This window comes from Stenotrophomonas sp. YJH_SMC_4 (assembly GCF_059371575.1).
Map to the genome: position 1 here is coordinate 1 of NZ_JCAFUR010000008.1, position 112,834 is coordinate 112,834.

Below are 112,834 nucleotides of genomic sequence, written 5' to 3' on the forward strand. Positions count from 1 at the left end.
CATGGGGCTGCCGGCCAGCGGCCGGCACTACCGGGATGCGTGCCAAGGTCCATGGGGCTGCCGGCCAGCGGCCGGCACTACCGGGATGCGTGCCAAGGTCCATGGGGCTGCCGGCCAGCGGCCGGCACTACCGGGATGCGCGCCAAGGTCCATGGGGTTGCCGGCCAGCGGCCGGCACTACCGGGATGCGCTCCAAGGTCCATGGGGTTGCCGGCCAGCGGCCGGCACTACCGGGATGCGTGCCAAGGTCCATGGGGCTGCCGGCCAGCGGCCGGCACGACCGGAGGCGGTCAGAAGCGGTTGTCGCCGTCCAGCATCCGGCCCAGGCCGCCCAATACCGAACCCTCGCCGCGGTTCTGGCCACCGCCCTGCGGCGCGGCCATCCACATGCGGCCAGCCAGGCGCGAGAACGGCAGCGACTGCAGCCAGACCTTGCCTGGGCCGGTCAGCGTGGCCAGGAACACGCCCTCGCCGCCGAACAGCATGCTCTTGATGCCCGCAACACGGCGCACGTCCATGTCCACGGTCGGGTGGTAGGCCACCACGCAGCCGGTATCCACGTCCAGGCGCTCGCCGGCAGCCAGCTCGCGTTCCACCACACAGCCGCCGGCGTGGATGAACACCCAGCCGTCGCCTTCCAGCTTCTGCATGATGAAACCCTCACCACCGAACAGGCCGGTCATGATCTTGCGCTGGAACTGCACGCCGATCTGCACGCCGCGCGCACCGGCCAGGAAGCTGTCCTTCTGGCAGATCAGGCGGCCGCCGTGCTGGTCCAGTTTCATCGCCAGCACCGTGCCCGGGTAGGGCGCGGCGAAGGCGACCTTGCCCTTGCCGTGCCCGCTCTGCGTGTAGACGGTGGCGAACAGGCTCTCGCCGGTCAGCACGCGCTTGCCGGCGGCCATCACCTTGCCCATGAAGCCGCCGCCCTGGTCGCCGTTGGCGGCGCCGAACACCGTGTCCATCTGTACCGTGGCGTCCTTGAACATCAATGCGCCGGCCTCGGCGATGGCGCTCTCGCCGGGGTCGAGCTCGATCTCCACGAACTGCATTTCATGGCCGACGATGCGGAACTCGATGTCGTCGGCGCGGCCGCTGGCGCCGACGGGGACCGGCGGTGGGGTGTTGGGCATGCCCGGGGCCACCGCCTGCAGCTCGGCCACCTCGGCGATCGGTGTCCACCCGCTCATGCCCTGGCACCAGGCCAGCGCGCGCGGATTGGCCTGCGCGTAGCGGCGCGCGGCCTCGTCATCAAGCGGGCCGATGCGCTCGGCCTGGGCGGAGGCATGGAAGTACCACTGGGTCATGGCGGCGGGTCCGTCGCGTTGGAAACCCCGAGTCTAGCGAGCGCCCGGGGGCGCCGGCGACGGGGCCATGAACGGCGGGCATTTGCGGCGTAGGTGCTGTATTGCAACAATTATCTGGTAGCGCCGTTTTACCACCCCTCCAAACACAGCCTACCGCCATGTCCCCGACCCGTACTTCCCGTGGCCGCCTTCCGGTCGCGCGCCCCCTCGTTGCCGCTCTTTCCGCCCTGCTGCCGCTGGTAGCAGCCGCTCAGGAAACCCCCGCCGCCAAGGATCCGGTTGCCCTCGATGCCCTGCAGGTGACCGCGCAGCGCCGCGTCGAGAACGCCAAGGACGTACCGGTCGCACTGAGCGCGATCCAGGGCGAGAAGCTGGATGTGCTCGGCTCGGCCGGCGATGACATCCGCTTCCTGGCCGCGCGCGTGCCCAGCCTCAACATCGAGTCGTCCTACGGCCGTGCCTTCCCGCGCTTCTACATCCGCGGCCTGGGCAACACCGATTTCGACCTCAATGCTTCGCAGCCGGTGTCGCTGGTGTATGACGACGTGGTGCAGGAAAGCCCGCTGCTGAAGGGCTTCCCGCTGTTCGACCTGGCCAACGTGGAAGTGCTGCGTGGCCCGCAGGGCACGCTGTTCGGCCGCAATACCCCGGCCGGCGTGGTCAAGTTCGATTCGGCGCGCCCGTCGCAGGATGCCGACGGCTACGTGCGCGTGGGCTACGGCAGCTACAACAGCTGGAACGTGCAGGGCGCCTACGGCGGCCCGCTGACCGACCGCTGGTCGGCACGTGTCTCGGCGATCTACCAGCGCCGCGATGACTGGGTCGACAACACCCGCGCCGGTGCCCCCAACAGTGGTTTCGAAGGCTATGACGAAGCCGCCGGCCGCGTGCAGTTCCTGTACGAAGGCGACGACTTCGAAGCGCTGTTCAACCTGCACAAGCGCAAGCTCAACGGCACCGCCCGCCTGTTCCGCGCCAACATCATCCAGAAGGGTGGCAATTCGCTGGTCGAGAACTTCGACCGCGACAAGGTGGCCAACGACGGCGTCAACTTCTCCGACCTGGAAACCTGGGGCGGCAGCGCGCGCCTGCAGTGGAACCTCGGCTCGGTGACGTTGCATTCGATCACCGGCTACGAGACCGCCGAATCGCTCAACCGTGGCGACATCGACGGCGGCTACGGTGCGGCCTTCCTCGGTGCCGGCAACTACGGCCCGGGCCTGATTCCATTCTCGTCGGAGTCGGCCGACGGCCTGCCGCACCACCGCCAGTGGACGCAGGAAGTGCGGATCGAGTCCAACGAGTGGGGCCGCTTCGACTGGCAGGCCGGCGTCTTCTACTTCGATGAAGACGTGACCATCAACAACTTCAACTACGACTCGCTGACCCCGGGCAATCCACAGACCGGCCACGTGGTGCAGAACCAGCGCAACAAGGCGTGGGCGGTGTTCGCTTCGGGCGACTTCGATGTCACCGATCGCTTCAAGCTGCGCGCCGGCGTGCGCTACACCCAGGACAAGAAGGACTTCAGCGCCAGCGTGCTGCAGGCCGTTCCGTTCGGCACCCCGGTCAGCGGCCCGTACCTGGCCAACACCGACGTCAACGACGTCAGCTGGGATGTCAGCGGCGTCTACAAGCTGACCGACGACATCAACGCCTACGCCCGCGTGGCCAAGGGTTTCCGCGCACCGTCGATCCAGGGCCGCCTGGCCTTCGCGCCGGGCCTGTCGCAGGCCGACTCGGAGAAGGTCATCTCGTATGAAGCCGGCATCAAGGCCGACCTGTTCGAGCGCCGCGCGCGCCTGGGCCTGAGCGTGTTCCGCTACAACGTCGATGGCCAGCAGCTGATCGCGGTGGGTGGCAGCAACAACACCGCCACCCTGCTCAACGCCGACAAGACCATCGGCCAGGGCGTGGAACTGGACCTGGAAGCCTACCTGGCCGACAACGTCCTGCTGACCTTCGGCAGCAGCTACAACGACACCGAGATCAAGGACAAGGATCTGGCGGTGGCGATCTGCGGCGGTGGCTGCACCATCAACGACCCGACCACGGTGATCAACGGCCAGACCTATGCGCTGGTGAACGGCAACCCGCTGCCGCAGGCGCCGAAGTGGATCCACAACGCGACCCTGCGCGTGGGCTTCCCGCTCAGCGATGGCAGCGAGCTGTACGCCTACACGGACTGGGCCTACCGCAGCGCGGTGAACTTCTTCATCTACGAGTCGCCGGAATTCCGCGGCCGTAGTTCGCTGGAAGGCGGCCTGCGCCTGGGCTACAACTGGGATTACGGCCAGTACGACGTGGCCGTGTTCGGCCGCAACCTGACCAACCAGACCCGCGTGGTCGGTGCGATCGACTTCAACAACCTGACCGGTTTCCTCAACGAGCCGCGTACCTGGGGCGTGGAGTTCACCGCGAAGTTCTGATGCGGTGGCTGCGTTGATGCAATGAAGAAGGGCCGGCGCAATGCCGGCCCTTCTGCTTCACACCCATTGGTAGTGCCGGCCGCTGGCCGGCAACGAGTGATCCGGCGCGCGCTTACAGCGCGCTCTGCGGGCGCACCTTCAGCACCGCATTCTCGGTACTGCAATCGCGGCTGGAGTGCAGGCCGGCCTTGCGTGCGGCGGCGATTTCCTTGCGTGCGGCCAGCAGGTCCTTGTTGAACTCAGCGTTGTCGTGCAGGCGGGCCACCGCGGCGGCGCCCATGAAGCGGCCTTCGAGGATGTCGCTCTGCCAGTGCACGTTGCAGACCAGGCGGCTCTCGCCGTAGTTGCGGCCACGGGCCTGGATGGCATCGGCGCGGTCCGGCGCGATCTCGGACAGGATCAGTGCCCAGGCCCAACCGATCGAGGTGTGGCCGGACGGGTAGGAACCGTTCTTGCGCAGGCCTTCCTCGTCCTTCGGCGAGCAGGTCGGTTCACCATTGACCATGAACGGGCGCGGGCGCTGGTAGTGGTTCTTGGCCGCCTTGGTCGCCGCACTGGCGTCGATCCGGCTGCGCTCCAGCAGGCGATACAGCGCCGGGGTCTTCACCGCATCGACGTCGATGTCGGCGGCGCAGGAGAAGTGGTTGGCGCCTTCGGGGAAACCGAGTTCCGCATCGACACCGGCCTGGGCGAAGCGCGGGCTGCCACGCAGCGCGCGGGCTTCACGGCTGACCTGCTCGTCCAGGGCGAGCGCGGCCGAACCGGCCACCGGTGGTGCCGGTACCAGGTCGAGGCTGGCCGGAACCGCGCTCTTGTCCAGATAGCCCACCGCCTTGGTGGTGATGTTGGCTTCGACGGCGGTCGGCTTGGTGGCGGTGGCGGCACAACCGGCCAGGGCCGCGACGACGGCAAGGCCGAGCAGCGGGCGGGCAGGGTGGGAAATCAGCGACATGGACAGGCTCCGGGAGAGAAAACAACGCCATGATCGCAGCCCCCATACGACACTGCAGTGGCCATCGGTCATACGGCCAGACCCGGCATGGTCATTGTCGCGATATGAAAAGCGTCATCGTTTGACGTCAGTCTCCTGATTCCGGGCGCAGCGCACGGACTTTCACGCCGTTGCACCGCGAGCATCGGCACAACGGCAAGCGCCAGGGCCGTCCAGTTCCAGCCGGGTCGGGGGGATCCGAAGACAGAGGGAGAGAAGCGATGCGCAGCACCGCAACAGGAAGTACCGTCCTGGCCCTGCTCCTCGGGCTTGCAACAGCGCCGGCGCAGGCCGCCGACGTGGTCGGCGTGGCCTTCGTGCATGGCACCGGCGCGCAGACCAACGCCACCCAGGACTACTGGCAGCCGGCGATCATCGACACCGTGCGCCAGGGCCTGCCGAACAGCAGCAACTACGTGGTCATCAACTGTGACTTCACCCAGTACATGTGGAAGCCCGAAGCTGCCGGTTGCCTGGCCAACCAGCTGACCAGCTTCATCGACAGCCGTGGCATCACCCAGCTGGTGGTGATCACCCATTCCAACGGCGGCAATGTGGTGCGCTGGATCCTGTCCAACCCGACCTACGACAGCCGCTATCCGAAGATCATCCGCACGGTGCGCAAGGTCACCGCGCTGGCACCTTCCTCGGCGGGTACGCCGTTGGCCGATGCGGTACTCAACGGCAACACCTTTGAAACCTCGCTGGGCTGGCTGCTGGGCTACAAGAACGACGCGGTGCGCCAGCAGCAGGTGGCGAGCATGGCCACCTACAACGCGCAGAACCTGTATGGCACGGCCGGTCGCCCAGCGCTGCCCAAGCCGTTCCGCGCGGTGGTCGGTAGCGACGTGGAATCGGCGGTGTGGGACAGCAACAGTTACTGCGGCGGCTATGCCGCCAACGTCGGCCTGGAGTTCACCCAGAACTGGCTGTCGTCCTGCTCCGATGGCTTCCTGGAGTGCAGCAGCCAGAAGGCCGCCGGCACCACCTGGTTCACCGACAAGGCGCGTACCCAGGGCGCAGAACCGCTCAGCCACAACCAGAGCCGCCGCGAGTGCTTCGGCCTCGGCACCCTGCTGCGCAACGACCTGACCCAGTGAGGGAGACGACCATGACGATTCAATCCACCCTGCTGGCCGGCGCCGTGCTGGCAGCACTGTCCCTTTCCGCAGCGCAGGCCGCGCAGCCGCTGCAGGCCGCCCGCGCAGGCGACCAGGTGCCCGCGGCGCTGGTTGCCGCGCCGTTGCCGGCCGATGACAGCGAACGCGCACCGCTGTCCTTCGCCTGGGCCTTGGACCCGGCGCAATCGTTGCAGGCGGCGACTCCGTATGCCTCGGTCAGCCGCAGCTACTGGCAGCAGGTCGATGGCACGCAACTGCAGCGCGGCCTCGATCTACCGCTGACGGCCGCCGATGCGGTGATCCAGCTGAGCCCGGCCGAAGGCGCGCGGGCAGTGCCGGCGAATGCGTTGCAAGTGCGCGACCCGGCGGGCCGCAGCAGCGTGGCCCGCAGTGTCGACGCGCGTGCGCTGCAGCAGGCCGGCATGCCGGTGAGGGATGGCAGCAGCATGCTGCGCACCGGCGCGACCAGTGCCGCCGGTGCGTACACGCTGCAGAGCGCGCAGGCACAGGGCCGCTACGTGGTGCAGGTGCTGGAGCCGAACAGCCCGCTGCGGCTGGAAGTGCAGGCCAACCAGGCGCAGGTGCTGGCCGGTGGCAACGTGCAGCTGCAGGCACGCCTGCTGGAAGACGGCGCCACCACCGCGCAGCTGGCATTGCGTCGTGGCGGCCTGGGCGGTGAAGCCCTGCTGGTCGCACCGGATGGCCGCAGCTGGCCGCAACGGTTGCTGCGCACCACCGATGGTGCCCTGCGTGCGCAGGTGCGGATTCCGGCTGATGTCGGCAACGTGCAGGGGCTGTGGGAACTGCAGGTGTTCGCCCAGGCCGATGGTGTGCTGCGCGATGGCAAGGTGGCCTTCGCGGTGGCGCGGCCCACTGCGCGCTTCAGTGGCCAGGCGGCACCGGACCCGGCCAGCCGCCAGGTAGCGCTGCCGCTGCAGGTGGCCGCCGCCGGTCGTTACGAGGCGCGTGGCACGTTGTATGCCACCGGCCGCGATGGCCAGCTGAAGCCGGTGGCGCAGGCGCACGCGGCCGCGTGGTTCGATGGACCGGGGCGTGGCCAGCTGGTGCTGCCGTTCGATCAGGCCGCGTTGCCGGCTGGGTTCGGTGCGCCGTACGAGTTGCGCGACCTGCAGCTGCAGGATCAGAGCCGGATGGCACCGATCGAATCGCGCGCACTGGCGTTGCGGTTCTGAGCAAGGCGGTGGCGGGCCGGAACATCCGGCCCGCTGCACCGGCATGGCGACGGAATGGCATCACGACGGGAATGACATCACGACGGGAATGACATCACGACGGGGTAGAGTCGGTCTCCCAGGCCTGTCGGTTTCCAGGCCCCTTGTTTCCCCCGAGGGCTCCGCCTCACCCCGCGTACGCGGTCAGCCGGCCTTCCTGCTCGCATACGGTGATCGCGCCACCGAACACCGCCGACAGCGGCGCGCTGCGCAGCAGTTCGGCGCGGGTGCCATCAGCCAGCACACGGCCGTCGCGCAGCAGCACCACGCGTTCGATCTCGGGAATGATCTCTTCGATGTGGTGGGTCACCAGCACCAGGGTGATGCCCTGTTGGGCGAGCACCCGCATGGTCGCCACCAGCTGCTCGCGGGCGACCAGGTCCAGCCCGGTGGAGGGTTCGTCCAGCAGCAGTGCCTGCGGCCGATTGACCAGCGCGCGGGCGATCAGCACGCGGCGGGTCTCGCCGGCCGACAGCTCGGCATAGGCGCGTTCGCGCAGGGACAGGGCGCCGGTCATCGCCAGTGTCTCGCCAACGCGCGTGCGCATGTCGGCGGTCACTTCGCGGAAGGCCGGCACCACGTAGCTGGCGAAGAAGCCGGACAGCACCGCCTGTTCCACGGTCAGCCCGGGCATGTCGGCCAGGTTGCTGCTGAGGTCGCCGGTGACGATGCCCAGCTGCGAACGCAGCCGGTCCACCTGCCAGCGGTTCTGGCCCAGCACCTTCACCGCCACCGAGCCGTCTCCCTGTGCAAGGGGATACAGTTCGCGGGTGATCAGCTTGATGAAGGTCGACTTGCCGCAGCCGTTGGGGCCGAGCAGGGCGGTGTGCTGGCCCTGCGCAATGCGCAGGCTGAGCCCGTGCAGCACCTTCACCTGGCCGCGCACCACGGTGGCGCGGTCCAGTTCGATCAAGGGGGGCAGCTCCGCAACAGACGGAGCGGCAGTCATGGTGCTGGCGCTTGGATCAAGGCTCGACAACTCAGGTCCCCAACTGTGAACGGTGCCACGGATGACGGTGGCAATCACCGCCGCAGGGATGCAGTTTGCAACGCAAGCGCCCATGATGTCTGCCATCCCCGCGTCGATACGGAGAGCCGCCATGCCCGATGCCCTGATGTCCCTGTTGACTGGTGGTGTGCTCGGCCTCGGCTGGTGGGCCATGTTGGGCGTGCTGCTGGTCTTCACCCAGATCACCATCTTCTCGGTGACCCTGTACCTGCACCGCAGCCAGGCCCATCGCGGCGTCGATTTCCACCCGGCGCTGGCCCACGTGTTCCGTTTCTGGCTGTGGCTGACCACCTCGATGATCACCCGCGAGTGGGTGGCCATCCACCGCAAGCACCACGCCAAGGTGGAGACCGAGGACGACCCGCACAGCCCGGTCACCCGCGGCATCGGCACGGTGTTCTGGCATGGCGTGGAGCTGTACCGGGAAGCACGCGGCATACGCGCGGACATCGAGCAGTACGGGCGCGGCACCCCGGATGATGTGATCGAGCGCCACCTGTATACCCCGCACGCCACGCTGGGCCCGGTGCTGCTGCTGGCGATCAACAGCGTGCTGTTCGGCCTGCCCGGCGTGGCCCTGTGGGCGATCCAGATGGCATGGATCCCGTTCTGGGCGGCCGGCGTGGTCAATGGCCTGGGCCACTGGTGGGGCTACCGCAACTACGAATCGGCCGATACCTCCACGAACCTGACGCCGTGGGGGTTCTGGATCGGTGGTGAGGAGCTGCACAACAATCACCATGCCTTCCCCAGCTCGGCGCGCTTCGCGATGCGGCGCTGGGAGTTCGACATCGGCTGGAGTGCGATCCGCCTGCTGCAGGCGCTGCGCCTGGCCAAGGTGCTTCGCGTTGCACCGGCCATGGACGTACGCCCGAACATCGCCGTGCCCGATGCCGAGACCCTGAAGGCGCTGCTCTCGCACCGCTTCCAGGCGATGACCGACTACCAGCGCAACGTGTTCATGCCGGCCCTGCGCGAGGAAGCCGCCCACGCTGGGGCCAAGCTGCGGCGCCTGCTGCGCCGTGGCCTGGTCAACGATGGCCGCTGGCTGAAGCCGGACAGTCGTGCCCAGCTCAGCGAATGGGTGGCACAGCGCCCGCGCATCCGCACCCTGGTCGAGTACCGCGCGCGGTTGGCGGCGCTGCTCGAGGCCCGCGGCCACGATGCCGCCGAGCGCCTGCACCAGCTGCAGGCCTGGTGCCGCGAGGCCGAGGAAAGCGGAATCGCGGCGCTGCAGGCCTACGCTGCGCGATTGAAGGGCTACAGCCTGGTGGGCGCGTGAGGGCAGGGTACGGCGTTCTGCTGGCGGTGCTGCTGCCGGGTGCGGCGCTGGCCCAGGTCACCGATACCGCCAGCTACCTGCAGCGGATGGACAGCGATGGCGACGGCAAGGTCAGCGAGGCCGAGTACGTGCAGTGGATGCTGTATGCCTTCGACCGCATGGACCGCAATGGCGATGGCGTGCTGAGCGCCGAGGAGCTGCCCGGTGGCAAGGGCAGGGCGATCCGCCGCGAGCAGCAGCGGCAGGTGATCGTGCAGCGCTTCCATAAGCAGGATGCCAACGGTGATGGTGTCCTGGATGCCCGTGAACTGGCGGCGCCGCCACGCTGAGCGGGCGTAGAATCGGTTCATGCCTGAACTGCCCGAAGTCGAAACCACCCGCCGCGGCCTGGCGCCGCACCTGCAGGGCCGCCGCGTGCACGGCGTGATCCTGCGCCGCGCCGACCTGCGCTGGCCGATTCCGCCGGAAGTGGCCGAGCTGCTGCCGGGGCAGCGCATCGAGGACATCCGCCGTCGCGCCAAGTACCTGCTGCTGGACACCGCCATCGGCAGCGCCGTGCTGCACCTGGGCATGTCCGGCAGCCTGCGTGTGCTGCCCGGCGATACCCCGCTGCGCGCGCACGACCATGTGGATATCAGCCTGGACAACGGCCGCCTGTTGCGCTTCAACGACCCGCGCCGCTTCGGCAGCCTGCTGTGGCAGCCGGCCGGCGAAGTCCACCCGCTGCTGCAGGGGCTGGGCCCGGAGCCGCTGGACGATGCCTTCGACGGGGACTACCTGTTCGCCCGCAGCCGTGGCCGCAGCGCGCCGGTGAAGACCTTCCTGATGGACCAGGCGGTGGTGGTGGGCGTGGGCAACATCTACGCTGCCGAGAGCCTGTTCAAGGCCGGCATCAGCCCGCTGCGCGAGGCCGGGAAGATCTCGCGCGAGCGCTACCAGCGGCTGGCCGATGCGGTGAAGGAGATCCTCGGCTACGCCATCACCCGTGGTGGCACCACCCTGCGTGACTTCATCAGCCCTGATGGCGCGCCGGGTTACTTCGAGCAGGAACTGCTGGTGTACGGCCGTGACGGGCTGCCCTGCCCGAACTGTGGCCGCGCGCTGAAGCACGCCACCATCGGCCAGCGCGCCAGCGTCTGGTGCAGCCACTGCCAGCGCTGAGGCGGGCGGCCAGCGGCAGCTGAACGGGCAGGGCACGTCTCCGCTGCCCGTTAACGTTTGTCTGCCTATGATGGCCGACCTTCCTTCTGTGCCTGACGCGCCTGCATGCAACGACGCGACTTCATCCGCAATGCCTCCCTCGCCCTGGCTGCATTCGGCCTGCCGTCCCTGCCCGCGTGCGCGGCCAGCAGGAGCGGCCAGATGGGCCTGCGCCGCCTCGGCCAACCGCAGCCGTTCGACTTCGCCACCCTGAAGGGCCAGGCGCGCGCGCTGGCACAGGCGCCCTACAAGAGCCACAAGCGGGTGCTGCCGGGCCGCCTGGAAGGGCTGGACTGGGACCAGTACCAGTCGATCGGTTACCGCCAGGACCATGCGCTGTGGGCCGACCAGCCGGGCAAGTTCCAGGCCAAGTTCTTCCACCTGGGCCTGTACTTCCATTCGCCGGTGCGCATGTTCGACGTGGTCGACGGCAAGGCGCAGGAGCTGGCCTATGACGGCGCGGCCTTCAACTACGGCAAGAGCGGCATCAAGGACGGCGAGCTGCCGGCTGATCTCGGCTTCGCCGGTTTCCGCCTGAACACCCGCAAGGACACCGATCGCGATTTCGCCGCCTTCCTCGGCGCCAGCTACTTCCGCGCGGTCGGCAAGGAAGGCCAGTACGGCCAGTCCGCGCGTGGCCTGGCAATCGATACCGGCATGGGCAAGCCGGAGGAATTCCCGGACTTCATCGCCTATTACCTGGAACAACCCTCGGCTGATTCGGACACGATCGTGGTCTACGGCCTGCTGGATTCGCCCAGCGTGGCCGGCGCCTATCGCTTCGCGATCACCAATGGCGACGTGCTGCTGATGGACATCGACAGCGCGCTGTACCCGCGCAAGGCGATCGAGCGGTTGGGCATCGCCCCGTGCACCAGCATGTACCAGGTGGGCGAGAACGATCGCCGCATGGCCTGGGACTGGCGCCCGGAGATCCACGACACCGACGGCCTGTCGCTGTGGACCGGTGCCGGCGAATGGATCTGGCGGCCGCTGCTGAACCCGCGCAACCTGCGCTTCAACATGTTCGTGGACCGCAACCCCCGCGGCTTCGGCCTGCTGCAGCGCGACCGCAACTTCGACCATTACCAGGACGACGGCGTGTTCTACGAGAAGCGCCCGTGCCTGTGGGTGGAGCCGAAGGGCGAATGGGGCGAGGGCTCGGTGCAGCTGGTGGAGATCCCCACCGTGGATGAAACCTTCGACAACATCGTGGCGTTCTGGAACCCGAAGGAAAAACCGCAGCCGGGCCAGGAACTGCTGGTCGGCTACCGCCTGTACTGGGGTGCCGAACCGCCGGCACGGCCGCCGCTGGCGCACTGCGTGGCCAGCCGCACCGGCCTGGGTGGCGTGGTCGGCAAGAAGCGCGAGTACTTCAGCTGGCGCTTCGCGGTGGACTTCGAAGGTGGCGAGCTGGCCAGGCTGATCGACAAGGGCGAGGTCGAGGCGGTGGTGGAAGCCAGCCGCGGCCGGGTCGAGATCGTGTCGGCGCGTCCGCTGCGCGAGATCAACGGCTACCGCGCGATGTTCGACCTGGTGCCGCCGGAGGGCAGTACCGAGCAGATCGACATCCGCCTGTTCCTGCGCAGTGGCGGCAAGACCCTGACCGAGACCTGGCTGTACCAGTACACCCCGCCGCCGGCCGGTGCGCCGGAGCGCACGCTGTACTAAGAGGGAGTTGGGTTTGCAGGGCTTGCAGCCCTGCACCTGCCGAGGCCAAAGCAACAGCAACGGCCGAAGCAGAAGCTGGTTTCCTGAGGGTAGGCGGGGTGAGTCCGGTGGCGGGAGACGCCGTAAACCCGTCCATGGGGGCTTGGCCGCGGCATCCATGCCGCGGACACTCCCGCCACCGGACCCACCCCGCCTTCGACAGACCTCCGCGATCTGTCGGAGCACGGGGTCGGATCCCGTTGCTGCGCAACGGGCTCTGACCCAGATGAATTTCGATAGATGAATTTCGATATCTGACAGATGTGCCGACCAACGGTCGGCACCCACCAACAGCTGCGGGGATCTGTCAGAGGTGGGGCGGTGTCGGAGTGCGGGGTGTCAGCCGCATGGATGCGGCTGCCAAGCTTACAGGGACGTACTTGCAGCGTCCCCGCAGTCCGACACCGCCCCGCCATCCCACGCAATGCCAGCTCTAGCTGTTGCTGTTGCCGGCCAGCGGCCGGCACTACCGCGGGTGCAGGGCTGCAAGCCCTGCAAAAGAACACCGCTCTACAGCGGCAGGGGCGCCTGCGCCGGATCGATCCGCCCCTCACCGCGGGTGATCTTCTTGAACTCGGCACGGCTGACCGACACGTAGCGGTCGTTGCCACCGATCTCCACCTGCGGGCCGTCCTGCACCGCGTGCCCATGCTCGTCCACGCGCACGGTCATCGTCGCCTTCTTGCCGCTGTGGCAGATGGTCTTGATTTCCTGCATCTCGTCGGCCCAGGCCAGCAGGTACTGGCTGCCCTCGAACAGCTCGCCGCGGAAATCGGTGCGCAGGCCGTAGCACAGCACCGGAATGCGCAGCTGGTCGACCACCTCGCTGAGCTGCCAGACCTGGGCGCGCGTGAGGAACTGCGCTTCATCCACCAGCACGCAGCCCATCGGGCCGTTGGCGGCCAGGTCCTGTTCGACCCAGTGCTGCAGGTCGGTGTCACGGTCGAAGGCCATGCCGTCCGCACGCAGGCCGATACGCGAGGCCACCACGCCGGCGCCGGCACGATCATCCAGGCGCGGGGTCAGGATCGCCACCCGCATGCCGCGTTCGCGGTAGTTGTGCGCGCTCTGCAGCAGGGTCGTGGTCTTGCCGGCGTTCATCGCCGAATAGTAGAAATAGAGCTTGGCCATCGGCCAATTCTAGTCGTCCACCGCCTTGTCGTCGCGGACCGCGTCCGGCCGTCCTATCTCGACGCTGGGGGTCAGCGCGGGGCGCCAGTAGTTGTCCTGCAGGCACCAGTAGTCGGCGGCGCGCCAGTAGTCGTTGTCGTAGACGATGCTGCCCGGCGTCACGATGCCCTGCTCGTTGCCGCGGCGCTGGACGACGATCAGGCCGGAGCTCACGTACCCGAGGCGGCTGCCGGTGATCTGCTGGCGACCGTCCCTGAGGGCGCGCTCCATGCGAGGCTTGGCCACGCGGTCGCCATAGTCGGCATAGACCTGCTGGCCGCGCTCGATCGCCTGTGCCTGCTGCAGTGCGTCCAGGCGTGCCCAGTAGTGCTCCCGCAGCACCAGGAAGTCGTGATACATGCGCTCGGCGGCCAGGTCCATCCAGATGTAGGCCATCACCGGATCGGCCCGGGTACCGACGCCCTCCTGGTACAGCCGCGCCACCATGGCCTGGGAGAACTTGTCGGCGTAGCGCGCCGAACGCTTGTAGTAGTCCAGCGCCCTGGCGGGCTGTCTGTCCCGTTCGGCCCGCTGGGCCATGCTGCGCCAGAACAGGTCCGGATGGGCATCGAAGAAGCCTCCGGTCAGGACGGTTGGCGGGAAACGTCAGCGCCCCGCGCCTCCCACGGGGCTGAGTGGGCCGACCTCGACGCTGCGGCCGCGGAACTCCTGTTCCCAGATGCGGTCCTGCATGCACCAGTACGCTGCAGGGTCCCAGTACGCATCCCGATAATAGTCATCGCCGCGGGTCGGCCAGCCGGCTTCGGGGCCGTCGGACAGCTCCACCTGCAGCATCGAGCTGACCCAGCCGGTACGGCTGCCGGTCATGCGGCTGCGGTCCACGCGCATGGCAGCCTCCATGCGCGGCTTGGCCGTGGCATCGCCGTAGGCCGCATACAGCGCCGTTCCTTCGGCGAGCACCCGTTGCCGCTGCGCGGCATCCAGGCGGTTCCAGTAGCGCTCGCGCTCCAGCAGCAGGTCGCGGTAGCCGCGTTCGGCGGCCAGGTCCATCCAGATGTAGGCCAGCACCGGATCAGGGGCGGTACCCGTGCCTTCCTGGTACATGCGCGCGACCAGCGACTGCGACAGCTTGTCGGCGTGCGCGGCCGCCCGCTTGAAACGCACCAGCGCATGATCGGGCCGGCCCTGGCGCCACGACTGCAGGCCCAGCTCGCGCCAGTGCAGGTCAGGATGAGCCTGCAGGAAGCCCGGGGTCATCAGCGCCGACCGCAACGATGCGCCAGCATCGGGCGCGCAGTCCGCACTGCGGGCAGCCAACGGCGCCAGCAGCAACAGCAGGGTGCCCAGCAGGGCGGCAAAGGCGGTCGGGCGCATGCACCTGGCTCCAGTGCTCCGGTGGCGAATCAATAGCTTAGGAACGGCGTGCATGCAAGTCAGGTCCGCCCGCTGCGGCCCCGCTACAATCCCATTCCCATGCACGGTCTCAATCCCCCTCAAGCCGCCGCCGTCCTGCATATCGAAGGTCCGTTGCTGGTGCTCGCCGGCGCGGGCAGCGGCAAGACGCGCGTGATCGTGGAAAAGATCGCCCACCTGATCGGCAGCGGCCGCTATCCGGCACGCCGCATCGCAGCGATTACCTTCACCAACAAGTCGGCCAAGGAAATGCGCGAGCGTGTGGCCAAGCGCCTGCGCGAGCAGGACGCCGACGAGGTGACCATCTGCACCTTCCATGCGCTGGGCCTGAAGTTCCTGCAGATCGAACACGCGGCCGTGGGCCTGAAGCGTGGCTTCTCGATCTTCGATGCCGATGATGCCGCTGCGCAGATCAAGGACCTGATGTACGGGGCCAAGCCCGACGACATCGAGGACATGAAGAACCTGGTGTCGCGCGCCAAGAACGCCGGCCTGTCGCCCGAGCAGGCGATGGCCGCCGCGCGCAGCAACCGCGAGAAGGAAGCGGCCAGCGTCTATGAGCGCTACCAGTTGCGCCTGACGGCGTTCAACGCGGTGGACTTCGATGACCTGATCCGTTTGCCGGTGCAGATCCTGGAGGAAAATCCGGAGATCGCGCTGGCCTGGCGCGAGCGCATCGGCTACCTGCTGGTGGACGAATGCCAGGATACCAACGACGCGCAGTACCGCCTGCTCAAGCAGCTGGCCGGTGACAAGGGCAACTTCACCTGCGTGGGTGACGATGACCAGTCGATCTACGCCTGGCGCGGTGCCAACCCGGAAAACCTGCAGCAGATGGGGCGCGACTACCCTGCGCTGGAAATCATCAAGCTGGAGCAGAACTACCGCTGCTCCAACCGCGTGCTGCGCGCGGCCAACGCGCTGATCGCCAACAACCCGCATGAGCACCTGAAGAAGCTGTGGAGCGACCAGGCCGACGGCGAACGCATCCGCGTGTGGGAGTGCCGCAACAGCGAGCACGAGGCGGAAAAGGTCGCGGCCGAGATCGCCTTCGTGGCGCAGTCGCGCAACGTGCCATGGAGTGATTTCTGCATCCTGTTCCGCGGCAACTTCCAGTCGCGCCCGCTGGAAAAGGCGATGCAGCTGCTGCGCATCCCTTACCACCTGACCGGCGGCACCATGTTCCTGGAGCGTCAGGAAGTGAAGGACACGCTGGCCTGGCTGCGGCTGCTGGTGAATCCGGACGACGACACCGCGTTCATGCGGGCGGTGCAGTCGCCCAAGCGCGACGTCGGTGCCGGCACGCTGGCCAGGCTGGCCGAGCTGGCGCAGGAAAAGGACATGCCGATGGCACAGGCTGCCGAGGCGATCGGTGCCCTGCAGCAACTGCCGCCGCGCGCAGCCAACAGCCTGGCGCGCTTCACCGACATCCTGCGCGACCTGCGCGCGCAGATGCGTCAGGTCACCTCGGGCGACATGATCCGCAAGGTCGCCAAGGAATCGGGCCTGCTCAGCGAACTGCGCCAGCAGGCCAAGGAAGAGGCCAGCTACCAGCGCCGCGCCAACAACATCGAGGAGCTGGCGCAGTGGTTCGAGGGCGGCCCGCGCGGCGCCACTGCCGCTGACCTGGCCGGCCAGCTGGCGCTGCTGTCACGCAGCGACAAGGACGAGGGTGGCAACCAGGTGCGCATGATGACCATGCACGCCTCCAAGGGCCTGGAATTCCCGTACGTGTTCATCGTGGGCTGCGAGGATGGCGTGCTGCCCCACCAGGTCAGCCTGGACGAGGGCAACCTGCAGGAAGAGCGGCGGCTGCTGTACGTGGGCATCACCCGCGCCAAGATCCAGCTGTGGATGAGTTACAGCAAGCTGACGCGCAAGTTCGGTGAGCATGTGCGGCTGAAGCCGAGCCGGTTCTTCGATGAGATCCCGGCCGAGGAGATCCAGCGTGATGGCGCTGATCCGGTGGCCGATGCGGCGCGCAAGAAGGAACGGGCGAGTGCGGGGTTGGCGGCGATCGAGGCGTTGTTCGACTAGGGCGCTCCAACGGCGCCGCCCCTCCGTGGTGGAGCACGCGTTGGTTCCGCAGTGTGGCCGATCGGGGTGGGTTCGCGGGGGACGCCGTGAACCCGTCCCTGGGGGCTTAGCCGCGCCATCCATGGCGCGGATACTCCCGCGAACCCACCCCGATCGGCCTCTGACAGATGCCGGGCGCTTCCTTCCACGGCAATGCAAAGAAAATCAAAAGCAGCAGCCGGGGTTGAGGCAGAATCGGGGTTTCGGCTGGAGGTCCACCTGTGCAACCGATCGAGAGTGAACGCCTGCGCCTGCGTGCGATTGAACCTGACCGCGATGCGGCGCCGATGCTGGCGCTGTTGAATGATCCGGGCTTCGTGCGCTTCATTGGCGACCGCAATGTGCGCAGTGAGGAGCAGGCGCGGGACTACATCGCGCTGCGTGTGCTGCACAGCTATGCGTTGAATGGCTTTGGCATGTATGCCATCGAGCGGTTGTCCGATGGTGCCTGGCTGGGCAATGCCGGACTGGTACGGCGCGATGGGCTGCCGGGTCCGGACATCGGCTATGCGGTGCTGTCGGAATTCGCCGGGCAGGGCTATGCCGGTGAGGCGGCGCGGGCAGTGTTCGCGCATGCGCGCGCTGGGCTGGGCCTGCACGATCTGTATGGCATCACCGATCTGGACAACGTGGTGTCCGGGAAGATCCTGCTGGGGTTGGGCATGCAGGAGCGGGGGGTGATCCAGCTGCCGGGCGTGGACAGCCCGAGCCGGTTGTTTGCCACGCCGGGTGCGGCGCAGGTCTGACCCCTGATGTTGGTAGGTGCCGACCAACGGTCGGCACCCACCCCCTCAGCCGCGCAGTTCGGCCAGCTGCGCCTGCAGCTCGGCCACGGCCGCTTCCAGCTGGGCCACGCGCTCGGCCAGGCCCGGGTCGGCTGCATCGCTGCTGCCACCGCCGCTGCTGGCGTACCTGGCCGCCAGCGCCGCACCGTCCACTTCACCGCACAGCAGGTGCATGTAGCGGTCTTCGCGCTGGCCACTGGCGCGCGGCAGCACCACCAGCAGCGCGCGCTGCTGCAGGCGCTCGATGGCGTGGCGGGCTTCATCGGCGTCGGCGAAGCGGTGCAGGCGCTCGCTGCGCGTGATCAGTTCGCCCAGCGTCTGCGGCCCACGCAGCAGCAGCAGCGCCAGCAGCACGGTCTGCTGCCGGGTCAGGTCCAGCGCGGCCTGCAGGCGGTGCTCGTAGCGGTCCGCGCGCGAGGAGAAGTGCTGGCGGGCCAGGCCCAACGCCTCCAGCTGCCGCAGCGCGTGCTGCACGCTGCCGGCATCGATGTTCATCACCGGCTCGCGGGCAGTCTTCTGGTTGGCAGCCGACTGGGCGGCATTGACCGTCAGTGGATAGGTGTCCGGCGTGGTCGCCTCCTTTTCCACCAGGCAGCCCAGCAGGCGGGCCTGCACGGCGTCGAGCAGGGGGACGTCGGGGGTCTGGACGGAATCGGTCATGGCGGCCTCCGGAAGGGCAACGGGTCAACCGCCAAGCATAGCCGTCCCGGGGCCGCCTTTGCCGGTAAAATGCGCCGGTATATCTGATTGCCGGTGAATCCATGCGTCGTCCCGTTTCCCTGTCCCTGACCCTGCTCGCCACTGCGGCGCTGGGCCTGTCCGCCTGCAAGCGCGTGGATGCGCCTGCTGCCGAAGCCGCTGCCCCGGAGGCCCCGGCCGCCGCTGCCAAGGCTGATGGCGCGCTTGATGCGACCGCCAACGACAATCTCAACGCCGTGCTGTGGATGCAGCGCGCGCAGGAGTACAAGGCAATCACCGAGCAGACCTACCGTGCCGCCGCCGACCACCTGGACGCCGCGCTGAAGGAAGCGCACTGGGATGCGCTGGTGCCGGAGGAACGCGGCAACGAGGCCAAGGGCCTGAAGCCGGCCGTGGTGCTGGACGTGGATGAGACCGTGCTGGACAACTCGCCCTACCAGGCGCGCCTGGTGCGCGACGGCAAGGAATACGACGAGCTGAGCTGGGACCAGTGGGTGGCCGAAAAGAAGGCCAAGGCCATTCCGGGCGTGGTCGATTTCGCCAAGGCCGCCAACGCCAAGGGCGTAACCCTGCTGTACATCTCCAACCGCGCCGTGCACCTGAAGGACGCGACCCTGGCCAACCTGCGCGAGCAGGGCCTGCCGGTGGCCGATGACAGCGTGTTCCTGGGCCTGGGCACCGTGGTCGAAGGCTGCGAGCAGGCCGGCAGCGAGAAGAACTGCCGCCGCCGCCTGGCCGGGCAGAAGTACCGCGTGCTGATGCAGTTCGGCGACCAGCTGGGCGACTTCGTGGAAGTGACCGCCAACACCAACGAAGGCCGTGACGCCCTGCTGCAGCAGTACCACGACTGGTTCGGCGAGCGCTGGTGGATGCTGCCGAACCCGACCTACGGCGGTTTCGAGCCGGCGCAGTTCAACAATGACTACAGCCAGTCGCGCCAGGCCCGCCACGACGCCAAGCGCGCTGCCCTGGACTACGCGCCGTGAGCCGCGCGCCGCTGCCGCTGCGCGATGACGAGCGCCTGATCTTCGCGCTGGACGTGCCTGATCGCGCGCAGGCGTTGGAGTGGGTCGACCGCCTCGGCGACAGCGTGGCGTTCTACAAGATCGGCATGGAACTGCTGGCGTCGGGCGAGTACTTCCAGGTGCTGGACGAGCTGGCCCGCCGCGACAAGCGCGTGTTCGTCGACCTGAAGTTCTTCGATATCCCGGCCACTGCCGCGGCGGTGATCAAGCGCCTGTCGCAGTGGCCGGTCAGCTACGCCACCATCCACGGCTGGCACCCGGCGATGATGGAAGCCTGCGCCGCCGCCAACAGCAGCGACATGCGCCTGCTGGCGGTGACCGTGCTGACCTCGATGGGCCGCCCGGACCTGGCGCAGATGGGCATCGACCGTGAACCGGTGGACGTAGTGGTCGAACGCGCGCTGGCCGCGCAGGCGGCCGGTATCGATGGCGTGATCGCCTCGGGCCAGGAAGCCGACCCGATCCGCGCCGCTACCGGCGCCGGGTTCTCGATCGTCTGCCCGGGCATCCGCCCCGGTGGCCCGGTCGGCGATGACCAGAAGCGCACCGTTGGCGTGGCCCAGGCCTTTGCCGATGGCGCCGATGCCATCGTGGTTGGTCGCCCGATCCGCCTGGCCACCGATCCGCAGGCCGCGGCCCGGGCCATCCAGCAGGAAATCGCGTCGGCGCTGGCTGCGCGCTGAGATTCCGTTGCGCAGGCTGCAGGCCCGAACGCCATCCCGGCCCGCGCGGGATGGCGTTTCTGCATCCGTCCACCGAGCGGTTGTGCCCGAATCGCCACAAAACCTGCCGTAGATTTCATGGCCTCCATGCCAGGCATCAGGACAATCAATAAAATCAATAGTTTAGGCCGAACTACGTGAAGTGTTGCCTTAACTTGAGCGGCAGCGTAGGATCGCCGCCATCTGGTCCTCGGACCGGACATGTGCCACAACACTGTCCACCGGCCCTGCGCCGGTTTGAAGAGCCTGTGATCCCCGTGATCCCGGCTCTTTTTTTATTCCCATCAGTGACTTGCACAAGCAACAGCGGAAACCGTGACGTCCCGGCTTGCCGCTGTCACGTCACAGGCCGCAAGATGCGGACCGGTCCGGGGAGTCCGAGTGCATGAGCGTGGCAGTGCGAGCAAGGTCTGCGCGTGGATGGGGGCTGGCAGCCATGCTGCTGCTGGCCGTGGCGGCGTGTCGTGAATCGGCCCAGGACCCGGCCAAGCCGGCGGCCGAGCCGGTCGCGGCGGTGCAGGCCATGGCGCTGCGCCTGGCCGAGGACGATCTGGTCGGCTATGCAAAGCTGTCGGTACCGCCCAGCCAGTACCAGCGCCTGCAACAGGCCTGGACCGAAGGCCACAGCCAGTGGCCGCTGACCGAACTGCCGCTGGGTGACCAGCTGCTGCCGATGCTGGCCGCACTGCGCAAGCCCAATGCCAGCGCCGAACTGCAGCGCAGCTTCGATCGCCAGCTGGCCGGACAGGCCGGCGCGGTTCGCCAGGCCGCGCAATCGATGGGCAACTTCGGTGTGCAGTACCTGCGCCACCAGAAGGGCTATACGCCTGGCCAACAGGCGCATTACATCGCCCTGGTCGAAACCCTGGCCAGCTGGGCGCAGGGTGCCCCGATCAGTGACCGGGCCCGCGCACGCAGCACCATCGCCGCGCTGGTCGGCGCCGCCAACAAGGTCGGTTTCGAGGACGAAGCCGGCCTGCAGGCCGCGGGCATGGAAGGCAGCCTGGCGCAGCTGGCGCCGTTCATCCACACCCTCAAGGCGGTGCTGGGCAGCTACGGGCTGGGCGTGGACGACGCGTTGCGCAGCGTGCGCGGCGAACTGCTGTCAGTGGAGGGTGACAACGCCCTGGTACGCCTGCACTACGACCTAGCCGGTCGCGAGATGAGCCTGCAGCTGCCGCTGAGCCGCCGCGAAGGCCATTGGTACCTGACCCGCACCCTGGCCGATACCGACGCCCTGCTGCGCAAGGCCGATGCGGCCCGCGCCGCTGCGTCGCCGTCACCGGCTGAAGCCCCCGCCGAGGGTGGGGAAGCGGCAACGCCGCCGCCTAAGCCATAATGGCGCCGATGTCGAAACAGAACCCGCTGCCGTTCCCCGGCGAAGAATCCCAGTCGACGCCCGCCGATACGGTGCCGGCGTCCCCCTCGACCGGTACCGGCCCGAACCCGGTACCGCCGCCCGCGCACGCGCGTCCGGCCGGCCGACGCCCACTGTGGGCACGGTTGCTGGGCCGCCTGGTCGAGCCGTGGCTGTCGCTGAAGATCGAGCCGGAAGACCCGGGCCAGTACAACGATGGCCGCCCGGTCATGTACGTGCTGGAAGACTACGGCCTGTCCAACGCGCTGATCCTGGACAAGGCCTGCCGCCAGGCCGGCCTGCCGTCGCCGCTGGTGCCGCTGGCCGGTGACCCGACCGGCCGCAAGCGCGCCTACCTGGCGCTGTCGCGGCGCAGCTCCAGCAACTCGCTGATCCCCGAGCAGCGTGGCGCAAAGACCCACTCCGATTCGCTGGCCAAGGTGCTGCAGGCCCATCGTGTGCGCGATGACCTGGACGTGCACCTGGTGCCGGTGTCGATCTTCGTCGGCCGCGCGCCGGACAAGCAGAGCGGCTGGTTCGCGGTGCTGTTCTCGGAAAACTGGGCGCTGGTCGGCCGCTTCCGCCGCCTGCTGGCGGTGCTGCTCAACGGCCGCAGTACCATCGTCCGCTTCGCGCCGCCGATCTCGCTGCGCAGCACCGTGGACGAAGGCCTGGAGCCGGAGCGCACGGTACGCAAGCTGCAGCGCGTGCTGCGTACGCATTTCCGCCGCATCCGTGAATCGGTGATCGGCCCTGACCTGTCGACGCGGCGCCTGCTGGTGGACCAGGTGCTGGCCGCCGAACCGGTGCGCGAAGCGATCGCCTCGCAGGCCAAGCGCGACAACTCGAAGCCGGCCGATGCCTGGAAGAAGGCACACGCCTACGCCTGGGAAATCGCCGCGGACTATTCCAGCCCGGTGGTGCGCTCGGCCAGCTTCATGCTCAGCCACGTGTGGAACCGCATCTATGCGGGCGTGCTGGTGCACCACCTGGACAAGTTCAAGGCCGCCGCGCCGGGCCACGAAGTGGTCTACGTGCCCAGCCACCGCAGCCACATGGACTACCTGCTGCTGTCCTACCTGCTGTACGACCGTGGCATCGTGCCGCCGCACATCGTGGCCGGCATCAACCTGAACCTGCCGGTGGTCGGTACCCTGCTGCGCAAGGGCGGTGCGTTCTTCATCCGCCGCTCGATCCGTGGCAACGCGCTGTACTCGGCGGTGCTCAGTGAGTACGTCGCGCAGCTGGTGGCCGGCGGCTACTCGCTGGAGTACTTCGTCGAAGGCGGCCGCTCGCGTACCGGCCGACTGCTGCAGCCCAAGGGCGGCATGATCTCGATGACGCTGCGTGCGTTCCTGCGCCAGCCGCGCAAACCGGTGCTGTTCCAGCCCATCTACATCGGCTACGAGAAGCTGATGGAGGGCGGCAGCTACCTGGACGAACTGTCCGGCCGGCCGAAGGAAAAGGAATCGATCTGGTCGCTGCTGTGGGGCATCCCCAAGGTGCTCAAGCAGAACTACGGCCAGGTGGTGGTGAACTTCGGCGAACCGATAGCACTGAACGACGTACTGGCCGAGAAGGCGCCGGAGTGGAAGGGCGAGGCGGTGTCCGAGGACGAAAAACCGGCGTGGCTGTCGACCACGGTGGACACGCTGGCCGAACGCATCCAGGTGCGCATCAACGGCGCTGCCGACGTCAACCCGATCAACCTGCTGGCGCTGGCCCTGCTGTCCACGCCGAAGCACGCGATGGGCGAGGCCGACCTGATCGCGCAGATCGAGCTGTGCAAGACGCTGCTGGTCGAGATGCCGTATTCGGACCGGGTGACGGTGACCCCGCACTCGCCGGAGCGGATCATCGCCCACGCCGAGGAAATCAACGTCCTCACCCGCATCAAGCACCCGCTGGGCGACGTGCTCAGCGTCAGCGGCGATACCGCCGTGCTGCTGAGCTACTTCCGCAACAACGTGCTGCACCTGTTCACCGCCTCGTCGTGGGTGGCCTGCTGCTTCCAGAACAACCGCCGCATGAGCCGTACCGGCCTGGTCCAGCTGGGCCGCACGGTGTACCCGTTCCTGCAGGCCGAGCTGTTCCTGCCGTGGAGCGAGGACGAATTCGCACAGCGCATCGACCAGACCATCAACGTGTTCGTGCGTGAGGGCCTGCTGCAGAACGTCAATGACGACGACGGCGGCATCCTGGCGCGCAACACCGGGCAGACCGACGAGGTGTTCCGCCTGCGTGCGATCGGCCACTCGCTGCAGCAGGCCTTCGAGCGCTACTACATCGCCATTTCGGTGCTGGTGAAGAACGGCCCGGGCGTGCTGGGCGCGGCCGAGCTGGAAAGCCTGTGCCAGCAGGCGGCGCAGCGTCTGAGCCTGCTCTATGCACCGGCCGCGCCGGAGTTCTTCGACCGCACCCTGTTCCGCGGCTTCATCCAGAAGCTGCGCGAACTGCGCCTGGTGTGGCCGGACGAGAACAGCAAGCTGCTGTTCGACGAGCGCCTGGATGCCTGGGCCAAGGACGCCAAGTTCATCCTTGGCCGCGAACTGCGCCACACCATCGAACGGGTCAGCCCGGAAGCGGCACGCCCGGACGAGCCGGCGCCGCAGGATTGAAGGCAGCGCCGGGCCATGCGGTGGGTGTGGACCTTGGTCCACACCTCCCAGCCGTGCCAACCAGGGTTGGCACCCACCAGGACGGTCCTTAGGCCGGTTCGTCGGGAATCTGCAGGCTTTCCAGCCTGGCAATGCAGTCCTTCAACTGCAGCTTGCGCCGCTTCAGGCGCTTGGATTCCAGCTCGTCCTCGCCGTTGGCGGCCATGCGGGTGATCTGTTCATCCAGCAGGCGGTGCTCGGCGCGCAGGGCGGCGAGGCGTTCGACAATCTCGGCGGGGTCGTAGGTATCCACGGCTTCGAGGATACACAGCGATGATGACCGCCGGGAGAGGGGAATCCCGACCCCCGGCCGTGGCCGCTCCGAGCCGTTAGAATGGAGCCCATGAGTGCCGTGATTTCCCTCCCCGATCCCCAGCCGCGCGCCGCCCGCGATCCGCGCGTGGCCGAGCGCGAGCAGCACAAGCTGGCCAAGCGCCTGCGCCGCCAGGTCGGCGAGGCGATTGCCGACTTCGGCATGATCGAGGCCGGCGACAAGGTGATGGTCTGCCTGTCCGGCGGCAAGGACAGCTACACCCTGCTGGACGTGCTGCTGCAGCTGCAGAAGAAGGCGCCGGTGCCGTTCGAGCTGGTGGCGGTGAACCTGGACCAGAAGCAGCCGGACTTCCCCGAGCACGTGCTGCCGGAGTACCTGGCCGGGCTGGGCGTGCCGTACCACATCATCGAGCAGGACACCTATTCGGTGGTCAGCCGGGTCATCCCGGAAGGCAAGACCATGTGTTCGCTGTGCTCGCGCCTGCGTCGTGGCGCGCTGTACAACTACGCCGAGACCCACGGCTTCACCAAGATCGCGCTGGGCCACCACCGCGACGACATGGTGGCCACGTTCTTCATGAACCTGTTCCACCACGCCAAGCTGTCGGGCATGCCGCCGAAGCTGCGCAGCGATGACGGCAAGCATGTGGTGATCCGGCCGCTGGCCTACGTGCGCGAGAGCGACATCGTCGACTACGCGCAGGCACGCCAGTTCCCGATCATTCCCTGCAACCTGTGCGGCAGCCAGGAGAACCTGCAGCGCCGCCAGGTCGGCCTGATGCTGAAGCAGTGGGAGAAGGACCACCCGGGCCGCATCGAGCAGATCGCGCGCGCCATGGGCGAAGTCCGGCCCTCGCAGCTGGCCGACACCACCCTGTTCGACTTCATGGCGCTGGGCCGTCGCGACGACGCGCCGCTGCCCGACGCCCATGCCTGGCTGGCCGGTTCCCCGGCCGACGCCGACGCAGATCCCGAGACGCCCACCGTTTAAGGTCGGTCGCCCTTCCTCTTTGCCATCCGGAATTCCATGTTCTTTCGCAACCTGACGTTCTTCCGTTTCCCGACCACCACCGATTTTTCCGAAGTCGACACGCTGCTGCCGCACGCCCTGCTGAAGCCGGTCGGCGCACTGGAAATGAATTCGCGCGGCTTCATCTCGCCGTTCGGCCGCGAGGAGAAGGAACTGCTCTCCCACCGCATCGCCGAACACCTGTGGCTGACCGTGGGCGGCGAGGACAAGATCCTGCCGGCGGCGGTGGTCAACGACCTGCTCGAGCGCAAGCTGGAGGAGATCGAGGAGAAGGAAGGCCGCCGCCCGGGTGGCCGCGAACGCAAGCGGATGAAGGACGACCTGCTGCATGAACTGCTGCCGCGCGCCTTCGTGAAGTCCTCGCGCAACGACGCCTTCATCGACCTGCAGCACGGCTACGTCGCGGTGGATACCTCCAGCCGCAAGACCGGCGAGTACTTCATGTCCGACATCCGCGGCCTGCTCGGCAGCTTCCCGGCGATGCCGCTGAACGCCGAAGTCGCGCCGCGTTCGATCCTGACCGGCTGGATCGCCGGCGAGCCGCTGCCGACCGGGCTGAGCCTGGGCGAAGAGTGCGAGATGAAGGACCCGGTGGAAGGCGGCGCGGTGGTCAAGTGCCAGCACCAGGAACTGCGCTGCGATGAGATCGACAAGCACCTGGATGCCGGCAAGCAGGTGACCAAGCTGGCGCTGATCTTCGAGGACAACCTGTCCTTCGTCATCGGCGACGACCTGATCGTGCGCAAGCTGAAGTTCCTCGACGGTGCCCTGGACCAGCTGGAGCATGCCGACGAAGACGGCCGCCGCGCCGAGTTCGACGCCCGCTTCGCCCTGCAGAGCGCCGAGATCCGCCGTCTGTTCCTGTTGCTGGAAGAAGCCTTCAAGCTCAGCAAGGCTGACTGAACAGGCAGCCCGACGGCCGCCGGTCATCCGGCGGCCCGAAGCGGCGCTATGCTGGGCGCATGAGCCGTCTGCTGCGCCGCCTGATCAGCCCGACCCCGCCCGCCACCGTACAGCGCGACACCGTTCGCCTGCGCCTGGAGGATGCCGAGATCGAGGTACTGCGCGTGCGCGATCCGCGTGCGCGCCGCATCAAGCTGAGCGTGGACGAACGCGGCGCGCGCCTGACCCTGCCGCCGCGCGCAAGCCTGGTGATGGGCGAACGCTTCCTGGAACAGCACCGCGACTGGCTGGCACTGCAGCTGCGCCAGTACCAGGGCCAGCGCCTGCCGGCACCGCTGCAGCCGGGCGAAGACGGCGTGCTGCCCCTGCGCGGCGAACTGTTGCCGCTGCGCTGGCAGGAAGGCCGCTACGCGCGCCTGGAGATCGACGCGCATGGTGCCTGCGTGCAGTGGCCGACACGTGGTGGTGACGCCACCCTGCGTCGCCTGCTGCGCGAGTTCTACGAAGCACAGACCCGCGCCGACGTCGGCCGCTGGCTGCCGAAGTACCTGCCCACACTGCCGCGCGCACCCAGCCGCCTGCGATTGAAGGTGATGTCCTCGCAATGGGGCTCGCTCGCCCCCGATGGCAGCATGGCACTGGACCTGGCCCTCGTGCTCGGTCGTTCGGAAGCGTTCGAGTACGTGCTGGTGCACGAGCTCTGCCACCTGATTCAGCCCAACCACTCGCCCGCGTTCTGGCACGAAGTGGAACAACGCTTCCCCGCCTGGCGCGAACAGCGCGACTACTTCCAGCTGGAAGGCCGCCGACTGAAGGCGATGCTGCGGCAACTGCTGTAGCGCCAGCGCTACAGCAGTTGCCCACGTATTCTTCCTCTACCCCCGCCTTCGGCGCGCCCCTTCAACAGAAGGGGCTTTCCTCCAGAGAGTGGGCCGGTCAGTCGGGCAGGCTCGACGCTGCACAGGGTCTGCGCAGAGGATGAGCATTCCCCGCCCTGGCAACGCGCCATGAGCGCGCGCAGCGCGCGACCCGCGCCTGCTCTTCTTTCTTTCTTCCGTGGTGGGCACACCGGAATCTGTCCGTGGCCGGGCGGGGTGGGTTGCGCAGGGGCGTGAGCCGCATGGATGCGGCGACCGAGCTTACAAGGACGTACTTGCAGCGACCCCTGCGCAATCCACCCCGCCCGGCCAAGCACGGCTTTGCCCTCGGATACCACCCACCACGAGGGGCTCAGCCGTTGGCCGAAATCCTCACCTCGCCCGCAACGCCGCCGCCGCCGCCCAGCGCGCCGCCACCCGCGGCGCCGTAATGCACACCGCCTGGTCGGTCACCGTCGTCACCGCGCGCTCCAGCAGCTGGATATCCGCCTCATGCTGGCGCGCCACGTGCGGATCCTCGAAGAAGATCGCGCGCTGGCAGCGCCCTTCCAGTACCCGGTCGGCAATCTGCGCATCGCCGCCCATCGGGCCGCTCTGGTAGCGCGTCACCCAGGGCGTATCGCTGGGCCAGCCACGGCTCCACGCCAGCTCGTTCAAGCGCTGGCCGGTGGTTCCGGTTGCCACCCGCTCACCGAACCGCGCCAGCACATCGAAGTGCTCATCGGCGAAGGCCAGCATCGCCGGCTTCATCGCGTCGTGCGCGATCAGCGCCAGCGTCTGTCCTTCGAACGCATGCAGGTCGTCGGCGCCAGCATCGGCAGCCAGTCCGGCATGGATGCGTTCCACCTCGATCCAGTCGCGCGCGGTGGCCACGGTGGAAATGAAAGGCTTGCCGTGGATCACGCACTGCCGCTTCAGCGCCGTGGCTTCCGGAAACACCGAGGATGGATCGACCGGATCGATCAGGTAGACCGCGCCATCCAGTGTCCGATCCGGCCCCATGCCAACCACCTCGGCCACCAGCTTCATCAAGCCACCCTCGCGACCATAGGGGTAGCGATGCAGGCCCGCGTATCCGGTCAGGAAGCCCTGACGCTGTATCGCGTCATGGGTGCGGCCGACTGCGTGCAGCGACACGCCCAGCTCGCGCAGGCCGGGTTCGCTGACGCGCAGCCAGCGGAACAGGGCGGCGCGCGCGTCGTGGTGATGGAGACGGTTGGCAGCCAGGCCGATGCGCATCGAATGCTCCGCAGATACGGGTGAAAGCGGCAGTGTATGTCGCCATTCACCTATCTTGGTGTTTTTACAACTTTCTTCATTGCGCTTCGTCCACGCGCCGCTAGCGTAAGAGGCAGCGGTACCGCTGCGCGGCCGTTCATTCCGCCCGCCAGAAGAGGATGCCCATCGTGAACGCCGCTGGCCTGCGTGCCGCCACCGCGGTCGTGGCCGGCCTGCTGTTGCCTGCCCTGGCCGCCGCTGCGGATTGCAGGACGCCGCTGCGCATTGCCTGGCCCGCCGACCGCGCGCCGTTGTCCTCCAGCGAGCAGGGCCAGCCGCGCGGGCTCAGCGCGCAGTACCTGAAGCTGCTGGGCGCGCAGCGACCACTGCAGATGCAGCCATTGCCAACCGCCGCCATCGCCGAGGGAACGGTGCCGCCCGACGTCCAGGCGCTGCTGGGCTGGTCGCGCTCGCAGTTGCCGACGGGGTGGGTGGCCAGTGCGCCCTACGTGCAGCTGCCACAGGTCATTGTGCGGCGCCGGGATGCATCGCCGGTGCTGGGCCTGGAGGCGTTGCGCGGAGGCACCGTGGCCAGTCCCGACCCGCTGTCGCTGGTCGGGGCGCTGACGGAACAGGCGTCTGGCGTGCAGCTGTTGCCCCCCGCCCCCATCGACGACGCCCTGTCACTGCTGGGCACGGGCCTGGTCGATGCCGTGGTCGCCAATCTTGGAGAGGTCGAGGCCGCGTTGCGCCACTATCAGGGCGAGCCGCTGGTAATCGCTGCGCCCGCCGGAATCGACGACGCGCCGGTGCTGGCCACCGTGCCCGCCTGCGCCGACGTCATCCCGGTGTTCGAGCGGGCCGTGTCGCAGCTGACCGCGAACGAACGCGAGGCGATCCGCACGGCCTGGCTGCCGAACCAGCCGCGACACCCGCCCTCTGCGTCCCCCATGCGCTGGCTGGTGCCGGCCTCGCTGACCCTGCTGGCGCTCATGCTGGTGTACGCCTTCGGCTACTGGCGCGTGCATCGCGAGAGCGAGCGTCGCCGCGTGGCTGCGCAACGCCTGCAGGAGGTGACCTCGAACCTGCCAGCGGTGGTCTATCAGGTGCGTCGCTCTGCCACCGGCCACTACAGCTTTCCCCAGATCGCAGGCGACGTGCAGGCGTTGTTCGGAATCAGCGTGGAAACCGCCCTGATCGATCATCAGCGCCTGCTGGCAGCGGTTCATCCCGACGATCGCTCGCGGCTGATGGACACCGTCGACGCCGCTGCCCTGGCGCGGGGCCCGATCGATGTCACCTTCCGCACGCGCTCGCCACAAGGCTGGCGCTGGGTCCACTCGCATGGACGGCCGCTGTCCCTGGACAGCGGCGACGTCGAGTGGAGTGGCTACTGGATCGACGTAAGCGGAGTGCAGGCGCGCACCCATGCGCTGGCCGAGGCGCGCCGTGCGGCCGAGCAGGCAGCGCTGGCCAAGGCCCACTTCCTAGCGACCATGAGCCACGAGATCCGCACGCCGATGAGCACCCTGCTGGGCATGCTCGAGCGGTTGGAGGGCAGCGATCTGGATCATCGCCAGCAACAGGTGCTGGTGACCGTGGGTGATGCTGCCCAGATGCTGCGGCAGATCCTGGACGACGTGCTGCACAGCCAACGGCTGCAGGCACTGCCGCCGCAGCTGCGACCCACGAGCGTGGCGGCACTGGTGCGCGCGGTGCAGCAGTTGCTGATGCCGGTGGCGGCCAGCCGGGGCCTGCATCTGCGTATCCAACTTGATCCGGAATTGCAGGCCGGATCGCTGGCCGACGGCCTGCGCCTGCGCCAGATCCTGTTCAACCTTGCCGGCAACGCGCTCAAGTTCACCGAGCATGGCGGCGTGGATCTGCAGGTGCAGGTGCTGCAGCAGCACGATCGCGGCCAACGTCTTCGCCTGCAGGTCAGTGACAGCGGGGTGGGCATCAGCCCGGAACGGCAACAGGCGGTGTTCGCTGCCTACACCCAGGCCGAGGCATCGACAACGCGCCGTTTCGGCGGCAGCGGCCTGGGCCTGGCGATCTGCCGTGAACTGGCTGCATCGATGGAAGCAGAACTGTGCCTGCGCAGCGCGCCAGGCAAGGGCACCACCGTGTGGCTGGAACTGGATCTGGACGCCTGTGAGTTGCCTGCCGAGGCATTGCCGCTTCCGGCAGAGGCGGCGCGGCCACTGTCGTCGGCCCGGGTGCTGGTAGCTGAAGATCACCCCACCAACCTGCACCTGCTGGAGCAGCGCCTGCATGATCTGGGTCTGCAGGTGCACGCCTGCACCGATGGTCGCCAGGCCTTCGAGGCCTGGCAGGCGCGGGCGTTCGACCTGGTCATCACCGACTGCCACATGCCGCACATGGATGGCTTTGCCTTGGCACGGGCCATCCGCGCCGACGCCTGCGCGGTTCGCGCGCAGGTCCCGATCATCGCGCTCACGGCCAGCGCGCTGGGTCGCACCCGCGAGGCCTGCCGCGAAGCGGGCATCGATCATTTCCTGGCCAAGCCGGTGGCGGCGCAGGAACTGCGGGGCTTGCTGGCCGTGCTGCTGGCGCCGGAATCAATGCGCCAGTAGGCGGATGATGCTGGCGGCGGCGTCGCGGCCTTCGGCCACGGCGGTCACCACCAGGTCGGCGCCACGCACTGCGTCACCGCCGGCGAACAGGCGCGGGTGCGCGGTCTGGAATGGCAGGCGGTCCTTGCCGCCAGCCACGATGCGGCCGTTGGACCGGCCTTCCACGCCGTGCTCGGCCAGCCACGCCGGCACGGTTGGCGAGAAGCCGAAGGCGATGATCACCACGTCGGCCTCCAGCAGCGATTCGCTGCCTTCGATCGGCACCGCATTCTGGCGGCCATTGGCATCGGGCTCACCCAGCCGGGTTTCGACCACGGTCACGCCGATCACCTCATCGTCGGCGCCGGCTTCGATCGACAGCGGCTGGCGGTTGAACAGGAAGCGCACGCCTTCCTCGCGCGCATTGGCCACTTCGCGCGCGCTGCCGGGCATGTTGGCTTCGTCGCGGCGGTAGGCACAGGTGACCTTGGCCGCGCCCAGCCGCACCGCGCTGCGCACGCAGTCCATGCCGGTATCACCGCCGCCCAGCACCACCACGCGCTTGCCGTTGAGGTCGGGCAGGGCGATGCTGTCTTCCCAGCCGGCAATCGGCCGGCCCTTCGGATCATCGCCGCCGACGATGCGGCTGTTCTGCACCAGGAACGGCAGTGCCGGCAGCACGCCCTTCAGGTCCTGGCCGTCGAGGCCACCGTCGGTATAGCGGTAGGCGCCGGTACCGACGAACACCGCATCGTGGCTGTCCAGCAGCTGCTGCACGCTGAGGTCACGGCCGATCTCCACACCGAGGCGGAACTGCACGCCCATGCCCTCGAGCACTTCGCGGCGGCGGTGGATCACATCCTTGTCCAGCTTGAAGCTGGGAATGCCGAACTGCAGCAGGCCGCCGATCTGCTCATAGCGGTCGTAGACCACGGCGGCAATGCCGGCGCGCGCCAGACGGTCGGCACAGGCCAGCCCGGCCGGGCCGGCGCCGATCACAGCCACGCTGCGGCCGGTCGGCTGCACCGCGCCCAGGTCCGGGCGCCAGCCCGTGGCCAGCGCGGTATCAACGATGTACTTCTCGACCGCGCCGATGGTGACCGCACCGAACTCTTCCAGCGTGCAGCTGCCCTCGCACAGCCGGTCCTGCGGGCAGACCCGGCCGCACACTTCCGGCAGCGGGTTGGTGCTGTGGCACAGCGTGGCCGCTTCGTGGATGCGGTTTTCCTGCACCAGCTGCAGCCACTGTGGAATGGCGTTGTGCACCGGGCACTTCCAGCTGCAGTAGGGGTTGCCGCAGTCCAGGCAGCGACCGGCTTGGTACTGGGCATCTTCCTTACCGAACTTGCCGTACAACTCACCCCAGTCGCCGGACGTGCGCAGTTCCACCGGAATGCGCTGCGGCATGGTGCGGGGCAGGTCGAGGAACTGGAAGGCGTGCTTGCGGCTCATGGCGGGCTCTGTGGTGTTTTGCGGTCGCCGGCCAGCGGCCGGCACTACGTGGTCCTGGGTTGCCGGCAGCGGCCGGCACTACGGTTACGCGGCGCGTCGCAGGGTTTCGGTCAGCGACTCGATGCTGGCGGCCTTCGGTTTGACCAGCCAGAACTTGCCGATGTAATCGCGGAACTCGTCCAGGATCTGCTGCGCCCAGATGCTGCCGGTCAGCTCGCGGTGGCGGCCGATCAGGCGGTGCAGGTGCTGGCGGTAGTTCTCGAAGCCCTCGGCGGAGACGCGATGGATGTCGATCAGCTCGTGGTTGTAGCGGTCGACGAAATCGCGGTCGACGTCCAGCACGTAGGCCAGGCCACCGGTGAAGCCGGCACCGAAGTTCAGGCCGACCTTGCCCAGTACCAGCACCACGCCATCGGTCATGTACTCGCAGCAGTGGTCACCGGCACCTTCCACCACCGCCAGCGCGCCGGAATTGCGTACCGCGAAACGCTCGCCGGCGCGGCCAGCGGCGAACAGCTCGCCACCGGTGGCGCCGTACAGGCAGGTGTTGCCGATGATCGCGGTGCTGCGCGCTTCGAAGCGCGCGCCACGCGGCGGGCGCACCACCAGACGGCCGCCGGCCATGCCCTTGCCGACGTAGTCGTTGGCTTCGCCTTCCACTTCCAGATGCAGGCCGCCCACGTTGAACGCGCCGAAGCTCTGCCCGGCGCTGCCACGGAAGCGCAGTTCCAGCGGCGCCTCGGCCATGCCCTGGTTGCCGTGCGCGCGCGCCACCGCACCGGCCAGTCGGGTGCCGATGCTGCGGTCGGTGTTGTGGATCAGGAAGCGATGCTCGCCACCACGCTTGTGCTCGATGGCCGGCGCCAGCAGGCCGTCCATCTGCGTGGCCAGGCTGTCCGGCGATTCGTACAGGCGCTGCGCGGCGCAGTGGCTGCCCTCGTAACGGGCATCGGCCAGCAGGCGCGACAGGTCCACGCGCACGCCGTCACGCGGCGCGGCCTCGATCTGCCGCAGCAGGTCGGTACGGCCGACGATCTCTTCCAGCGAACGTGCACCCAGGTACGCCAGCCAGCCGCGCACTTCCTCGGCCAGCAGGCGGAAGAAGTTCTCCACGCGTTCGGGCTGGCCGGTGAAGTGGTTCTCGCGCAGGCGCTCGTCCTGGGTGGCCACGCCGGTGGCGCAGTTGTTGAGGTGGCAGATACGCAGGTACTTGCAGCCCAGCACGATCATCGGCGCGGTGCCGAAGCCGAAGCTGTCCGCGCCCAGCAGCGCGGCCTTGACCACGTCCAGTCCGGTCTTCAGGCCACCATCGGTCTGCAGCAGGGTGCGCCCGCGCAGGTCGTTCGCCAGTAGCGCCTGGTGCGCTTCGGCCACGCCCAGCTCCCACGGTACGCCGGCATAGCGGATCGAGCTGACCGGCGAGGCTCCGGTGCCACCGTCATGGCCGGAGATGGTGATCAGGTCGGCACCGGCCTTGACCACGCCGGCGGCGATCGTACCCACGCCGGCATGGCTGACAAGCTTCACCGACACCAGCGCGGTCGGGTTGACCTGCTTGAGGTCGTAGATCAGCTGCGCCAGGTCTTCGATCGAATAGATGTCGTGGTGCGGCGGCGGCGAGATCAGGCCGATCCCGGGCCGGGCATAGCGCAGGCGCGCGATCAGTTCGTTCACCTTGTGGCCCGGCAGCTGGCCGCCCTCGCCGGGCTTGGCGCCCTGCGCGACCTTGATCTGCAGCACTTCGGCGTTGACCAGGTATTCGGCGGTGACGCCGAAGCGGCCCGAGGCCACCTGCTTGATCTTGCTGCGCTTTGCGGTGCCATAGCGGGCGGGATCCTCACCGCCTTCGCCGGAATTGCTGCGGCCGCCGAGGCGGTTCATGGCAATCGCCAGTGCCTCGTGCGCTTCAGGTGACAAGGCGCCCAGGCTGATCGCCGCGGTATCGAAGCGCGGGAACAGGGTACTGGCCGGAGCCACCTCGTCCAGCGCTACCGGCGTGGCCGCCGGCACCAGTTCCAGCAGGTCGCGCAGCGCCGACGGTGGACGTGCATGCACGGCATCGCAGTACTGCTGCCACGCACGCGGGTCACCGCTGCGGGCCGCGCGCTGCAGGGTGGTGACCACGTCCGGGTTGTACATGTGGTACTCGCCGCCGTGCACGTACTTCAGCAGGCCGCCCACGTCCACGTCCTGCTGCGCGTCCCAGGCCTGTGCGCACAGCTCGCGTGCGTCGGCATCCAGGCGCGCGAAGCCAGCGCCACCGATGCGCGAGGCGGTATCCGGGAAGCACAGGTCCACCACTTCCGGTTCCAGGCCGATGATCTCGAACAGCTGCGCGCCGCGGTAGCTGGCCACGGTACAGATGCCCATCTTCGAGATGATCTTCGACAGGCCCTTGTAGACACCCTTGCGGTAGCGGCGGCCGATCTGCGACTGCTCACCGCCCTTGCTCAGCTTGAGGATGCCACGGCGGCCCAGGTCGAACAGGGTCTGGTAGGCCAGGTACGGGTATACCGCGGTGGCACCGAAGCCGAGCAGGCAGGCCATGTGGTGCGGGTCGCGCGCAGTGCCGGTCTCGACGATGAGATTCACGTCGCAGCGCAGGCCCAGCCGCGACAGGTGGTGGTGGATGGCGCTGGTGGCGAGCAGGGCATGCACCATCGGGCGTCCGGCCACCGGGTAGCGGTCGGACAGCAGCAGCATCACCATGCCATCGCGCGCGGCCTGTTCGGCCTCGGCACAGATGCGCTCGATGCCGGCGCGCAGGCCCTCGTCTTCGCTGTAGGACAGATCGAGCAGGCGGTTGGCCTGCACGTACTGCTCCATCTTCAGCAGCTGGCGCAGCTTGCGCTGGCTCAGCACCGGCGAATTGAGGATGACGTGGTTCACCGTCTCCGGGCCGGCATGGAAGATGTTGGTCTCCTTGCCGAGCTGGGTGGACAGGGACATCGCGCAGTCTTCGCGCAGCGGATCGATCGGCGGGTTGGTGACCTGCGCGAAGGCCTGGCGGAAATAGTCGTACAGCGGGCGGCTGCGCTGGCTCAGCACCGCCATCGGCGTGTCATCGCCCATCGAGCCAGTGGCTTCCTGCTCGGTCTCGGCCAGCGGACGCAGCACCTGCTCCACTTCCTCGCTGCTGAGCTGGTAGAGCTTGTGGTAGCTGCGCAGGGTGGCTTCGTCGAACGGCTCTTCCACCAGCGACGGGTCGATCAGTTCGGTCTGCAGGTAGGTCACGCCCTGCTGCAGCCACTGCTTGTACGGCGCGCGGCCACGGTTGATGCGGTCCACCGCGTCGGAGTCGAGCAGGTCGCCGCGCTTGAGGTCGATGGCGATCATCTCGCCGGGGCCGAGCTTGCCCTTGCGCACCACGCGCTCGGTTGGCACTTCCCACACGCCGGCCTCGGAGGCGACCAGGAAGTGGCGGTCGGCGGTCAGCATCCAGCGCGCCGGGCGCAGGCCGTTGCGGTCGAGGGTGCAGACGGCGTAGCGGCTGTCGCAGGCAACGATGCCGGCCGGGCCATCCCACGGCTCGCTGTTCAGGCCGTGGAACTCGTAGAACGCGGCCAGGTCCGGGTCCTTGAACTCCAGCGACTGGGTGGCCGGCGGCACCAGGATGCGCAGCGCCTGGATCAGCTCCATGCCACCGGCGACCATCAGCTCCAGCATGTTGTCCAGACTCTGCGAATCCGAACCGTGCATGGAGATGACCGGGTCGAATTCACCAATATCGAAGCGCGGCGTCTTCCACACCTTGCTGCGCGCCTGCGCCCAGCGACGATTGCCTTCGATGGTGTTGATCTCGCCGTTGTGGGCGAGCATGCGGAACGGGTGGGCGAGCGGCCAGCGCGGCAGCGTGTTGGTCGAGAAGCGCTGGTGGAACACGATCGCGCTGGAGGCCAGCTCGCGGCGCTGCAGGTCCGGGAAGAAGCGGCTGAGCTTGTCCGGCAGCACCATGCCCTTGTAGCTGATCGCATCCGGGGTGAGGGTGGCGACGTAGAAGTCGGCGTGTTCGCGCAGCTGCTGTTCGCTGCGGCGACGGGCCAGGAACAGCGCCAGTGCGAAGCCGGCATCATCCTGGCCAACCCCGGCATCGACGAACACCTGCTCGATGCGCGGCAGCGTGTCGCGCGCCAGTTGGCCGCAGACGCTGTCGTCGGTCGGTACCTCGCGCCAGCCAGCGACCTTGCAGCCCACCGCTTCCACCTGCGCCTGCAGCTGCGCGCGGCAGGCCTGCGCCGCATCGGCGTCGTGCGGCAGGAATACCAGGCCGGCCGCGAAGCGTGCGGCGACGGCAATGCCGGCCTCACTCGCCAGCAGTTTCAGGAACGCATCGGGGCGGCGCAGCAGCAGGCCGCAGCCATCACCGGTCAGGCCATCGGCGGCGACACCGCCACGGTGGGTCATGCGCGAAAGCGCGGCGATGGCGGTATCAACCAACAGGCGCGATGGTTGATCGTCGAGCTGGGCGACCATGCCAAATCCACAGGCATCGCGCTCGGAGCGCGGGTCGTAAAGCCCTTGGCGGTTGCGGGGGGCCATCTCTACCTCGATGCGTATAGGGTTGGCGGCGACACTCGTCCCCGCTCATTCCCTGGAGCGCATCGTGAGGCCACCGGATGCCTCGACTAGATCACAGGTTGCTGCAACGCCGCAATACACGGTTGCAGGTGCAACGGAACGCGCCGGCAACCCAGTGCCGGCGCGGGGCGGGACTCAGCCGCAACGCACGCCGCTGACGGCGCCCTTGTCGTCCACTTCGATGTTCAGGCGGTCGCCGAGGAACTCCATCGTGGCCACATCATTGGGCTTGAGCACGCGCACCTGGCTGGCACCTGCATCTTCCTGTGCCTGCTTGCCGAGGGCATCGGTGTAGGCCTGGCCGACCAGGCTCTGTACCTGGCTGGCATCGCAGGTGCCGACCGGCGGAGCCTCGGTGGCCTTGCCGGCGTCGTCGGCCGGCGCCTTGGCTGCTTCGGCGGCCTGCTGGGCGTGGGCGGTGGCCGAATCCTGTTCATCCAGCGCCGGTGCCTGGCAGGCGGTCAGGGCCAGCACGGCCGGCAGCAACAGGGCGGAGAGCGAACGGGCGCGAATCGGGAACGACATCATGACTCCGGAAGGGGTTGTGAAGACCCGAGCATAGCGGCGAACCGGCCCTCACGTGTTTGTCTTGTGTTATCGACAGGATCGCGGCATGGCGACGGCGACACTGGAGCCATGCCAACTCCCTCCACCCCCGAACGACAGGCAGCGCGCGCGGCCGGCCTGCGCTATGTCGACGACACCCAGCCGGGCATCAGCCGGCGCCGCGCCGGCAAGGGCTTCAGCTACCGCGATGCTGATGGCCACGCGATACGCGACGCCACCACCCTGCAACGCATCCGCGCACTGGCGATCCCACCGGCCTACACCGCGGTGTGGATCTGCGCCCATGCCAACGGCCACCTGCAGGCCACCGGTCGTGATGCGCGCGGTCGCAAGCAGTACCGTTACCACCCCGATTGGGCCAGGGAGCGCGATGCCGGCAAGTTCGACCGCATCATCGCCTTTGGCGAGGCGTTGCCTACGCTGCGGCGGCGGCTGTCGCGGGATCTCAAGCGCCCCGGTTTCCCGAAGGAGAAGGTGCTGGCCATGGTGGTCGCACTGTTGGCGGACACGCTGGTGCGGGTCGGCAATGAGACCTATGCGCAGCAGAACCGTTCGTTCGGACTGACCACACTGCGAAACCGGCATCTGGAGCTGCTGCGCGGTGGCCGCGTGCGCATGCGCTTCCGCGGCAAGTCCGGGCAGCTGCAGGAGGTCACCGTGGGCGACCGCAGGCTGGGGCTGCTGGTGCGGCGCCTGCAGCAGCTGCCGGGGCAGGCCCTGTTCCAGTACCGCGATGACGACGGTGCGCTGCAGCCGGTCGACTCCGGCGCGGTGAACGACTACCTGCGCGAGGTGATGGGCGAGGACTTCACTGCCAAGGATTTCCGCACCTGGGGCGGGACGGTTGCGGCGGTGCAGGCGTTTGCCGCCACCGAACTGCCGGAACCGGCCAGCCAGCGCGCGCTGGCGCAGGCACAGCGCGCGGTCGTGTGCGAAGTGGCGTCGCTGTTGGGCAATACCCCGGCGGTGTGCCGCAAGGCCTATATCGACCCCTGCGTGTTCGCCGGCTGGGAGCGCGGCGAACTGGCCACGCTGGCCGGCCTGCGTGGGCCGCGCCAGTGGGAACAGGCGACCCTGCGCGTGCTGCGCAGGGCGCGCCGGCTCAGCCGCAGTAGATCGCGGTGATGTTGTTGGTGCGGCCCTTTTCGATGGTCAGGCGGTCGCCGCCTTCGCTGGCCGGCGGCACCCGCGGGCCGTCGTGGCGCAGCACCCGTACGTGCAGGCTGTCGCTGTCCACCCGTGCGCGTGCGACGGTGGCGTCCGACGCGGCCAGGCCAAGCGCGCCGCGCACCCTGTCGCTGTGGCACTGGCCGGAAATCACACCGTCGATCGGCTGTACCTGGGCCACCGGTGTGCTGCTGCAGGCGGCGAGGGCAAAGCAGACGGCGGCGGTGGCGATGGCGTGTTTCATGAAGGCGTTCCTTGTGTGATTGCGTGCAGGGTGCGACGGCGCACGTGGTGGCGGAATGAATGCCGTGCACATCATGGACACGGCGCGCTCACTGCCGCCAACAGCAGGGGTGGAGACACTGCAGGAGCGGCGGATGCCGCCCCCGGTACTGCGGCGCATGCGCCCGGTAGTGCCGGCCGCTGGCCGGCAATCCCATTCCCCCGAGGAGACCTGCATGGCCACCACCAGGAAAACCCCCGCCCGCCGCAAAGCCTCACCCAAGGTGCGCAAAGGCAGCACTGCAACCAGGACCATCGCCGACCCCGGTCGCCCGCGCGTGGTGAAGACCGCAACCCGCAAGGCCGCCGCCAGCGATCCCCGCGCCGCCCGCGTTGCGGCACGGCAGCGGCGCCTGCAGGACCAGGAGAAGGCCAAGGACGCCCGCGCGGCCAAGAAGGCAACAAAGAAGACCGCGACCCAGGCCGGAGCACGACGCCAGCCGGAGGCGATGCCGGCGCAGCAGCTGGCCAAGCCCGGGCACGAACACGAACTGGAGCTGGCGCCGCGTTTCCTTGCACCCGACTACACCGGCAGCGGCAAACTGCAGGGCATGCGTGCGATCGTCACCGGTGGCGATTCCGGCATCGGCCGCGCGGTGGCGGTGCTGTTCGCACGCGAAGGTGCCGACGTGGCCGTGCTGCACCTGGACGAAGCCGAGGACGCGGACATCACCCGCCAGCACGTGGAGCGCGAAGGCGGTCGCTGCGTGGTGATCGCCGGTGACGTGCGCGATCCGCGCTTCTGCGACAAAGCGGTGAAGCAGGTGGCCAAGGCGTTCGGCGGCATCGATATCCTGGTCAACAACGCCGCGTTCCAGCTGCACTGCGAGCGGCTGGAAGACCTGGAAGACGCGCACCTGCAGGAGACCCTGCAGACCAACATCGGCGGGTACATCCAGATGGCGCGCGCGGTGCTGCCGCATCTGGGCGAGGGCGCCAGCATCATCAACACCGGTTCGGAAACGGGAATCTTCGGCAGCAAGGCGCTGATCGATTACTCGGCGACCAAGGGCGCGATCCACGCGTTCACCAAATCGCTGGCCAGCCAGCTGCTGCCGCGCGGCATCCGGGTCAACTGCGTGGCGCCGGGGCCGGTATGGACGCCGCTGAACCCGGCCGACAAGCCGGCGCGGGACGTGGCGGAATTTGGCAAGGACAGCGACATGGGCCGGCCTGCACAGCCCGAGGAACTGTCGCCGGCCTACGTGTTCCTGGCCTCGCCGGCCTGTGCCAGTTACATCAGCGGGGTGATCCTGCCGGTGATGGGCGGGCCACGCGGGTGAACAGCACTACGGCGTGGCGTCTGCTGAACGGGGCTTCGCGCAGGTGTGTGGCGTGTGTCAACGGCTGCGCCGGTGCGGTGGGGTAGGCTGGACTCCCATACCGATCACGTTCAGGGAAAGATCATGCCGGAGATGGATATCAGCGCAGCGGCCGATGAAGTCGTCGCCCTGTTGCGGCAGAACGATGCCCGTGGCGCGGCCGCCCGCCTGGAGGCCCTGCACAACGGCCAGCGTGCGGTGGTGCAGGAATCGCTGGATCGCTACATCGCGGCGCGGGGCGCCACCGAGCTTGAGGCGCTGCGACGGAGCGGTGGCGTATCCGCCACCGACGCGGCCACGGTCAAGCCGATGCTGGATCGCCTGAGCGACGCGACGCGCCCACCGCGCATGCCCGACGCCGCGGAGACTGCGGGCCTGAGCCAGGCCCAGCAGTACGACGTTTATGGCAGTATCGTGGCTCAGCGCGGCAACGCCGCAGCGAACGATGCGATGGCCACGCAGGATCGCGTGGTGCTGGGGCTGCGCGACGAGAACCGCACCACCGAGGCGCGAGGACGTGGTGTCTACGACGACCGCATCGTGGTGCTGTGGAAGGATGCGCAGGGCCACGGCCATGTGCGCGAGTTCAACCAGGCCACGACAGAACCGACCGCCCAGTACGACGGACACGCCAAGACCACGCCACGCAGCCCTGGCTTCGGCAACGTGGCGCCGCGTACCAAGACCGAGGGCGAGGACGTCAACGGCGACCGGGTCAAGGATCTTGGACGGTTGGGCGAAGGCACCACCGAGATGCGCGCGACCACGCATCCGCGCAACGGCCATCCCGATGAGTTCGCGTTGCGCCCTTCGCAGGCGGCCATCACCGCCGGCGCTGGACGGGTGGAGCGCGACAGCAATGGCGATGGCTGGTTCGATGCGCGCGATACCCAGGGCGTGCAGGACCTCAACGACACCTTCAAGATCCATCGTGGCAGCCGGTCCAATACCGATTCGGCGGGCTGCCAGACCATTGGCGGCGGTGAGTACGACGACTTCGTGGCGACGGTACGCGGCACCCCCGGGCAGAACCGCTGGCAGTATGTGCTGACCTCGGTTGCGCCGGGCCAGGCGCGCGGGCTGGGACAGGACACGCCGCTCGCGGCCAATGACGATCCCCGGCAGCCGCAGCATCGCGACCACGCCCTGCAGCAGCAGATCAGCACGCACCTGCAGGCCTTGGGCGGGCGCTACGCCGAGCACACCGATGACTACAGCCTGGTGATGCTGCGCGAAGCGAAGGCCGCAGGCATCACCCGGGTCGACCAGATCGTGGCCAGCAATCCCAGTGGCGGCCGCGCTGCGGGTGAGACACTGTTCCTGGTGCAGGGCAGTCCGGGCGACCCGGCGGCCGTGCGCGCAGGCGTCAACGCAGCCGAGGTGCGCGAGACTGCGGTGGAAACCAGCCTGCGCCAGCTGCAGCAGCAAGCGCGCGAACAGGGTGCACCCGTGCCCGCGCCGGCACAGCAGCACGAAGCACCCGCGATGGGAGGACGTTGAAGGATGGTCCGTCTACCCTTGATGTCCGGTTTGCCGTGGGTGTTGCTGCTGGCGTGCAGCGCATGCGCACCCGTCGGGGAGCACGCCGTGCCGGTCGAACCCGCTGCGAAACCTGAGGCGAAACCGGAGACCTTGCCTGCGCAGGCAGGAACCACTGAACGCGGATTGCCTGCATTGCCGGAAGCTTCCGGCAGCGCCCATCCCGGCGGCCGCTACGCTGCGCTGCCCGAACCGGCCAGGCGGGTGCTGGTGCAGTTGAAGTGCAACGTGGAGAGTGCCGGCAATGCGCAGGTGCTTTCCATTCCCGCGCAGGGCGGCCAGCAGGATTTCATGGTCACCGATCGCAGCGGACCGCGTTTCCGCTACTGGATGCGCTCGTTCTCCAGCAATGGCGGTACCACCGGGTATCTCGTGCAGCTGCAGGACTGCCCAGCAACCACCACGGGCATGCGCGCCTACATCGCACAGGGAGCCGCACCGCTGCAGGATGTCACCGCGTCGTTGCTGGCGCAGGCCGAGCTGCCTGATACGGCGACGATGACGGCTTACCAGGCCAGGGGCGCGGGCGATCTGTTCGCCTTCATCGGGCAGCTGGACAAGGTGCCGGTGGTGCGCTGGGTGGCCGAAGCCGACCCCGAGCAGCCATTGGCCGACGATGCGCGCAGCTTCGACCATGGCAATGCCATCCACGGCGGTTTCCTGCGCTGGAACCAGGATCACTTCGAAGTGGCCAGGACCGTGCCGGCCGGGCTATGGCCCTGCGATGACAGCCCGTTGTTGCCGTGCAGGGGCGACCCGTTCGTGACTGGGCGTTGAGGCATCGCGCGCATAGAAATCGGCAATGCGTGGAATGAACTGCTGCGGATTGGCACCGACAAGATTGGTCAGCACCACCACCGCCACGCCGCGCTCGGGATAGACCACGAACGCCGAGCGCGCACCGCCGATACCGGCCACCTGAAGGTCGGGCGATGCGCGCAGTACCGGCCAGCCCCCCGCCCACGGGCCGGCACGGCCATCCGCCAGGCGCTCTGCGCTCCACATCCGCCGCAGGGCGGTCTCCGGCAGCAGGCGGCCTTCGGTCAGCGCGACCAGCCAGCGCGCGGTGTCGTCGGCGGTGGTGAGGATGCCGCCACCGGCCCACAGCGAAGGCGGTATGTCGTAGAACCAGTGCGACAGGCGGGACGGTGCATCCGCAGCGTCGGTGGCACGCGGGGCCAGGCTGTACATCGTCGCCGCATCGGGAATCAGGTCGTAGCTGTCGCCGAAGGTGGTGCGGGCCATGCGCGCGCTGCTGAACTGGCCGGTGGCGAGGAAGCGTTCGTAGGGCATGCCGGATTGCTTTGCGATGATTCGTGCCAGCAGTACGTAGTTGGTCTGGTTGTAGGCGAAGCGCTGCCCGGGTTCGGCTTCGAGCGGCTGCGCCGTGACGGCCGCCCACGCCTGCGCTTCTGAGCCACCGCCCAGCAGTCCCTTCGCATCAAGGATGTCGGGAAGGCCGGAGGTATGCGCCAGCAGCTGGTGTACGCGTACGTCTCTCCACGCTGGCGGAAGGTCATCCAGGTAGCGCGAGGCCGGCGCGTCCAGATCCAGCTGCCCCTGCTGGGCCAGCTGCGCGGCGGCCACGCCGGTGAACGCCTTGGTGGCCGAATTGAGCGGGAAGCGGGTGTCGCGCGAGGCAAGCACACCGTTCTCCACGTTGGCCAGCCCGTAGGCCTCGGACAACAAGGTCTGCCCGTCCTTGACCACCGCGATCTGCAATCCCGGGATGCGCTGCTCCAGCATGATCTGGCGGATCAGGCGGCGGGTCTGGTCGTTGGCCTGGTCCTGGCTGGCAGAGATGGCGGCGAAGGGCAGTGCACTGATGAGCATGAGCAGGACTCGGAGCATTGGGCGGGACATGCGGAATTCCAGCGGGGCGTTGCGGATCGGATGCAGTGGGCGGGTCAAAGGTTTAAGCGCTCGGTGGTGCCTACCGTTCGTCGGCTCATGACTTCCGGGGGATTGACTACAGTTGTCGTCAAGCTGACAGTGACGACACGTGTAGTCAAGGGAGTGGTGTCATGCGTGGCAAGACCATCGGGGACCAGGAACTGGCCCTGCTGCAGTACATCGATGAACATGCGCCGGCCACGGTCGGCGAGGTCGCCAGTGGCTACGGCGAGGCCCGCGGCCTGGCCCGTTCCACCGTGCTGACGATGATGGAGCGGCTGCGGGCGAAGGGGTATCTTCAGCGCCGGCAGCAGGACGGCGTCTACCGCTACCAGGCCACCCGTGGCCCGCAGAGCGTGCTGCAGGGTGCCGTGGCCCAGTTCGTCGACAACACCCTGCAGGGCTCGGTGTCGCCGTTCGTGGCCTACCTGTCGCAGCGCCAGCAGGTCAGCGACAACGAACTGGCCGAGCTGGAAGCGCTGGTCGCCCAACTCCAATCGCGTCGCCACGAGGGCTGAGCCATGGACACCACGATGCTGATCCCGATGCTGGAACGGTTGGGCTGGACCAGCCTGCAGACCGTGCTGCTGGTGGCGCTGGTGTACGGCCTGTGCCGCGCGCTGCCGTCGCTGTCGGCGGCGACCCGCTGCCGCCTGTGGTGGCTGGTCTCGCTGCAGGCCGTGCTCGGCCTGTTCTGGAGCCAGCCGTTGCAGTTGGCCTGGCTGCCGGCGCCGCAGGCGGTGGCGATGACCGCGACCGACGTGGCCGCTGACATCGTCTACCCGCTGGCCCCGGAGGCCTCTGCACAGTTGCTGGCCGCGATGCCGCTGCCCGCGGCCGAAGTACCGGCAGTTGCGTGGTGGGCGGTCGCACTGTCCGCGCTGTGGCTGTCCGGCGTGCTGGTGATGGCGCTGCGCACCTTCGGTGAGTGGCGCCGCTGCCGCGCACTGCTGGCTGCGGCGTATCCCTGCGAGGACGAAGCGCTGGTGCAGGCCCTGCAGCTGGCCTCCGATGCCCACGGCGTGCGCGGTGCGCCGCGGCTGTGGATGAGCACGCAGGTGGAGGCACCGCAGCTGGTCGGGCCGTTCCGCCCGGTGCTGCTGCTGCCGGCCGGCGACAACGTCCTGCAGGGCGATGCGCTGGACCTGGCACTGACCCACGAACTGCAGCACCTGCAGCGCCGTGACCTGCAATGGGGCCTGCTGCCCGCGCTGGCCCAGCACCTGTTCTTCTTCCACCCGCTGCTGCGCCTGTCGGTGCGCGAATACGCGCAGGCCCGCGAGGAAGCCGTGGATGCGGCGGTGGTCGGCCAGCATGGCGCCAGCCGCCAGGCCTATGGCCGCCTGTTGCTGCAGCTGGGCGTGGCCCCGCAGCCGCATCTGGGCGTGGCCAGCGCCGCACCGAGCACCACCAGCCTCAAGCGTCGCCTGCTTTCGCTGCAGTCGCACCGGTCCTGCCCGCGTCTGCTGGCGGTGGCGCTGACCGCTGTGGTGGTGGTGGTGGGCGTGGCACCGATGCGGCTGGTCGCAGCGCCGGTGCCGCCGGCCCCGCCCGCACCTCCGGCCGCCCCGAAGGCCGTGGTGCCGCCCCCGCCGAAAGCTCCGGAAGCCCCGCCCGCACCAGCCTCGGCCGCGCGCGTTCCGGCCGAGCCGGTGGCTCCCGCACCGCCCGCAGAACCCTCCGGTCCTGACGATGCCGATGTGGCCGATGTCGACGATGCCGCTGGCATGGATGAGGACCATGACGGCACGGCCACCACCTCCTCCATCACGACCTACGGTCGCCTCGATCTGGGCAAGTCGCCCCGGGAGGCCTTCGTGCTGGTCGATGGTGATTCGACCTTCGCCAACGGCGGCATGGACGACGTGATGGTGGCCCGCAGGCAGCTAGGCAAGGGCCCGGCGCTGTGGTTCCGCCAGGGCGACAAGCGCTATGTGGTGCGCGACCCGATGTTGATCCAGTCGCTGCAGCGCGCCTATGCCGGTGCGGCGGACCTTGGTCGCCAGCAGAGCGAACTGGGCCGCCAGCAGAGTGCGCTGGGCCGCCAGCAGGGCGACCTGGGCAAGCAGATGGGTGAGATGGGGCGTCTGCAGGGTGAAGAGGCGCGCCGCCTGGCACTGGCCGCAGCGGAGGCCGCGCGCAGTGCGATGGCCGCGCATGACATCAACCGCGAAGCGGCGGCCGAAGCGGCGAAGGCGGCGCGGGGCGCGACCAACGACGCGGCGGTTGCACGTGAGGCCGCACGTGAGGCTGCCGCCGAGGCGCGTCGTGCGATGCAGGAAGTGGACAACGAAACCGCGCGTGCCAGCCGCACCCGCGCCATGCAGCGTCTGGCCAGCCAGCAGTCTGAACTGGCCAGCCGCCAGGCGGCGCTGGGCAGCCAACAGGCCGCGTTGGGCGAGCGCCAGGCACGCGTGCATGCGCAGGCATCGCAGCAGGCGCAGCAGGTGATCGCGCGCGCACTGGCCAGTGGCAAGGCCGAGCGACTCTGATCGGTAGTGCCGGCCGCTGGCCGGCAATGGGGGGTGCCGGCAAGCGGCCGGCACTACCCTGGGAACATCAACCGCAGCTGGCGCGCTCGATGCGGTTCTGCGCATCCACCTGCACGGTCACGCGGTCCTGGCGGAAGTCCATGGTCACCGCCATGCCCGGCTTGACCACCCGTGCATTGCGCGCACCGCTGTCAGCCACCAGTTTCTTGATCGTGGCTTCGTCGGCGGTCCTGCCGGTGAAGGCGTCCAGCGCCTCCGGTTTGCATTCGTGCGCGGCATCGGCCACGGGCGCTGGCGCGGGATCACGGGAGGTGCTGCTGCCGGCATGACTGCAGGCGGCCAAGGGCAGGATGGCGAGCAGGACCAGGGGATTGAGGCGCATCGTCGGGCTCCAGGCGTGGATGGTGGCGGCAGTGTCGCCGCTGCCACCGTCAGGCCGCGTCAAGGCCTATTGACCGACCAGCGCCAGCGTCTCGCGCTCGCGCTGCTCCTCGTGCACCAATCGTTGCAGCAGCAGGGCCAGCGTCACCACATCCTGATGGTTGTGGTCGGCCACCCGGCGCAGGTTCACCGCGTCGCCGCCGCGCAGGAAGCGCAGCCATGCGCCGGGCGCTTCCGAGCCGGGCAGGTCGTCCTCGCGCACTACGCGCAGCAGCTGGCGCTCGATGGTGGACAGCCTGCAGTTCTCCCAGGTGCCGCGATAGCGGCGACGGGTGGGGTAGAGCAGGTCCACATGGTCCAGCGCGGTGATCGGATCGCGTTGGCGCGCCAGCCGGTAGCGCGCCTTCAGCAGCGGCGCATCGTAGCTGCGGCCGTTGTAGCTGCAGAACACGGTGGAGGGCTGCAGCCAGCTGGCGAAGGTGGCCAGCATCGCGTCCTCGGCGGCCATGGTCGACATCAACAATTGGCGGATGCGCAGGCCTTGGCCACGTTGCGGGCACACGTGCCAGTCGGCGGCGCCGATCATGAAGGCACGCGTGCCGGTGCCACCGGCCAGGCCGGTGGTCTCGGTATCGAAGAACAGCAGGTCGCGCGCAGCTACGTGCTGGTCCTCGCGCTTGGCGAAGGCCAATGACAGCGGGGCGGTCGGGATTGGTTGCAGCTGCAGCGATTCGATCAGGAACAGGCCCGGCGCGATTTCCTCGCCGGGCAGCTGACGATCCTGCGCGCTGGCGCGTGCCGGCGCGGCTCCACCGCGCGAACGCAGGCCGAGCAGGCGATGCAGACCGCCCACTTCCGGCCGACGCAGCGCTGCCGGTGCCGGTGTGGAGACCGCAGCGCCGGTCGGCTTGTGGCGGATCTCCTGTTCGACCCAGGCGAACACCGACCGCTCGGCCGGTGGTTGCCGTGCATCGTTCGCGGCCACGGGTGCCGGTGGCGCAGGGGGCACGTCCGGCGCGGCCGGTGTGCTCGCCTTCGGGTCGCCGGCCTGCTGGCGCAGCAGGCGCAGCTTGTCCAGGCTCACGCTCACGGTGCCAGCAGCTCCATCGGGTCGCGCGTGGTCACCACCACGTCGGGCACGTGCTGGCAGGCGTCGGCATCGAACAGGTCGAGCACGCGCAGCGCCAGCGCGCGCGGCGAAGTCTCATCGTCTTCCTGCGCGGCCAGCACCGGGCCCACGCAGGCCGGGCAGCCGGCCCTGCAGTCGCAGCGCTGCACCAGTTCGCGCGCGCGCTGCACCAGTTCGGCCTGGCGCTGCCACAGCGGTTCGCTGAGGCCGACGCCGCCGGGGAAGTTGTCGTACAGGTACACGGTGGGCACGAACTCCTGCAGCAGCTCCACCCCACCGGGATCGCCCTCGCTGCCGCGCAGCTGGCCGCGGCCGCTCTGGTCGGCGATCGCGAACCAGGAACCATCGCCGTTGCCCACCGACTTCTGCAGGTCGCGCGCATCGGCCATCACCGCCACGGTGGCGACGATGTGCAGTGCATAGGCGGCGCCGAGGAAGCCATCCAGCGCATCCTGCTTGCTGGCGAACGCGCGCAGCAGCAGCGCCTGCGGCAGCTGCCACCACACCGCAGTGGTGTGCAGTTCCTGGTCGGGCAGGTTCACCGGTCCGTAGCCGATGTTCTCGTGGGTGTAATACCGGATCTTCTTGTAGCCGGCCACGCGGCGCACCACGTGCACTTCGCCATGATGCGAATCGCCACGGCCGGCCACGCCGCCATCGAAACGGTCCAGCACCTTGAGCTTGGTGAAGTCGATGCTGTCGGTGTAGTAGTCCACGTGGGTGCGGGTGACGTAGGCCTTGCGCCCCTCCCAGTCCAGCGTCTCCACCTGGTACGGGGTGGACTGCACCATGTGGATGGCGCCCTCGTACAGGGTGAGCGCGGCGGCGGAATAATCGACCTCGGCGATGATCTGCTGGCGGCCATCGCTGCGGTCGACCACCACGAAGTTGCCGTCGGCCACCGCACGCAGGCTGACCGCGTTGGCCGGATAGCTGTCGGCGATCCATTCCCAGCGCTCGCCTTCGCGGTGGATCACTTCTGTCTCTGCCAGCGCTTCCAGGAACACCTCCGGATCGATCGGGCCGAAGCCATCGCCGACCCGGAACGGCAGCTCGAAGGCCGCGCAGCGGATATGGTCGAACAGGATCAGCGGCTGGTCCGGCGCGATGCGCGCGTGCTCGGGCGAGGCCTCGGCGAAGAAGTCCGGGTGGCGAACCACGTACTGGTCCAGCGGCTGCGAGCTGGCCACCATCACTCCCAGTGCGGGTTGCTGGCGGCGGCCGGCGCGGCCGAAGCGCTGCCAGGTGGCGGCCACGCTGCCGGGGTAGCCGTTGAGGATGACCACGTCCAGGCTGCCGATATCCACGCCCAGTTCCAGCGCCGACGTGCTGACGATGCCGTCGATGTTGCCGGCACGCATCGCGCGCTCGGTCTCGCGCCGCTCGGTGGGCAGGTAGCCACCGCGGTAGGCGCGGATGCGCGGCGGTTTGCGCGGGTCGTGGTCGAAGATGTCCTTCAGGTACTTGGTCAGCACTTCCACCATCAAACGTGTCTGCGCGAACACCAGGGTCTTCAGCCCGGACTTGATCGCGATGCGCGCGATGCGGTTGCTCTGTGAGCGCGCCGAGGCGCGCAGGCCCAGGTCCGGATTGATCACCGGCGGGTTCCACAACAGCACCTGTTTCGGCCCGCTGGGCGCACCGGATTCAGTGATGGCAGTCACCGGGGCCTCGATCAGCGCCTCGGCATGCGCCTGTGGGTTGCCGATGGTGGCCGAGCACAGGATGAACTGCGGTTGCACGCCGTAGAACGCGCAGATGCGCTTGAGCCGGCGCAGCACGTTGGTGACGTGGCTGCCGAACACGCCGCGGTAGGTGTGTACCTCGTCGATGACGATGTAGCGCAGGTTCTCGAAGAACTGCGCCCACTTGGTGTGATGCGGCAGGATGGCCTGGTGCAGCATGTCCGGGTTGGACACCACGATGTCGCCATGCAGGCGGATGGCCTGTCGTGCATCGCCGGGCGTGTCGCCATCGAAGGTGAAGGCCTTTACGCCCAGATCGCCGGCGCGGTTGAGTTCCAGCAGCTCGGCCACCTGGTCCTGGGCCAGTGCCTTGGTCGGGAACAGGTACAGCGCCTTGGCCTTGTCCTGCATTGCCGCGCTGACCACCGGCAGGGTGTAGCACAGCGACTTGCCGCTGGCGGTGGGGGTGACGATGGCCACGTGCTCGCCGCGCTGGCTGGCCTCCCAAGCTTCGGCCTGGTGGCTGTAGAGCTGTTCGATGCCAGGCGCCTTCAGCGCAGCGGCCAGGGCAGGCGGAACTGAATCGGGAATGGGCGCATAGCGGCCTTCGCGGCCGGGAATGGCAAAGCTGCCGGTGATGCGGTCCTGGTAGCGGCGCTGCAGGCGCGCGCTGAGCAGGGCGCCGTCGCGGGCGGGCAGGCCGTCGCGCGTGGCGAGCTTCTGCTCGGCATCGGCGGTGCGCTTGGCGAGTTCGTAGGCCATGGAAGATGGAGCCGGGACGGATTGCGAGGGGTCACATGGCACCACACTCACGTCTCAGGATGTGAGACACCGCACACGGAGGGCGTGAACCGTTCAGTGCCCGCGTCCCGTGGCGTCGCCGCATCTCCCCTGGCTGAACAGCTGCCAGTGCAGCAACGAAATCTGAAGCCGGCATCCGTATCCTTGGGCGCTGGACGCAACCAACAGGTGGATGGCTGTGGCACGACGTGGAACGCAGGGAGCCCTCCTGGCCGGCATGCTGCTGGCCGGCATCGCGCAGGCGCAGCAGGCCGCGCCGGTGGCGGTGCCCGATCCGGCGCCCGTTCCCCCGGTGGATGCTTCGGCGGCAACCACCGCACCGATCTCCACCGCTCTGCCGCAGGACAACGTCACCACCCTCGGCGAAGTGCGTGCGCTCAAGCCGGAAGAGGAGCCGCTGGATCTCTACCGCTTCAAGAACCCGGTGAAGTTCGGCGACAACCGCTTCAGCCGTGACTGGAGCGAACCGCCATCGCCGGAGCAGGTGAGCATGGGCGGCGGCTACATCATGATGGGCGTGGTCAAGGGTGTGATGGCGGCCGCCAAGGGCGTGAACAAGCTCACGGGTGGACCTTCGCAGATCCAGGCCGCCGTGGCGCGGCCGCCGCCGGAACTCAGTGCGGAACAGCAGCGGCGCGCGCTGCGGTTCTCCCAGGAGCAGAATGCTGGCGACGCGCCGCCGGTGAAGTAGCCCGGTATATCCTGCCGGCTTCCCCATCGGTGCCATCGCCATGTCCCTGCGTTCGTTCTGCCTGCTGGCCGCGTTGCTGCCAGCCTCCGCCTTCGCTTCCGGCATCGCCGATGACGGCGCCTGCCGCAATGGCGCGTTCCCGTCCGAACAGAGCCGGTTCGCACTGGCGCGGGTGGTCGATGCACCGCGCCTGTACCTGCTTGGCGACATGGACGGCTGCCCGGCCAAGGGCGAACCGGCCTGCCGACAGCGCAGCTATGTGGTCAACGGCGATACGGTGGTGACCGGGCGCGACCTGGGCGCTTATCGCTGCGCGTTCTTCCCGAACAGGGTGGGTGGCAGTGCCGGCTGGGTGGACCGCAGCAAGCTGCAGCCATTGCCGGTGGCCGTGCCGTCGCTGCAGGACTGGGCGGGCAACTGGAAGGACGGCGACAACGGCCTGCGCATCACCGTGCAGGGTGGGCAACTGCATGTGGAGGGGGACGCCTACTGGCCCTCCGCCAACCCCACGCCGGAGCAGCGTCCCTACGGACCGAACATGGGCCAGGTGGAAGCGCGCGCCGCGCCGCGCGGTGCCGACGTCGAGTTCGTCGAGGATACCTGCAAGGTACGCGTGCATTCGCTGGGCGAGGTGCTGATCGTGGCCGACAACAGCGAATGCGGTGGCATGAACGTGCGCTTCAATGGCGTGTACCGGCGCGCGGGCTCGCGTTGAAGAACGCCTGACGGAGGGGGTCAGAGCCCTTTCGCGGGCGAAAGGGATCCGACCCCGGGTCAGCGCCGCCGTTCCAGCCACCACAGCAGCGATGCGCACAACACGAACGCCAGCCACCACGGCCAGCGTGAGCCCGGCACGGGCTGCATCACCGACGCGTTCGCCGACGTGCTGGAGGCCAACGCCTGCGTGGTCGCATCGATCATCGCCTGCCGATGCAGTGCAGCGGCGTCCTTTGGGTCGAACACATAGCGCCAGACGATGCTGTCGCCATGCTGCAGGCGCTGCCAGCCTGCCTCACGGGGCCACCAGCCGGCGCAGCGCAGCGCCGACGTTGCACCATCGGCGATCAGCGGCACGCTGTCGCCACGCAGGTTGAAGGCCTGCAGCGGCGCCTGCACGCCGCACAGCGCCTGCCGTTCGCCTGCCCAGCTGATGGGCTGTGGTGACCACAGCGCATCACCGCTGCCCTGCGCGCGTGCCAGCGTGGCAACCACGTCGCTCCACAGTTCGCCGTGGCGGTCATCGCGGCCTGCCAGCACCCAGCGCCAGCTGTCGGTCAGCGGCAGCAGGCCGATGCGGCCCTTGCCGACCGCGCGCCAGCCGCCGACGGCCTGACCGCCCCGATCGTGCAGCAGCGCGTTGCTGCCCGGCGCCTGCAACGCCAGTGCTTCCAGCGAAGACAGCGCGGCACTGTGCGAGCTGCGGTCGGCCTCTTCGCCGTAGCCGGTCGGCAATGTGCCAGCGGCGAGCGGGCCACGGCGTGCGGCGAGGACCGCGCTTTCGCCATCGCCGGGAAGTTCGAGGGGGTGGCTGCTGCCATCACCCTGCACTGGCAGGCCCAGATCGCGAAGGCGTTGCCGCGCGCTGGCCGAAGGTGCGCCCGCACTGCGCACCAGCACGCCCAGTCCATCGCGCAGCGCCTGGCGCACGGCGGCCAGCTGGCCCGCACTCAATGCCGCCAGGCTGCGCTCGTCCAGCAGCAACAGATCGCTGCGCGTGAGCGATGCTGCATCGATCGACACCGCGCCATCGCCGATGCTGAGTCCGGCCCCGGTATCCGCCTGCACCTGCACACGGATGCCTGCATCGGCTGCCCAGCGCCGCAGGTACTTCAGCTCTGGACCCGGCGCGCCGGCGCGCACCAGCAGGCGCAGCGGTGCGGACGGCAGGGTCTGCTGCGGCACCGGTACGCTGTCCACCACATGGCCGTCGGCATCGAGCAGGCGCAGCTGGAACACGCTGCGGCCTTCGGCGCGGGCGACACCACTCAGCTGCACGCGGCCGTCGTCGGCAACCTCCGTGCGATCGACCACGCTGTCGGCCGGGTCGAGCAGTTCGGCCTTCGCCTTGGCCGCGCCACGCGCCTGCGCCAGCACGTCGAAGCGGGCACCGGGTGCGACATCGGCCGGCGGCTGCAGCGCGATCCAGCCGCGCGGCTCCGGTGCAGCCTGCCAACGCACATCCGGCGGCAGCACCGCGTCGCGGTCACGTGCGACCAGGCCCGCACCGACCAGCGTCAGCGTGGCGGCCGGATGCTGGCGCAGCGCGGTGGCCAGGTCGGGTACGCGCTGTGCGCCGGGCACATCGGCAGCTTCCGGCAACAGCAACAGCGGGCCTTCGCTGGCCGGGAGTGAGTCGGCCTTGCCCGCATCGACGCCAAGTACGACCAGCCCGCCTGCGGGCTGCTGGCGGGTGGGGGGCGCCAGGCAGAAATACAGCAGCGTGGCGACGACGATCTGCAGTGCGATCACGACCCACCGGCGGCCGGGGTGCGCAGTGTCCGCACGCGGCTGGCGCACGCTGGCGATGACCACGATCAGGGCGAGTGCCGGTGCAATCCACAGGTTCACAGCGGAGGCGTTCATGGCTGCGCCTCCAGCGCGTCGAGGTAGCGCTGGCCCATCGCATCGGCGGCACTGCGCCGCATCGTCTGTGGCAGAGGACGCTGCAGCGCCCGCCACAACTGTGCGCGCAGGCGCTGGCGGCAGTCGCCGCAGTCGGGCTCGATGCGCAGCTGCTCGATGGCCGCAGCCAGATCGAGTGCATCGGGCAGGTAGGCGGCGTTGCGCTGCTGCCAGGCCGCCAGCGCATCGAGATCCGGTGCGCCGTTGTCATCACCGAGGCGTTGCCAGGCTTCAACGATGGCCGGGTCCGGCGGGGTTCGCGCGGCCAACGGCAGTTCACGACTGGCCAGTCCGGCGCGATCACCGCCCAGCCGGCGGCTTTCATCGATGGGTGGCAGCTCCGGCCCGACCCGGGCCAGGTAGATGCGCTCGGCCTGTTGCACCTGCTTGATGAAGCCCAGCGCCTTGTAGGCAAATGGCAGCGCCTGCTCCGGGCGGCCCTGGCGCAGCTCGCCTTCGGCCGACCACATCTGATCCAGCGCGGCCTTCAACGTGGCGCGGGTCTGCGGATCGAGCAGGGTGGTCGCCTCGGCGTGGTCATGGGTGTGCCCGTATTCGGAAAGCACGTCGGTCTCGCTGCCGAACACCGGCGGGATATCTGCGTTGGCTGTACTGCCATGATCGTGGCCATGGTCGTCTTGCGCACCGGCCTGCGCGCCATGGTCGTGCTCGTGATCGTCGTCGTGGCCGTCTGCGGTCGGCGCATCGCTGGTGGGCAGGTCGCTGGTCGGCGGCGGCTTCGGCGCACCTTCGCTTTCCTCGCCCAGGAACTGGCCGTAGCGCAGGCGCAGGATGCGCTGGTCGACACCGATCGCATCGCTGCGCTTCACGAAGTCCTCGGCGGCCAGGCTGCGTCGCTGCCGGATCAGCGCTTCGGCATCGATGATGATCTGCCGCTGGCTGCGGAAATACGCAGGCAGGGTCTTCTTGATGCGGCCCTCGAGCTCTGCACCGAGCGCGACTTCGGCGCTGGGCAGGCGCAGGATCACGCTGCTGCTGCGCCCGGTCTGCGGCGTGGGTGCATGATTGTCGCGTACTTCCAGCTGGGCGATCACATCGTTGCCAGGCTGCGCGCCCAGCGCAGCCAGATCAAGGGTGTGGGCGAAACGCCGCGCGGTGGCTTCGCCGCTGCCGGCAAGCGTGACGCTGCGCTTCACGAAGGTGATGTTCTCACCGCTGCCCTGGGTAGTGGTGATCGACAGCGTTGCCTGCGCCGCGACACCGTAATCGTCGCTGGCCTCGAAGCGCAGTGCCCACTGCCGTTGCCCCGGCGTGCCCAGCACCAGGCTGGCCGTGGGCTCCAGTACGCGCACGCTGGGTGCACGGTCGGCCACCACATCCAGCCGATGCAGGCGGGTCTCTGCCAGCGCCGGTTCGCTCACCACGCGGTACAGCAGCGGCATACGTGCCACATCCTGCGCCTGCCACTGTCCTTCGCGCTCGATCAGTGGCAAGCGGCGACCATCGTGGAACTGCAGCCACGCCTTGTCCGGGGCGCGATCGAAGCGCAGGGACCAGGACAGCCGGCTGTCGGCGGCAACCTTCGCATCCAGCGCATTCTGGGTGAGCGTGGCCTGGCCGGTATAGGCCGGCGCGTCGATGCGCAGGCGGGTGGACTGCAGGCGCAGCGGGCCCGCAGCAGCAGCGCTGCCAGGCACCGGCGTGCGGACAGGCACGGAGCCGGGGCCGGAACGTGGCCAGCCGAATGCCAGCACAACAATGGCCAGGCCTGCGATCCAGCACAGCGCCAATGCCCCACGCGGCCAGCGTGGACGCAGCTCCGGCATCGCGCGTTCCAGCATGGCCAGCACATGCGTGCGCTGGCGCTGCTGCAGCGGATTGAGCGTGGCGGCATCGGCGAACAGCAGATCGGCACTGTCCTCGCTGGCACCGCTGCCATCGAGCTGGCGCTGCAGCCACTGCCGGTCCAGCTGGCGGACATGCGCAGTGGCGAAGGCCGCACACGCGAGCAGACTGACCGTGCCGACGACGCAGGCGGTATCGAAGCCTGCCAGACGCAGGGCCAGCACCGTGGCGGCCAGCGCCCATGGCAGGCCCAACAGCAGGGTGATGAGCGCACGGCGGCGGCGTGCGCGTTGCCAGGCGTGCTGCAGGGTGTTCATGCGGCCACCCTGCGCCGGGCGCTGCTGGCCATCCAGCGTTCCAGCGCGAACAGCAGCACGACGGCCAGCAACAGCCAAGGCGTGGGCTCACGCAGCGGTGGTGTTGCAGCAGGCAATGCGGCCCGCTGCGGTGCCTGGTCACGTGCATCGCCCAGGCGCGGGGCCGTAGGCGGCTGCAGCGCCAGCAGCAGGGCACGTGGCAGGCGCGGATCGCGCAGCGCAGGGTTGCTGGCGGCATTCCAGCCACCCGGCAGCGCCAGCAGATAGCCGTGGCCGATGCGTTGCTGCCACAGCAGCGGTGCGCCCTCGGCATCGCGCAGCAGGATGCGGGCGCTGGCAGCAGGCTTGCCGGCAGTCATGACACGACCGCCGCCGCGCAGCCACGCCTGCCAGTTCGCCGGCAGTGCATCGCTGCGGCTCCACACGCCGATCTCACCGCGCTCCGGCAGGGCATCCGCCGGCAGCGGAGCAAGCGGTGCCTGCACGCCCCACGCGCGCTGCAGTGCGTTCAACCAGCGCTGGGCAGTGGCCGAAGCATCGCTGTGCACGCGCAGGCGCGGCGACGTCGCGGCACTCGGTTGCGCAGTGACCGGCATCGGCTGCGTGTGCCACTGCACGTCGCGCGACAGCTGCAGGCGGGCACCATCCAGGCCGGGCAGGGGATCGGGAACGTGCACGGTCAATGCGGTGCCGACGGGCAGCTGCGCGTCCAGTTCGCGCAGCAGGCTGGGTAGGGAGGCGGTGGCTGCAGGGGGTGCCTGATCAATGGCGGGGAAGCCGGGTGCCAGCCAGTGCCAGTTGCCATCCTCGGCCGTTCCATGCAGGGTCGTAGCATCCAGTCCCGGCGCTACCACGGTCCATGCAGCGGGAGGCGCCGTCGGGCCAGTCAACACAGGTCGTGCCAGCAGCAGGGCCAGTGCGGCCAGCAACAGCAGGCGCACCAGCAGCAACGGCCAGTCATCGAAGCGGATGCGCTGGCGTGGCCGTATCTGCGCGCGCAGCCAGCGCAGCGCGGCGAAATCCAGTGGCGTGTACGGATGGCGGCGGGCCAGGTGGATCAGCAGCGGCAGCAACCCTGCAGCGAGCGCGGCCAGGCCGAGCGGGAACAGCAGGGTCATGCATCGCCCCCACGGCCAAACAGCGCCTGCAGCGCCTGGTCCAGCGGCTGGTCGAGCCAGCCGGTGGCACTGGCAATCCCGTTGGCCTGCAGGCGCGCATGCAATGCGCTGCGTGCGTCGGCGAAGCGCTGCAGGTAGTCAGCGCGGATCGCCGCGCCATCGCCCAGCAGTTCCTCGCCGGTCTCCGGGTCGCGGAAGCGGTGGCCGGCGTCGAACGGGAAGTCGCGCTCGTCGGCGGTGAGGATCTGCAGCAGTGTCACTTCGCGGCGCGCGCTGGCCAGTTGTTCCAGCAGCACGATGCCGGCATCGTCGAAGCCATCGCCGATTGCCAGCAGCAGGTCGCCCGGGCGCACGCGCTCCCACAGCGGCCGAAGGCGATCGGCCGCAGGCCAGGCGCCGCGCGCCTGCAGGGCATGCAGTTGCAGATGCACGCGATCACGCTGGCGTGCGCCGTTCGCCGCGGGGACCAGCTGCAGGCCATCGCCATTGATTGCCAGCAGGCCGAAACGGTCACCCTGCTGCAAGGCCAGCTCAACCAGGCACGCGGCCACGCCGCGCATATGGTCCAGACGCGAGTGCTGCGGTACCGCGCGATCCGCCTGATTGGCCGAAGCGGTGGCGTCTAGCAGCAGCCAGACCGTGATCGGGCTTTCCCGTTCGGACTCGCGCACGAAGAAGCGGTCCGAGCGTGCATACAGCTTCCAGTCGATCTGGCGGAGTTCGTCTCCCGGTTCGTAGGCACGGTACTGGGCGAATTCGAGGCCGGCACCGCGGCTGCGGCTGGCGTGCTGGCCGATGTCACTGGCACCGCTGGCCAGGCGCGGCCGCAACCGCAGCAGGCGCAGGCGCGCACGCAGTTCCGGCGGCAGGGTCAACGGCGTACCTGCGTTCACGCGTGGCTCAACCCGGGAAGGGCACGGCCTGCAGCAGCGCGGCGACCACGTCGTCGGCACGCTTCTGCTCGGCCTCGGCGGCGAACGACAGCAGCAGGCGATGGCGCATCACCGGCGCGGCCAGCGCCTGCACGTCCTCGCGGGTGGCGGCGAAACGGCCCTGCAGCAGTGCGCGTGCCTTCGCTGCCAGCACCAGCGACTGGCCGGCACGCGGGCCGGCGCCCCACTTCACCCATTGGTTGATCGCCGCCGGAGCACCGTCGCCGGGCCGGCTGGCGCGCACCAGGCGGGTGATCCAGGCCAGCACATCCGGGCTGACATGCACCTGGCGCACCGCGGCCTGCAGCGCGATCACCGCGTCGGCATCCATCACCTTCGGCACCGCGTCGGTGGCACCGCCGGTGGTCTGTTCCAGGATCTGCCGCTCCTCGTCTTCGCTGGGGTAATCCACCAGCACGTGCAGCAGGAAGCGGTCCAGCTGCGCTTCCGGCAGCGGGTAGGTTCCGGCCTGCTCGATCGGGTTCTGCGTGGCCAGCACGAAGAACGGCGCGGGCAGCGCGTAGGTGGTACCAGCGTAGCTGACCGTGCGTTCCTGCATCGCTTCCAGCAGTGCGGCCTGGGTCTTGGGCGGGGTGCGGTTGAGTTCGTCGGCCAGCAGCAGGTGGGTGAAGATCGGGCCCTGCTGGAAGCGGAAGTGGCGATGGCCGGTGCCGTGGTCTTCCTCCAGCAGCTCGGTGCCGAGGATGTCGCTGGGCATCAGGTCGGGGGTGAACTGCACGCGCCGGAACTGCAGCTCCAGTGCCTGGCCGAGCGAGCGCACCAGCAGGGTCTTGCCGAGCCCGGGTGCGCCTTCCAGCAGGCAGTGTCCGCCGGCCAGCAGGCCGATCAGCAGCTGCTCGACCACGGTGTTCTGGCCCACCACTGCGCGTGCGAGCGCGGCGCGCAGCTCATCCAGGCGCGGCAGCAGGGAATCGAGGTCGGGGGAGGTCATGGGCGTGCAGGTCCTATCAGTTGTTCAACGCGTACATCACGATGTTGACGCCGAAGCGGGTGTTGTCTTCGGCCAGGAAGCGCTTGTTGCGCCAGTCGTAGTCCCACTCGCAGCCGTAGTCCTTGTTGCTGTACAGCAGGCCCAGGCGGCCGTCGACCTCGATGCCCTTCAGGTAGTCGTGCACCAGGTCGTCGCCCCAGCCGTTGAGTTCGAAGCTGGTGGCAGGCGGGCCATCCGGGAAGCGGAAGAAACTGCGGTACAGCGGGTGGCTGTTGGGCAGCTTCTGCAATGCCCTGGGCCCGAACAGGCGACCCATCTGCGCCTCGAACGAGGTAGCGAACAGGCCGTCGATATCGTGGTTGCAGTCGTCGACGAAGACGAAGCCGCCATTGCGCACGTAGCGCACGAAGTTCTGCCGCTCGGCGGCGTTGAATTCCACCAGCGTGTGCCCGGCCAGGTAGCAGAACGGCGCTTCCAGCATGCGTGGGTCGGCCAGCGCCACCACGTGTTCCTGCGGGTCCACGCGCAGCGAGGTGTAGTCGATCAGCGAGGTGATCAGGTTGGACGGCATGCGCGCGTCCACGTCCCAGTCACCGGAGTCGTACTGAAGGCGGGTGAACCAGAAGTCGTAGCGCGAACTGCGCGGGCCTGCCTGTGCCCAGGCTGGCAGCGCCGCCGCCGAAGCGGCAGCGGCCAACCAGCGCAGGCAGGCCCGGCGATCCATCAGACCGCGTCGGACAGCGAAGTGAAGGTGAAATCGCGCAGCTTCATCGGCGGGATCATCATCACGTAGCTGGATTCATCACCGGCCACGCGCACCGGCTTGCCCAGCTCTTCGATGTTGTTGAGCATGATCACCGGCGATTCGTTGAAGCGGAAGTTCTTCACCGGATGCTTGATCTGGCCGTTCTCGATGTAGAAGGTGCCGTCGCGGGTCAGGCCGGTCAGCAGCACGGTCTGCGGATCGACCATGCGGATGTACCAGGTGCGGGTGACCAGGATGCCCTTCTGGGTGCCGCGAACCAGTTCGGCGGTGCTCTTGTCGCCACCGCTCATCAGCAGGTTGCCCGGCGACGCCTTGGCGGTCTTGCCCTGCTTCTGCGCCCAGAAGCGCGAGTAGTCCAGGTTGGCGATCCTGCCGTTCTCGATGATGGCCATGCGCTCGCGGGGCAGGCCCTCGTTGTCCCAGGGCAGCACCGGTGCGTCCGGATGCCAGGGGTCGGCGATCATGGTCACGCGCGGGTCGTAGACCTGCTCGCCCAGCTTGTTGCCGCCGCCCTTCTTGGACAGGAAGCTGCGGCCTTCATCGGCCGAGCGTGCGCTGAAGAAGTTCATCATGAAGCTGATCAGGCCGGCCGCCGCAGCCGGCTCCAGGATCACCGTGTACTTGCCCGGTTCCAGCGCTTTGGCTTCGGCCGATTCGGTGGCCTTGCGCATGGCGATGCGGATGTCCTGGTCCGCCTTGAAGTCAGCCGCATCCTTCAGGTTGCGGCCGACCCAGCCCGAACCACGGCCATCCTCGGTGCGCACGGTGCAGGTGTAATTGAAGTTGGTGGTGCGCTGGTAGGCGAAGTTGCCGTTGCTGTTGGCGGTGGCCTGGAAGCCCTGGCCGTCTTCGAGGAAGCCGGCGGCGATCAGGCCATGGCCACGGCACGGCGCGATTGAATCTGCGGCAACCTTGGCACGGAAAGCCGGATCGATCGCGGCAGTGGATTCGCTGAAGGTGGGGCTGGCGCGGTAGGTCTGCTTGCCGATGGCCGGCATGAACTCCGGGTTTTCCGGGGCCAGGCGGGCCAGGTCTTCGGCACGGCGCACCACGCGTTCCAGCGCGGCATCGTCGAACTCGTTGATCGAGGCCGTGCCGACGCGCTTGCCGAAGGCAACGGTGACCGCCAGTTCGGTGTTGTCGACGATGCCGCTGGTGGAGACATTGTTCAGTGCGAAACGGATGTTGCCGTCGATCGCGCCGGCCAGCACGGCGGTGCATTCGTCGGCCTTGGACAGGGCGATGACCTTGTCGAGGATGGCCTTGGCCTGGGCTTCGGTGAAGATACTCATGGTGTAAGGGCTCCTGACCGATCAGCCGAGGCTGCGTGCGGTGTTGATGACGTTGATGCCGTTGAAGCGCGCGGTGGACGAACCGTGCGAGACCGCCGAGACCTGGCCCGGCTGGCCCTTGCCGTCGAAGAACGAACCGCCCAGGCGGTAGTCACGCTCGTCGGCCACGGCGGTGCAGGCGTTCCAGAACTCCGGCGTGCGGATCTGGTAGGCCACGTCTTCCAGCATGCGGGTGATCTGGCCGTTCTTGATCTCGTAGAACAGCTGGCCGCCGAACTGCGCGTTGTAGCGCTGCTGGTCGATCGAGAACGAACCATCACCGATGATGTAGATGCCGTTCTCCACGTCCTTGATCAGGTCCGGCACGCTCAATGGCTTCTTGCCCGGTGCCATCGACACGTTGGCCATGCGCTGGAACTGCACGCTGGACCACGAGTCGGCATAGCAGCAGCCGTCGGATTCGGTCTTGCCGAGGATGTGGGCCTGGTCGCGGATGGTCTGGTAGTCCACCAGCTTGCCGTTGCTGATCAGGTCCCAGCGCTTGCACTTCACGCCTTCATCGTCGTACGCCACTGCGCCGAGGCTGCCCGGCTGGGTCTTGTCGGCGAAGATGTTGACCAGCTCGCTGCCGTACTGGAAATGCTGTTCGCGCTTGTCCAGGGTGGCGAAGCTGGTACCGGCGTAGTTGGCTTCGTAGCCGAGCACGCGATCCAGTTCCAGCGGGTGGCCGATCGATTCGTGGATGGTCAGCCAGGTGTGCGACGGGTCGAGCACCAGGTCGTACTTGCCCGGCTTCACCGACGGTGCCTTCAGCTTTTCCTGCGCCTGCCGGGCAGCGGCGATGGCGTCTTCCTTCATGTCGTAGGAAGAACTGTAGTTGACCACGCCATTGGGGCTGACCACCTTGCCGGCGGCGGCGCCGTCCAGGTACTCGTAGCCCAGGCCCATCGGCGAGGACAGGCCCGAACGAGTGCGGAACTTGCCGCTGGCCTTGTCGATGGCGGTGACCGTCATCGGCGCCCAGATGCGGTGCACGTCCTGGTCGATGTAGGAACCATCGGTGGAAGCGAAGTACTTCTGCTCGTTGACCAGGAACAGCATCGAATTGACGAAGCTGGCGCCAGCGCCCATTGCGGCGGCGTTGACGTCCAGCAGCAGCCCGACCTTGTCCTTGATCGGCACCTCCATCGCATTCTTGCGGATCGGCGTGCGCCAGCTCACCTCACCGACGCCCGGCGCCTTGGCCAGCTGCACCGGCGCGGTCTGCACGCCGGCATTGGCCTTGGCGATCGCCGCCGCCTGCTGCGCGGCCTTGGCCACATCGGCCGTACCCAGCGCATTGGTGGCGGCAAAGCCCCAGGCGCCGTTGACGATCACGCGGATGCCCACGCCGGTGGACTCGGTGTTCACCACGTTCTGCACCTTGTCCTCGCGGGTGATCACGAACTGCCGCAGGTAACGGCCGATGCGCACGTCGCAGTAGGTGGCGCCGGCCTGGCGGGCGGCGGCCAGCGCCGCATCGGCCAGGCGCTTCTTCAGCCCCAGGTCCAGCGAGCTCTGCAGCTGTTCGGCGGCGATCACCTTGCCGAAGAAGGAGGGCACGATCAGCCCGCCCGCGGTAAGCCCGGTCAGGGCCAGGAAGTCACGTCTTTGCAAGGCTGCTCTCCATGTCGAAGGATGGGTGGCTCAAGCGCCGAGACTGCGCGCGGTGTTGATGATGTTGATGCCGTTGAAGCGGGTGGTGGACGAACCGTGCGAGACCGCCGAGACCTGGCCGGGCTGGCCCTTGCCGTCGAAGAACGAACCGCCCAGGCGGAAGTCGCGTTCATCGCAGATGGCCGTGCAGGCATTCCAGAATTCCGGCGTTCGGATCTGGTAGGCCGCATCCTCGACCATGCCGGCGATCTTTCCGTCCTTGATCTGGTAGTACAGCTGGCCGCCGAACTGCGCGTTGTAGCGCTGCTGGTCGATCGAATACGAACCGCGGCCGTGGATCCAGATGCCGTTCTCCACGTCCTTGATCATGTCCTCGACGCTGAGCGGTTGCTTGCCCGGTGCCAGCGAGACATTGGCCATGCGCTGGAACTGCACGCTGGACCAGGAATCGGCATAGCTGCAGCCATGCGATGCATCGCGGCCGAGGATATGGGCCTCGTCGCGGGTGGCCTGGTAGTCAACCAGGATGCCGTCGCGCACCAGGTCCCAGCGCTGGGTCTTGACGCCTTCGTCGTCGTAGCCGACCGCACCGAGGCTACCCGGCTGGGTCTTGTCGGCGAAGAAGGTGACGATGTCGCTGCCCCAGCGGAAACCGGCATCGCGCTTGTCCAGCGTGGCGAAGCTGGTGCCGGCGTAGTTGGCTTCGTAGCCGAGCACGCGGTCCAGCTCCAGCGGGTGGCCGACGTTCTCGTGGATGGTCAGGAACAGGTTGGACGGGTCCAGCACCAGGTCGTACTTGCCGGGCTTCACCGACGGCGCCTTCAGCTTCTCGCGCGCGTGGCGGGCGGCGGCGATGGCGTCCTCGACCGGGTCGTAGGAATCGCGGTAGGCGGTGATGCCACCGGGCAGCTGCACCTTGCCACTCGCATCGCCATCGAGGAACTCGTAGCCCATGCCCATCGGCGAGGACAGGCCAGCGCGGGTACGGAACCTGCCGCTGGCCTTGTCGATGGCGGTGGTGGTGAACGGCAGCCAGATGCGGTGGATGTCCTGGTCGATGAACGAGCCGTCGCTGGAGGCGAAGTACTTCTGTTCGTTGACCAGGAACAGGGTGGAATTGATGTAGTCGGCACCCGCATTCAGCGCCGCGGCGTTGAGCGCCAGCAGCAGTTCGACCTTGTCCTGGATCGGCACCGCCATTGCGTTCCTGCGGATCGGGGTCTTCCAGCGCACCTCGCCGACCGACGGCGTCGGCGCCAGCTGCACCGGCCGGGTCTGGATGCTGGCGTTGGCGCGTGCGATTGCGGCCGCCTGCTCGACTGCGGCGCGCACGGCGGCCTCGGTCTGCTGATGGGTGGCGGCGAAGCCCCAGGCGCCGTTGACGATCACGCGCACGCCCACGCCGGACGACTCGCGGTTGGTCACATTGCCGACCTGGTGTTCGCGGGTGATGACCGACTGGTTGAGATAGCGGCCGATGCGGACATCGCAGTAGCTGGCCTTGGCAGTGCGTGCGGCGGCCAGCGCCACGTCCGCCAGGCGCCTGCGCTGGGCGGTATCGACCGGGGCGAGCAGCTGCTCGACGGCGATGGCACGGGAATGCGGCAGCAGCAGGCCCGCCAGGCCCAGACCGGAAAAAGCCAGGAACTCACGTCGTTGCACAGCGTTTCTCTCTCTCGCTTGCGTGCGGTTGGCAATGGGCCGGACCGATCACGTCAACTCCTCGACTTTCGCCAGCGCGGGGCGTGGGGACAAGTGACTGCAGTCATGGTTGGGGGTGTTTCGGCAGGGCTGCGCCCTGCACCTGCTCAGAGCAACGGCAACGGCCAAAGCCAGAGCCAGAGCGGCATTCCGTGGGATGGCGGGGCGGTGTGGGTGGGCAGGACACGCCGTAAACCCGTCCCTGGGGGCTCGATGGCGCCATCCATGGCGCCAACGGTCCTGCCCACCCACACCGCCCCACCTCTGACAGCTGGCCGGTGGCTGTTGGTGGGTGCCGACCGTTGGTCGGCACATCTGTCAGATATCGAATGAAATTCGGGGTCAGATCCGTTTTCCTGCGGAAAACGGATCTGAACCCAGGAGCCGTTCCAACAGATCGCAGAAAACTGTCGAAGGCGGGGTGGGTCCGGTTGCGGGGGTGTCCGCGGCATGGATGCCGCGGCCAAGCCCCCACGGACGGGTTTACGGCGTCCCCCGCAACCGGACCCACCCCGCCATCCCACAGGAAGCCCGCTGTTGCTGTTGCTTTGGCTGTTGCCGTTGCTCCGGCTTCTGCGGGTGCAGGGCGCAGCCCTGCCGAGCAACACCCCCTCGTGCACAATGGAGCCGACCCCGCCCGGACCCCGTCCTGATGTCGAGCAAGCCGAATTCAGAAGCCTGCGAGCGCAACCGCGAACCCATCGCCACCGCACTCGACCCGTGGATGGGCGACCGCCATCGGGTGCTGGAGATCGGCAGTGGCACCGGCCAGCATGCGGCCTTCTTCGCCGAGCGCTGGCCGTGGCTGCGCTGGCAGCCCAGCGATCACCCGGACCATCTGCCCGGCATCGAGGCCTGGCGCGCCGAGGCGGCGCTGCTGAACCTGCTGCCGCCGGCGGCGCTGCAGGTGGAACTGCCACCGGCGCCCGGGCTCAGCCTGCCACAGGGCAGCACGTTCGATGCGGCGTTCACTGCCAATACCCTGCACATCATGGGCTGGGAGCACGTGCAGGCGTTGTTTGCCGCGCTGCCGCCGCTGCTGCGCCACGGTGCGCTGCTGGCGGTCTACGGCCCGTTCAACTACGGCGGCCGCTACACCAGCGACAGCAACGCGCAGTTCGATGCGTGGCTGAAGGCACGTGACCCGCGCAGCGGCATCCGCGATGTGGAAGCCGTGCAGGCGCTGGCCGAGGACAACGGCTTCACCCGCCTGCGCGACGTGGCGATGCCGGCCAACAACCGCCTCCTGCTGTGGCGGTTTGGGTGATCAAGCCTCGGGGGCCATGCTGGAAAGGCGTGCTGCCGCAGCACGAAGTCCGTTGAAAATCGGTTCGGACACGTTTGAGGGGAAGTCATCCGGGAGCTGACGGGTGACCTGCTGGATGGCGGGCTCGACGGCCGCGATCAATGTCTTGATCCATGGTTCTGCACCATCGGCAACGCCGCAGGCGCGCGCGGTTTCATTCCAGTGCCGCCGTCGCACAAGGTGCAGTTTCCGGTGGCGGTTCTTGCCATGTACGGCCATGGCGAGCTGTGCGTTTCGTGGATCGAGTTGATTGGGTCCCCTGCCGAGGATGGGATATACCGACAGCACGTCGTAGACGGGCGTCAGGCGGAAGCGTCCACCGGCTTCCAGGTGAACACTGAAATTCTTGGCATGGCCGTCGGTTGCGGCCAGCATCCAGAAAAGAATCTGCGTCTTGAAGAAGATCGCGCGATCCTCGGGGTGTTCGGACTGTCGAAGCAGATCCATGATCGGAACGATACCGGGGCCGCCATCGGATTCATACTTTCTGGCAGCCGGCAGACCAAAGACCTGACACATGTCTTCCTGTGGCAGTCGCAGCCACCACCGGCGGTCGGCAGACAGGCGACGGTCAAACCGCTCGACAATGAGAGCACGTTGGTCGTTGAAGCGGCCCATCTGCGTCTCGGCCACGGGGATATCAAAGGCGGAAAGCAGATGCATGCACAGCCATTCATTCTCCACGGACTGATGCATGTCTGCCCGCATGTTGCCAACAATGCCAAGCGGCAGCTTGAAGATGTGAGTGGATGGTGTGTTGCCGGTAGGAATGCACCATTTGCCAGCATGCAGCAGAAGACCGGTCTTTTCCTGCGCACCGGCGATGGAAATGCGGAATGCATCATCACGGCTGGGTGCGCCAGGCAGGTTCCCTGTCGTCACCTGACGCAGGATCGTAGCGACACCTGCTTCGTCCAACACCTCGCACGTGATCTGCTGGATGTCTTCGGGTGGATGCGCAGGCGGCAACAGCTGCACTGCGCCGACACAATCCCGTCCAATGGCTTCAAGAAGATCGAACGTATCGCTGCCGCGCGTGGCGAACCGGTCGCGGATCCGGTTGCGTATGGCGACGTTATCGGGAAGAAGGTTATCGAAGTAGTCGTTGACGACGTTGCCCCGATGGCTCTCGCCATCTGGGAGCAGGGGTAGAGAGAGCGACAACGGTCGGGACTGGGGCGAGCTGATCCACTGGCTGACATACGACAACCGGGATGACCCGTTCCGGACATCATCCCAAAGTGCGACTTCCACACCATTCATCCAGACCTGCAGCGTACCCATGGCTCACCACTCCAATGACGACGTGTTCTCCTGGGGACTTCGTTGCTGGAGGCTGACCTCCAGACCCAGCACCGCCCAGATCCGCATCAGGCGTTCAAAACTTGCCGATGCAGGGTCGCGTTCCAGCGCGCCCACTGCCTGGCGGCTGATCCCGAGTCGCTCCGCCAGCTGAGCCTGGCTCAGGCCCGCCTGGCGCCGGAAAGCACGCATCAGGGGCGCAAGTTGTTGGGCTGTCCTCACTGTGTGCAGCGGCCTGTCCATACCGGCAGTCCTCAAGGAAAGATGACCGTACGCCAACGCGTACGCAAAGGATAGGTTGCTTTACGACAAGCAACCTATCGCTTTCTCGCTGAGGAGGCAACCTATCGATTGCTATATCGCTATGCAACCTATAGGTTGCCTTTCCATGACGCAGCGCCGCGTCAAGCCACCTGCACGATGTGCAGCGCCTTCGGGTTGCGCCACTGCGCCAGCAGGGCAGCCTCGCGCGCCTTGGCCTGTTCGTAGTGCGCTTCCTTGACGTGGCCGAAGCCGCGGATGTGCTCGGGGATGCTGGCAATCTCCACCGCCAGCGCCAGGCGGTCGTCATCCAGGCCATCCAGCAGCACCTGCACGGTCGCCTCGTAGTCACCGATCAGCTTGCGCTCCATGCGGCGTTCCTCGGTGCGGCCGAACACGTCGAGTCGGCCGCCACGCAGGAACTTCAGCTTGGCCAGCAGGCTGAAGGCCTTGAACATCCACGGGCCGTATTCCTTCTTCAGCAACCGGCCCTGCTCGTCCTTCTTCGCGAACAGCGGCGGCGCCAGGTGGAAGCGCAACTGGTAATCGCCCTCGAACTGCTGCTGCAGGCGGCGCTGGAAGTCACCGCTGGTGTACAGGCGGGCCACTTCGTACTCGTCCTTGTAGGCCATCAGCTTGAACAGGTAGCGGGCGACGGTCTCGGTCAGCGCAGTGGAACCGCCGATGCGCTCGGCCTCGGTGGCGCGCACGCGTGCCACCAGATCACGGTAGCGCTTGGCATAGGCAGCGTCCTGGTAATCGACCAGGAAGGCGGCGCGACGCTCGATCATTTCGTCCAGCGAACGCGACAGGCGTGCGTCGTCCAGCGGCAGGAATGCCACGTCGCCACCGTGCGAGGGCAGGCCACGCAGCTCGCGTTCGTCGCCGGTGTTGCGCGGTGCCGTGGTCGCACCCCATTCATTGCCTTCCCACTCGCCCGGCGGCAGCGGGTGCAGCGGGCCGGGGGTGGACTCGGTATCGGTGTGGCGGTTGCGCACCAGGCCGGCGGCCTGCTGCACGGCCTGCGGGTCGACCACCGCCAGGCGGCCCCAGGCAAAGGCCTGCTGGTTCATCGCCACGGCGGCGCCATTGAGTTCGATGGCGCGCATCAGCGACTCGAACGACAGCGGCACCAGGCCCTGCTGCCAGGCGTAGCCGAGGATGAACAGGTTGGCGGCGATGGCATCGCCCAGCAGCGCGGTGGCCAGCTGGGTGGCATCGAGCAGCAGCGGCTCCTGGCCGCCCAAGGCTACGCGCACACCGGCGATGATGTCGGCGGCGGGGAACTGCATGTCCGGACGGGTGGTGAACGTGCCCGGCATCGCTTCGTAGGTGTTCAGCACCACCTGCGAACGGCCGGCGCGCACCTTCGAAAGCGCCCAGTAGTCGTTGACCACCACCATGTCGCAGCCCAGCACCAGGTCGGCTTCACCGGCGGCGATGCGCACGGCGTGGATGTCATCCGGGCGGCGTGCGATGCGGATGTGCGTGGTCACCGCGCCACCCTTCTGCGCCAGGCCGGTCTGGTCGAGCACGGTCGCGCCCTTGCCTTCCAGGTGGCCGGCCATGCCCAGCAGTGCACCGATGGTCACCACGCCGGTACCGCCGACGCCGGTGATCAGGATGTTCCAGGGTTGTTCCAGCGTGCCGCGGATGGTTGGTGCCGGCAGATTGTCCAGCAGCGTGGAGGCATCGCGCTTGCTGCCCTTGCGCGGCTGGCCACCGTGTACGGTGACGAAGCTCGGGCAGAAGCCGTTCACGCACGAATAGTCCTTGTTGCAGTTGGACTGGTCGATCTCGCGCTTGCGCCCGAACTCGGTTTCCTTCGGCAGCACCGACACGCAGAAGCTCTTCTTGCCGCAGTCGCCGCAACCCTCGCAGACCAGCGAATTGATCAGCACCCGCTTCTGCGGATCTTCCAGCTTGCCGCGCTTGCGGCGGCGACGCTTCTCGGTGGCGCAGGTCTGTTCGTAGATCAGGATCGAAACACCCTTCACTTCGCGCAGGCGCTTCTGCACCTCCTCCAGTTCGCTGCGGTCGTGGAACTCCACGTCGCTGGGGAAGTGCTCGCGCTGGCCGGTCCACTTGCCGATGTTGTCCGACAGCACCACGATGGTGTGGATGCCTTCGGCGCGCATCTGCCGTGCGATGTCGGGCACGCTCAGCGGGCCGTCCACCGGCTGGCCGCCGGTCATCGCCACCGCATCGTTGTAGAGGATCTTGTAGGTGATGTTGACGCCGGCCGCGACCGCCTGGCGGATCGCCAGCGAGCCGCTGTGGAAATAGGTGCCGTCGCCCAGGTTCTGGAACACGTGCGGGGTATCGGTGAACGGCGCCTGCCCGGCCCAGGTCACGCCTTCGCCGCCCATGTGGGTGAAGGTGTCGGTGCTGCGGTCCATCCAGGTCACCATGTAATGGCAACCGATGCCGGCCAGTGCCCGCGAGCCTTCCGGCACCTGGGTGGAGGTGTTGTGCGGGCAGCCCGAGCAGTAGTGCGGCACGCGCGGGAAGCTGGCGCGCGGCAACGCAAGCTCGGCTTCCTTCTGCTGCATCCACTGCAGGCGTTGTTCAATGGATTCGTTGTTGAAGAACTTCTGGATGCGGCGGCCGATCACGCCGGCGATGGTGGCCGGGGTCAGTTCGCCGGTGGACGGCAGGATCCATTCGCCACTCTCGTCGTACTTGCCGACGATGGACGGGCGCTGGCCCCAGCTGGCCGGCCAGTTGAAGAACTGTTCCTTCATCTGGCGCTCGATGAAGGCACGCTTCTCCTCCACCACGATGATGTCTTCCAGGCCCTGCGCGAAGCGCGCGATGCCCTGCGGTTCCAGCGGCCAGGTCATGCCGACCTTGTACACGCGGATGCCGATGTCGGCGCACGCGGCTTCGTCCAGGCCCAGGTACTCCAGCGCCTGCAGCACGTCCAGGTAGCTCTTGCCGGTGGTGACGATGCCCAGCCGCGCGCGCGGCGCATCCATCACCACCTTGTCGATGCCGTTGGCGCGGGCAAAGGCCTGCGCGGCCTTCACCGCATAGCGGTGCAGGCGCATTTCCTGGTCCAGCGGCGGGTCCGGCCAGCGGATGTTGAGGCCACCCGACGGCATCTCGAAGTCTTCCGGCAGCACGATGCGGCGCGCCATCGGATCGACCTGCACCGACGCCGACGATTCCACCGTCTCGGCGATCGTCTTGAAGCCGACCCAGCGGCCGGTATAGCGGCTCATCGCCCAGCCCAGCAGGCCCATGTCGAGGATGTCCTGCACGCCGGCCGGGTTCAGCACCGGCATCATCGCGCTGACGAACTCGTCCTCGCTGCCATGCGGCAGGGTCGAACTGCGGCAGGCATGGTCATCGGCGGCCAGTGCCAGCACGCCACCATGGCGCGAGGTGCCGGCCGCATTGGCATGCTTGAACACGTCGCCGCAGCGGTCCACGCCCGGTCCCTTGCCGTACCACATGCCGAACACGCCCTGCACGTTGGCGCCGGGGAACAGGTTGGTCTGCTGGGTGCCCCATACCATGGTGGCGCCCAGGTCCTCGTTCAGGCCGGGGGTGAACTTCACCTTGGCCGCTTCCAGATGCTTGCGCGCGCGCCACAGTTCCAGGTCGAAGCCACCCAGCGGGCTGCCACGGTAGCCACTGACGAAGCCAGCGCTGTCGATGCCTTCGGCGGCATCGCGCAGGCGCTGCATCAGCGGCAGCCGCACCAGTGCCTGCACGCCACTCAGGTAGATCCGCCCCTCGTTGCGGGTGTACTTGTGGTCGAGCGTGTAATCACGGTCGAGCAGGTCGGCGGAAGAGGGCGAAGTGAGTTGCGCGGTACTGGTCATGGCTGGCCCGGTAGGATCGGCTGGCACCGGCCGCGTGCAGGCACGCGGCGGGAAAGGCGCGAATTGTAGCAGCGGGGCCGTGGTGGGCCCGGCACTCGCGCCCGCGCCGCTGCTGGGGTTAGGATCGGGGCGAGAGAGGGAGGCTGCGGTTGTGCAGCCTGGGGAGAAGGGATGTCAGTTCCAGGAAAGATCCTGGCCAGCGTGCTGCTGGCCTCGGGAGCGGCCACGGCGTGGGCCGCGCCGGCCATGCCGGCACCACAGGAGTTCTACTTCGACAGCGACCTGGCGGCGGCACCGATGGTGGCGATGCAGGGCGAAGGCGATGAGCTGGTCACCCAGCTGGTGAGGCTGCGCGAGCGCGGCCGGCGCGCGGTGGAAGCCACCGTGCAGCTGGCTTCGGTGGCCAGCACCCAGGGCCGTGCCGAGCTGGCCGACCAGCTGTATGGCGAGGCCCTGAAGGAGGCGCCGGCACAGAGCAGCGCGGGCCGCAGCGTGCGTTGGAACTATGGCTGGGACCTGCTGCGCCAGGGCAAGCCGGAGGCGGCGCTGGAGCAATGGTTGTCGTCGGCCGGCAATGCGCGCAGCAAGCCCAGCTGGGTGCCACCCACGTACGCGCTGGCCCTATGGCGGATGGGGCAGAAGCAGGAGGCCGTGCAGTGGTATGCCGCAGCAGTGCGTACCGAGCCGTCGCAATGGAGCACCAGTGCCAATTACGCGCAGCTGCTGCCGCAGTGGCGCGAGGATGAGCGCGCGTCGTTGGCCGAAGTGCAGCAGGCCTGGGCGGCGGCCCCGCCTGCGTGGCCCTGAGGGAGGGGTTCGGCCGGGTTCACGGCGTCCCCCGCGAATCCACCCCGCCCGGCCAAGCGTGGCTTTTTGATGTTCACAGCCAACCAGCCGCCACGAGGGGCTGCGCCGTTCGCGGGAAACCTCAATCGTCCGCGGAAACCGTCCGCCCCGATGCCCACGCCCGCAGCGCCTCGACCTGCTCGGCCATCAGCACCGACAGCGGCCGCGTCGCACGGATCTCGTTCATCAGCAGCTCGGTATCCAGCGGCCGCCCTTCGGCGTGCGCCGCATACAGCCCGGCCACGATCGCCTGCTCGATCTCCGCACCTGAGAAACCATTCGCCGCGGCCGCCAGCGCCGGCAGCGCGAAGTCGTCGGCATTGAGCTGGCGCCGACCCAGGTGCAGCCGCAGCAGTTCCACGCGCACCTCCGGCGAAGGCAGGTCAACGAAGAAGATCTCGTCGAAGCGGCCCTTGCGCAGCAGCTCGGCAGGCAGCTCGTGCACCTGGTTGGCAGTGGCCACGATGAACACCGGTGCCTTGCGCTCGGCCATCCAGGTCAGCAGATGGCCCAGCACGCGGCGTGACACGCCACCGTCCTCGCCACCGCTGGCCAGGCCCTTCTCGATTTCATCCATCCACAGCACGCAGGGCGCCAGCTGCTCGGCCGAGGCCAAGGCCTGGCGCAGGTTGGCCTCGGTCTCGCCGTGGTACTTGTTGTACAGCGCGCCCACGTCCAGGCGCAGCAGCGGTACGCCGAAACCGGCGGCGGTGGCCTTGGCCAGCATCGACTTGCCGCAACCCTGCACGCCCAGCAGCAGCATGCCGCGCGGTGGGTCCAGCCCGGCCGGTGCCGAGCCAGCGATGAACGCCACACGCCGCTGGTTGATCCAGCGCTTGAGCCGGTTGGCGCCGGCCACGTCGCCGAACCGCGCGCTGTCATGCTCGAAGAACAGGTGGCCGCTGCGGTTGAGCAGCTCGAACTTCAGCCGTGCCAGCTGCGGCAGGTCGTCGTCGCGCAGCGCGCCGTCGGCGTAGATCAGCTGCCGGGCGATGCGCCGGGCGTCGACCAGGCTCAGGCCCTGCAGGTTCTTCAGGATCTTCTTCACCGCCTCGCTGTCGACTTCGACGCGGCGGCCGCCGTGTTCGCGGGCGTAGGCATCGGCCTCCTCGCGCAGCATCTTCAGCAGGGCGTTGGCATCGGGCAGGCGCGGGTTGAAGCGGACCGCCAGCGCTTCCAGCTCGGCCGGCAGTTCGACCTTGGCGCCGATCAGCACCAGCACGTGCGGTTCGCTGTGACGGCGCTGGATCAGGTCGCGCAGGGCGCGCTGGTGGCTGGCATAGCCCAGGTAGGGGTGGAAATCGAGCAGCAGGTAGACCCCGCGCTGCCCGGCCTGGCGGATCATCTGCAGGGCCGCGCTGGCGTCGGGTGGCCCGGCCGGCGGATCTTCGCTGTCCAGGTCGATGCGGCGCAGGCCCTCGGTGATCGACCACCGGTGCAGCGCCCGCCAGACGTGCATCAGCGTCTGCCGGAACAGGTCGACGATGCGACCCTCGTCCTGGGTCTCGATCACGATCAGGGGGGTGTTGGCGCGGATCAGTGCGCTCAGGTCCTGCAGCTCGCTCATGCCGGTTCGATCCTTCGGGGGCGCCACGATAGCAAAGGCGATGGCCGCAGGTTCAGCGCGGTGCTACCTCCCGTCACCACCGCCGGTGTACGCTCGGGGCACGTACCCGGAAGCGAGGCTGGCATGAAGACGATCCTGGTGGCCGGTTCCAAGGGCGGGGTGGGCAAGACCACCGTCGCCACCCACCTGGCCGCGTACGCGGCATTGCAGGGCAGGGCCACGGTGATCGCCGACGCCGACCCTCAGGGCTCCAGCACCCGCTGGGCGCAACGGCGGGCCGGGCTGGAAAGCGCGGTGCTCCCCATTGATGTGTATCGGAAGAAGCAGTGGGCGCAGAAGCTGCCCGATGGCACCGAAACCGTCATCATCGATGCACCGGCGGGTGCGTTGGCCGACGATATCCCCCATTTCCTTGACGCTGCCGACGCGGTGGTGGTGCCGGTGCTGCCCTCGGCGCTCGACATCGAAGCCATCGTCGGCTTCCTCAACAGCCTGGCCCAGAACCCGCGGGTGCACAGCCGCAAGCTGCCGGTGGGGCTGGTCCTCAACCGCACCAAGCCCTGGACCCAGACCTCGCAGCAGGCGTTGCAGATGCTGGCCGAATGGCCGTACCCGGTGGTCGCGCAGCTGCGTGACAGCCAGAGCTACGTGGTCATGACCGGCCTCGGCCGCAGCCTGTTCGACTACCGCTCGGCCCAGGTGCGGGAGCATCAGGCCGACTGGGAGCCGCTGCTGTCCTGGCTCAAGCCTTGATGCCTGCGTCACTCTTCCTGCTGCATCCTCTTCTTCATGGAAACCCGCGATGCGTGAACTGATCCTGCTGCGCCATGCCCATGCCGAACCGGCTACCCCCGGCCAGGCCGACCTCGACCGGCCGTTGTCGCCGGTGGGGCTCGCCGAAGCCGAAGCCGCCGGCAAGTGGCTGAAGGAGAACAACCTGCTGCCGGACTGCGTGCTGTGCTCACCGGCGCGGCGTACCCGCGAAACCCTGGAAGCCGTGCTCGGCACCATCGGTTACGTGGAAAAGCGCCTGGAAGACCGCATCTACGAAGCCACCCCCGGCACCCTGGCGGCATTGGTGGACGACCGCCGTGATCTCGACCGGGTGCTGATCGTCGGCCACAACCCGGGCCTGGAGCGGCTGGTGGCGTTGATGACCGAGGGCACCAGCAGCGACTACCGCGGCATGCCGCCGGCCGGCATCGCCGTGCTCGGCTTCCCGCGCGAGGCCTCGATCGAGCCAGGCGTGGCCAGCCTGAACGCATTCTGGTGGCCGTGATCCGATGAGCCTGGCGCGGCGCAGCCGCTATCTGCTGCCCGCGCTGCTGGCACTCGGCCCGGCCTGGGCGGCCGTGCCCACGCCGACCACCCTGCCACCGGTGGTCGCCGAAGCGCACCGGGTAATGCGCCTGGATACCCAGCGTTCGCAGATCGGCTTCGAGGTGCGCACCCGTTTCGGGCAGCGAATCGAAGGCCTGTTCCCGCACTTCGAAGGGCGCATCGAGATCCTCTCCGACGGCCGCCACCAGGTGCACCTGAAGATGTTCACGCGCTCGGTCGAGATCCCCGGCAAGGCGCGCTATACCGGGTGGATGCGCGGCGAGGAGTTCTTCGATGCCGGCCGCCATCCGGTGGTCGAGTTCGACTCGCTGCCGTACTGGCCGGAAACCGTGGAGAGCGGTGGCGACATCAACGGCCGGCTGACCCTGCGCGGGATCAGCCACCCCGAGACACTGAAGGTCGAGAAGGCGGAGTGCGCCCGACCCGGCTATGATTGCGACGTCGTCAGCCGCGGTACCGTGCAGCGAGGCCGGTATGGCATGGACAGCTGGCAGCTTGCCTTGAGTGACCGAGTGACTTTCGTATTGCGTGCGCGCCTGAGCGAGGCGCCGAAACCGTGAACTTCCTGCTGCGTGTACTGGCGCTGGCAACCGTGTTGCTGGGCAGCGGTTGTGCATCGCTGTCGAATGCCGAGCGCGACCGCGCCGAGGCGATCGCCGTGCAGGCACGTTCGACCGTGGTCGACTGCCAGCGTGCAGACCGCTGTGCACAGGATTCGCCGCTGCGGGCGCTGGCCGGCCGGGCATTCACCGAATCCACCCCGGAACGACCGCGCCACTACGCCACCCTGCTCGATGAGGGCGAGGGCGCCCTGGTCGCACGCCTGAACCTGCTGCGCAGCGCCACCCGCAGCATCGACCTGCAGACCTACATCTTCGACAAGGACGACAGCGCCCGTCTGGTCATCGACGAACTGCTGGCCGCATCGCGGCGCGGGGTGAAGGTGCGGCTGCTGATCGACCAGCTCTCGGCGATCTCCGACCTGCAGATCCTCGGCGCCCTGTCCGGCGCCCACCAGAACTTCCAGCTGCGGGTCTACAACCCGACCTTCGGCAAGGCCCGGCTGAACTACTTCGACTATGCCGGCAGCGTGCTGTGCTGCTTCCGCCGGTTCAACCAGCGCATGCACAACAAGCTGCTGGTGATCGACGATGCGATCGGCGTGGTCGGTGGCCGCAACTACCAGGACGACTATTACGACTGGGACCGCGAGTACAACTTCCGCGACCGCGATGTACTGATCGCCGGCCCGGAAGCACGTGCGATGGCGGCCAACTTCGACGCGTTCTGGCGCGCACACCGCAGCGTGCCGGCCGAGCGCCTCAACGACGTGGGCCGTACGTTGCTGCGCGAGGGCGTGCCAACGCTGCCGCCGGCCAGCTTCCGCCGCCCGGAACGGGTACAGCGGGTCAGTGCCGAAGCCAACGACACCGAGTTCGTCACCCGTTCCTTCGTCGATACCGCGCTACCGGTGGCTTCGGTGCGCTACGTGGCCGACCTGCCACGCAAGCATCGTCGCGAGAAGGCCGATGCACCGCTGGCCGGCCAGCATGTGACCGAGCCCCAGCTGGATGCGCTGATCGCCAGTGCGCAGAAGGAAGTGATCCTGCAGACGCCGTACCTGGTGCTGTCCAAGCCGGCGCAGAAGCTGTTCCGTGAACTGCGCAAGCGCCCGCAGCCACCGCGCGTGGTGGTGTCCAGCAACAGCCTGGCGGCGACCGACAACCCGATCGTGTATGCGTTGTCGTACAAGTACAAGCGGCGCAACATGCGCGAACTGGGCTTCAACATCTTCGAATACAAGCCGTTCCCGCTGGACGCGCCGGTTGACTACCGCAACCTGCTGCCCGACCCGATCGCTGCGCCCGGGGGGGGAGACGAGGGCGGTCGCAATCCGCTGATCGGTGGCAGTGCTGCCGGCAGCAACGCACGCGGTGGCAGCAGCAGTGGTTCGGATGCCGGCAGCAGGCAGGGCCCGTTGAATCGCCACAGCGATGGTGCCTACGACAACGCACGCGCACGCCGTCGCGCCGCCGGCAGCGAGGTGGAAACGCGCCTGCTGCGCACCGAGACGCGGCCGTCGTTCCTGGGCAGCAAGGCGGTCAACAAGCCGTTGCCGGTCACCCGCAAGGGCGCGCGCATGGGCCTGCACGCCAAGTCGCTGGTGGTCGACCGCCGCATCGGCGTGGTCGGCACCCACAACTTCGATCCGCGCAGCGAGAACTACAACACCGAAGGCGCGGTGATCATCGACGACCCGGTTTTTGCCGAGGAACTGGCGCAGAGCATCCTGCGTGACACCCACCCACAGAACTCCTGGACGGTGGCGCCACGGGCCAAGCCACCGGTGCTGTCGGGGCTGAACTACAGCGTCGGCAAGGCCTCCGAAGCGCTGCCCATCCTTGATTTCTGGCCCTGGCGCTACGCCACCGACTACGAGTTCAAGCCCGGCCCGGAGTGCCCGCAGCCGCTGCCGCGGCAGGATCCTGATTTCCATCGCTGCTACGTCGCCGTCGGCGACTTCCCCGAAGTCAACGTCGGCCCGAAGTGGCTGCTGGTGCGCATGCTGACCGCATTCGGCGCCGGTCTCGTTCCCATCCTCTGAAGGTACCCGCATGGCCCAGGTGTTCCGCGAAGCCGTTTCCATCGAGCAGCTCAACGCGCTCAGCCGCAACACGGCGATTGAATCCCTGGGCATCGTCTTCAGTGCCGCCGGCGAGGACTGGCTGCAGGCCACCATGCCGGTGGATGAGCGCACCCGCCAGCCCTACGGCATCCTGCACGGCGGTGCCTCGGTGGTGCTGGCCGAGACCCTGGGCAGCAGCGCCGGCAACCTGTGCGTGGATACCGGCAAGCAGGTCTGCGTGGGCCTGGAGATCAATGCCAACCACGTGCGTGCCGTGCGCTCGGGCACGGTCACCGGCACCGCCCGCGCGCTGCACGTCGGCCGCAGCACCCAGCTGTGGGAGATCCGCATCGAGGACGAGCAGGGCCGCCTGGTATGCATCTCGCGGCTGACCCTGGCGGTGGTGGCTGCCGGTCACGGCTGAGCCCCCCTGGGGCTCGTTGACGGCAGCGGAACCCAGCGTTCCCCGCCGATTGCCCCGGTCGATGGCGGTTATGGCCTAAATCGGCTGGCAGCGATGACGGCCCTCCGGTATCGTGCGCGGATGACTTCCCCCACTCCGGCCCCCCGTGGCGGCGTGGCGCGTGTGTGCCGTTACCTGTACCGCGTACCGCTGCTGTTGGTCCACATCATCGTGTTCCTGCCGCTCATCCTGATCGGCATGCTTCCGCCGTGGAGCGAACTGCGCGTGGGCGAGGCGACCTTCGGCGCCAAGGTGGTCAACTGGTGGCAGGGCGGGCTGATGTGGATCTTCGGCTTCCGCCTGGTGCAGGTCGGCGCGCCGCTGCCCGGTGCCGTGCTGTTCGTGGCCAACCATGTCAGCTGGGTGGATATCTGCATCCTGCACAGCCAGCGCATGATGGGCTTCGTCGCCAAGCGCGAGATCGCCAGCTGGCCGCTGGTGGGTTGGCTGGCCGCGCGCGGCCAGACCATCTTCCACCAGCGTGGCAACACCGAATCGCTCGGTGGCGTGATGCAGGTGATGGCCGACCGCCTGCGCGAGGGCAAGGCCGTGGGCGTGTTCCCGGAAGGGCGGACCCGCGGCGGTCACGAAGTGGGCCCGTTCCACGCCCGCATCTTCCAGGCCGCGGTCGAGACCGGCGTGCCGGTGCAGCCGGTGGCCCTGGTGTACGGGGCGAAGGGCGACGCGCAGACCATCGTCGCGTTCGGTCCGAACGAGAGCTTCTTTGCCAATTTCCTGCGCCTGCTCGGCGAGCCGGCGCGACGTGCGGAAGTGCACTTCCTGGCGCCGATCGGTGCACAGGACCTGGAAGGCCGTCGGCGCATCGCGGAAACCTCGCGCGCGCGCATCGTGGCGGCCATGAGCGCCGGGTGAGGCTGCGGTGGCCCTGATCCCGCCACCTGTCCTGGACGCCGGTACGCCGACGCTGCATGCGGCTGACTATCAGCCGCCGCGCTGGCTGCGCAATCCGCACCTGCAGTCGATGCTCAGCTCCAGCCGCATGCGCCTGCAGCGCGGCCTGCTGCTGCTGGCGGCCACCGGTGCGGTCAGCGAAGAGCTGATCCTCGATGGTGGTGATGGCGTGCGCCTGCAGGGCTGGCACAGCCATGTCGAAGGCCGCGAGCCCAAGGGCATCGCGCTGCTGCTGCATGGCTGGGAAGGCAGTGCCGAATCCAGCTACATGCGCATGGCCGCCGCGCGCATGATCGAGCAGGGCTTCGACGTGGTGCGGCTGAACTTCCGCGACCACGGCAACACCCATCACCTGAACCCCGGCATCTTCCACTCCAATCTCATCGATGAAGTGGTGCACGCCGCGGGCGATATCGCCCAGCGCTGGCCGCAGCTGCCGCTGGTGGCCGCCGGTTATTCGCTGGGTGGCAACTTCGTGCTGCGCCTGGCCCTGCGCGCACCGGCGGCCGGCGTGCCGCTGCTGCGCGTCGCCTCGGTGTGCCCGGTGCTGGACCCGGCGCTGACGATGGAGAGCATCGAGAACGGCCCGGCGATGTACGACTGGTACTTCCGCCGCAAGTGGGCCGGCTCGCTGCGCCGCAAGCGCGATCTGTTCCCCGAGCTGAGCGACTGCGACGACCGCGTGCTGAAGCTGGACATCCGCGCGCTGACCGCCTGGCTGGTCGAGCGCCACACCAGCTTCGGTTCGCTGCAGGCCTATTTCGACGGCTACTCGATCGCCGGCGACCGCCTGTCGACCCTGCAGGTACCGGCCGACATCCTGATGGCGCAGGACGACCCGGTGATTCCGTACGCGACCTTCAGCAACTGGCAGCTGCCGGGCCAGGCGCGCCTGGAAACCGCCTGCTGGGGCGGCCACTGCGGGTTCATCGAAAACTGGCGCGGCGACGGCTTCTCCGAGCGCTGGGTCGCCCAGCGCCTGCAGCGGGTCCTGCAGGCCTGAACCGGCGACAGCGCGCAGCCCGCTACAATGCGGCTTTGCACTTGAACCGGACTGCCATGCAAGACCAGATCATCCAAGCGTTGCGCCAGAACCAGGCCGACCAGGCCGTGCAGCTGGCCCAGGCGTGGACCCGTGACGAACCCGGCCAGGCCAACGCCCACCGCTGGCTGGCGCTTGCGCTGCAGCAGCAGGGCAACGCCGAGGAGGCGATGGAGGCCCTGCAGCAGGCGCTGCGGCTGGCCCCGGACGACGCCCAGCTGCACCTGCAGCATGCCGGCCTGCTGCTGGCACTGCGCCAGTTCGAGGGTGCCGACGAAGCACTGGTGCGCACCACCGGCCTCGATCCGAACTCGTTCTCCGCCTATCTGATGCAGGCGCACTTGGCAATCGGCCGCAATGACTTCGACGAAGCGCAGCGCATCTCCACCCTGGCCGCGCGCGTGGAGCCGGATCATCCGGAACTGCTGACCATCGACGGCATGGTTGCACTGCGCCGCGGTGACGCCGACCGTGCACTGGCGCTGCTGTCGGCTGCCAGCAAGGCACTGCCGGACGATACCCGCGTGCTGTACGCACTGGGCTTTGCCTACCTGGGCAAGGACATGCTGGCGTTTGCAGAGCAGTCGTTCCGCCGCGTGCTGGAACTCAATCCGTCGCTGTCCTCGCTGCATGGGCTGGTGGTGCAGCTGGCACTGCGCCAGGGCAACGTACCTGCCGCCGCCGAAGCCATGCAGGTGGCCCTGCAGCAGCCGGAGATGGACGTACCGTCGATGCGCCGCCTGGCGGGTGAACTGTCGCTGCGCAATGGCCAGCCGCTGCAGGCCCTGGACTACCTGCTGCCGCTGCTGGAGACGCAGCCGGAAGACCGCCAGGTGCTGCAGCTGCTGTTGATGTCATGGCAGCGCCTGGGGCGCGAGGATGAAGCACGTGCGCGCCTGGATGCGGTACTGGATACCGATGACCAGCTGCACGATGTGTGGCTGGCACGCCTGGCCATCGAGCAGGTGGGCAGCGAAAGCGCCGTGACCGCGGTCGAGCGCTGGATGGCGGCGATGCCCGCGCATCTGCCGGCCCTGGAGGCGCGCCTGCGCCTGCATGACATGGTCGGCGAACATGCTCAGGCCGAAGCGATCGCCGAACGCATCGTCAGCCTGGAACCGGGCCGCGTCAGCGGCGAGACCCGGCTGGTCGAAGGCCTGCTGCAGCGCGATCCCGCCGCCGCCGTGGCCCGCGTGCAGGCGCTGATCGAGCTGGCGCCGGAAGAGCATCGCGCCGACCTGCGGACGTGGATGGGCGAGATCCAGGACCGCGCCGGGCAGCCGCAGGACGCCCTGCGCACCTGGCTGTCGCTGCAGGCTGACCAGGCGCCGCAGCGCTTGCCACTGCCGCCACAGGCCAAGTCCCCGCCGAGCTGGCCGGACAAGGGCAGCATCGACGGCGATGCCAGCTCCGCGCCAATCTTCCTCTGGGGCCCGCCGGGTTCGGGCGTTGAGCGGGTGGCGACCGGCCTGGCTGCTGCCAGCCCGGTGCTGCGCAGCGACCGCTACACCAACACGCCGCCCGATGATGCGTTCCAGAACTACAACACGCTGCAGGACCTGGCCTCAGGCGTGCTGACGCCGGAGCGGCTGGTGCAGCGCTGGCGTGAACAGCTGCCGGCACGTGGCCTGCAGAGCGACACCGTGATCGACTGGCTGCTGTGGTGGGACAACGCCCTGCTGTGGGCGCTGCGCCCGCAGCTGCCGCAGGGCCGCCTGGTGCTGGTGCTGCGCGACCCGCGCGACATGCTGCTGGACTGGGTGGCCTACGGTGCCGCCGCGCCGCTGGCGATGACGTCGCTGGCCGAAGCCAGTGAATGGCTGACCCGCGCGCTGACCCAGATCGCCACGCTGCATGAGGACGACCTGTACCCGCACGTGCTGCTGCGCATCGACCAGATCGGCAACGATCCGCAGGCGATGGCCGAACTGCTGGGCCGCCTGTTCGAGCGGCCGATGCCGCCGGCGGCACAGCTGGGAGCCCCGCGCCTGCCGGCCGGCCACTGGCGCAACTACCGCGACGTGATGAGCGCCGCCTTCGCCCAGCTCAACCCGGTTGCGGTGCGTCTGGGTTACCCGGAAGAGTGAGGAGAGTCCGATGCAGTTGACCAGCCACAGCCTGACCAACGGCGCACCGATCGATCGTGAGTTCGCCGCGGGCGACGCCAACGGTTTCGCCCCGGACCGCAACCCGCACCTGGCCTGGAGCGGGGCGCCGGCCGGCACCCGTTCGTTCCTGCTGGTATGCGTGGACCCGGACGTACCGACCGTGCCGGAGACGGTTGGCCGCAGCGACATGAGCGTGCCGCGCGACCAGCCGCGCTGCGATTTCGTGCACTGGGTGATGGCCGATATCCCGGCCACGGTGCAGGAGATCGCCGCTGGCAGCTGCAGCGACGGCTTCGTGGTGAAGGGCAAGCCCGCACCCGCCGGCCCGGCCGGCAGCCGCCAGGGCCTGAACGACTTCACCGGCTGGTTCGCGGGCAACCCGGACATGGCCGGTGATTACCTGGGCTATGACGGCCCGTATCCGCCGTTCAACGACGAGCGCATGCACCGCTATTTCTTCCGGGTATTCGCGCTGGACGTGGCGTCGCTGGACCTGCCGCAGCGCTTCACCGCCGCCGACGCGTACCGCGCCATGCACGGCCACGTGCTGGCCGAAGCCGCACTGCACGGCACCTACACGTTGAACCCGGCGCTGGGCTGAGCAGCACACAGGGTAGAGCCGGCCGCGGGCCGGCTGCTGCAGGCAACGGCGGCAACACAGGGAAGATGCCGGCCAGCGGCCGGCGCTACCTTCCATCCGCTTGCAGCGCCGCCGGTTCGAACACTGCGGTGTCGCCCCTCGCGTTGCGCAGCACCAGCGCGCCGCGGTCGTCAAGCGCAAGCGTCGGTGCCGAGCCTTCGCCGTGCATCAGCTTTCCGGCGAGCTTCTGCTGCGTGGGCAGTCTCTGATCGATGCAGAGCGCTGTGGTCTGCACGCCGTTGCGCAGGATCAGCAGGTTGCCCTGCAGCCGGTACTCGTTGCTGACGTGGTTGCACAGGTTCAACTCGCTCATGAAACCGGACTGGAAGCGCAGTGTGTAGGGCGCGCGACCGCGGATGAACAACGCGTCGATGCGCTTTCCTTGCGCGTTGGTGGCACGCACCAGTTGCCACAGGTGCGCTTCAAGCTGATCGGTGCTGGGCGTGCTGGGCGTGCTGGCAGCGGCCACATTCGCGGACATGACGATCAGCGCAGCAATGATGAGGACGGGGACGTGCTTCATGCCGATCTCCCGATGCATCCGGGTAGTGCCGGTCGCTGGCCGGCAGCATCCGTGTGTTGGCAGTGCCGCGCAGGGCAGCCGGCCAGCGGCCGGCCCTACCGACCATGAAGAAGGGCGGCCTCTCGGCCGCCCTTCCATCGTTTTATTTCTTCTCGATGGCCGACTCGACCACCATGTCCAGCACGTACGCCTGCGACGGCGCATCGGCCGGCGGGTTCTTCACCTCGTAGCGCTTCACGCGCACCACATTGCGCACGCCGTCTTCGTGGGTGTAACCCTCGATGTTGCCGTAGAAGTTCTCGAACTTGCCCGGCTCGCCCTGCTTCAGGCCCTTGTCGTCGAATTTCACTTCGCGCACCTGCAGGCACTGGTAGTCCGGGATCAGCGGGTGCGAGCACTTCTCGGTCTTCGCAGCCACTTCCAGGAACACGGTTTCGCCGGCGCCGCCGTAGCGGGTTTCAGCGGTCGGTTCCGGGTTGAACACCAGCACGTCGCCCTTGGCGGTGGTCAGGGTCAGCTTGCCATCGGCATCCTGCTCGGCCTTCAGCTCGCCCTGCAGGCGGCTCGACACGGCCTCGTCCAGCGCCATCAGCGCCTTGTCGGTGCAGGCCATCATGGTCGAGGCCATCGCACTGACCGTCAGCTTGCCGTCGGCCAGGGTGTAGCCGCCACCCATGTGGTTGCAGGCGTTGCTGACCGACAGGCGGCCATCAGCGAAGTCCAGGGTGACCGGCTTGTCTTCGCGGGCGAACAGCGCGTCGATGCGCTTGCCGTCGGCGCCGGTGGCCTGCTGCAGCAGCCAGTGCTGGCTCTGCAGGCGCTGCGCATCCAGGTGCGCCAGCGTCTGCTGGTCTGCTGCCTTGGCCGCGGCCGGGGCCACGTCGTCGCCGCCGGTGCCGGCCGGTGCCGGGGTCTGGCTGCAGGCGGCCATCAGGGCCAGCGGGAGGAGCAGGGTGAGCTTGCGGTTCATGGTGATTCTCCTTGGGGAACCGTGGGGGAAACGGGGTAGGGCCGGCAACGGGGTTGCCATGCCCCGGTGCTGTTCAGCTGCCGGAAGGCAGCCACAGCAGCAGTGCCGCGCCCAGCGCGATGCGGTAGATGGCGAAGGCGGTGAACCTGTGCGACTTGATGTAGCCCATCAGCCACTTCACTACGACGAAGCCGGTGACGGCCGCGGCAAGGAAGGCCACGCCCACGTCGGTCCAGTTCTCGCTGCCCAGCTGCCCAGCCTTGGCCATTTCCAGGAAGGTGTAGGCGCTGGCGGCGAACATGGTGGGAATGCCGACCAGGAACACGAACTCGGCGGCGGCCGCGCGGCGGCTCAGGCCCAGCAGCATGGCCAGGAAGATGGCCGAGGCCGAGCGCGAGGTGCCGGGGAACACGCCGGCCACGACCTGCGCCAGGCCGACGCCGATCGCCACCGTCCAGGTCACCTGGTCGCGGTCGGGCAGGCGCGCGGTGTAGGCCTCCACCAGCAGCATCCAGACGCCACCGATGATCAGCGCCCAGGCCACCGGGCTGACCGTTTCCGGCAGCGACCAGCCGGCCTTGCGTACCACCAGGCCGACCACCGCGGTGACCAGGAACGCCGCGCCCAGCTTGAACACGTACTCGCGGTTCCCGCGCTGGTTGAAGCCGGTGGCCAGCTGCAGCAGGCGCTGGCGGAACACCAGTACCACGGCCACGATGGCGCCGGCCTGGATGACGATGTTGAAGAAGTCCGAACGGGCACCCAGCCAGTGCTGGGCGATGAGCAGGTGGCCGGTGCTGGAGATCGGCAGGAACTCGGTCAAGCCTTCGAGGATGCCCAGCAGCAGGGCGGAGAGCAGGTCGGACATGGACGGTGCGTGCACGCGCGGCGGAAGGAAGAAGGGCGAGAGGATAGACGATCCGTGCTGCACCAAACGGGTGCGTCTGGTGGTTGGTGCACTCGTTTGGTGCGCCGCGTTCTCCACCCGCACGGGGCGGCCTTCATGAAATCAATGACTTGCGGCATCTGAAAAGTTGGCACGGTCGTTGCTCTACCTCAGCAGGCATTCATCCCCATCCGAGGTCGTACCGATGTCCGTGGAAAACGTTGAGAAGCTGATCAAGGACAACCAGATCGAATTCGTCGATCTGCGCTTTGTCGACATGCGTGGTGTCGAGCAGCACGTGACCTTCCCGGTCAGCATCGTCGAACCGTCGCTGTTCGAAGAAGGCAAGATGTTCGATGGCAGCTCGATCGCCGGCTGGAAGGGCATCAACGAGTCGGACATGGTGCTGCTGCCGGATACCGCCAGCGCCTACGTCGACCCGTTCTACGCCGATCCGACCATCGTGATCAGCTGCGACATCCTCGACCCGGCCACCATGCAGCCGTATGGCCGTTGCCCGCGCGGCATCGCCAAGCGCGCCGAGGCCTACCTGAAGTCCTCCGGCATTGCCGAAACCGCGTTCTTCGGCCCGGAGCCGGAATTCTTCATCTTCGACTCGGTCCGTTTCGCCAATGAAATGGGCAACACTTTCTTCAAGGTCGATTCCGAAGAAGCCGCCTGGAACAGCGGCGCCAAGTACGACGGCGCCAACAGCGGTTACCGTCCGGGCGTGAAGGGTGGCTATTTCCCGGTTCCGCCGACCGACACCCTGCACGACCTGCGCGCCGAGATGTGCAAGACCCTGGAACAGGTCGGCATCGAAGTGGAAGTGCAGCACCACGAAGTGGCCACCGCCGGCCAGTGCGAGATCGGCACCAAGTTCAGCACCCTGGTGCAGAAGGCCGACGAACTGCTGCGCATGAAGTACGTGATCAAGAACGTCGCGCACCGCAACGGCAAGACCGTCACCTTCATGCCCAAGCCGATCGTCGGCGACAACGGCAGCGGCATGCACGTGCACCAGTCGCTGTCCAAGGGCGGCACCAACCTGTTCTCCGGTGACGGCTACGGCGGCCTGAGCCAGCTGGCGCTGTGGTACATCGGCGGCATCTTCAAGCACGCCAAGGCCATCAATGCCTTCGCCAACTCGGGCACCAACAGCTACAAGCGCCTGGTGCCGGGCTTCGAAGCGCCGGTGATGCTGGCCTATTCGGCCCGCAACCGTTCGGCATCGTGCCGCATTCCGTGGGTCTCCAACCCGAAGGCGCGCCGTATCGAAATGCGCTTCCCGGACCCGATCCAGTCCGGCTACCTCACCTTCACTGCGCTGATGATGGCCGGCCTGGACGGCATCAAGAACCAGATCGACCCGGGCGCACCGAGCGACAAGGACCTGTACGACCTGCCGCCGGAAGAAGAGAAGCTGATCCCGCAGGTCTGCTCCTCGCTGGACCAGGCGCTGGAAGCGCTGGACAAGGACCGCGAGTTCCTGAAGGCCGGTGGCGTGATGAGCGATGACTTCATCGACGGCTACATCGCGCTGAAGATGCAGGAAGTGACCAAGTTCCGCGCGGCCACCCACCCGCTGGAATACCAGCTGTACTACGCCAGCTGACCGGATGCGATGGCGGTGGGCTTCCCCCTCCCACCCGCCGCCATCGCTTCCGTTTTCGCGGCTGGGGAGCCGCAAGGCGGGCGCAGGCCCGCCGTTGTAGAGCGGACTGTCAGTCCGCTGCATTGGAACGCGGGCCATTGGCCCGCTTATCCAGGGGCAAGAGAAAGACCGGATACGCGACCAGGGCCGCCCTCCCTCCCGCGTCGGTCGTGCAAGGAGAGAGGCACGGCCGTCCCGGCCCTGTACGTGTCCGGTGCAACAGCCACGGCCATCACAGTGATGGCCGCTGGTTGCCTGATGCCAACGCGCGCTGGCGCGCTGGCCCCATCCACCCTCGGGACATGCGCATGAAACTGATCTCCGCCATCATCCGGCCGTTCAAGCTCGACGAGGTCCGCGAGGCCCTGTCCGATGCAGGCGTGTCGGGCATCACCGTGACCGAAGTGAAAGGCTTCGGCCGCCAGAAGGGCCACACCGAGCTGTATCGCGGCGCCGAGTACGTCGTCGACTTCCTGCCCAAGATCAAGATCGAAACCGTGGTCACCGACGAGCGTGCCGATGCGGTGATCGAAGCGATCCAATCGTCGGCAGGCACCGGCAAGATCGGTGACGGCAAGATCTTCGTCACCGCCGTCGAACAGGTCATCCGTATCCGCACCGGCGAAATCGGTGCCGACGCGCTGTAACCCCCTTCCGGAGACTCCCCCATGAAGATGCGCCTTCTCACCGGGTGGCAAGCCCGGTTCCATATCGTGTGCCTGTTGATGCTGCTCAGCGCGCTGGCCGCGGGTGCCTGGCCAGGCAATGCCCACGCCCAGGCGCAGGTGTCGCCGCTGCCGAGCGAAAGCGTGGCCGTTGAACCGCTGCAGGACCCTGCAGCTGCAGCCGCTGCGCCGGCCGTGGCCGAAGCGACCGCCGCCTATGATCATGGCGACGTGGCCTGGATGCTCACCTCCACCCTGCTGGTGCTGCTGATGGTCGTGCCGGGCCTGGCCCTGTTCTACGGCGGCCTGGTGCGTTCGAAGAACGTGCTGTCGGTGCTCAGCCAGATCCTGGTGGTGTTCTCGCTGGTGCTGCTGCTGTGGGTGGCCTACGGCTACAGCGCGGTGTTCAGCGCGGGCAATCCGTTCTTCGGTTCGTTCACCGAGTTCGCCTTCCTCAAGGGCTTCACCCCCGAGTCGGTCGGCAACACGCCGATCAAGGGACTGCCGGACTATCTGTTCGTCGCGTTCCAGTCGACCTTTGCCGGCATCACCACCGCGCTGATCGTCGGTGCCTTCGCCGAGCGCATCAAGTTCCGCGCGGTGCTGCTGTTCTCGGCGCTGTGGTTCACCCTCAGCTACATTCCGATGGCACATATCGTCTGGGGTGGCGGTTACCTGGGCGAGCTGGGCGCGATCGATTTCGCCGGCGGCACCGTGGTCCACATCAATGCGGGCGTTGCCGGCCTGGTGGCTGCCTGGTTTGTCGGCAAGCGCCTGGGCTACGGCCAGACCGCGCTGAAGCCGCACAACGTGCCGTTCACCTACATCGGCGCGATGCTGCTGTGGGTGGGCTGGTTCGGCTTCAATGCCGGTTCCGCTGCCGCCGCCGATACCGTGGCCTCGCTGGCCTTCCTCAACACCGTGCTGGCCACCGCCGCCGCCGTGCTCGGCTGGACGCTGGTGGAAGCAATCAGCAAGGGCAAGCCATCGGCACTGGGTGCTGCTTCGGGTGCGGTGGCCGGCCTGGTCGGCATCACCCCGGCCTGCGGTACCGTCGGTCCGCTCGGCGCGATCGTGATCGGTTTCGTGGCCGGCGTGGTCTGCGTCTGGGGCGTCACGGGCCTCAAGCGCCTGCTGAAAGTGGACGACACCGCCGACGTGTTCGGTGTGCATGGTGTCGGCGGCATCGTCGGCGCAATCCTTACCGGCGTGTTCAGTGCACAGTCGCTGGGTGGTACCAAGGCGGATCTGGATATCGCGCACCAGGTCTGGGTGCAGGTGGTCAGCGTCGGCCTCACCGTGGTGTGGTCGGCGGTGGTGACCGCGGTCATCTTGCTGGTGGTCAAGGTCGTGGTCGGCCTGCGCGTGACCGAAGAGGCCGAACGCACCGGCCTGGATGTGACTTCGCACGGCGAATCCGCCTACGAGGCCTGAAGTAGCGGTGCATGGACGGGGTGGGTGCCGACCGTTGGTCGGCACTTCCACTGTCCTCGTTCTGGTAGGTGCCAAGCTTGCTTGGCACGGGGTCTGGGTCTGCTCTGGTGGGTGCCGACCGTTGGTCGGCACAGCCGGAGTGGCGCATCCACGCCTGGCGTGGACCTACCGAATCTTCCTTGTGACATGCATCATCGCGCCTGATCGCGCACAATCAGGCCATGCACCTGATCCGCACTGTCCTGATGCTCTCGGCCTGCCTGCTGCTGGCTGCCTGTGCCTCCGCGCCGCAGGAAACCCGCAACCCGCTCGCCACCTGGGTGCCATCACCCAACCAGAACGCGCGCACGCCGGTCATCATCGTCATCCACCACACCGAGCAGAAGTCGGTGCAGCAGAGCCTGCATACGCTGCGTACCGCCAACAGCGGTGGGCCGGTCAGTGCGCACTACCTGATCGGCGCCGATGGCCGACGTTACCAGCTGGTCGCCGATGAGCGCCGTGCATGGCACGCCGGTGCCGGGCGCTGGGGCACCATCACCGATCTCAATTCGGCCTCGATCGGCATCGAGCTCGACAACGATGGCCGCAGCCCGTTCAGCCAGGCGCAGATCGAATCATTGATCTTGCTGCTGCGCGATCTCACCACTCGCCTGAACATCCCGCCGCGTCAGGTCATCGCCCATGCCGACCTGGCGCCGACGCGCAAGCAGGATCCGAGCCGCTTCTTCCCTTGGCAGCAGCTGGCCGAGGCCGGCTTCGGGGTGTGGCCGCGCGCCGCCGACGGCGCGGCACCGGAAGGCTTCGACGCGTGGAATGCGCTGGCCCGCTTCGGCTATCCACTGGACAACCGCGAAGCCACCGTCGCCGCCTTCCACCGCCGCTTCCGCGGCCGCGACGACCTGCCGAAGACGCTGGATGCCGAAGACGCGCGCATCCTGCATTCGCTGCTGCTGCAGACGCCGTGACCCCGCGCATGAACGCTTGGCCCCGCGCCGGGTTGCCGCCCAGCGGCCGGCCCGCCACCATGGCGGCATGATTGATTCCGCTACCTTCTTCAAGCGCAAGCACTGGACCCTGTTGGCAGCGGCGGTGCTCGCCGGTTGCGCCACCACCGCTCCCCGCACCGGATCTGAAGTGCCGACGCCGGTCACGCCGCCCGCGGCCACCTATGCCAAGGCTGCATGGAGCGCGCTGCCACCCGTCTCCGACAGCGATCTGCAGGCCGGTTTCGTCGCCTGGCGCTGCAGCTGCACCCGCCTGAAGAACGATGCGGTCTGGGCCAAACCCTGCGCCACCGCCGCAGCGGTGTCAGACAAGGACCCGGCCGCGATCCGCCAGTTCCTGCAGCGCGACCTTGATGTCTATGCGCTGCGTGCCGGTGGCCACCAGGCCGACGGACTGATTACCGGCTACTACGAGCCGATCTATGCCGGCAGCCTGACCCGCACCGACAAGGCGACGGTGCCGGTCTACGGCACTCCCGATGATCTGGTGGTGGTGCAGCTGGACAGCCTCTACCCGGAACTGAAGGGCAAGCGCCTGCGCGGTCGCGTCGAAGGCAAGGTGCTCAAGCCCTACGACGACGCCGGTACCATCGCGGCCAAGGGCGCCAAGGCGCCGGTGCTGGCCTGGCTGACCGACCCGATGGACCTGCAGCTGCTGCAGATCCAGGGCTCCGGCCGCGTGCGCCTGGCCGATGGCAAGCAGGTGCGGCTGGCCTACGCCGAGCAGAACGGCCACCCCTACCGCGCCATCGGGCGCTGGCTGGTGGACCAGGGCCAGCTGAAGAAGGAAGACGTCACCATGGACGCGATCCGCGCCTGGGCCCGGGCCAATCCCGCGCGCGTGCCGGAACTGCTGCGCAGCAATCCCAGCTATGTGTTCTTCGTGCGCAATCCGGACAGCCCGGAAGGCCCGCGCGGTTCACTGAACGTGCCGCTCACCGCCGGCTACAGCGTGGCGGTGGACCGCAGCGTGGTGCCGCTGGGCAGCCTGCTGTGGCTCTCCACCACGCGCCCGGACGGCACCCCGGTGGTGCGCCCGGTGGCCGCGCAGGACACCGGCGGCGCCATCGCCGGTGAGGTGCGCGCCGACCTTTACTGGGGCAGCGGCGATGCCGCCGGCAAGCTGGCCGGCGACATGAAGCAGAAGGGCAATATCTGGATGCTGTGGCCGAAGGGCGTGCCCCTGCCGAACTGAAGCAGCAGGGGTCGGATCCCTTTCCAAAGGGAAGGGCTCTGACCCCGGATGCCTGATAATGGCGCCATTCCGAACTTTCCGGCCGCGCCTGCGGCCAGGACCCCTGCAATGACCTACGCAAAGCACAACGCAAAACCCGGCGCGAAGTCCGCCGCAAAGAAGTACTACAAGCACTGGGCCGAATCGGGCCTGGGCAAGGGCAACGTGCTGATGGAAGCCCGTGGCGAGAAGATCGTGCGCCAGGTGGAAATCTACGGCACCAGGATGGTCTGGGCCGACGAGCACGCCCACAGCGATGACCGTTTCCTGCTGGCCGACCAGCCGGTGTCGTTCCTGGATTTCGACGAGGACGACGAAATCTCCGCGCGTGAATTCGAAGCCGCCTGGAAGAAGGCACGGGAAGCCACCGGCTACCCGGTGTAATCCCCACGGCTCCCACCCTTGTAGCGCCGAGCCTTGCTCGACGCTGCAAAAGCGGGCATGTGAAATGTTATATGATTACATTTCACAGCAGCCGCCCCTTCCCATGAAGACTCCCACCCTTGTGGCCGCCCTCGCGGCCGCTCCGTTCGCCCCTGAAGCTTTCGCACAGTCCGCCGATGCCGCGCTCACCCTCGGCAAGGTGCAGGTGCACCAGCATGGCGAAGGCCAGCTCAGCGCGCACCAGGTGCTGACTTCGGTGGACGTGCTCGGCGCGGACCAGATCGAAGACCGCAACGTCTCGCACAGCTGGGAGCTGCTGGGGCAGATGCCCGGCATCCAGCTCACCGAAACGCGGCAGGGTGCCGAATCGGGCAAGGTCAGCTTCCGCGCCTTCAACGGCGAGGGCTACCTCAACGCCATCAAGACCCTCATCGACGGCATCCCCAGCAACGTCAACAGCGGCAACCAGCGCTTCATCGACATGCTGTTTCCGCTGGACATCAGCTACATCGAAGTAGTGCGCGGTACCAACGATCCGCGCTATGGCCTGCACAACATCGGCGGCAACGTGAACTTCGGTACGCGCCAGGGTGGCAGCTACACCGATGCGCGCCTGGCCTACGGCAGCTACAACACCCGTGATGCACAGCTGGCGGTTGGCCGCGAAGCCAATGGCTTCGCGCAGAACTACTTTGTCGGCACCCAGGCCAGCGATGGTTATCGCGACCACGACACCTCCAGGAAGTACTCGCTGGGCGGCAAGTGGTTCTTCGGCACGCTGGACGAAGGGCTGCGCGTGGGCCTGACGGCGCGCGCCTACCACCATGAGGCCGACGAACCGGGCTTCATGACCGCCGGGGAACTGCGCACGCACCGCCGTGGCAGCGAGCTGCGCAACGGCAACGACGGTGATGACCGCGACATGCGCCAGCTTGCCGCGCACCTGGATATGAAGCTGTCCGACGCACTCACCTTCGGCACGCGGCTGTACTACAACCGCTACGAAGACGACCGCCGCGTGACCTTCAGCAACCTGCCCACCGGCAACCTGCCGCGCCAGCGCCGCGTGTGGGATGAGCGCCAGACTGGCCTGCTCAGCACCCTGACCTGGCAGGCCAGTTCCGCGCTTACTGTCGAGGGCGGCCTGAACTACGAGCAGCAGGACAACGGCTATATCCGCGAGCGCTACGCCTACGCCGAACCGACCGATTACAGCCAGCCGCCGGCGCGCGTGCAGAACGACGACCGCCACAGCTTCGACAACTGGGGCGCCTACGTGCAGGCCATCTACCTGCCCGCCGAGGCGTGGAAGATCGTGCCGGCCTATCGTATCGATCGCTTCAGTGGCAGCACGCACCTGATGAACGGCGTCCGCGGACGCCTGCAGGACTACGGCAGCATCGGTCAGCCCAAGCTGAGCGTCATCCACAGCCTGGGCCAGACCACCCACGTCTATGCCAACTGGGGCCGCACCTTCCAGGTGCTGACCGGCTCCACCGCACCGGCCTATCTCACTCCGGGGCAGGCGCCGCTGCAGCCGTCCACCAATACCGGCATGGAGCTGGGCCTGAAGTTCCTGCCGTTCCAGGGCGCCCAGGCGCGCCTGGCGGTGTGGCAGCAGGACGCGGAAAACGAGGTATCCAACATGCCGGCCACTGGCACCACGGTCACCCTGGGCAAGACCCGCCGACGCGGCGTGGATGCGCAGCTGAGCCTGCAACTGGGCGACGACTGGACGGTATGGGCCTCGCACGCCTACCAGGAAGCGAAGATCACCCGCGACGACCGCGATGCCGGCATTTCCCTGCAGGGCCGCGAAGTGGCTGCCACCCCGCGCCATATCAGCAATCTGGGTGTGGATTACCGCGCCGCTGATGCGCTGCGGCTGGGCCTGCAGGCGCGTGCACAGGGCGATTACTACCTGGAAGAACGCAACGTGGCCGGCAAGTTCGGTGGCTTCGCCGTGCTCGACCTCAGTGCTGCCTATCAGCTCACCCCGCGTTTCAGCGTGGACCTGCAGCTGAAGAACGTTACCGGCCGCGAGTACGCCTACGCCTGGTACGACAGCTTCTTCTGGGACAGCGCCCGCCCGATGTTCTCGCCGGCCCCGGGCCGCAGCGTGTTCGTCGGCCTGAACATGAAGCTGTAACCGGCCACGCATCTGGTAGTGGTCGAGCTTGCTCGACCTGCGGCAGGGGTCAGAGCCCTTTCCTGACGGAATGGGATCCGACCCCGGACCCCGCAGCGCAAGGGGTCAGATCCCTTTCCCCGAGGAAAGGGCTCTGACCCCGAACCCCCGTTTTGCACTACATTGGTGCAATGTCCGACCCCGCACCCCCGCCGTCCCTCGATGCCCTGGGCACGCCGCTGGCCTGGGCCGGGGCCGATGGCTGCATTGCCGGCTGCAATCCGGCCTTCGCCCGCTGGCTGGGCGTCAGCGTCCGGCGCCTGCTGGGTCGGCCGCTGGCCGCACTGGAAGTGCAGGGCGAAGCCCTGGCCCATTTCCTGGCCCGCGATGAGCGCGACAGCCTGCGCTTGAACCGGCTGGCGCTGGCGGTGCCCGGAGAGACGCCGCGCTTCGCCGAGGGCTGGATGAGCCGCCGCGACGATGGCGGCTGGCTGCTGGAGGCGCATCCGGTCGATGAGTTCCCAGGACTCGATCCCACCCAGGCGCTGCCCAGCGCGCTCAGCGCGGCGCTGAAGGGGCTGGCCCACGAGCTGCGCAACCCGCTGGCCGGGCTGAAGGGCGCGGCCCAGCTGCTGGCCCGCCGCGCGGCGCAGCGCGACGCCAGCGAACGTGAGCTGATCGAACTGATCGGCTCGGAGATCGAGCGCCTCAACGGCCTGCTCGACCAGCTGCTGTCGCCGGCCCCGGCGGCGCCGCATGCCGAACTGAACATCCATGCCGCGCTGGAACGCGTGCTGCGCCTGGCCGAGAGCGAAGCCGGCTGGGCGGTGCGCCTGCAGCGTGACTACGACCCCAGCATCCCCGAATTCCATGGTGACGCCGACCGCCTTACCCAGGCGGTCTGGAACCTGGTGCGCAACGCGATCCAGGCCGGCGCCGGCAACATCACCCTGCGTACCCGCGTGGAGCATGGCGTGCGCATTGCCGAGCAGCTGCACACGCTGGCGTTGCGCCTGGAAATCGCCGACGACGGCCGTGGCGTTCCCGAGGAACTGGCTGAACACCTGTTCCTGCCCTTGGTCAGTGGCCGTGCCGAAGGCACTGGCCTGGGTCTGGCGCTGGCCCAGCAGGTGGCGCGCGAGCATCGCGGCACGCTGACCTACCGCTCGCGCCCGGGCCATACCGTGTTCACCCTGCTGCTGCCGATCGTCAGCGGCCCCGCCCCGGCCGAGGAGGCCCCGCGCGATGTCTGAGTCTTCTTCGTCCCCGCAGTGCATCTGGGTGGTCGATGACGATCGGGCCGTGCGCTTCGTGCTGTGCACCGCGCTACGCGAGGCGGGCTACCAGGTCGTCGATTTCGACAGCGCCGCACCCGCCCTGCAGGCGTTGAGCGAAGGCCCGCCACCGGCGCTGCTGTTCACCGATGTGCGCATGCCCGGCGACGATGGCCTGGTGTTGCTGGACAAGCTCAAGGCCGCGCTGCCGCAGCTGCCGGTGGTGGTGATGTCGGCCTATACCGATGTAGCCAGCACGGCCGGCGCGTTCCGCGGTGGCGCGCATGAATTCCTGTCCAAGCCGTTCGATCTGGACGATGCGGTGGCACTGGCGCAACGGGTGCTGCCGGCCGTCGCACCGGCATTGGCGGCGGCCACACCTGCGGCCGAAGCGCATAGCGACCAACCGCCGCAACTGGTGGGCGATACCCCGCCGATGCGCGCGCTGTTCCGCGCCATCGGTCGCCTGGCGCAGGCACCGCTGGCGGTGCTGATCACCGGCGAGACCGGCACCGGCAAGGAGCTGGTGGCCAATGCGCTGCATCGCGAATCACCGCGCGCGCAGGGGCCCTTCGTCGCGCTCAATACCGCTGCAATCCCGTCCGAGCTGCTGGAAAGCGAGTTGTTCGGCCACGAAGCCGGCGCCTTCACCGGCGCGCAGCGCCGCCATATCGGCCGCTTCGAGCAGGCCGATGGCGGCACACTGTTCCTGGATGAGATCGGCGACATGCCGCTGCCGTTGCAGACCCGGCTGCTGCGCGTGCTGGCGCAGGGCGAGTTCTTCCGCGTCGGTGGCCGTGAACTGATCCGCGTCGACGTGCGCGTGGTCGCCGCCACCCACCAGGACCTGGAAGGGCTGGTTGCACAAGGAAAGTTCCGCGCCGACCTGCTGCACCGCCTCGACGTGGTGCGCCTGCAGCTGCCACCGCTGCGCGAGCGCCGCGAGGACATCGCACAGCTGGCCAGTACGTTCCTGGCCGCCGCCGCGCGCAAGCTGGATACGCCGCCGAAGCGGCTGACCGCGGCCGCACTGCAGGCGCTGCGCGAACACGACTGGCCGGGCAACGTGCGCGAACTGGAAAACATGTGCTGGCGGATGGCGGCGTTGGCGGCCGCCGACACCATCGGCGTGGCCGACGTCGATACCGCGCTCAACCGTACGCGCGGTCGTCGCAGCAGCACCACCAGCGCCGATCCGGGGCAGTGGGAAGCGCTGCTGGCCGAATGGGCACGCCGTCAGCTGGCCGAAGGCGTGGAAGGGCTGCACGCGCAGGTGCGCGAGCGGGTCGACCATGCCCTGCTGGAGGCCGCGCTGCAGATCACCCACGGCCGCCGTGCCGAAGCCGCGGCCCGCCTGGGCCTTGGCCGCAATACCCTTACCCGCAAGCTGGGCGCCGGACGCCGCCGCGGGGGCCATTGAACGGCCCCTGCACGCGATCCTCGCGCCCGCTTGCCGAACTGTTGATCGTTCATGGACGATGCAACGCTTAGTGTCATCTGCAAGGAGTCTTTGATGCGTCTGTCCTTTGCCATCCTGCCGTTGTCCGCCGCCGTGCTGCTGTCTGCCTGCGGCAGCGCGCCGAAAAAGACCGAACCTACTCCGCCGCCGCCGACCGTGGTCAGCGCAGCGAAGCAGGGCGAGGCCAATCTTGCGCCGGCCTCGGCCAGCATTGTCAGTGGCCGCATTGCACTGATGGTGGAGCCCGGCGGTATCCACATCACCGGCCTGATCGGTGGCCTGCAGCCGATGCAGCAGGCCGGCTTCCACATCCACGAGCGCGGCGACTGCAGTGCGGTGGATGCCAGCAGTGCCGGCAATCACTTCAATCCCGGTGGCGCTGTGCATGGCCGCGCCGGCACCGGCAAGCACCACCTGGGCGACATGGACAATCTGCGTGCCGACGCCCAGGGCCGCGCCAACGTCGATATCCACCTCAAGGGCGTTACCCTTGGCGGAGGCGCCGCCACCGATATCGCCGGACGTGCACTGGTCGTGCATGCCAACGCCGACGACTATCGCAGCCAGCCCGCCGGCAATGCCGGCGTCCGCATCGCCTGTGGCGTGATCCGGGTTGTCCGCTGATCACTGCAGGCATCATCCAGGGAGAGATTCCATGCGCTTGATCCACACTTCGCTGTTCGCAGCCATTGCTGCGCTGGGCCTGGCGGCCTGCAACCAGCAGCCGGCCGCGCCGCAGGCTGAAACCCCGCCGGCCGCGCCGGCCGACGGTGCCACCACCGAACCGGCTGCAACGCCGGCCCCGGCGGCTGCACCGGCTGCCGATGCTACGGCCAGCGCCGAGCTGGCACCGACCCAGGGCAACGAGACCAAGGGCAGCGTCACCTTCAAGGTGGTCGATGGCAAGGTCCACGTGACCGGCCAGATCAGCGGCCTGAAGCCGGGCAGCGAGCACGGCTTCCACATTCACGAGAAGGGCGACTGCAGCGCTCCGGACGGCATGAGTGCCGGTGGCCACTTCAACCCGGGCAAGCAGGACCACGGCAACGTCGCCACCGATCCGCACCACGGCGGCGACATGCCCAACATCAAGGCCGACGACAAGGGCGTGGCCACCATCGACGGCCCGGTGTCGAGCAACGTCAACATCGGCAAGGGTGATGACTTCGACATCATCGGCCGTGGCCTGATCGTCCACGCCGATGCGGATGACTACAAGACCCAGCCGACCGGCAATGCCGGCGCGCGCCTGGCGTGCGCGGTGATCCAGAAGGCGCCGTAAGCGCGCTTTTGCTGGAAATGGAAAACGCCGGCGCAAGCCGGCGTTTTTCTTGATCGGTCGTGCCGGCCGCTGGCCGGCAATCGCAAATGCGGAGGTTGCCGGCCAGCGGCCGGCACTACCCGTCTTCAGCGCGCCAGCAGTTCGCGCGCGTCCTGGCCGGCCTCGCAGTGCACGAACAGCACTGCGGCTATTTCTGCTGAAACGGAAAACGCCGGCGCAAGCCGGCGTTTTTCCTGATCGGTAGTGCCGGCCGCTGGCCGGCAATCGTAGATCCGGATGTTGCCGGCCAGCGGCCGGCACTACCCGCCTTCAGCGCGCCAGCAGCTCGCGCGCGTCCTGGCCGGCCTCGCAGTGCACGAACAGTACCGGCACGCCATGCGCTTCCAGCACCGCGGCCATCTGCCGCTGGCGCATCAGGAACTGCTCGTAGATGCCCTTCAGGCGGTCGCAATCGTTCTTGCCGTGATCGTAGTGCGCGCACCAGCCGGCCGGATCGAACAGCGCCATGCGTGCTTCGCCATGCGTGTAACGCAGCAGCGGCTCGGGCGCGGCGTTGAGCCATTCGTCTTCACCGGGGGCCATGATCGCGGTCTCGATCAGCGGCCACAGCGCAGCCAGGCCCTGGTTGTCGTACTGCATCGACATCATCGCGGCCAGATCATTCACAGTGAAATAGCGCGCGTGCTCGATGCGGGCACCGAAGGTGTTCTGCGCCATCAACGCGGTGTCGGCATGGGCCATGCCGTTGGCCAGCAGCGTGTCTTCCAGCGCCTCGGCCACCGCATTGGTCGTCGCCACGTCGCTGCCGGTCAGCAGGAACGGCACCACGCGCAGGCCGCCGCCCACCAGGCTGGCGTCGGCCTGGAACGGTAGCGGCACGTCGCCCTGGGCGTCGGTACCAAAGGCCAGCAGGCGCGGGCCCTGGTTGCGGCCCGGGGCACGCATCTGCAGTTCTTCCAGGCGGCGGTGGATCGGCCAGCCCGGGCGCAGCACCTCGGCCGGGTCGAAATGGGCGGCGGCGAACACCAGGTCCAGCTCGGCCACCTGCGGCACCAGCTTGGACAGGTCGCGGCCGACGCGATCGGCCAGTTCACCGGCCTGTTCGGCGCTGAGTACCGCCTGGCGGGGGATTTCACCGCCGGCCAGTTCCAGGGCCAGCACGCCAAGGGCATTCATCGCGGGGTCGGGTTTGCTCATGGTTCCACGGTTGGCCCATCACAGGGCGGCAGCTACACTTGGCTCCATTATGCCTGCTCCGCCGTGCAGGCCATGTTGCAGACACCCTCATCCATGCCAGGTATCTCCATGCCCAACGCTCGTCCCGTCGCCATCCTCGGTGGCGTCCGCATTCCGTTCTGCCGCCAGAACACCGCGTATTCGGATGTCGGCAACCTCGGCATGTCGGTCCGTACGCTGGGCGCGCTGGTCGAACGGTTCGGCCTGCACGGCCAGCAGCTGGGTGAAGTGGCGATGGGTGCGGTGATCAAGCACTCCAGCGACTGGAACCTGGGCCGTGAAGCCACGCTGTCGTCCGGCCTGTCGCCGCTGACCCCGGGCATCACACTGCAGCGCGCCTGTGGCACCTCGCTGGACAGCATCATCACCGTCGCCAACAAGATCGCGCTGGGCCAGATCGAATCGGGCATCGGCGGCGGTTCGGACACCACCTCCGACGTGCCGATCGTCTACGGCAAGAAGCTGCGCGCGCGCCTGCTGGCCGCCAACCGTGCCAAGAGCACTGGCGACAAGATCCGCGCGCTCACTTCCGGCTTCAAGTTCTCCGAGCTCAAGCCCGAGTTCCCGGGCGTGGCCGAGCCGCGCACCGGCAAGAGCATGGGCGACCACTGCGAGGACATGGCCAAGGAATGGAACATCTCGCGCGACTCGCAGGACGAGTGGGCGGTGTCCTCGCACAAGAAGCTGGCCGCTGCCTATGAGCGCGGTTTCTTCAACGATCTGATCGCACCGTTCCGTGGCGTCGAGCGCGACAACATACTGCGTCCGGATACCTCGCTGGAAAAGCTGGCCACGCTAAAGCCGGCCTTCGACAAGGTCTCCGGCCGTGGCACCCTGACCGCCGCCAACTCCACGCCGTTGACCGATGGCGCCGCCGCGGTGCTGCTGGCCAGTGAAGAGTGGGCGCGTGCGCACGGCCATGAGCCGCAGGCGTACCTGCGCGATGCGCACGTCTCTGCGGTGGACTTCGTGCATGGCGAAGGCCTGCTGATGGCACCGACCGTGGCCGTGCCGGAGATGCTCAAGCGCAATGGCCTGACCCTGCAGGACTTCGACATCTACGAGATCCACGAGGCCTTCGCTGCACAGGTGCTGTGCACCCTGCGTGCGTGGGAGAGCGAGGATTACTGCCGCAACCGCCTGGGCCTGGATGCGCCGATGGGCCGTATCGACCCGGACAAGATCAACCTGCTGGGCTCGTCGCTGGCCACCGGCCATCCGTTCGCCGCCACCGGTGCACGTGTGATTGCTACCGCAGCCAAGCAGCTGGCCGAACGCGGCGGTGGCCGCGCGCTGGTGTCGATCTGCACCGCCGGCGGCATGGGCGTGGTGGCGATCGTCGAACGCTGAGCATCACGGTAGTGCCGGCCGCTGGCCGGCAGCGCTGGTACGAAAACGCCGCCCAATGGGCGGCGTTTTTTTTGTTGCTCCGGTGGGTGCCGACCGTTGGTCGGCACGCCTCACGGCAACCGCGGGTTGCCGAACTCGTCGCGCTCTTCATTGGCGTCATACACCGGCGGCTGCACCGCGATCGGCTGCTCTTCCACCGTGGCACGTAGCGGCGCCTCGCTGCCGCGCACCAGCGCCACGCTGTCCTCGCCGCGCTGCAGTCGCAGCGCATTGGCCAGGCACTGCGCGGCCAGCGCGTGCTCGCCACGCTGCGCGAACAGTTCGCCCAGCGCTTCCCACGCCGGGGCACCGGCGCCGGCGGCGATGGCCTCGTGCAGGAACGTATCGGCGGCATCCCACTGCTGCTGGGCCAGGGCCACGCGGCCCTGCGCCAGATGCAGTGCGGCCGAGCCATCATGCACATTGCGCCAGCGCGCCAGGTTGGCCTGGCGGGTGGCCAGGCGCTCGGCCGGCAGGCGGCCGTACAGCGCCACCAGTTCGTCGTCCCAGCGCTGGTCCAGCGCCTGTTCCAGCGCCAGCAGCGCCGGCTCATCCCAGTTCAGGGCCACCGCACGGCTGGCATAGGCGCCCACCACGTCCGGGGTCGGCCGCAGCGCCTTCGGCGTGGCTTCCCACTGTGCGGCCAGTGCGTTGACGTCGGCCGCTTCCAGCAGCGCCTGTGCGGCCAGGCGGGCTTCCAGTTCGCTGTTTGATTCGGCCGGCAGTACCTTGCTCTGGCGCAGCGCACCCAGCTGGCCATAGGCCTCGTGTGCGCGGCCGGCACGCGCCAGCGCTTCGGTACGCAGCCACAGGCCGCGCGGCGGCAGCGGCTGGATCGCCGCCACGTCCAATGCGTTGATCGCATCCACCGGCAGATCGCGCGCCAGCAGCTGTTCGGCGCGCAGCAGCGCCTGCAGGGTGGCATCGCTCTCGCCAAGACGCTGCAGCAGCGCTTCACCGGCGGGGCCGTCGGCACGTGCCTGTGCGCTGCGCACGGCATTGGCCAGCGCCACCGCGCTCACTTCCGGGTCCTTGGCAGCGCCATCCAGCAGCTTCTCGGCACGCTGCCACTGGCCGTGCTCGTAGGCCTGCAGGCCGTCGATCAGGCGCACCCGGCCCTGCTTGCGGCGGTAGCGGCCCCAGGCGCGGAACGGTGCGGCAATCAGGCTCCACAGCAGCCACAGCACCAGCACTGCGATCACCGACAGCAGCGCCACCTTCGGCAGGTTGCTGTGGTAGTCGTAACCGCCGTAGCGCAGGGTTACTTCACCGAAACGGTTGAGGTCATCGGCGCCCAGCCATTGCGCGGCCACCACGCCGATGGCCACCGCCAGCAACAGCACAACCAGGGATTGCAGGGGTTTCATGCGGGACTACCTCCGGTCGGTCTGGGTGCGCAGTTGCTGCAGGGTGCTGCCAAGCACGGTGTTGCTGGCCTGCAGCGGAAGCTCGCGCAAGGCCTTCAGTTCAGCACGTTGCGCGCGCAGGGCCGGTGAATCCGGCCAACGCCGCTGTGCCCAGTGCTCCACGCGTTCCAGTGCGGTATCGCGGCCCGTGCGGTCGCCGCGTTCGATCGCGGCGCGCGCCAGGGTCAGTTCCAGCTGCAGGGCGTCGTCGGCATTGCGACGTTCGGCGGCGGTCAGCGGGCCATTCTGGCGGCTCGGGGTGATGTCCACGAACGGGGCCAGCGTCGATTGCCACCACGGTTTTGCGGTGTCGGTCGCAGCGTTGCCGGTCACCTGCGACGGCAGCCCCTGCAGTGCCCTGGCCAAGGCATCCAGCCGCTGCAGCGACCGCACGCGCGGGCCGGCGCCCAGCGCATCCAGTGCATCGCGCTCCTGCACCAATGCCTGGCGCAGGTTCAGGCCATCGCTGTCGGGCAGATCGGCCAGCGCGGTGGCGGCCTGTGCATACAGGCGGCGCGCGCCTTCCACGTCGTCGGCATAATTCAGCCGCTGCGCCGCCTGGGTCAGCAGCAGTTCGGCCTCATCGCGCTGTACCGCCTGGCGGCCTTGGTTGGCGCTGTCGGCCAGCTTGGCCAGGTTCTCTTCCAGCAGCGCACTGCGCTGCGAAAGGCCCAGCATCTCGTCGCGCAGCACGCGGTTGGTGGTCGCCGCATCCTGCAGGCGCTGGCTGGTCGCGCGCTGGTCGCGGCGCAGTGCATCCAGCGTCGCCTCCAGGCCCTGCAGCTGCACGGCCATGGTCTGTGCCTGCGCTTCCTGTTCGTGCTGTTGCTGCTGCCAGACGTACCAGCCGGCATAGCCGCCCACGCCAAGCACGACCACCCCGGCCAGCGGCAGCAGCCAGCGCGCGGGGCGACGGGGCGGGGAAACGGGCGGAGTCTCGTTCATGGGGCTTCCTTGTCGGCAACGTCGCCGGTCAGGATCCGGCAGGCCGCGTTGTGCACAGCATCACTGTTGCCGACCACAGCGGCAAGCGTGACCCACGTCCCTGTTCAGGTCGCTGCCGGGACGGTGAGCGTGGCGTGTGCAGCGGCCACCAGCTGTGCCGTGGTGGGCCCGGCCGCGCGCACCACGCGCTGCAGCCCCAGTGCATGCGCCTGATCGCCCAGCCGTTCGCTGGCCACGACGACGGTGGCCTGGGTCTGCAGGCGTTGCTGCAATGCCGGCGGAAGCTGCTGCCAGAAATGCAGCAACGCCTCACCACTGCTCGCCGCCAACACCCACGGCTGCGCTGAATGCGCCAATCGAACCAGCGTGCGGGGCGACAGGCGCAGCAGGCGGCGCTGGTAGACATCGGCACGTTCGATCGTGGCGCCTGCGGCCTGCAGGTGTGCAGCAATCAGCCCGCGTCCGCCGGGCGCGGTGACCAGTCCGATGCGCAGGCCCCGCGCCTCGGCCAGCACCGGCAGCGCCAGCAGGCCCTCGCTGTCCATCCGCTGCGGTGCATGCACCTCGCCGACGCCCTGCGCCCGCAGTGCGCGCGCGGTGCCTTCGCCCACGGTCAGCCACGGGCTGCGTTGCGCCTCGGCCAGTGGCAGCAGGGTGGCGGCCGCGGTCACGGCGGCCGGGCTGGTGAACACCACCCGATCGCAGTTCAGCGCGCGTTGCAGCTGACGCACCACTGGCATGCCGTTCAAGCGCTGCAGGCGCCAGGGTGGCAGGGCCACCACATGCCCGCCCAGCCCAGCAACGGCGCGGCGCAGTGCGGAATTCTGGCCCTGCGGTCGCAGCGAAATGAAGGTCCAGCCCGGCTCGGAACCGGCGGCGCCAGTGGGTATCGTATGGTCGGCCATTGCCTGCATTATGCGGGCCCTTCGTTGTCGTGGTCTCTGCTCCGATGTCCGTTGATGCTCTGACTTCCTCGCTGGCCGCCCTGCAGGACGTGCTGGACTGCATGCCGGCGGTGCGCGCCATGCAGATCCAGCTCGACGGCTATGCCGACGGCGTGCTGCGCATCACCGCGCCGCTGGCCGCCAACGTCAACGACAAGGGCAACGCCTTCGGTGGCAGCCTGGCCTCGGTGCTGACCCTGTCCGGCTGGGCGCTGGTCAGCCTGCGCCTGCGCCTGGCCGGCCACGATGCCGAGGTCTACGTGGCCGACAGCAACCTGCGCTACCTGGCCCCGGTCTACGAAGACCTGCACGCCCACGCCGAAGCGGCCGAGGCCACCGGCTGGGACGCCTTCCTGAACACCTTCCGCCAGCGCCGCAAGGCCCGCATCAGCATCATCGCCACCCAGCCCGGTGCCGATGGCAAGCCTGCCGCCGAGTTCAGCGGTCGCTTTGTTGCCTTCGCCAAAGGGTAGGATGGCAGGCTGACGTTCTGGGGAAACCACCGATGCGCCGCCTCATCCAGTTCCTGATGTGTTCCCTGCTGCTGGTCAGCGCCGTGGCTTCGGCCGACGACCTGAGCCGCAAGCAGCGCAAGCTGCTGGAAGAGACCCAGATCGCCTACGGCGCCACCATCCGCTGGGGCAGCATGGACGATGCCATCGGCTATCTGGACCCCAAGCTGCGCAAGGAAAAGCCGCCCACCGAGTTCGAGCTCAACCGCTACGCGCAGCTGCGCGTGTCGTCTTACCGCGAGCGCAGCAGCGCGGCGCTGGAAGGCGGCCTGGTCGAGCGCCGGGTCGAAATCGGGGTGATCAACCAGAACACCCAGGCCGAACGCACCGTGATGGTGGTCGAGCGCTGGCGCTGGGATCCGGAGGCCAAGCGCTGGTGGCAGACCGCCGGCCTGCCGGACCTGTGGAAGGGGCAGTGACGGGCCGCGTCCGGCTTGTGCGACAATCGGCGCCCGCTTAATCGACCCGTGACCTGAGTGAATTACGAAGAGTTGCTGGCCTTTGCAGGCCGAAACCCGATGCTGTCCGCGGCCCTGGTCGGCCTGACCGTGGCCATCATCGTCACCGAGATCCGCCGCCTGTTCCGGGGCTTCAAGGGCATCAAGCCCGCCGAACTGACCCAGCTGATGAACGCGGGCGGCACGGTGGTGGTCGACCTGTCGGCCAGCGGTGACTTCGAGAAGGGCCACATTGCCGGCAGCCGCAACGCCCAGGCCAGTGCCTTCGGCCCGGACCACAAGCTGGTGGCCAACGCCAAGCAGTCGCCGGTGGTGCTGGTGTGCCGCAGCGGCAACGCCTCGGAAACCGCCGCCAAGGCGCTGAAGAAGGCCGGCTTCGAGAAGGTCTACGTGCTCGACGGCGGCATTCCCGCCTGGCAGCAGGCCGAACTGCCGCTGGTCAAGGGCCGCAACTGATTGCCGCAGGTGGCGGATCCGGCCTTGTATGGGCCTGATCCCGCCCCCATCGCAGTAATTCGACCATCGTTTTCATTGCATTCATTGGAGTTACTGGAAATGTCCGAAGAGATCACCAACGGCGCTGCTGCGCCGGTCGATGCCGCCACCGGCCCCGCTTTCACCGTCGAGAAGATCTACGTCAAGGACGTCTCCTTCGAGTCGCCGAACGCCCCGACCATCTTCAATGACCAGGTGCAGCCGGAGCTGCAGCTGAACCTGAACCAGCAGGTGCAGCGCCTGGGTGAGAACGCCTTCGAAGTCGTGCTGGCCGTGACCCTGACCTGCCAGGCCGGTGAGCGCACCGCCTACGTGGCCGAAGTGAAGCAGGCCGGCGTGTTCGGCCTGGTCGGCCTGGACCCGCAGTCGATCGACGTGCTGCTCGGCACCCAGTGCCCGAATATCCTGTTCCCGTACGTGCGCCAGCTGATCAGCGACCTGATCCAGGCCGGCGGCTTCCCGCCGTTCTTCCTGCAGCCGATCAACTTCGAAGGCCTGTACGCAGAAACCCTGCGCCAGCGCCAGGAGCAGGGCGACGCACCGTCGCTGGCTGACTCCGAGCCGGCTGGCAACGCCTGATTCCTGCCGCGACGTCACGGATGAGCACTACCGCTGACAAGATCGCCGTGCTTGGCGCCGGTTCCTGGGGAACCGCGCTGGCCAGCCTGCTCGCACGGCACGGTCATCCGACCGTGCTGTGGGGGCGCGATGCTGCCGTGGTCGAAGCCATCGACCAGCGCCACGAGAACCCGCGTTACCTGCCGGGCATCCCGCTGCCGGACAGCCTGCGTGCTACCACTGACCTGGCGTCGGCGGTGGAGGGCGCGGCCTGGATCCTGGTGGTGACCCCCTCGCATGCCTTCGGCGAAACCGTGCGTGCGCTGGCGCCGCTGCGTCCTGCCGGTGCCGGCGTGGCCTGGGCCACCAAGGGCTTCGAACCCGGTTCGGGCCGCTTCCTGCATGAAGTGGCGCGCGAAGTGCTGGGTGAGGACGTGCCGCTGGCCGTCGTCACCGGGCCGTCGTTCGCCAAGGAAGTCACCCAGGGCCTGCCGACCGCGATCACCGTGCACGGCGACGTGCCCGAGTTCGCGCAGACGGTGGCCGAGGCGATGCATGGCCCGGCGTTCCGCGCCTACACCGGCGACGACATGGTCGGTGCCGAGCTGGGCGGTGCGATGAAGAACGTGCTGGCCGTGGCCACCGGCGTGGCCGATGGCATGCAGCTGGGCCTCAACGCCCGTGCCGGCCTGATCACCCGTGGCCTCAACGAGATGCTGCGCCTGGCCGCTGCCATCGGTGCCAAGCCGGAAACGCTGATGGGCCTGGCGGGCCTGGGCGATCTGGTGCTGACCTGTACCGGCGACCTGTCGCGCAACCGCCGCCTGGGCCTGGCCCTGGGCCGTGGCCAGACGCTGCAGGATGCCGTGCGCGAAATCGGCCAGGTGGTCGAATCGGTGCAGACCGCCGACGAAGTGATGCGACAGGCGCGCCGCCATGGCATCGACCTGCCGATCTCCGACCGCGTGCGCGCCGTGCTGCACGGCGAGCAGACGCCGGAAGAAGGCCTGCGCGCACTGCTGGCGCGGGAACAGAAACCGGAATACCCGGACACGCTGTTCAAGTGAATCGAAAACCCCGGCCACGCGCCGGGGTTTTCTGTGCGCGCCCCATCCACGCATAGCGTGGATCTAGGACGGAGCCCGCTTCTGGTAGCTGCCAACCTTGGTTGGTGCCCGGTAGCGCCGGGCCATGCCCGGCGGCATTCATCACCGCGCGCGCGGCCGCGCGTTGCTGTTGTCCATGTCCGAGAAGATCAACCACGGCCCATCCCCCTCACGCTTCAGCGTCAGCGTGAACTTGCCGGTATCTCCCACGTTGTTGCCGTAGCTGTACGCACCGATGATGTAGCCCGTATTCCCCTCCACCGCATACGCCAACGCACGCAGCCGCAACGGGCTGCCGCCCTGGCCGGCATACGCGGCCTCGATCGCACTGCGGCCGCGCACCGGCGGCTGGTTGCTCTGCAGCACAAAGCCATCCTCGGCGAACAGCCCACCCAATGCCTTGGCATCACCCGTGTGCCACGCCTGCTCGTAGTCGCGCAGTACACGGTCCAGCGGTGCGGGCAGCGCGATATCGGGAAGCGGCTGTGCGGGCTTCGCGCCTTCTGCATCGTGGGCAATTGCCGGCGATGCCATCAGCAGGGCACTGCAGAAGATCATGGCGAGTCGTGTGCGGCGCATGCGTCCAGGCCCTGGCGATGATGGGAAGGCTTCAGACGCATCCTAGCGCGCCGCTGGTTAGAATCACGCGGCCGCCGATTTGGTGGATGCAGCGCAGATCAGACAAGGACACGGAATGAAGATGCGAATCACAGGGATGGCGATGATGGCCGCGCTGCTGGCAGCCTGCGGACAGGCACCGGAGAAGACTGGCGAGACTGCACCTGCTGTGGCGCCGGCACCGACCACCGAAGCACCGGCCGCTACCGCCACGGTGGTGGAGAAGGAACCGTCCGCCGAAGACGGTGTGGACCCCTCGGTGTGGGACAACGAAGGCGAACCGGAAGACCCGAGCGCCGGCGGGGAACTCACCTGCGCGGACAACCCGCTGGCGACGCATTTCTTCACCCTGGTGGGCGGCAATACCGTGGACGACTGCGGCCGCAAGGATCCGAAGGTGCTGGCCGCGTTCAACGCCCTGATGAAGAACACGGCCGCAGCCGAATCCGCTGACAAGGAGATTCCATCGCTGCGCGAACGCCTGTTGAGCGGGCCCAGCGGTCCTGGCGAACTGGTAGTGCTGCAGGGTGAGCCGTGGTGGTTCTATACCGCCTGCCAGGCCCACGACTGCCCCGGCACCGCGTTGGCGATGCTGTATTCGCCCGATCAGTCGAAGATAGTTGGCCGTCTTACCGCGCGCTGCCGTGTATGGTGGCTGGGCGAGCCGACGGCGGAACAACGTGCGCAGATCGAACAGCGCCAGCCACTGCAGGATGCCGCGTTGAAGGAAGACAGCGCACTCTGCGAGTGATGTGGCGCGCGCCGCAGCGCCGGGCCGTGCCCGGCGTTGCAGTGAGCGTTGTTCCCCGTATCACCCTTCCGGCCGCATGCGTGCGCTGACCTGTGCTGTCAGCGACAGACTGACCATCATCAGGCCCTCCATCACCCGGTCGCCCACGTACTCCTCGTCGGGTCCGTTCTGGCGCACGCGCTCGGCAGCCAGCAGCATTTCCAGCGCCACGCGCAGGCCGGTCAATGCGCAGTCCGCGTCGGCCAAGGCCACGCGGCGGCCGGGCATCTGATGACGTTCCGGCCAGGGCTGGCCGTCGGCGGCGGCGCCCTTGCCAATGCGGTCGAGGGTGGCGATGAAACCGTGCGGATCGTGCGGGTGCGGTGCTTCCGAAGGCGCGTCCGCGTTGGCGGGCACGTACTGCGCGCGTAGTCGGGAGGATTCGGGGGTGCTCATGGCAAAGGCTCCGTGCAGGACAGACGGCAGCCGCCACGCAAAGGTGGCGGGCGGAGACGTGGCTCGAAAACCGGGCGCTTGTTGAAACCGGCAGGCACAGGGCCTCCACGCTCCGCCCGCCATAGCCGGCAGACGGATTGCCCGCCGGCGCCACGAGGGGTGACGCCGGCGGGCAAGCGTTGTCAAACAAGCGCACGGGTTTTCGAAGCCCGGCCATCCTTTTTCGATGGCACGTCATCTGTACGCGTGCTGCTGCGCGGTGCCAATCAGAACAGTTGCATTCAACGCTTGATCAAAGACGCTTTTGGCATTTTTGCATGCTGTTAAGCCGTCGCAGACGCAGGCGCCGCAACGTCCGTAGCGGCATGAGGAATATGCGACATGGGTCGAAGTTGATGACGTGGCGTACGGGTACCCCACCAGGCCGATGACGACAGTGCGGGGCGAAGAACGCAAATCGACTTCGGCGCACTCCGGTGTGTCAGTGCTCTTCGCGTCTCTCGTACCAGGCTTGAGTACGGTTCACGATCCGCACCACAGACAACATGACCGGCACCTCGATCAGTACACCCACCACCGTCGCCAGCGCCGCCCCCGAATGCACGCCGAACAGTCCTACGGCTGTGGCTACCGCCAGTTCGAAGAAATTGCTGGCACCAATCAACGCCGAAGGGCCGGCCACGCAATGCGCCACGCCCAGGCGGCGGTTGAGCAGGTAGGCCAGGCCTGAAGTGAAGTAGACCTGGATCAGGATCGGCACCGCAATCAGTGCGATCACCAGCGGCTGCTCCACGATCTGTCGGCCCTGGAAGCCGAACAGCAGGACCAGTGTGAGCAGCAGCGCGCACAGCGAGACGGGCGCCAGCTTGCGAAGCACCCGCTGCAACGCCGCCTCGCCACGATGCAACAGGATCCAGTGCCGCAGCAACGCCGCCACCAGCACCGGCACCACGATGTAGAGGCCCACCGACAGCAGCAGCGTATCCCAGGGCACGGTGATCGCCGACAGGCCCAGCAGCAGTGCAACCACCGGCGCGTAGGCAACCACCATGATCGCGTCGTTCAACGCCACCTGGCTCAGGGTGAAGTTGGCATCACCGCGGCACAGGTTGCTCCAAACGAACACCATGGCGGTGCAGGGCGCGGCTGCCAGCAGGATCAACCCGGCGACGTAGCTGTCGATCTGCCCCGCCGGCAGCCAGTCGATGAAGGCATGGCGCAGGAACAGCCAGCCCAGCAGCGCCATCGAGAACGGCTTGACCGCCCAGTTGATGAACAGTGTTACCCCGATGCCCTTCCAGTGTTGCTGCAACTGGCGCATCGCGCGGAAGTCGACCTTCAGCAACATCGGGATGATCATCAGCCAGATCAGCGCGGCAACCGGCAGGTTGACCTTGGCCACTTCGGCGGAGGCCAGCACCGCGAAGGCACCGGGTAGGAAGTGGCCCAGCAGCGTGCCGACCGCAATGCAAAGCCCGACCCAGAGCGTCAGGTAGCGCTCGAACAGATTCATGGGGGTAGTCACGGCATGCGATCAGTCGGCTGCAGCTGTCCGATCCGATCCAGCGTGTGCTGCAGCGCGTCGCGGTCGGACCACAATGATTCGGGCAAGGCGAGCAATGTACGCAGGCGCGCTTTCACGATGGCATGGGCCAGCGCGAACGCCGCGGCTTTGTCGGCATCGCTGCCCGCCACGGCCGCTGGATCGGGCAGGCCCCAGTGGCTGCGGATGAAGTCACCGAACACCACCGGGCAGGCCTCCGCTGCGGCTGAGTCGCATACGGTGATGACCAGATTCATGGGCGCTGCATCCACGAACTCATCCCACGACTTGCTGCGCAGCCCTTCAATGGGCATTCCTTCGGCCTGCAACTGGGCCAGCGCGAATGGATTGACCTGACCGGTGGGCTGGCTGCCGGCACTGAAGGCGGTGAAGCGATCGCCGCCCCATGCACGCAGGGTGGCTTCGGCAAGCACGCTGCGGGCGCTGTTGCCGGTGCAGAGGAACAGGACATTGCGCTTCATGTGGCTTCCATGATCAGTGAGCGGCTTGGACATGCAAAGCGCGCTGGCCGGGCAGAGACGGGTGAACTCGGCAGAGCTGCGGATCGGCGCCGCAACGTGGGCGCGATCGCATCCGGCATAACCGTGCCGCGCTAACCACGGACCTGCCGACGTTGTCAGCAGCACCAGTTCCCTGACCTGCATGCGGCGGGCCATGTTTTCGGCCGCTGACAGCAGTGCGCGCCCAAGGCCGTTACTGCGCCGGTCATCGGACACCACCAGAGAGCGCAGCAGGGCCGAGGCGCCGAAGATCTGCAATCCAACGGCGCCCACGGGAACGCCATCGAGGTCTGCGACGAGAAACACCACCTCGCTGCTTTCCAGGTCGGCCACGGGCAACTGCCCCTGCTGCAGAAGGTCTCGGATGGAGTCCAGGTCGTCGCGCGTGCCGGCACGAATCACAGGGTCGGGTTTCATCTCAGCACCCGCATGCCGGTTCGCTCACCGCGCACCGCTCATCCGGGGAGCCCGCGCAGCAGTTGTGCGTCAGGTACTGGATCAAGCTGTTCATCGCATCGAAGTTGGCGCGGTAGCAGACGTGGCGGCCTTGGCTTTCGCTCTCCACCAGCCCGGCCTGCACCAGCTCCTTCAGGTGGAAGCTGAGCGTGGCTGGGGGCACCTGCAGGGCCGTGGCGATGTCGCCCGCCATGCGCCCTGCCGGGCCAGCCTCCACCAGCAGGCGGAAGGCAGCCAGGCGGGTGGCATGGCCGAGGGCGGTGAGGGCGGTGATTGCATTTAACGTTTCCATATTTCTAGAATAATCGAATGAATAAGCCAATCACAAGCCCTGACCTGCCCAATCTGGTGGAATCGTCATTGCCCCAGCCCAATCATCACCAGCTCGCCGCGGCAGATCTGGGGCCACCACGCATCCTCCTGCTCTACGGCTCGCTTCGGCCGCAGTCGTTCAGCCGCAAGCTGGCACTGGAAGCCGAGCGATTGCTGCGCCACCTGGGGTGCGAAACCCGCGTGTTCGATCCGCATGCGCTGCCCATGCTGGACAGCGTGGACATGAGCCACCCCGAAGTGCAGCGCTTGCGTGCTTGGTCGCAGTGGTCGGAAGGCCAGGTCTGGGTCAGCCCCGAGCGGCATGGCACGGTCACCGGCGTGTTCAAGAACCAGATCGACTGGTTGCCGCTGGAAGATGGCAGCGTGCGGCCCACGCAGGGCAGGACGCTGGCGCTGCTGCAGGTGAGTGGCGGCTCGCAGTCGTTCAATACGGTCAACACGTTGCGTGTGCTCGGCCGTTGGATGCGCATGCTGACCATCCCCAACCAGTCGTCAGTGGCCAAGGCCTGGCAGGAATTCGATGACGACGGCCGGATGAAACCCTCGCCGTACTACGATCGGGTGGTGGATGTGATGGAAGAGCTGGTGAAGTTCACGCTGCTGACGCGTGGCAGGACGGACTACCTGGTGGACCGTTACAGCGAGAGGAAGGGCGATGCGCATGCCGCTGCATTGGCGCGGGCGGCGGGCGCTGCGGCTTCCTGACTTCCGGTACGCAAACGCTTTCCACTACCCACTTCTACTTGCTTGCGCGCCGCGCGCCTTTCTCGTCTTCGTCCTTTGCATCGCCACGGCTCTGCGCGAACTCCGGGAACGTCTTCGCGATCGAATCCTTGTCCGGCAGGATGTAGAACACACCGCCCTTCTCGAACGTGGACTGCACGATCTGCTCGTAGAACGCGGGCGAGACGTTGATGCAGCCGTGGGTGACGCGGTTGTCGTCCGGCGTCGGCGTTGCCAGCCGTTGGGCGCGTTTCTCTTTCGGGGTGCCTGGCGGCAGCGGGTGCATCGAGACGGCGGAATCGTAGTCCACCCACAGCACGCGCCCGGCATCGTCGGAGGGGCCGTAGCCACCAATGAAGCGGCCGGCAGGGGTGGTGCGGTCATGGCCGGGAATCGCGCTCAGTGCGAGCTTGGCAACACCAGGGGCCGAGTGATCACCGATGGCCGAACCGAACAGCGCCGGTGCCGCGCCGCGCAGCTTACCGTCGCCGCCGAAGATCAGGACCTGCGCGGCGGCCTTGTCCATGATTGCGAACGGGTAGCCCTGGTTGTCCTTGCTGGCAACCACCCAGCCGGCCAGCTCGATCACTGTTTCGGACACGCTCTGGTCGGGTGGAAGTTCATCAACGGCAGCAATTCGCTGTTCAGGCGCTTCCTTGTCCTTGCCCTTGGCGCTGGCTGCGCCGCTGCACGCAACGGCCAGTGCCATCGCCAGTGCGGCATGGAGGACGCGGCGTGCAGGGGAGGAGGAGGTACGAATGGGACGGCTCCTTGCAATGCAATCCTGGGTGGAAGGATGCCAGTGGCCGGCGAAGGCCACTGGTTCCCGATACAGAGGTGGATCAATTCAAAGGATGAGGGAGCTATCAGCCGCGCGGCTTGCGACCGGCCGGTGCCCTTTCAAGCTGCTGTACGCGGCCTTCGATCTGGTCCAGACGCTGGTTGGCCTGCTGCGCCGACTGGTTGGCGGACTCGGCACTCTGGGCAGCGCCCTGCACCTTTACGTCGAGCTGATCGAGGCGCGAGTTGATGGTTGCGAACTCGTCCTTGTAGGTGGCGCAAGCGCCGAGGCTTACGGTGGCCACGATGGCGACGG

General features: G+C 68.0%; 99 protein-coding genes and 1 pseudogene (1 of these 100 cut by a window edge). 55 read left to right on the forward strand and 45 right to left on the reverse strand.

The annotated features are described in order from the left end of the window. Window positions 1–290: 290 nt before the first annotated feature. Window positions 291–1,307, reverse strand: coding sequence for a TIGR00266 family protein (locus AC5P9F_RS13170; RefSeq protein WP_005407480.1), 1,017 nt, complete (start codon window positions 1,305–1,307; stop codon window positions 291–293). Between the two features lie 158 nt (window positions 1,308–1,465). On the opposite strand from AC5P9F_RS13170, the gene AC5P9F_RS13175 reads away from it, so the two are divergent. After that, complete coding sequence (locus AC5P9F_RS13175; RefSeq protein ID WP_043035292.1) at window positions 1,466–3,736, forward strand: TonB-dependent receptor; 2,271 nt, start codon at window positions 1,466–1,468, stop codon at window positions 3,734–3,736. Window positions 3,737–3,848: 112 nt separating this feature from the next. Here AC5P9F_RS13175 and AC5P9F_RS13180 read toward each other — a convergent pair whose 3' ends face one another. Then, window positions 3,849–4,688 carry an acid phosphatase gene (locus AC5P9F_RS13180; RefSeq protein ID WP_043035293.1) on the reverse strand — a complete coding sequence of 280 codons (840 nt, stop codon included), beginning with the start codon at window positions 4,686–4,688 and terminating at the stop codon, window positions 3,849–3,851. Window positions 4,689–4,948: 260 nt separating this feature from the next. On the opposite strand from AC5P9F_RS13180, the gene AC5P9F_RS13185 reads away from it, so the two are divergent. Further along, window positions 4,949–5,827, forward strand: coding sequence for a lipase family protein (locus AC5P9F_RS13185; RefSeq protein ID WP_005407483.1), 879 nt, complete (start codon window positions 4,949–4,951; stop codon window positions 5,825–5,827). Between the two features lie 11 nt (window positions 5,828–5,838). Continuing rightward, window positions 5,839–7,041, forward strand: coding sequence for a DUF4785 domain-containing protein (locus AC5P9F_RS13190; protein WP_495231979.1), 1,203 nt, complete (start codon window positions 5,839–5,841; stop codon window positions 7,039–7,041). A 166-nt stretch (window positions 7,042–7,207) separates the two neighbouring features. On the opposite strand, the gene AC5P9F_RS13195 is transcribed toward AC5P9F_RS13190, so the two are convergent. Then, the gene (locus AC5P9F_RS13195) at window positions 7,208–8,029 is read right to left on the reverse strand and encodes an ABC transporter ATP-binding protein (RefSeq protein WP_088430687.1); all 822 of its coding nucleotides are present in this window, start codon (window positions 8,027–8,029) and stop codon (window positions 7,208–7,210) included. A gap of 151 nt (window positions 8,030–8,180) precedes the next feature. Here AC5P9F_RS13195 and AC5P9F_RS13200 point away from each other — a divergent pair, with 151 nt between their 5' ends. The 4 genes from AC5P9F_RS13200 (at window position 8,181) to AC5P9F_RS13215 (ending at window position 12,242) form a co-directional block, all read left to right on the forward strand. Then, entirely contained in the window at window positions 8,181–9,371 is a 1,191-nt protein-coding gene (locus AC5P9F_RS13200; RefSeq protein ID WP_495231980.1) for a DesA family fatty acid desaturase, read from the forward strand. After that, a complete protein-coding gene (locus AC5P9F_RS13205; protein ID WP_005407487.1) occupies window positions 9,368–9,700 on the forward strand; it encodes an EF-hand domain-containing protein in 333 nt (110 codons plus the stop codon). Before AC5P9F_RS13200 ends, AC5P9F_RS13205 begins: the two co-directional genes overlap by 4 nt. 19 nt (window positions 9,701–9,719) lie before the next feature. After that, a complete protein-coding gene (mutM, locus tag AC5P9F_RS13210) occupies window positions 9,720–10,532 on the forward strand; it encodes a bifunctional DNA-formamidopyrimidine glycosylase/DNA-(apurinic or apyrimidinic site) lyase (RefSeq protein ID WP_005407488.1) in 813 nt (270 codons plus the stop codon). Between the two features lie 105 nt (window positions 10,533–10,637). Further along, the gene (locus AC5P9F_RS13215; RefSeq protein WP_012478684.1) at window positions 10,638–12,242 is read left to right on the forward strand and encodes an OpgD/OpgG family glucan biosynthesis protein; all 1,605 of its coding nucleotides are present in this window, start codon (window positions 10,638–10,640) and stop codon (window positions 12,240–12,242) included. Between the two features lie 549 nt (window positions 12,243–12,791). On the opposite strand, the gene AC5P9F_RS13220 is transcribed toward AC5P9F_RS13215, so the two are convergent. The 3 genes from AC5P9F_RS13220 to AC5P9F_RS13230 all read right to left on the reverse strand — a co-directional run bounded on the left by AC5P9F_RS13220 (window position 12,792) and on the right by AC5P9F_RS13230 (window position 14,786). After that, on the reverse strand, window positions 12,792–13,412 hold the full coding sequence (locus tag AC5P9F_RS13220) for a thymidine kinase (protein ID WP_033833540.1): 621 nt from the start codon (window positions 13,410–13,412) through the stop codon (window positions 12,792–12,794). A 9-nt stretch (window positions 13,413–13,421) separates the two neighbouring features. Beyond that, window positions 13,422–13,991 (reverse strand): SEL1-like repeat protein, encoded by a 570-nt coding sequence (locus AC5P9F_RS13225; RefSeq protein WP_111193564.1) that lies wholly within the window; start codon window positions 13,989–13,991, stop codon window positions 13,422–13,424. 66 nt (window positions 13,992–14,057) lie between these two features. Continuing rightward, window positions 14,058–14,786 (reverse strand): SEL1-like repeat protein, encoded by a 729-nt coding sequence (locus AC5P9F_RS13230; RefSeq protein ID WP_111193565.1) that lies wholly within the window; start codon window positions 14,784–14,786, stop codon window positions 14,058–14,060. 99 nt (window positions 14,787–14,885) lie between these two features. On the opposite strand from AC5P9F_RS13230, the gene AC5P9F_RS13235 reads away from it, so the two are divergent. Continuing rightward, window positions 14,886–16,862: a UvrD-helicase domain-containing protein gene (locus AC5P9F_RS13235; protein WP_012478687.1), complete on the forward strand. Its 1,977-nt coding sequence runs from the start codon at window positions 14,886–14,888 to the stop codon at window positions 16,860–16,862. A 260-nt stretch (window positions 16,863–17,122) separates the two neighbouring features. Beyond that, a complete protein-coding gene (locus AC5P9F_RS13240; protein ID WP_164225522.1) occupies window positions 17,123–17,647 on the forward strand; it encodes a GNAT family N-acetyltransferase in 525 nt (174 codons plus the stop codon). A 45-nt stretch (window positions 17,648–17,692) separates the two neighbouring features. Here AC5P9F_RS13240 and AC5P9F_RS13245 read toward each other — a convergent pair whose 3' ends face one another. Continuing rightward, window positions 17,693–18,346: a YceH family protein gene (locus tag AC5P9F_RS13245; RefSeq protein ID WP_005411818.1), complete on the reverse strand. Its 654-nt coding sequence runs from the start codon at window positions 18,344–18,346 to the stop codon at window positions 17,693–17,695. Between the two features lie 101 nt (window positions 18,347–18,447). On the opposite strand from AC5P9F_RS13245, the gene AC5P9F_RS13250 reads away from it, so the two are divergent. From AC5P9F_RS13250 to plsB, 4 genes are all read left to right on the forward strand, one after another. Beyond that, window positions 18,448–19,371: a 5'-nucleotidase, lipoprotein e(P4) family gene (locus AC5P9F_RS13250; RefSeq protein WP_021202272.1), complete on the forward strand. Its 924-nt coding sequence runs from the start codon at window positions 18,448–18,450 to the stop codon at window positions 19,369–19,371. Beyond that, window positions 19,368–20,093 (forward strand): orotidine-5'-phosphate decarboxylase, encoded by a 726-nt coding sequence (gene pyrF, locus AC5P9F_RS13255; protein WP_100438155.1) that lies wholly within the window; start codon window positions 19,368–19,370, stop codon window positions 20,091–20,093. The genes AC5P9F_RS13250 and pyrF overlap by 4 nt, the downstream gene beginning before the upstream one ends. A gap of 424 nt (window positions 20,094–20,517) precedes the next feature. Beyond that, window positions 20,518–21,471, forward strand: coding sequence for a hypothetical protein (locus AC5P9F_RS13260; protein ID WP_100438154.1), 954 nt, complete (start codon window positions 20,518–20,520; stop codon window positions 21,469–21,471). Further along, window positions 21,471–24,107, forward strand: coding sequence for a glycerol-3-phosphate 1-O-acyltransferase PlsB (gene plsB / locus AC5P9F_RS13265; RefSeq protein ID WP_099485045.1), 2,637 nt, complete (start codon window positions 21,471–21,473; stop codon window positions 24,105–24,107). Before AC5P9F_RS13260 ends, plsB begins: the two co-directional genes overlap by 1 nt. An 88-nt stretch (window positions 24,108–24,195) precedes the next feature. Here plsB and AC5P9F_RS13270 read toward each other — a convergent pair whose 3' ends face one another. After that, window positions 24,196–24,399, reverse strand: coding sequence for a YdcH family protein (locus AC5P9F_RS13270; protein ID WP_005411823.1), 204 nt, complete (start codon window positions 24,397–24,399; stop codon window positions 24,196–24,198). Between the two features lie 90 nt (window positions 24,400–24,489). Here AC5P9F_RS13270 and ttcA point away from each other — a divergent pair, with 90 nt between their 5' ends. The 3 genes from ttcA to AC5P9F_RS13285 are packed head-to-tail and all read left to right on the forward strand — an operon-like array spanning window position 24,490 to window position 27,191. After that, a complete protein-coding gene (gene ttcA / locus AC5P9F_RS13275) occupies window positions 24,490–25,410 on the forward strand; it encodes a tRNA 2-thiocytidine(32) synthetase TtcA (RefSeq protein WP_171956739.1) in 921 nt (306 codons plus the stop codon). A 36-nt stretch (window positions 25,411–25,446) separates the two neighbouring features. Then, entirely contained in the window at window positions 25,447–26,352 is a 906-nt protein-coding gene (locus AC5P9F_RS13280; RefSeq protein WP_005411825.1) for a recombination-associated protein RdgC, read from the forward strand. Window positions 26,353–26,411: 59 nt separating this feature from the next. Continuing rightward, window positions 26,412–27,191: a M48 family metallopeptidase gene (locus AC5P9F_RS13285; RefSeq protein WP_111174130.1), complete on the forward strand. Its 780-nt coding sequence runs from the start codon at window positions 26,412–26,414 to the stop codon at window positions 27,189–27,191. A gap of 411 nt (window positions 27,192–27,602) precedes the next feature. Here the strand turns inward: AC5P9F_RS13285 and AC5P9F_RS13290 are convergent, their stop codons facing one another. Next, window positions 27,603–28,469, reverse strand: coding sequence for a methylglyoxal synthase (locus AC5P9F_RS13290; RefSeq protein ID WP_049449746.1), 867 nt, complete (start codon window positions 28,467–28,469; stop codon window positions 27,603–27,605). A 167-nt stretch (window positions 28,470–28,636) separates the two neighbouring features. On the opposite strand from AC5P9F_RS13290, the gene AC5P9F_RS13295 reads away from it, so the two are divergent. Then, window positions 28,637–31,045 (forward strand): ATP-binding protein, encoded by a 2,409-nt coding sequence (locus AC5P9F_RS13295; protein WP_495231981.1) that lies wholly within the window; start codon window positions 28,637–28,639, stop codon window positions 31,043–31,045. On the opposite strand, the gene AC5P9F_RS13300 is transcribed toward AC5P9F_RS13295, so the two are convergent. The 3 genes from AC5P9F_RS13300 to AC5P9F_RS13310 all read right to left on the reverse strand — a co-directional run bounded on the left by AC5P9F_RS13300 (window position 31,031) and on the right by AC5P9F_RS13310 (window position 37,579). After that, window positions 31,031–32,476, reverse strand: coding sequence for an FAD-dependent oxidoreductase (locus AC5P9F_RS13300; RefSeq protein WP_012478696.1), 1,446 nt, complete (start codon window positions 32,474–32,476; stop codon window positions 31,031–31,033). The genes AC5P9F_RS13295 and AC5P9F_RS13300 overlap by 15 nt on opposite strands. 84 nt (window positions 32,477–32,560) lie before the next feature. Continuing rightward, window positions 32,561–37,015 carry a glutamate synthase large subunit gene (gene gltB / locus AC5P9F_RS13305; protein WP_100438153.1) on the reverse strand — a complete coding sequence of 1,485 codons (4,455 nt, stop codon included), beginning with the start codon at window positions 37,013–37,015 and terminating at the stop codon, window positions 32,561–32,563. Window positions 37,016–37,189: 174 nt separating this feature from the next. After that, entirely contained in the window at window positions 37,190–37,579 is a 390-nt protein-coding gene (locus AC5P9F_RS13310; RefSeq protein ID WP_005407509.1) for an I78 family peptidase inhibitor, read from the reverse strand. 111 nt (window positions 37,580–37,690) lie between these two features. On the opposite strand from AC5P9F_RS13310, the gene AC5P9F_RS13315 reads away from it, so the two are divergent. After that, complete coding sequence (locus tag AC5P9F_RS13315; protein WP_005407510.1) at window positions 37,691–38,746, forward strand: DNA topoisomerase IB; 1,056 nt, start codon at window positions 37,691–37,693, stop codon at window positions 38,744–38,746. Here AC5P9F_RS13315 and AC5P9F_RS13320 read toward each other — a convergent pair. Further along, the gene (locus tag AC5P9F_RS13320; RefSeq protein ID WP_005407511.1) at window positions 38,724–39,032 is read right to left on the reverse strand and encodes a putative periplasmic lipoprotein; all 309 of its coding nucleotides are present in this window, start codon (window positions 39,030–39,032) and stop codon (window positions 38,724–38,726) included. The two genes, AC5P9F_RS13315 and AC5P9F_RS13320, sit on opposite strands and share 23 nt — an antisense overlap. Window positions 39,033–39,246: 214 nt before the next feature. Between AC5P9F_RS13320 and AC5P9F_RS13325 the strand changes: the two genes are divergently transcribed. From AC5P9F_RS13325 to AC5P9F_RS13335, 3 genes are all read left to right on the forward strand, one after another. After that, window positions 39,247–40,353: an SDR family oxidoreductase gene (locus tag AC5P9F_RS13325; RefSeq protein ID WP_100438152.1), complete on the forward strand. Its 1,107-nt coding sequence runs from the start codon at window positions 39,247–39,249 to the stop codon at window positions 40,351–40,353. 123 nt (window positions 40,354–40,476) lie between these two features. Beyond that, complete coding sequence (locus AC5P9F_RS13330) at window positions 40,477–41,892, forward strand: XVIPCD domain-containing protein (protein ID WP_100438151.1); 1,416 nt, start codon at window positions 40,477–40,479, stop codon at window positions 41,890–41,892. Window positions 41,893–42,066: 174 nt separating this feature from the next. After that, window positions 42,067–42,708 (forward strand): hypothetical protein, encoded by a 642-nt coding sequence (locus AC5P9F_RS13335; RefSeq protein ID WP_224119323.1) that lies wholly within the window; start codon window positions 42,067–42,069, stop codon window positions 42,706–42,708. On the opposite strand, the gene AC5P9F_RS13340 is transcribed toward AC5P9F_RS13335, so the two are convergent. Continuing rightward, entirely contained in the window at window positions 42,643–43,764 is a 1,122-nt protein-coding gene (locus tag AC5P9F_RS13340) for a serine hydrolase domain-containing protein (RefSeq protein ID WP_100438215.1), read from the reverse strand. The two genes, AC5P9F_RS13335 and AC5P9F_RS13340, sit on opposite strands and share 66 nt — an antisense overlap. Before the next feature lie 191 nt (window positions 43,765–43,955). Here AC5P9F_RS13340 and AC5P9F_RS13345 point away from each other — a divergent pair, with 191 nt between their 5' ends. Together AC5P9F_RS13345 and AC5P9F_RS13350 are read left to right on the forward strand one after the other, a co-directional pair. Then, window positions 43,956–44,342, forward strand: a complete 387-nt coding sequence (locus AC5P9F_RS13345) for a BlaI/MecI/CopY family transcriptional regulator (protein ID WP_005407516.1) — start codon at window positions 43,956–43,958, stop codon at window positions 44,340–44,342. A gap of 3 nt (window positions 44,343–44,345) precedes the next feature. Continuing rightward, entirely contained in the window at window positions 44,346–46,316 is a 1,971-nt protein-coding gene (locus tag AC5P9F_RS13350) for a M56 family metallopeptidase (RefSeq protein ID WP_495231982.1), read from the forward strand. 67 nt (window positions 46,317–46,383) lie between these two features. Here the strand turns inward: AC5P9F_RS13350 and AC5P9F_RS13355 are convergent, their stop codons facing one another. From AC5P9F_RS13355 to AC5P9F_RS13365, 3 genes are all read right to left on the reverse strand, one after another. Then, window positions 46,384–46,698 (reverse strand): I78 family peptidase inhibitor, encoded by a 315-nt coding sequence (locus AC5P9F_RS13355; protein ID WP_005407518.1) that lies wholly within the window; start codon window positions 46,696–46,698, stop codon window positions 46,384–46,386. A gap of 66 nt (window positions 46,699–46,764) precedes the next feature. Next, a complete protein-coding gene (locus AC5P9F_RS13360; RefSeq protein ID WP_005407519.1) occupies window positions 46,765–47,787 on the reverse strand; it encodes a ribonuclease H-like domain-containing protein in 1,023 nt (340 codons plus the stop codon). After that, a complete protein-coding gene (locus tag AC5P9F_RS13365; protein ID WP_495231983.1) occupies window positions 47,784–50,273 on the reverse strand; it encodes a DEAD/DEAH box helicase in 2,490 nt (829 codons plus the stop codon). The genes AC5P9F_RS13360 and AC5P9F_RS13365 overlap by 4 nt, the downstream gene beginning before the upstream one ends. Window positions 50,274–50,484: 211 nt before the next feature. On the opposite strand from AC5P9F_RS13365, the gene AC5P9F_RS13370 reads away from it, so the two are divergent. Both AC5P9F_RS13370 and AC5P9F_RS13375 read left to right on the forward strand, forming a co-directional pair. After that, on the forward strand, window positions 50,485–51,003 hold the full coding sequence (locus AC5P9F_RS13370) for a hypothetical protein (protein WP_495231984.1): 519 nt from the start codon (window positions 50,485–50,487) through the stop codon (window positions 51,001–51,003). Window positions 51,004–51,043: 40 nt separating this feature from the next. Continuing rightward, complete coding sequence (locus tag AC5P9F_RS13375; protein WP_012478708.1) at window positions 51,044–51,718, forward strand: hypothetical protein; 675 nt, start codon at window positions 51,044–51,046, stop codon at window positions 51,716–51,718. 59 nt (window positions 51,719–51,777) lie between these two features. Here the strand turns inward: AC5P9F_RS13375 and AC5P9F_RS13380 are convergent, their stop codons facing one another. Genes AC5P9F_RS13380 through AC5P9F_RS13420 form a run of 9 tightly spaced genes read right to left on the reverse strand, consistent with a single transcriptional unit; the run spans window position 51,778 to window position 64,126 of the window. Next, the gene (locus tag AC5P9F_RS13380) at window positions 51,778–53,586 is read right to left on the reverse strand and encodes a hypothetical protein (protein WP_495231985.1); all 1,809 of its coding nucleotides are present in this window, start codon (window positions 53,584–53,586) and stop codon (window positions 51,778–51,780) included. Beyond that, on the reverse strand, window positions 53,583–55,748 hold the full coding sequence (locus AC5P9F_RS13385) for a hypothetical protein (protein ID WP_099523758.1): 2,166 nt from the start codon (window positions 55,746–55,748) through the stop codon (window positions 53,583–53,585). The genes AC5P9F_RS13380 and AC5P9F_RS13385 overlap by 4 nt, the downstream gene beginning before the upstream one ends. Next, window positions 55,745–56,866 carry a BatA domain-containing protein gene (locus tag AC5P9F_RS13390; RefSeq protein WP_099529935.1) on the reverse strand — a complete coding sequence of 374 codons (1,122 nt, stop codon included), beginning with the start codon at window positions 56,864–56,866 and terminating at the stop codon, window positions 55,745–55,747. The genes AC5P9F_RS13385 and AC5P9F_RS13390 overlap by 4 nt, the downstream gene beginning before the upstream one ends. Further along, on the reverse strand, window positions 56,863–57,759 hold the full coding sequence (locus tag AC5P9F_RS13395) for a DUF58 domain-containing protein (RefSeq protein ID WP_274849985.1): 897 nt from the start codon (window positions 57,757–57,759) through the stop codon (window positions 56,863–56,865). Before AC5P9F_RS13395 ends, AC5P9F_RS13390 begins: the two co-directional genes overlap by 4 nt. A gap of 7 nt (window positions 57,760–57,766) precedes the next feature. Next, window positions 57,767–58,750 (reverse strand): AAA family ATPase, encoded by a 984-nt coding sequence (locus AC5P9F_RS13400; RefSeq protein ID WP_005407527.1) that lies wholly within the window; start codon window positions 58,748–58,750, stop codon window positions 57,767–57,769. A gap of 16 nt (window positions 58,751–58,766) precedes the next feature. Beyond that, window positions 58,767–59,474 (reverse strand): DUF4159 domain-containing protein, encoded by a 708-nt coding sequence (locus AC5P9F_RS13405; protein WP_005411842.1) that lies wholly within the window; start codon window positions 59,472–59,474, stop codon window positions 58,767–58,769. Continuing rightward, window positions 59,474–60,808 (reverse strand): TldD/PmbA family protein, encoded by a 1,335-nt coding sequence (locus tag AC5P9F_RS13410; protein WP_005407529.1) that lies wholly within the window; start codon window positions 60,806–60,808, stop codon window positions 59,474–59,476. Before AC5P9F_RS13410 ends, AC5P9F_RS13405 begins: the two co-directional genes overlap by 1 nt. Window positions 60,809–60,829: 21 nt before the next feature. Beyond that, complete coding sequence (locus AC5P9F_RS13415) at window positions 60,830–62,464, reverse strand: TldD/PmbA family protein (protein ID WP_212561454.1); 1,635 nt, start codon at window positions 62,462–62,464, stop codon at window positions 60,830–60,832. 30 nt (window positions 62,465–62,494) lie between these two features. Further along, window positions 62,495–64,126 (reverse strand): TldD/PmbA family protein, encoded by a 1,632-nt coding sequence (locus tag AC5P9F_RS13420; protein WP_162292022.1) that lies wholly within the window; start codon window positions 64,124–64,126, stop codon window positions 62,495–62,497. Window positions 64,127–64,817: 691 nt separating this feature from the next. Here AC5P9F_RS13420 and AC5P9F_RS13425 point away from each other — a divergent pair. After that, window positions 64,818–65,432 carry a DUF938 domain-containing protein gene (locus AC5P9F_RS13425; protein ID WP_100438987.1) on the forward strand — a complete coding sequence of 205 codons (615 nt, stop codon included), beginning with the start codon at window positions 64,818–64,820 and terminating at the stop codon, window positions 65,430–65,432. Here AC5P9F_RS13425 and AC5P9F_RS13430 read toward each other — a convergent pair whose 3' ends face one another. From AC5P9F_RS13430 to AC5P9F_RS13440, 3 genes are all read right to left on the reverse strand, one after another. Beyond that, window positions 65,433–66,755, reverse strand: a complete 1,323-nt coding sequence (locus AC5P9F_RS13430) for a type II toxin-antitoxin system HipA family toxin (protein ID WP_038646246.1) — start codon at window positions 66,753–66,755, stop codon at window positions 65,433–65,435. It lies immediately after the preceding gene. Between the two features lie 3 nt (window positions 66,756–66,758). Further along, window positions 66,759–67,016, reverse strand: coding sequence for a helix-turn-helix domain-containing protein (locus AC5P9F_RS13435; RefSeq protein WP_005407534.1), 258 nt, complete (start codon window positions 67,014–67,016; stop codon window positions 66,759–66,761). 161 nt (window positions 67,017–67,177) lie between these two features. Beyond that, window positions 67,178–70,864 carry an indolepyruvate ferredoxin oxidoreductase family protein gene (locus AC5P9F_RS13440; protein WP_495231986.1) on the reverse strand — a complete coding sequence of 1,229 codons (3,687 nt, stop codon included), beginning with the start codon at window positions 70,862–70,864 and terminating at the stop codon, window positions 67,178–67,180. Between the two features lie 171 nt (window positions 70,865–71,035). Between AC5P9F_RS13440 and AC5P9F_RS13445 the strand changes: the two genes are divergently transcribed. Next, window positions 71,036–71,671 (forward strand): tetratricopeptide repeat protein, encoded by a 636-nt coding sequence (locus AC5P9F_RS13445; RefSeq protein ID WP_005407536.1) that lies wholly within the window; start codon window positions 71,036–71,038, stop codon window positions 71,669–71,671. 121 nt (window positions 71,672–71,792) lie between these two features. Here the strand turns inward: AC5P9F_RS13445 and AC5P9F_RS13450 are convergent, their stop codons facing one another. Further along, window positions 71,793–73,277 carry an AAA family ATPase gene (locus AC5P9F_RS13450; RefSeq protein WP_005411847.1) on the reverse strand — a complete coding sequence of 495 codons (1,485 nt, stop codon included), beginning with the start codon at window positions 73,275–73,277 and terminating at the stop codon, window positions 71,793–71,795. Window positions 73,278–73,400: 123 nt separating this feature from the next. Here AC5P9F_RS13450 and AC5P9F_RS13455 point away from each other — a divergent pair, with 123 nt between their 5' ends. From AC5P9F_RS13455 to AC5P9F_RS13495, 9 genes are all read left to right on the forward strand, one after another. Then, window positions 73,401–74,030: a ParA family protein gene (locus AC5P9F_RS13455; protein WP_060380439.1), complete on the forward strand. Its 630-nt coding sequence runs from the start codon at window positions 73,401–73,403 to the stop codon at window positions 74,028–74,030. A 49-nt stretch (window positions 74,031–74,079) separates the two neighbouring features. Beyond that, window positions 74,080–74,556, forward strand: coding sequence for a SixA phosphatase family protein (locus AC5P9F_RS13460; protein ID WP_005407539.1), 477 nt, complete (start codon window positions 74,080–74,082; stop codon window positions 74,554–74,556). A gap of 4 nt (window positions 74,557–74,560) precedes the next feature. Further along, window positions 74,561–75,178: a YceI family protein gene (locus AC5P9F_RS13465; protein WP_005407540.1), complete on the forward strand. Its 618-nt coding sequence runs from the start codon at window positions 74,561–74,563 to the stop codon at window positions 75,176–75,178. Beyond that, window positions 75,175–77,223 (forward strand): phospholipase D family protein, encoded by a 2,049-nt coding sequence (locus tag AC5P9F_RS13470; protein ID WP_012478720.1) that lies wholly within the window; start codon window positions 75,175–75,177, stop codon window positions 77,221–77,223. The genes AC5P9F_RS13465 and AC5P9F_RS13470 overlap by 4 nt, the downstream gene beginning before the upstream one ends. Before the next feature lie 10 nt (window positions 77,224–77,233). Further along, entirely contained in the window at window positions 77,234–77,668 is a 435-nt protein-coding gene (locus AC5P9F_RS13475; protein WP_005407542.1) for a hotdog fold thioesterase, read from the forward strand. 120 nt (window positions 77,669–77,788) lie between these two features. Further along, a complete protein-coding gene (locus AC5P9F_RS13480) occupies window positions 77,789–78,580 on the forward strand; it encodes a lysophospholipid acyltransferase family protein (protein ID WP_274849990.1) in 792 nt (263 codons plus the stop codon). 52 nt (window positions 78,581–78,632) lie between these two features. Then, window positions 78,633–79,622, forward strand: a complete 990-nt coding sequence (locus tag AC5P9F_RS13485; RefSeq protein ID WP_032965474.1) for a YheT family hydrolase — start codon at window positions 78,633–78,635, stop codon at window positions 79,620–79,622. Between the two features lie 56 nt (window positions 79,623–79,678). Continuing rightward, on the forward strand, window positions 79,679–81,748 hold the full coding sequence (locus AC5P9F_RS13490) for a tetratricopeptide repeat protein (protein ID WP_154329119.1): 2,070 nt from the start codon (window positions 79,679–79,681) through the stop codon (window positions 81,746–81,748). A gap of 10 nt (window positions 81,749–81,758) precedes the next feature. Continuing rightward, a complete protein-coding gene (locus AC5P9F_RS13495) occupies window positions 81,759–82,370 on the forward strand; it encodes a YbhB/YbcL family Raf kinase inhibitor-like protein (protein ID WP_005407546.1) in 612 nt (203 codons plus the stop codon). Window positions 82,371–82,455: 85 nt separating this feature from the next. Here AC5P9F_RS13495 and AC5P9F_RS13500 read toward each other — a convergent pair whose 3' ends face one another. From AC5P9F_RS13500 to AC5P9F_RS13510, 3 genes are all read right to left on the reverse strand, one after another. Beyond that, complete coding sequence (locus AC5P9F_RS13500) at window positions 82,456–82,932, reverse strand: META domain-containing protein (RefSeq protein WP_154329120.1); 477 nt, start codon at window positions 82,930–82,932, stop codon at window positions 82,456–82,458. A gap of 142 nt (window positions 82,933–83,074) precedes the next feature. Further along, on the reverse strand, window positions 83,075–83,902 hold the full coding sequence (locus tag AC5P9F_RS13505) for an META and DUF4377 domain-containing protein (protein ID WP_005407548.1): 828 nt from the start codon (window positions 83,900–83,902) through the stop codon (window positions 83,075–83,077). A 73-nt stretch (window positions 83,903–83,975) separates the two neighbouring features. Next, complete coding sequence (locus tag AC5P9F_RS13510; RefSeq protein ID WP_024956253.1) at window positions 83,976–84,770, reverse strand: undecaprenyl-diphosphate phosphatase; 795 nt, start codon at window positions 84,768–84,770, stop codon at window positions 83,976–83,978. A gap of 223 nt (window positions 84,771–84,993) precedes the next feature. Between AC5P9F_RS13510 and glnA the strand changes: the two genes are divergently transcribed. The 11 genes from glnA (at window position 84,994) to AC5P9F_RS13565 (ending at window position 97,309) form a co-directional block, all read left to right on the forward strand. Next, complete coding sequence (gene glnA, locus AC5P9F_RS13515) at window positions 84,994–86,403, forward strand: type I glutamate--ammonia ligase (RefSeq protein ID WP_005407550.1); 1,410 nt, start codon at window positions 84,994–84,996, stop codon at window positions 86,401–86,403. A gap of 347 nt (window positions 86,404–86,750) precedes the next feature. Further along, window positions 86,751–87,089, forward strand: a complete 339-nt coding sequence (locus tag AC5P9F_RS13520) for a P-II family nitrogen regulator (protein WP_004134334.1) — start codon at window positions 86,751–86,753, stop codon at window positions 87,087–87,089. Window positions 87,090–87,110: 21 nt separating this feature from the next. Beyond that, window positions 87,111–88,541 (forward strand): ammonium transporter, encoded by a 1,431-nt coding sequence (locus AC5P9F_RS13525; protein WP_150359392.1) that lies wholly within the window; start codon window positions 87,111–87,113, stop codon window positions 88,539–88,541. A gap of 221 nt (window positions 88,542–88,762) precedes the next feature. Beyond that, window positions 88,763–89,509, forward strand: coding sequence for an N-acetylmuramoyl-L-alanine amidase (locus tag AC5P9F_RS13530; protein WP_150359391.1), 747 nt, complete (start codon window positions 88,763–88,765; stop codon window positions 89,507–89,509). Window positions 89,510–89,576: 67 nt separating this feature from the next. Continuing rightward, window positions 89,577–90,743, forward strand: a complete 1,167-nt coding sequence (gene mltA / locus AC5P9F_RS13535) for a murein transglycosylase A (RefSeq protein WP_150359390.1) — start codon at window positions 89,577–89,579, stop codon at window positions 90,741–90,743. A 108-nt stretch (window positions 90,744–90,851) separates the two neighbouring features. Then, the gene (locus AC5P9F_RS13540) at window positions 90,852–91,166 is read left to right on the forward strand and encodes a hypothetical protein (protein ID WP_021204073.1); all 315 of its coding nucleotides are present in this window, start codon (window positions 90,852–90,854) and stop codon (window positions 91,164–91,166) included. A 103-nt stretch (window positions 91,167–91,269) separates the two neighbouring features. After that, window positions 91,270–93,315, forward strand: a complete 2,046-nt coding sequence (locus tag AC5P9F_RS13545) for a TonB-dependent receptor (protein WP_308679599.1) — start codon at window positions 91,270–91,272, stop codon at window positions 93,313–93,315. A 170-nt stretch (window positions 93,316–93,485) separates the two neighbouring features. Next, the gene (locus AC5P9F_RS13550) at window positions 93,486–94,547 is read left to right on the forward strand and encodes a two-component system sensor histidine kinase NtrB (protein ID WP_274849994.1); all 1,062 of its coding nucleotides are present in this window, start codon (window positions 93,486–93,488) and stop codon (window positions 94,545–94,547) included. Beyond that, on the forward strand, window positions 94,540–95,988 hold the full coding sequence (gene ntrC / locus AC5P9F_RS13555) for a nitrogen regulation protein NR(I) (protein WP_100443439.1): 1,449 nt from the start codon (window positions 94,540–94,542) through the stop codon (window positions 95,986–95,988). Before AC5P9F_RS13550 ends, ntrC begins: the two co-directional genes overlap by 8 nt. 93 nt (window positions 95,989–96,081) lie before the next feature. Next, window positions 96,082–96,651: a superoxide dismutase family protein gene (locus tag AC5P9F_RS13560; protein ID WP_274849995.1), complete on the forward strand. Its 570-nt coding sequence runs from the start codon at window positions 96,082–96,084 to the stop codon at window positions 96,649–96,651. A gap of 31 nt (window positions 96,652–96,682) precedes the next feature. Continuing rightward, window positions 96,683–97,309 (forward strand): superoxide dismutase family protein, encoded by a 627-nt coding sequence (locus AC5P9F_RS13565; RefSeq protein WP_005411864.1) that lies wholly within the window; start codon window positions 96,683–96,685, stop codon window positions 97,307–97,309. A 309-nt stretch (window positions 97,310–97,618) separates the two neighbouring features. Here AC5P9F_RS13565 and AC5P9F_RS13570 read toward each other — a convergent pair whose 3' ends face one another. After that, window positions 97,619–98,506, reverse strand: a complete 888-nt coding sequence (locus AC5P9F_RS13570; protein WP_005407588.1) for a hypothetical protein — start codon at window positions 98,504–98,506, stop codon at window positions 97,619–97,621. Between the two features lie 93 nt (window positions 98,507–98,599). On the opposite strand from AC5P9F_RS13570, the gene AC5P9F_RS13575 reads away from it, so the two are divergent. Then, window positions 98,600–99,895 carry an acetyl-CoA C-acetyltransferase gene (locus AC5P9F_RS13575; protein ID WP_012478738.1) on the forward strand — a complete coding sequence of 432 codons (1,296 nt, stop codon included), beginning with the start codon at window positions 98,600–98,602 and terminating at the stop codon, window positions 99,893–99,895. Between the two features lie 110 nt (window positions 99,896–100,005). Here AC5P9F_RS13575 and AC5P9F_RS13580 read toward each other — a convergent pair whose 3' ends face one another. The 3 genes from AC5P9F_RS13580 to AC5P9F_RS13590 form a co-directional block, all read right to left on the reverse strand. Continuing rightward, a complete protein-coding gene (locus AC5P9F_RS13580) occupies window positions 100,006–101,301 on the reverse strand; it encodes a heme biosynthesis HemY N-terminal domain-containing protein (protein ID WP_012478739.1) in 1,296 nt (431 codons plus the stop codon). Between the two features lie 6 nt (window positions 101,302–101,307). Beyond that, window positions 101,308–102,285 carry a uroporphyrinogen-III C-methyltransferase gene (locus tag AC5P9F_RS13585; RefSeq protein ID WP_024957767.1) on the reverse strand — a complete coding sequence of 326 codons (978 nt, stop codon included), beginning with the start codon at window positions 102,283–102,285 and terminating at the stop codon, window positions 101,308–101,310. A gap of 104 nt (window positions 102,286–102,389) precedes the next feature. Then, window positions 102,390–103,199, reverse strand: a complete 810-nt coding sequence (locus tag AC5P9F_RS13590) for a uroporphyrinogen-III synthase (RefSeq protein ID WP_076738908.1) — start codon at window positions 103,197–103,199, stop codon at window positions 102,390–102,392. Window positions 103,200–103,234: 35 nt separating this feature from the next. Here AC5P9F_RS13590 and AC5P9F_RS13595 point away from each other — a divergent pair, with 35 nt between their 5' ends. The 5 genes from AC5P9F_RS13595 to AC5P9F_RS13615 all read left to right on the forward strand — a co-directional run bounded on the left by AC5P9F_RS13595 (window position 103,235) and on the right by AC5P9F_RS13615 (window position 106,319). Beyond that, window positions 103,235–103,702, forward strand: a complete 468-nt coding sequence (locus AC5P9F_RS13595; RefSeq protein ID WP_005407593.1) for a YiiD C-terminal domain-containing protein — start codon at window positions 103,235–103,237, stop codon at window positions 103,700–103,702. A gap of 32 nt (window positions 103,703–103,734) precedes the next feature. Next, window positions 103,735–104,160 carry a hypothetical protein gene (locus tag AC5P9F_RS13600; RefSeq protein WP_005407594.1) on the forward strand — a complete coding sequence of 142 codons (426 nt, stop codon included), beginning with the start codon at window positions 103,735–103,737 and terminating at the stop codon, window positions 104,158–104,160. Between the two features lie 57 nt (window positions 104,161–104,217). Then, complete coding sequence (locus AC5P9F_RS13605) at window positions 104,218–104,655, forward strand: rhodanese-like domain-containing protein (protein WP_005411869.1); 438 nt, start codon at window positions 104,218–104,220, stop codon at window positions 104,653–104,655. Window positions 104,656–104,754: 99 nt separating this feature from the next. Continuing rightward, complete coding sequence (secB, locus tag AC5P9F_RS13610) at window positions 104,755–105,273, forward strand: protein-export chaperone SecB (RefSeq protein ID WP_005407596.1); 519 nt, start codon at window positions 104,755–104,757, stop codon at window positions 105,271–105,273. Window positions 105,274–105,293: 20 nt separating this feature from the next. Further along, window positions 105,294–106,319 (forward strand): NAD(P)H-dependent glycerol-3-phosphate dehydrogenase, encoded by a 1,026-nt coding sequence (locus AC5P9F_RS13615; protein WP_005407597.1) that lies wholly within the window; start codon window positions 105,294–105,296, stop codon window positions 106,317–106,319. A 141-nt stretch (window positions 106,320–106,460) separates the two neighbouring features. Here the strand turns inward: AC5P9F_RS13615 and AC5P9F_RS13620 are convergent, their stop codons facing one another. Further along, a complete protein-coding gene (locus AC5P9F_RS13620) occupies window positions 106,461–106,916 on the reverse strand; it encodes a YybH family protein (protein ID WP_308680640.1) in 456 nt (151 codons plus the stop codon). Between the two features lie 136 nt (window positions 106,917–107,052). Between AC5P9F_RS13620 and AC5P9F_RS13625 the strand changes: the two genes are divergently transcribed. Next, window positions 107,053–107,727 carry an Ivy family c-type lysozyme inhibitor gene (locus AC5P9F_RS13625; protein WP_308679607.1) on the forward strand — a complete coding sequence of 225 codons (675 nt, stop codon included), beginning with the start codon at window positions 107,053–107,055 and terminating at the stop codon, window positions 107,725–107,727. Window positions 107,728–107,787: 60 nt separating this feature from the next. Here the strand turns inward: AC5P9F_RS13625 and AC5P9F_RS13630 are convergent, their stop codons facing one another. The 5 genes and pseudogenes from AC5P9F_RS13630 to AC5P9F_RS13650 form a co-directional block, all read right to left on the reverse strand. Beyond that, window positions 107,788–108,162: a hypothetical protein gene (locus AC5P9F_RS13630; protein WP_308679609.1), complete on the reverse strand. Its 375-nt coding sequence runs from the start codon at window positions 108,160–108,162 to the stop codon at window positions 107,788–107,790. A gap of 481 nt (window positions 108,163–108,643) precedes the next feature. Next, window positions 108,644–109,675: an ACR3 family arsenite efflux transporter gene (arsB, locus tag AC5P9F_RS13635; RefSeq protein WP_274849996.1), complete on the reverse strand. Its 1,032-nt coding sequence runs from the start codon at window positions 109,673–109,675 to the stop codon at window positions 108,644–108,646. 8 nt (window positions 109,676–109,683) lie between these two features. Then, window positions 109,684–110,187, reverse strand: a complete 504-nt coding sequence (locus AC5P9F_RS13640; RefSeq protein ID WP_227832898.1) for an arsenate reductase ArsC — start codon at window positions 110,185–110,187, stop codon at window positions 109,684–109,686. Between the two features lie 36 nt (window positions 110,188–110,223). Further along, window positions 110,224–110,643: pseudogene (locus AC5P9F_RS13645) on the reverse strand (GNAT family N-acetyltransferase); the annotation flags it as partial. A gap of 1 nt (window position 110,644) precedes the next feature. Then, a complete protein-coding gene (locus AC5P9F_RS13650) occupies window positions 110,645–110,974 on the reverse strand; it encodes an ArsR/SmtB family transcription factor (RefSeq protein WP_111189277.1) in 330 nt (109 codons plus the stop codon). 17 nt (window positions 110,975–110,991) lie between these two features. Here AC5P9F_RS13650 and arsH point away from each other — a divergent pair, with 17 nt between their 5' ends. After that, window positions 110,992–111,720 carry an arsenical resistance protein ArsH gene (gene arsH / locus AC5P9F_RS13655; RefSeq protein ID WP_274849997.1) on the forward strand — a complete coding sequence of 243 codons (729 nt, stop codon included), beginning with the start codon at window positions 110,992–110,994 and terminating at the stop codon, window positions 111,718–111,720. A 34-nt stretch (window positions 111,721–111,754) separates the two neighbouring features. Here the strand turns inward: arsH and AC5P9F_RS13660 are convergent, their stop codons facing one another. Together AC5P9F_RS13660 and AC5P9F_RS13665 are read right to left on the reverse strand one after the other, a co-directional pair. After that, window positions 111,755–112,447 carry a L,D-transpeptidase family protein gene (locus AC5P9F_RS13660; RefSeq protein WP_049402849.1) on the reverse strand — a complete coding sequence of 231 codons (693 nt, stop codon included), beginning with the start codon at window positions 112,445–112,447 and terminating at the stop codon, window positions 111,755–111,757. A gap of 157 nt (window positions 112,448–112,604) precedes the next feature. Further along, window positions 112,605–112,834: the 3' portion of a hypothetical protein gene (locus tag AC5P9F_RS13665; RefSeq protein ID WP_005407606.1), read on the reverse strand. 43 nt of this gene lie beyond the right edge of the window; the window shows 230 of its 273 coding nt (coding positions 44–273); the start codon falls outside the window, past its right edge; its stop codon occupies window positions 112,605–112,607.

Bases quoted from the DNA above. Each gene is read 5' to 3' on its own strand.
- AC5P9F_RS13480 (WP_274849990.1), top strand. From the start codon at position 77,789: ATGACTTCCCCCACTCCGGCCCCCCGTGGCGGCGTGGCGCGTGTGTGC.
- AC5P9F_RS13170 (WP_005407480.1), bottom strand. From the start codon at position 1,307: ATGACCCAGTGGTACTTCCATGCCTCCGCCCAGGCCGAGCGCATCGGC.
- AC5P9F_RS13260 (WP_100438154.1), top strand. From the start codon at position 20,518: ATGAGCGTGGCAGTGCGAGCAAGGTCTGCGCGTGGATGGGGGCTGGCA.
- AC5P9F_RS13300 (WP_012478696.1), bottom strand. From the start codon at position 32,476: ATGAGCCGCAAGCACGCCTTCCAGTTCCTCGACCTGCCCCGCACCATG.
- AC5P9F_RS13310 (WP_005407509.1), bottom strand. From the start codon at position 37,579: ATGTCGTTCCCGATTCGCGCCCGTTCGCTCTCCGCCCTGTTGCTGCCG.
- AC5P9F_RS13370 (WP_495231984.1), top strand. From the start codon at position 50,485: ATGGCTGTGGCACGACGTGGAACGCAGGGAGCCCTCCTGGCCGGCATG.
- AC5P9F_RS13285 (WP_111174130.1), top strand. From the start codon at position 26,412: ATGAGCCGTCTGCTGCGCCGCCTGATCAGCCCGACCCCGCCCGCCACC.
- AC5P9F_RS13180 (WP_043035293.1), bottom strand. From the start codon at position 4,688: ATGTCGCTGATTTCCCACCCTGCCCGCCCGCTGCTCGGCCTTGCCGTC.
- mutM (WP_005407488.1), top strand. From the start codon at position 9,720: ATGCCTGAACTGCCCGAAGTCGAAACCACCCGCCGCGGCCTGGCGCCG.
- AC5P9F_RS13495 (WP_005407546.1), top strand. From the start codon at position 81,759: ATGCAGTTGACCAGCCACAGCCTGACCAACGGCGCACCGATCGATCGT.
- AC5P9F_RS13455 (WP_060380439.1), top strand. From the start codon at position 73,401: ATGAAGACGATCCTGGTGGCCGGTTCCAAGGGCGGGGTGGGCAAGACC.
- AC5P9F_RS13380 (WP_495231985.1), bottom strand. From the start codon at position 53,586: ATGAACGCCTCCGCTGTGAACCTGTGGATTGCACCGGCACTCGCCCTG.
- AC5P9F_RS13325 (WP_100438152.1), top strand. From the start codon at position 39,247: ATGGCCACCACCAGGAAAACCCCCGCCCGCCGCAAAGCCTCACCCAAG.
- AC5P9F_RS13390 (WP_099529935.1), bottom strand. From the start codon at position 56,866: ATGACCCTGCTGTTCCCGCTCGGCCTGGCCGCGCTCGCTGCAGGGTTG.
- AC5P9F_RS13440 (WP_495231986.1), bottom strand. From the start codon at position 70,864: ATGACCAGTACCGCGCAACTCACTTCGCCCTCTTCCGCCGACCTGCTC.
- AC5P9F_RS13540 (WP_021204073.1), top strand. From the start codon at position 90,852: ATGACCTACGCAAAGCACAACGCAAAACCCGGCGCGAAGTCCGCCGCA.
- AC5P9F_RS13215 (WP_012478684.1), top strand. From the start codon at position 10,638: ATGCAACGACGCGACTTCATCCGCAATGCCTCCCTCGCCCTGGCTGCA.
- secB (WP_005407596.1), top strand. From the start codon at position 104,755: ATGTCCGAAGAGATCACCAACGGCGCTGCTGCGCCGGTCGATGCCGCC.
- AC5P9F_RS13175 (WP_043035292.1), top strand. From the start codon at position 1,466: ATGTCCCCGACCCGTACTTCCCGTGGCCGCCTTCCGGTCGCGCGCCCC.
- AC5P9F_RS13640 (WP_227832898.1), bottom strand. From the start codon at position 110,187: ATGAAGCGCAATGTCCTGTTCCTCTGCACCGGCAACAGCGCCCGCAGC.
- AC5P9F_RS13460 (WP_005407539.1), top strand. From the start codon at position 74,080: ATGCGTGAACTGATCCTGCTGCGCCATGCCCATGCCGAACCGGCTACC.
- AC5P9F_RS13320 (WP_005407511.1), bottom strand. From the start codon at position 39,032: ATGAAACACGCCATCGCCACCGCCGCCGTCTGCTTTGCCCTCGCCGCC.
- AC5P9F_RS13565 (WP_005411864.1), top strand. From the start codon at position 96,683: ATGCGCTTGATCCACACTTCGCTGTTCGCAGCCATTGCTGCGCTGGGC.
- AC5P9F_RS13650 (WP_111189277.1), bottom strand. From the start codon at position 110,974: ATGGAAACGTTAAATGCAATCACCGCCCTCACCGCCCTCGGCCATGCC.
- AC5P9F_RS13580 (WP_012478739.1), bottom strand. From the start codon at position 101,301: ATGAAACCCCTGCAATCCCTGGTTGTGCTGTTGCTGGCGGTGGCCATC.
- AC5P9F_RS13600 (WP_005407594.1), top strand. From the start codon at position 103,735: ATGCGCCGCCTCATCCAGTTCCTGATGTGTTCCCTGCTGCTGGTCAGC.
- ttcA (WP_171956739.1), top strand. From the start codon at position 24,490: ATGAGTGCCGTGATTTCCCTCCCCGATCCCCAGCCGCGCGCCGCCCGC.
- AC5P9F_RS13375 (WP_012478708.1), top strand. From the start codon at position 51,044: ATGTCCCTGCGTTCGTTCTGCCTGCTGGCCGCGTTGCTGCCAGCCTCC.
- AC5P9F_RS13190 (WP_495231979.1), top strand. From the start codon at position 5,839: ATGACGATTCAATCCACCCTGCTGGCCGGCGCCGTGCTGGCAGCACTG.
- AC5P9F_RS13185 (WP_005407483.1), top strand. From the start codon at position 4,949: ATGCGCAGCACCGCAACAGGAAGTACCGTCCTGGCCCTGCTCCTCGGG.
- mltA (WP_150359390.1), top strand. From the start codon at position 89,577: ATGATTGATTCCGCTACCTTCTTCAAGCGCAAGCACTGGACCCTGTTG.
- AC5P9F_RS13575 (WP_012478738.1), top strand. From the start codon at position 98,600: ATGCCAGGTATCTCCATGCCCAACGCTCGTCCCGTCGCCATCCTCGGT.
- AC5P9F_RS13465 (WP_005407540.1), top strand. From the start codon at position 74,561: ATGAGCCTGGCGCGGCGCAGCCGCTATCTGCTGCCCGCGCTGCTGGCA.
- AC5P9F_RS13550 (WP_274849994.1), top strand. From the start codon at position 93,486: ATGTCCGACCCCGCACCCCCGCCGTCCCTCGATGCCCTGGGCACGCCG.
- arsB (WP_274849996.1), bottom strand. From the start codon at position 109,675: ATGAATCTGTTCGAGCGCTACCTGACGCTCTGGGTCGGGCTTTGCATT.
- AC5P9F_RS13430 (WP_038646246.1), bottom strand. From the start codon at position 66,755: ATGGGTACGCTGCAGGTCTGGATGAATGGTGTGGAAGTCGCACTTTGG.
- AC5P9F_RS13435 (WP_005407534.1), bottom strand. From the start codon at position 67,016: ATGGACAGGCCGCTGCACACAGTGAGGACAGCCCAACAACTTGCGCCC.
- AC5P9F_RS13250 (WP_021202272.1), top strand. From the start codon at position 18,448: ATGCGTCGTCCCGTTTCCCTGTCCCTGACCCTGCTCGCCACTGCGGCG.
- AC5P9F_RS13230 (WP_111193565.1), bottom strand. From the start codon at position 14,786: ATGCGCCCGACCGCCTTTGCCGCCCTGCTGGGCACCCTGCTGTTGCTG.
- AC5P9F_RS13355 (WP_005407518.1), bottom strand. From the start codon at position 46,698: ATGCGCCTCAATCCCCTGGTCCTGCTCGCCATCCTGCCCTTGGCCGCC.
- AC5P9F_RS13365 (WP_495231983.1), bottom strand. From the start codon at position 50,273: ATGGCCTACGAACTCGCCAAGCGCACCGCCGATGCCGAGCAGAAGCTC.
- AC5P9F_RS13590 (WP_076738908.1), bottom strand. From the start codon at position 103,199: ATGCAGGCAATGGCCGACCATACGATACCCACTGGCGCCGCCGGTTCC.
- AC5P9F_RS13345 (WP_005407516.1), top strand. From the start codon at position 43,956: ATGCGTGGCAAGACCATCGGGGACCAGGAACTGGCCCTGCTGCAGTAC.
- AC5P9F_RS13520 (WP_004134334.1), top strand. From the start codon at position 86,751: ATGAAACTGATCTCCGCCATCATCCGGCCGTTCAAGCTCGACGAGGTC.
- glnA (WP_005407550.1), top strand. From the start codon at position 84,994: ATGTCCGTGGAAAACGTTGAGAAGCTGATCAAGGACAACCAGATCGAA.
- AC5P9F_RS13340 (WP_100438215.1), bottom strand. From the start codon at position 43,764: ATGCTCATCAGTGCACTGCCCTTCGCCGCCATCTCTGCCAGCCAGGAC.
- arsH (WP_274849997.1), top strand. From the start codon at position 110,992: ATGAATAAGCCAATCACAAGCCCTGACCTGCCCAATCTGGTGGAATCG.
- AC5P9F_RS13385 (WP_099523758.1), bottom strand. From the start codon at position 55,748: ATGAACACCCTGCAGCACGCCTGGCAACGCGCACGCCGCCGCCGTGCG.
- AC5P9F_RS13200 (WP_495231980.1), top strand. From the start codon at position 8,181: ATGCCCGATGCCCTGATGTCCCTGTTGACTGGTGGTGTGCTCGGCCTC.
- AC5P9F_RS13500 (WP_154329120.1), bottom strand. From the start codon at position 82,932: ATGAAGCACGTCCCCGTCCTCATCATTGCTGCGCTGATCGTCATGTCC.
- AC5P9F_RS13330 (WP_100438151.1), top strand. From the start codon at position 40,477: ATGCCGGAGATGGATATCAGCGCAGCGGCCGATGAAGTCGTCGCCCTG.
- AC5P9F_RS13570 (WP_005407588.1), bottom strand. From the start codon at position 98,506: ATGAGCAAACCCGACCCCGCGATGAATGCCCTTGGCGTGCTGGCCCTG.
- AC5P9F_RS13425 (WP_100438987.1), top strand. From the start codon at position 64,818: ATGTCGAGCAAGCCGAATTCAGAAGCCTGCGAGCGCAACCGCGAACCC.
- AC5P9F_RS13350 (WP_495231982.1), top strand. From the start codon at position 44,346: ATGGACACCACGATGCTGATCCCGATGCTGGAACGGTTGGGCTGGACC.
- AC5P9F_RS13410 (WP_005407529.1), bottom strand. From the start codon at position 60,808: ATGAGTATCTTCACCGAAGCCCAGGCCAAGGCCATCCTCGACAAGGTC.
- AC5P9F_RS13400 (WP_005407527.1), bottom strand. From the start codon at position 58,750: ATGACCTCCCCCGACCTCGATTCCCTGCTGCCGCGCCTGGATGAGCTG.
- AC5P9F_RS13620 (WP_308680640.1), bottom strand. From the start codon at position 106,916: ATGATCTTCTGCAGTGCCCTGCTGATGGCATCGCCGGCAATTGCCCAC.
- AC5P9F_RS13235 (WP_012478687.1), top strand. From the start codon at position 14,886: ATGCACGGTCTCAATCCCCCTCAAGCCGCCGCCGTCCTGCATATCGAA.
- AC5P9F_RS13220 (WP_033833540.1), bottom strand. From the start codon at position 13,412: ATGGCCAAGCTCTATTTCTACTATTCGGCGATGAACGCCGGCAAGACC.
- AC5P9F_RS13595 (WP_005407593.1), top strand. From the start codon at position 103,235: ATGTCCGTTGATGCTCTGACTTCCTCGCTGGCCGCCCTGCAGGACGTG.
- ntrC (WP_100443439.1), top strand. From the start codon at position 94,540: ATGTCTGAGTCTTCTTCGTCCCCGCAGTGCATCTGGGTGGTCGATGAC.
- plsB (WP_099485045.1), top strand. From the start codon at position 21,471: ATGGCGCCGATGTCGAAACAGAACCCGCTGCCGTTCCCCGGCGAAGAA.
- AC5P9F_RS13545 (WP_308679599.1), top strand. From the start codon at position 91,270: ATGAAGACTCCCACCCTTGTGGCCGCCCTCGCGGCCGCTCCGTTCGCC.
- AC5P9F_RS13585 (WP_024957767.1), bottom strand. From the start codon at position 102,285: ATGAACGAGACTCCGCCCGTTTCCCCGCCCCGTCGCCCCGCGCGCTGG.
- AC5P9F_RS13525 (WP_150359392.1), top strand. From the start codon at position 87,111: ATGAAGATGCGCCTTCTCACCGGGTGGCAAGCCCGGTTCCATATCGTG.
- AC5P9F_RS13405 (WP_005411842.1), bottom strand. From the start codon at position 59,474: ATGGATCGCCGGGCCTGCCTGCGCTGGTTGGCCGCTGCCGCTTCGGCG.
- AC5P9F_RS13195 (WP_088430687.1), bottom strand. From the start codon at position 8,029: ATGACTGCCGCTCCGTCTGTTGCGGAGCTGCCCCCCTTGATCGAACTG.
- AC5P9F_RS13450 (WP_005411847.1), bottom strand. From the start codon at position 73,277: ATGAGCGAGCTGCAGGACCTGAGCGCACTGATCCGCGCCAACACCCCC.
- AC5P9F_RS13615 (WP_005407597.1), top strand. From the start codon at position 105,294: ATGAGCACTACCGCTGACAAGATCGCCGTGCTTGGCGCCGGTTCCTGG.
- AC5P9F_RS13445 (WP_005407536.1), top strand. From the start codon at position 71,036: ATGTCAGTTCCAGGAAAGATCCTGGCCAGCGTGCTGCTGGCCTCGGGA.
- AC5P9F_RS13660 (WP_049402849.1), bottom strand. From the start codon at position 112,447: ATGGCACTGGCCGTTGCGTGCAGCGGCGCAGCCAGCGCCAAGGGCAAG.
- AC5P9F_RS13510 (WP_024956253.1), bottom strand. From the start codon at position 84,770: ATGTCCGACCTGCTCTCCGCCCTGCTGCTGGGCATCCTCGAAGGCTTG.
- AC5P9F_RS13290 (WP_049449746.1), bottom strand. From the start codon at position 28,469: ATGCGCATCGGCCTGGCTGCCAACCGTCTCCATCACCACGACGCGCGC.
- gltB (WP_100438153.1), bottom strand. From the start codon at position 37,015: ATGGCCCCCCGCAACCGCCAAGGGCTTTACGACCCGCGCTCCGAGCGC.
- AC5P9F_RS13505 (WP_005407548.1), bottom strand. From the start codon at position 83,902: ATGAACCGCAAGCTCACCCTGCTCCTCCCGCTGGCCCTGATGGCCGCC.
- AC5P9F_RS13630 (WP_308679609.1), bottom strand. From the start codon at position 108,162: ATGAGCACCCCCGAATCCTCCCGACTACGCGCGCAGTACGTGCCCGCC.
- AC5P9F_RS13490 (WP_154329119.1), top strand. From the start codon at position 79,679: ATGCAAGACCAGATCATCCAAGCGTTGCGCCAGAACCAGGCCGACCAG.
- AC5P9F_RS13225 (WP_111193564.1), bottom strand. From the start codon at position 13,991: ATGGCCCAGCGGGCCGAACGGGACAGACAGCCCGCCAGGGCGCTGGAC.
- AC5P9F_RS13625 (WP_308679607.1), top strand. From the start codon at position 107,053: ATGAAGATGCGAATCACAGGGATGGCGATGATGGCCGCGCTGCTGGCA.
- AC5P9F_RS13245 (WP_005411818.1), bottom strand. From the start codon at position 18,346: ATGACCGATTCCGTCCAGACCCCCGACGTCCCCCTGCTCGACGCCGTG.
- AC5P9F_RS13475 (WP_005407542.1), top strand. From the start codon at position 77,234: ATGGCCCAGGTGTTCCGCGAAGCCGTTTCCATCGAGCAGCTCAACGCG.
- AC5P9F_RS13530 (WP_150359391.1), top strand. From the start codon at position 88,763: ATGCACCTGATCCGCACTGTCCTGATGCTCTCGGCCTGCCTGCTGCTG.
- AC5P9F_RS13315 (WP_005407510.1), top strand. From the start codon at position 37,691: ATGCCAACTCCCTCCACCCCCGAACGACAGGCAGCGCGCGCGGCCGGC.
- AC5P9F_RS13280 (WP_005411825.1), top strand. From the start codon at position 25,447: ATGTTCTTTCGCAACCTGACGTTCTTCCGTTTCCCGACCACCACCGAT.
- AC5P9F_RS13560 (WP_274849995.1), top strand. From the start codon at position 96,082: ATGCGTCTGTCCTTTGCCATCCTGCCGTTGTCCGCCGCCGTGCTGCTG.